Raw genomic sequence first — 115,343 nt, forward strand, 5'->3', positions numbered from 1 at the left:
GATGGTGGTGGGGGAAGGATTCGAACCTTCGAAGTCGATGACGGCAGATTTACAGTCTGCTCCCTTTGGCCGCTCGGGAACCCCACCAGGGGTAATTCAAATTTTGAGGTCGTGCTGAGAGATGGTGGTGGGGGAAGGATTCGAACCTTCGAAGTCGATGACGGCAGATTTACAGTCTGCTCCCTTTGGCCGCTCGGGAACCCCACCACGGGGTAATGCTTTTTTACTGGCCTGCTTCCTGCTGGAAGCGGGGCGCATCATATCAAATGAGACGCCCCTGTAAAGCATTCCTTTAGGGAAATGAAGTCGTTTGCCTGCTTTTTATCCGTAAAGGCGCAAAGCTAATCAATTCATTTTCCGAAAGATTAAAGAATGATGGTCCTGTTGCCGTACACGAAGACCCGCTGCGCCAGCACCTGATACAGCGCACGACTCAACACATTCTTCTCAACGTCACGACCCGCACGCATCATGTCCTCAGCAGTGTAAGTGTGATCCACATGAATGACGTCCTGCATGATGATTGGACCTTCATCCAGGTTGTCATTCACGTAGTGCGCGGTCGCACCGATGATTTTCACGCCGCGCTCGTACGCCTGGTGGTAAGGACGCGCACCAATAAAGGCCGGCAGGAACGAGTGGTGAATGTTGATGATCTTGTTCGGGAAACGCGCTACGAAGGATGGCGTTAACACGCGCATGTATTTCGCCAGCACCACGTAGTCTGGGTTATGCGCTTCAATGGCCTGCGCCATCAGATCGTCGTGTTCTTCACGGGTATGGCCTTCGTGGCTCACCAGCTCGAACGGAATATCAAAACGCTCGACCAGCGTGCGCAGCGTCTCATGGTTGCCAATAACGGCAGCAATTTCAACGTCCAGACCGCCGTAGTTGGCTTTCATCAGCAGGTCGCCCAGACAATGTGCTTCTTTGGTCACCAGGATCACGATGCGGCGTCGACCCGCTGGGGTCAGTTCGCGCACGGAACCTTCCGGAAGCGCGCTGTCCAGATCGGCAAGCAGGGTGGTGTCGTTGAAAATACCTTCCAGCTCGGTACGCATAAAGAAGCGACCGGTACGGTGGTCAACGAACTCGTTGTTCTGCACGATATTCAGTTCATGCTTGTAGCAAATGTTGGTAATTCGTGCGATCAGTCCTTTTTGATCGGGACAGATGGTGCGCAGAACTTTACGTTGTAATGATTGCATCGCCGGGAAATCCTGTTTGTATTTGCGAAGTCTGGGTTGTCAGGCATTACTGCCCGCAACACTTTTTAAATTTTTTACCTGAACCACACGGGCAGGGATCGTTACGACCAAACTGTGGGCGCGTTCCGTCAATATAATACCATTGCCCGCTTTCCTTTAAGAACCGGGAACGCTCGATAATGGCACCCGGTTTATTATTCTCGCTAAAACGGGCAACAAAGCTGACGTAACCTTCGTCAACATGACTGCCTGTTGCGGATTCATAGACGGTAAGGCCGAGCCACTGCGTGTTCGCGAACCCGGCTTCGATGTCCTGTTTGAAATCGGCTGCGCGGCAGGATGGATGCCAGGTTTTAATCAGGTAGTCTGCGTCCTTGATCACAAAAGCAGTGTACCGTGAACGCATGAGGTGTGACGGGTCTGGTGCAACCTGATCGCCAGACAGATATCGCTGGCAACATAGGCTATACTCCAGAGCGCTACCACAGGGGCAGAGTTGAGACACGATTCTCTTCCTGGAACAAAAAATAAAGGCGTTAAACGCTTCGGGTAGCACTATGTTAACTGAGCTGTTGCGTTGACGCTATGTCAGGAATCCAGGGGAAGTAAAACAGGGCTAATGAGAAAGGTTAAAATTGGACTGGCGCTGGGCTCAGGTGCAGCCCGGGGGTGGTCACACATCGGCGTAATTAATGCCTTGAACAAGATGGGCATTGACATTGATATAGTCGCAGGGTGTTCAATAGGATCGCTTGTCGGCTCCGCTTACGCGTGCGGGAAGCTTCCGGAACTCGAGACGTGGGTGCGCTCCTTCAGCTACTGGGACGTGCTGCGTCTGATGGACCTCTCCTGGCAGCGTGGTGGGCTGCTGCGCGGCGAGCGCGTGTTTAACCAGTTCCGCCAGGTTATGCCTCTCGAAGACTTCACCGATTGTCAGATGCCTTTCGGCGCCGTCGCGACGAACCTCAGTACAGGACGCGAGCTCTGGCTCACCGAAGGGGATATCCATCTTGCCGTGCGTGCCTCCTGCAGTATGCCGGGGCTCATGGCGCCTGTCCCACACAACGGTTACTGGCTTGTGGACGGTGGCGTCGTTAACCCGGTTCCCATCTCTCTGACGCGCGCAATGGGGGCGGATATCGTGATTGCCGTCGACCTGCAGCACGACGCCCACCTGATGCAGCAGGATCTCATGCCGGTCAATCTCCAGAGCGAAGATGTTGAGGGCGAGAAACTGGCCTGGCATGAACGCCTGCGCGGAAGAATCGGGCGTATGGCCGCACGTCGCTCGGTTACCGCACCGACGGCGATAGAAATCATGACCACGTCAATTCAGGTACTCGAGAACCGCCTTAAACGTAACCGTATGGCAGGCGATCCTCCGGATATTCTTATTCAGCCGTACTGTCCGCAAATCTCTACCCTTGATTTCCATCGGGCTGAGGCCGCCATCGCAGCGGGCTCGTTAGCCGTCGAAAAGAAAATGGACGAATTGTTGCCTTTTGTGCAGACCGCACGTTAAGCACCTTTTTTTGACTACTTCAGCAAAATCCGACAGGCGATAGTGCCGATCGCATGCCACTATTTAGTTACTGTCAGCCAGGGGAGGAACCATGACGCAGCCATTGGCCGGAAAACACATTTTGATTGTTGAAGACGAGCCCGTTTTCCGATCGCTACTGGATTCGTGGTTATCCTCGCTGGGCGCAATGACGTCACTGGCTGAAGATGGCATCGACGCCCTGGAAAAAATGATTAGCATTACGCCCGATTTGATGATTTGCGACATTGCGATGCCGCGCATGAATGGACTGAAGCTGGTTGAGCATCTGCGTAACGAAGGCAATCAGACGCCGATTCTGGTGATCTCTGCCACCGAGAACATGGCGGATATCGCCAAAGCATTACGTCTTGGGGTACAGGATATTCTGCTCAAACCAGTCAAGGATTTGCATAGATTGCGGGAAACGGTCTTAGCGTGCCTTTATCCGAATATGTTTAATTCCCGGGTAGAGGAAGAGGAGCGTCTTTTCCAGGACTGGGACGCGCTGGTGAGTAATCCGCCTGCCGCGGCGAAACTGTTGCAAGAACTCCAGCCGCCCGTCCAGCAAACTATTTCACACTGCCGTGTAAATTATCGCCAGCTGGTGGCCGCTGATCAGCCAGGACTGGTGCTGGATATTGCACCACTGTCAGATTCCGACCTTGCGTTTTATTCTCTGGATGTCACCCGGGCGGGGGATAACGGTGTATTAGCCGCGTTACTTCTTCGTGCGCTATTTAATGGCTTGTTGCAGGAACAGTTATCCCATCAGGGGCAACGGTTGCCGGAGTTAGGCAGTTTACTCAAACAGGTAAACCAGCTTTTTCGTCAGGCCAATTTGCCAGGACAGTTCCCGCTGCTGGTCGGCTATTACCACAGCGGTTTAAAGAACCTGATCCTCGTTTCAGCCGGTCTCAATGCATCACTGAATACCGGTGAACACCATATTCAGGTAAGTAACGGTGTGCCGCTTGGGACATTGGGAACGGCGTATCTTAATCAAATTAGCCACCGCTGTTCCTCCTGGCAGTGCCAAATTTGGGGCGCCGGGGGACGGCTACGCTTAATGTTGTCCACGGAATAAGCAATTGGATCGTAATTTTAAGATTGCTTTACCTGTGTTTTGCGGGGAGTGCTACTATCGCTGCCCGGTTTCATGCGTATTTATCCTAATTGATCGGCAACGCGTTCTTTTCAGACCCGGACTGCGGGGCGAGGCTGATATACTCAACGCGTTATTTATTGCATAAAAGTTCAAAACTTGAACAGCTCAGGAGAATTTGAATGGCTGCCCTAAATTCGAAAGTCAGAAAGGCCGTTATCCCGGTAGCGGGATTGGGGACCAGGATGTTACCAGCAACTAAGGCGATTCCTAAAGAGATGTTGCCTCTGGTTGATAAGCCATTAATCCAGTATGTCGTTAATGAATGCATTGCAGCCGGCATCACTGAAATTGTGCTGGTTACGCATTCATCTAAAAACTCTATCGAAAACCATTTCGATACAAGCTTTGAACTTGAAGCCATGCTGGAAAAGCGTGTTAAGCGTCAGCTGTTAGAAGAAGTTCAGTCTATTTGCCCTCCACACGTCACCATTATGCAGGTTCGTCAGGGGCTGGCTAAAGGTCTGGGTCACGCTGTTATGTGCGCGCATCCTGTTGTGGGTGATGAGCCTGTAGCGGTAATTCTGCCTGACGTTATTCTGGACGAATACGAATCCGATCTTTCTCAGGATAACCTGGCTGAAATGATCAAACGTTTCGACGAAACCGGCAGCAGCCAGATTATGGTTGAGCCTGTTGAAGACGTAACGGCATACGGTGTGGTTGACTGCAAAGGCGTTAACCTTGAGCCGGGTGAAAGTGTGCCAATGGTTGGCGTCGTAGAGAAGCCTAAAGCCGATATAGCCCCTTCAAACCTTGCTGTTGTAGGTCGCTATGTCCTGAGTGCTGAAATCTGGCCTCTGCTGGCTAAAACGCCTCCAGGAGCGGGTGATGAGATCCAGCTGACGGATGCCATCGATATGCTGATCGAGAAAGAGACCGTTGAGGCCTACCATATGAAAGGTAAGAGCCATGACTGCGGTAATAAGCTCGGTTATATGCAGGCGTTTGTTGAATATGGTATCCGCCACAATACCCTTGGCGAAGAATTTAAAACCTGGCTCAAAGAGAGCGTAGGTATTAAGAAATAAGCCACGGTTGTAAATGTTCGAAACCGGTGAGGCGCTGCCCACCGGTTTTTTTATGCCTGTACCACTCCCGAAAACCTGTCTGAAAGTACAGTCGATAAAGTTGTTAAATAATGCTTTATGACAGAGTGTAAGAGGATGTTTGGGACAAATTTAGGTTAAAAAAAATCCCGCAATATGCGGGATTTCTCTGAATGTGCCGTGATTAATCCTTGATCAGGAAGTCATCCAGCTGTTTACCTTGCTCATCCATGGCTTTCTTGATAACAGCAGGAGTACGACCCTGGCCAGTCCAGGTTTTAGTTTCGCCGTTCTCGTCAACGTAGCTATATTTAGCAGGACGAGCAGCACGCTTGGCTTTGGTACCGGTTTTAGCCGCAGCCATGCTGTTCAGCAATTCATTTGGATCGATACCATCAGCAATCAGCATTTCACGATATTGCTGCAGTTTACGAGTACGCTCTTCGATTTCAGCAGCAGCAGCGCTTTCTTCTTCGCGACGTTCATTAACTACAACTTCTAATTTTTCCAGCATTTCTTCAAGCGTTTCGAGGGTGCATTCTCTTGCCTGCGCACGAAGAGTACGGATGTTGTTCAGAATTTTAAGTGCTTCGCTCATTGTAGTAATCTCAAACTTATAATGGGGGGGTGGTTTGTTGACCTAATAATAGAGCCATAAATTCATATGTGCAATAGCCAGGAATGTAAGGAATTCAAAAAATACTAAATCGTCTCACTATTATTAATTACGCTAACTTAAATTTCATCACCCGACAGTCTCGCTTGTTATCACATCAACCTGCTTTGTCCGGTTGATTGCCTCTTTTTTTTGTGACATTTACCGCAGGAATTATAGTTGCGGCGGATAAATATCAGCCTTTTGTATTAGTTCCCTCCCGTGATGTTAAGGCTGAAATAGTTAATAAATGGTGAATTTTAATGAACGGTGATTCCACTATAAAAACAAGTGTTATGTTGGGCTTAACATATAACATATTGGCCTGGCTGCATGCGTTTACTTCATGTTTTAACGGATTATTTTCGAAAACAGAAGGTTCTGAACGCCGCGCTGAACTACATCCTCTGTGCGCTGTATCGCTGATGACCTGACAAAATATGGTACAATGACTCATCGGGAATATTACACATTGATTAGGGTTTTACGGCCAATGGCACAACTGTATTTCTACTATTCGGCGATGAATGCCGGTAAATCCACCGCGCTGCTGCAATCCTCGTACAATTACCAGGAGCGCGGGATGCGTACCGTTGTTTATACGGCTGAGATTGACGATCGCTTTGGCGCAGGGAAGGTGAGCTCCAGAATAGGACTCTCGTCACCTGCCAGGCTGTTTAACCCGAAAACCGATCTGTTTGAGGACATTCGCACGGAACATGCTGAGCGGCCTATTCACTGTGTCCTGGTCGATGAGAGCCAGTTTCTGACGCGTGAACAGGTTCACGCACTTTCCGAGGTGGTTGATGAGCTTGATATCCCCGTGCTGTGCTATGGGCTGCGTACGGATTTCCGCGGCGAGCTCTTTGCCGGGAGTCAGTATTTGCTCGCCTGGTCGGATAAACTCGTCGAATTAAAAACGATCTGCTTCTGCGGTCGCAAAGCCAGTATGGTGCTTCGTCTCGACCAGGCAGGAAAACCTTATGCAGATGGTGAGCAGGTGGTTATAGGCGGTAATGAACGCTATGTATCGGTCTGTCGTAAGCATTATAAAGAAGCGCTGTCTGTAGGCTCGCTGACGGCGATTCAGCACGACAACAGAAAATAACGTCAGCTTTGTTATTCAGACATAAAAAAACCCGCCATAAAGGCGGGTTTTTCATTTGCTGTCAATTAAGCGCTTTTCTTCGCTTTCTTGTCAGCTTTGATGACCGGAACTTCTGTTTTCACAGCGGCAACGTCACCTTCTTTGAACTCACGACCGTAGAAAGTATCCAGCAGAATCTGTTTCAGCTCGGAGATCAGTGGGTAGCGCGGGTTGGCACCTGTACACTGGTCATCGAATGCATCTTCAGACAGCTTATCTACATGAGCGAGGAAGTCAGCTTCCTGTACGCCCGCTTCACGGATAGATTTAGGAATACCCAGCTCAGCTTTCAGACTTTCCAGCCATGCCAGCAGTTTCTCAATCTTCGCAGCAGTACGGTCGCCCGGTGCGCTCAGACCAAGGTGGTCTGCGATTTCAGCATAACGACGACGTGCTTGCGGACGGTCGTACTGGCTGAAAGCAGTCTGCTTGGTTGGGTTGTCATTAGCGTTATAACGAATAACGTTGCTGATCAACAGGGCGTTCGCCAGACCGTGAGGAATGTGGAACTGTGAACCCAGCTTGTGCGCCATAGAGTGGCAAACACCCAGGAAGGCGTTCGCAAACGCGATACCGGCGATGGTTGCTGCACTGTGAACGCGTTCACGTGCTACCGGGTTTTTAGACCCTTCGTTATAGGACGCTGGCAGGTTTTCCTTCAGCAGTTTCAGAGCCTGCAGAGCCTGACCGTCAGAGAACTCAGACGCCAGTACAGAAACGTAAGCTTCCAGGGCGTGAGTTACCGCATCCAGACCACCGAACGCACACAGTGACTTCGGCATATCCATGACCAGGTTCGCATCGACGATAGCCATGTCTGGGGTCAGGGCATAGTCAGCCAGTGGGTATTTCTGACCTGTCGCATCGTCCGTTACTACCGCGAATGGCGTGACTTCTGAACCGGTACCGGAAGTGGTGGTGACCGCGATCATCTTCGCTTTTACGCCCATTTTCGGGAACTTGTAGATACGTTTACGGATGTCCATAAAGCGCAGCGCCAGTTCTTCGAAGTGGGTTTCAGGATGTTCGTACATGACCCACATGATTTTCGCGGCGTCCATTGGGGAACCACCACCCAGTGCGATAATCACATCTGGTTTGAAGGAGTTAGCCAGCTCAGCACCTTTACGCACAACGCTCAGGGTAGGGTCAGCTTCAACTTCAAAGAACACTTCAGTTTCAACGCCAGCCGCTTTCAGCACAGAGGTGATCTGGTCAGCGTAGCCGTTGTTAAACAGGAAACGGTCAGTCACGATGAGCGCACGTTTGTGGCCATCAGTAATCACTTCATCCAGCGCGATTGGCAGTGAGCCACGGCGGAAGTAGATAGATTTCGGAAGTTTGTGCCACAACATGTTTTCAGCTCGCTTAGCAACGGTTTTCTTGTTGATCAGGTGTTTTGGACCAACGTTTTCAGAGATGGAGTTACCACCCCAGGAACCACAACCCAGAGTCAGGGAAGGTGCGAGTTTGAAGTTGTACAGGTCACCGATACCACCCTGAGAAGCAGGGGTGTTAATCAGAATACGGGCAGTTTTCATCATCTGACCGAAGTGAGCAACACGCTCTGGCTGGTTATCCTGGTCAGTGTACAGACAAGAGGTGTGACCGATACCACCCATGGCAACCAGTTTCTCGGCTTTTTCTACCGCGTCTTCGAAATCTTTCGCACGGTACATTGCAAGCGTTGGAGACAGTTTTTCATGTGCAAACGGCTCGCTTTCGTCGACAACTTTTACTTCACCGATCAGGATTTTAGTTGTTGCCGGAACGGTAAAGCCTGCGAGTTCAGCAATCTTGTACGCTGGCTGACCCACGATAGCGGCGTTCAGCGCGCCATTTTTCAGGATGATGTCCTGAACTGCTTTCAACTCTTTGCCCTGCAGCAGGTAGCCGCCGTGGCTGGCGAAACGTTCGCGAACGGCGTCGTACACGGAGTCAACAACAACAACAGACTGTTCAGATGCACAGATCACACCGTTATCGAAGGTTTTAGACATCAGTACAGACGCAACGGCACGTTTGATGTCAGCGGTTTCGTCGATAACAACAGGGGTGTTACCGGCGCCCACACCGATGGCTGGTTTACCGGAGCTGTATGCCGCTTTAACCATGCCAGGACCACCGGTCGCCAGGATCAGGTTAATGTCCGGGTGATGCATCAGGGCGTTAGAGAGCTCAACGGAAGGTTGGTCGATCCAGCCGATCAGATCTTTTGGTGCGCCAGCAGCGATCGCCGCCTGCAGGACAATATCCGCAGCTTTGTTGGTCGCGTCTTTCGCACGTGGGTGTGGAGAGAAAATGATTGCGTTACGGGTCTTCAGGCTAATCAGCGATTTGAAGATAGCGGTAGACGTTGGGTTAGTGGTCGGAACAATACCGCAGATGATGCCGATAGGTTCAGCGATGGTGATAGTACCGAAGGTGTCGTCTTCGGACAGCACGCCACAGGTTTTCTCATCTTTATAGGCGTTATAGATATACTCGGAAGCGAAGTGGTTTTTAATCACTTTATCTTCCACGATACCCATGCCGGATTCGGCAACGGCCATTTTAGCGAGAGGGATTCGAGCATCTGCAGCAGCCAGTGCGGCCGCGCGGAAGATTTTATCAACCTGTTCTTGGGTGAAATTGGCATATTCACGCTGGGCTTTTTTAACGCGCTCGACGAGGGCGTTCAGTTCAGCGATATTAGTAACAGCCATAATGCTCTCCTGATAATGTTTAAACTCTTTTAGTAAACCAGCGCTCGATACGTCACACAGTATAGACAGAGCCGATACGACTTGCGTAACACAAAGTAAAACAAAGAGTTACTTTCTGCGTCAGCACACTAATTTACTAAAAGAGCCTTACCTTGGCATCATCCCTTTTGTCAGGTGACCTCCCTGGGGGTGTAACCAAGATTACTCACTTCTGAGTACGGAAATCATGATCTGTGTCAATTTTCCCCCAAGCTGATACCTTTCAGCAGGGTTATTTCGTGCTGATTTTTCCAGTGTTAAATAATTACGTAAGTATTGGAAGTGGCGCTATCATTGATTATACATATGTTTAACATCCTGAAATGATAACGTTTTGGCACAGATTTCGAGTGAAGTATGCTAATAAAAAGGGTATCTTCAGCGCGATTTCTCATGACGAATTGTCAGTCCAGGGCATGTGTATAAGCGGAGCAAAACGTGATCCAAACGCTCTTTGATTTTCCAACGTACTTTAAATTTTTTATTGGTTTGTTTGCCCTGGTCAACCCGGTGGGGATCATTCCTGTCTTCATTAGTATGACGAGTTACCAGACGGCGGCGGCCAGGAACAAGACCAACCTGACCGCTAACCTGTCAGTGGCGATCATATTGCTCACTTCTCTTTTTCTGGGTGACGCCATTCTCCAGCTCTTCGGGATTTCGATCGACTCTTTCCGCATTGCGGGTGGGATCCTGGTGGTGACCATCGCCATGTCCATGATCAGCGGTAAGCTGGGCGAGGATAAGCAGAATAAACAAGAGAAGTCAGAAACCGCTATCCGCGAAAGCATTGGCGTAGTGCCGTTGGCCTTACCGCTGATGGCCGGTCCTGGTGCCATCAGTTCAACCATTGTCTGGGGGACGCGCTATCATAGCCTGATGCACCTGATTGGTTTTTCAGTGGCGATTGCCATTTTCGCGCTCTGCTGTTGGGGCGTGTTCCGCATGGCACCCTGGCTGGTGCGCTTGCTGGGTCAGACGGGCATTAACGTCATAACGCGTATCATGGGCCTGCTGCTGATGGCGTTAGGGATTGAATTTATCGTTACAGGTATTAAAAGCATTTTCCCCGGTTTGCTGCACTGATATTGCATATGAAAGAACGGAGCCACGGCTCCGTTTTTTTACGTCATTATCAGTAAATCCTATAACTAAAGTTGAAATGCTCACATATCATAATAAATTCTACTAATAATGTTCATTGCTTGTATTTCAACAAGTTATTAATTCCACTCAAACCCGCCTGCGCAGAAAATCTTCGATCGCTCTGTTATTTTACTCACATGATACTCTGGGGCTTGCTGAGAGATAACCGAAATGATATTAGTAATTTCAACATTCCCCTAGATGAATGTGCTAAATAATAACCAGTTGTTAAATTTTTGTACAAAGTCACTCGATGATAGCGCAGCGACGCGCTTGTAGAGAAAAATTTCTCTATCTTGTTGAATATCAAGTTTTTTAATTGATGTTCGATGTCCGGCAGGGCTGCCCTCAACGATGCGGTACTCACCGTAAAAGAGAATTGCTTAACAAATTTGCAAAATGTATTGGCGCACGTTTACGCCATTTGATACTTTCCGGCCTAATATTTTGCAGCATAAAACAAACAGATGAGAATTATTTTCATATGGTTCTCTTCTCAGATATCCAACGCAGGTCTCAAACAGGGTGGCCTGTAAAGAATCGACGCAAGACGGCCATACGAGCGGTCAGTAATAAAAAAGTCGGTGATAGCAAGCAGTAAAAGAAGAACCTGACAGCAGCAAAAAAAAACTCCTGCGCTGTACAGGCCCCAACAGGGGATTACACAGCTGGCGAAGGCCAGTCATTATAATGAGTGGAGTACCAACACAATGTCCATCATCACAAAAAAAAATCTGGTAGCGGCGGGGATTTTAACTGCGCTAATCGCGGGCAACGCTGCAATGGCTGCGGACGTTCCTGCAGGTGTTCAACTGGCTGAGAAGCAAACGCTGGTGCGTAACAACGGTGCGGAAGTTCAGTCTCTTGACCCGCACAAAATTGAAGGTGTTCCTGAGTCTAATGTTAACCGCGACCTGTTCGAAGGCCTGCTGGTGACAGACGTAGACGGCCATCCGGCGCCGGGTGTAGCCGAAAAATGGGAAAACAAAGATTTCAAAGTCTGGACCTTCCATCTGCGTAAAGATGCGAAATGGTCCGACGGTACACCGGTCACGGCCGAAGATTTCGTTTATAGCTGGCAGCGTCTGGCGAACCCAACAACCGCCTCTCCGTATGCGAGCTACCTGCAATATGGCCACATCGCCAATATTGATGACATCATCGCGGGTAAAAAACCTGTTACCGACCTGGGCGTAAAAGCGATTGATGCGAATACCTTTGAAGTGACGTTGAGCGAACCTGTTCCGTACTTCTATAAGCTGCTGGTTCACCCGTCCGTTTCCCCGGTACCAAAATCCGCCGTGGAAAAATTTGGTGAAAAATGGACGCAGCCTGCCAATATCGTGACCAACGGTGCCTATAAGCTGAAAGACTGGGTGGTCAACGAGCGTATGGTGCTTGAGCGTAACCCGCAATACTGGGACAACGCGAAAACCGTCATTAATCAGGTTACCTACCTGCCAATTTCGTCCGAAGTGACTGACGTTAACCGCTACCGCAGCGGTGAAATCGACATGACCTATAACAACATGCCGATTGAACTGTTCCAGAAACTGAAAAAAGAGATCCCTAAAGAAGTTCACGTCGACCCGTACCTGTGCACCTACTACTATGAAATCAATAACCAGAAAGCACCGTTCACCGACGTACGTGTACGTACCGCGCTGAAGCTGGCTCTGGATCGCGATATCATCGTAAACAAAGTGAAAAACCAGGGCGATCTGCCGGCATACAGCTATACCCCTCCATACACCGATGGTGCAAAACTGACCGAGCCAGACTGGTTCAAACAGACGCAGGAACAGCGTAACGCAGAAGCGAAGAAACTGCTGGCCGAAGCGGGCTATACCGCAGATAAGCCGCTGACCTTCAGCCTGTTGTACAACACCTCCGATCTGCACAAAAAACTGGCTATCGCCGTCGCTTCGATCTGGAAGAAAAACCTGGGCGCGAACGTGAAGCTGGAGAACCAGGAGTGGAAAACCTTCCTCGACAGCCGTCATCAGGGCACCTTTGATGTGGCACGTGCTGGCTGGTGTGCGGACTATAACGAACCGACCTCCTTCCTGAATACCATGCTGAGCGACAGCTCGAACAACACCGCGCACTATAAGAGCCCGGCGTTCGACAAGCTGATTGGCGACACGCTGAAAACCACTGACGAAGCACAGCGTACGGAACTGTACTCTAAGGCCGAGCAGCAGCTGGATAAAGATTCCGCGATCGTTCCGGTTTACTACTACGTTAACGCCCGTCTGGTGAAACCATGGGTAGGTGGGTATACCGGTAAAGACCCGATGGATAATATCTACGTTAAAAACTTGTATATTATCAAGCATTAATGGCAATGAGTGGGGCGGGCGTGCTCGCCCCACGGTGTCTAACCAACGTCACATAATATAGGCACACGCCAGAAGGTACGGGCAATGTTGAAATTTATCCTACGTCGCTGTCTTGAAGCGATTCCAACGCTATTTATTCTCATCACGATTTCCTTCTTCATGATGCGCCTTGCGCCGGGAAGTCCATTTACCGGTGAGCGTACGCTGCCGCCAGAAGTCATGGCGAATATCGAAGCGAAATACCACTTAAACGATCCTATCTCCACCCAGTACTTCAATTATCTGAAGCAGCTGGCTCACGGTGATTTTGGACCGTCATTTAAATATAAAGACTATTCCGTTAACGACCTTGTGGCGTCCAGCTTCCCGGTTTCGGCTAAGTTGGGGGCTGCGGCATTCATTCTGGCCATCGTTTTCGGGGTCACCGCAGGCGTTATCGCCGCGCTCAGACAAAATACCAAATGGGATTATGCCGTAATGGGGGTGGCAATGACCGGGGTAGTGATACCCAGCTTCGTTGTTGCGCCATTACTGGTGATGATATTTGCCATCACGCTGAAGTGGCTGCCGGGTGGCGGCTGGAACGGCGGGGCATTGAAGTTCATGATTTTGCCAATGGTGGCATTATCTCTGGCGTACATTGCCAGTATCGCGCGTATTACCCGTGGTTCAATGATCGAAGTGCTGCACTCAAACTTCATTCGCACCGCGCGCGCTAAAGGGCTGCCGATGCGTCGGATTATCTTCCGCCACGCGCTCAAACCGGCGCTGTTGCCCGTGCTCTCCTACATGGGACCGGCATTTGTCGGGATCATTACCGGCTCTATGGTTATCGAAACAATCTATGGTCTGCCGGGCATTGGTCAGCTGTTCGTAAACGGTGCGCTCAACCGCGATTATTCGCTGGTACTGAGCCTGACCATTCTCGTCGGTGCGCTGACCATTCTCTTTAACGCTATCGTCGATGTGCTGTACGCCGTCATCGACCCGAAAATCCGTTACTAACTGGAGCACGCCATGATGTTGAGTAAGAAAAACAGCGAGGCGCTGGAAAACTTCAGTGAAAAACTGGAAGTAGAAGGTCGTAGCCTCTGGCAGGACGCGCGCCGTCGCTTTATGCACAACCGAGCGGCGGTTGCCAGTCTGGTTGTTCTGGTAATCATCGCGCTGTTTGTGACCCTGGCGCCGATGCTGTCGCAATTTACCTATTTCGACACCGACTGGGGCATGATGTCCAGCGCGCCGGATATGGAATCAGGCCACTATTTTGGCACGGACTCCTCAGGACGCGATCTGCTGGTGCGTGTCGCTATCGGTGGCCGTATCTCACTGATGGTCGGTATTGCTGCCGCGCTGGTGGCGGTGATCGTGGGTACGCTCTACGGCTCACTGTCCGGCTACCTTGGCGGCAAAATAGACTCGGTAATGATGCGTCTGCTGGAAATCCTGAACTCCTTCCCGTTTATGTTCTTCGTCATCCTGCTGGTGACCTTCTTCGGTCAGAATATTTTGCTGATCTTCGTGGCCATCGGGATGGTTTCCTGGCTGGATATGGCGCGTATTGTCCGCGGCCAGACCCTGAGCCTCAAACGCAAAGAGTTTATCGAAGCCGCGCAGGTCGGCGGTGTCTCTACCGGGAATATCGTGGTTCGCCATATCGTTCCTAACGTGCTGGGCGTGGTGGTGGTCTATGCCTCACTGCTGGTGCCAAGCATGATCCTGTTTGAATCTTTCCTGAGCTTCCTCGGTCTGGGTACGCAAGAGCCGCTCAGCAGCTGGGGCGCGCTGCTGAGTGACGGTGCAAACTCAATGGAAGTGTCTCCGTGGCTGCTGTTATACCCGGCGGGTTTCCTGGTCGTTACCCTGTTTTGTTTTAACTTTATCGGCGATGGCCTGCGTGATGCCCTCGACCCGAAAGACCGTTAAGGAGCGCCGTCATGACAATCATTGAAACGGCAACCGCGCCACAGGCGCAGCAGCGGAGCGACCTTCTGCTGGACGTAAAAGATCTTCGCGTCACCTTTAAGACCCCGGACGGTGATGTGACCGCCGTGAACGATCTCAACTTCAACCTGCGAGCGGGCGAAACGCTCGGCATCGTGGGTGAATCCGGATCCGGGAAATCCCAGACCGCCTTTGCGCTAATGGGCCTGCTGGCCGCTAACGGTGTGATTGGCGGTTCCGCGAAATTCAACGGTCGCGAAATCCTCAACCTGCCGGAGCACGAGCTGAACAAGCTGCGCGCCGAGCAGATCTCGATGATTTTCCAGGATCCGATGACCTCGCTGAACCCGTACATGCGCGTCGGCGAGCAGCTGATGGAAGTCCTGATGCTGCACAAAGGCCTGGGTAAAGCGGAAGCCTTCGAAGAGTCGGTCAAAATGCTCGATGCGGTGAAAATGCCGGAGGCGCGCAAGCGCATGCGCATGTTCCCGCACGAGTTCTCTGGCGGTATGCGTCAGCGCGTGATGATTGCGATGGCGCTGCTGTGTCGGCCAAAACTGCTGATTGCCGACGAACCGACCACAGCGCTGGACGTTACCGTTCAGGCACAAATCATGACCCTGCTGAACGAGCTGAAGCGTGAGTTCAACACGGCGATTATCATGATCACCCACGACCTGGGCGTGGTGGCGGGCATCTGTGACAAAGTGCTGGTGATGTATGCCGGTCGTACCATGGAATACGGCAAAGCGCGTGACGTGTTCTATCAGCCTGCTCATCCTTACTCGATTGGCCTGCTGAACGCAGTACCGCGTCTTGATGCGGAAGGGGAATCCCTGCTCACCATTCCGGGCAACCCGCCAAACCTGCTGCGCCTGCCGAAAGGCTGTCCGTTCCAGCCGCGCTGTCCGCACGCGATGGAAATCTGCAACAGCGCACCGCCGCTGGAAGAGTTTGCACCAGGCCGTCTGCGCGCCTGCTTTAAGCCGCAGGAGGAGCTGGTATGAACGCATTAGATGAAAAACGCAATGTGCTGCTCGAGATTGCTGACCTTAAGGTGCATTTCGACATCAAAGACGGCAAACAGTGGTTCTGGCAGCCGTCGAAGACCCTGAAAGCGGTGGACGGCGTCACGCTGCGCCTGTATGAAGGGGAAACCCTGGGCGTGGTGGGCGAGTCCGGCTGCGGTAAATCGACCTTTGCGCGCGCCATTATCGGTCTGGTGAAAGCCACCGACGGTAAAGTGGCCTGGCTGGGTAAAGACCTGCTGGGCATGAAGCCCGACGAGTGGCGCGAGGTGCGCAGCGATATCCAGATGATTTTCCAGGATCCGCTGGCGTCACTTAATCCGCGTATGACCATCGGTGAGATTATTGCCGAGCCGCTGCGGACTTATCATCCGAAGATGTCCCGTCAGGAAGTGCGCGATCGCGTTAAGGCGATGATGCTGAAAGTCGGGCTGTTGCCTAACCTCATCAACCGCTATCCGCACGAGTTCTCAGGCGGTCAGTGTCAGCGTATTGGTATTGCGCGCGCCCTGATCCTCGAACCGAAGCTGATTATCTGTGATGAGCCGGTTTCCGCGCTGGACGTGTCCATTCAGGCGCAGGTGGTTAACCTGCTGCAGAAGCTGCAGCGCGAAATGGGGCTGTCGCTGATCTTCATCGCGCATGACCTGGCCGTGGTGAAACACATCTCTGACCGCGTGCTGGTGATGTATCTGGGGCACGCCGTGGAGCTGGGCACCTATGACGAGGTGTACCACAATCCGCTGCACCCGTACACCAGAGCGTTGATGTCGGCAGTGCCGATCCCCGATCCCGATCTGGAAAAGAATAAGACCATCCAGCTGCTGGAAGGGGAATTGCCTTCACCGATTAACCCGCCGTCGGGCTGCGTCTTCCGCACGCGCTGCCCAATGGCCGGGCCGGAATGTGCGAAAACGCGACCGGTTCTCGAAGGCAGTTTCCGACATGCGGTTTCCTGCCTGAAAGTAGACCCGTTATAATCGCAAGGGCTGACATGATGTCAGCCCTTATTTTTTGCGAGGTTACTGTGTCGCGTTTATTCACGTCAGCCCGTCGGCGGCTTTATCATGTTTTATTCGATCCTGAAACGGTATCCGGACGACGATTCGAAGGTCTTTGTGGGTTATTTGCGCTCCTCAGCGTGGTGGTCATTTTTATTGAATCGGGTGCCGGGACGCAATACCACCTGACGTTTGACGAATGGCATATCTTTGTCTGGCTTGAGCTGGCGATAACCCTGGTTTTTACCGCCGAATATCTGCTCAGAGTGATTGCCTGGCCCAACCCGGCCCGATATGTTTTCAGCTTCTGGGGATTTATTGATTTAGCCACTATTCTGCCTCTCTACGTGATGTGGCTGTGGCCGGAAATCAGCCTGAGCTATGTTTTTGCCTGGCGGGCGATGCGCGTGATTCGGGTATTACGTATTCTGAAATTACTGCGTTTTATGCCGTCATTACGCGTGTTCTGGAGTGCGATCGTCAGCGCACGGCATCAGCTTATTTTGTTCTACTCGTTTATTGCCATCGTCATGATTGTTTTTGGCGCGCTGATGTATTTAATAGAAGGGCCCAAATATGGCTTTACGACGCTCAATGCGTCCGTTTATTGGGCGATAGTAACCGTGACGACCGTGGGGTACGGTGATATCACGCCCCATACGCCGCTGGGCCGCATTGTGGCCTCAGTGCTGATTTTGATTGGCTATTCGGTCATTGCTATTCCGACCGGGCTTATTACCACGCACATGAGCAGCGCATTTCAGAGCCGCAAGCAGCAGCGCAAATGTCCGGCATGTCACCAGGGTGACCATGACCTTAACGCGCGGTTTTGTCACCGCTGCGGAAGTGCGTTGCCGGAGTAAATAAAAAAGGCTGCAATCGCAGCCTTTTTTATTATTCGCGCCAGAGGATATGGCACAGCTTGTGGTCTTTCTCTCGACAGAGCAGGACGCGGGCGAAAATATCGTTAATTTCGCCACCGTCTTCATCGGCCAGCCCGATGACAACTTCGGCAAAGAAGTCAGGATTCAGATCGAAATCCACATGTTCAGCCCAGTCTTCTGAAGGGTCGAACAGTTCGGCACCGCCGCGCTCTTCGAACTGCAGATTAAAGAGGATCACGTCTGCGGGATCGAGGTTATCAACCGCCAGTTCGAGAAAAATGTCATAGGCCTGCTCGAGCGTTTCGTCTTCGGTCAGGCGATTGTTCAGATCCATTTCCATGATGACTACCTGTTTAACATCGTTGGGCACGTTTTACAGCAACGGACTAAAGAAGTAAAACAGTCGTTCGGCAATTCTCTGCCACAGCGGACGTTTTACCCACAGTCTGGCATCCAGCAGCCGCGAGCGGGAGATATAATCATCCTGTACCGCGGCGAGATCGCCACCAAAGCCGGCATCATCAATAACCAGCGTGATTTCAAAGTTGAGCCACAGGCTGCGCATATCTAGGTTGACCGTTCCCACCAGGCTTAACTCACCGTCGACAAGCACGCTTTTGGTGTGGAGCAATCCGCCTTCGAACTGGTAGATCTTCACCCCTGCAGCCAGCAGTTCGCTAAAGAATGCCCGGCTGGCCCAGCCCACCAGAAGAGAGTCATTTTTGCGCGGCAATATAATGCTCACATCGACGCCGCGCTGCGCCGCGGTACAGATCGCGTGCAGGAGATCATCGCTGGGAACAAAGTAGGGCGTCGTCATGATCAGGTATTCACGCGCCGAGTACGTTGCCGTCAGCAGCGCCTGATGAATCAAATCCTCCGGGAAGCCCGGCCCGGAAGCAATGGTATGAATGGTGTGACCGCTGGCCTCTTCAAACGGCATAATATTGCCGTCCGGCGGTGGCGGCAGAATGCGTTTGCCGGTTTCTATCTCCCAGTCGCAGGAGTAAACGATCCCCATCGAGGTGGCAATCGGCCCCTCCATTCGCGCCATCAAATCCACCCACTGGCCTACGCCCGAGTCCTGCTTGAAGAAGCGCGGATCAACCATGTTCATGCTGCCGGTGTAGGCAATATAGTTATCGATCATGATCATCTTACGATGCTGGCGGAGATCCATCCGGCGCAGAAACACGCGCAGGAGATTGACCTTCAGCGCCTCGACCACCTCGATCCCAGCATTACGCATCATGCCCGCCCAGGGGCTACGGAAAAATGCCACGCTGCCTGCGGAGTCAAGCATCAGACGGCAGTGAATACCGCGTCGCGCCGCGGCCATCAGCGATTCAGCGACCTGGTCAGCCATCCCGCCGGGCTGCCAGATATAAAAAACCATCTCGATATTATGACGCGCCAGCTGGATATCGCGAATTAATGCCTGCATGACGTCGTCGGACGAGGTCAGCAGCTGGAGCTGATTGCCCTTAACGCCACCAATCCCCTGACGGCGCTCGCACAGCTTAAACAGTGACGAGGCGACGCTGCTGTTCTCCTCGGCAAAGATATGTTTGCAGGCTTTAAGGTCGTTAAGCCACTTTGCGGTGGAGGGCCACATGGCACGGGCCCGCTCTGCGCGGCGTTTACCCAGATGAAGCTCACCGAAAGAGAGATAGGCAATAATTCCCACCAGCGGGAGGATGTAGATTATCAGAAGCCAGGCCATGGCAGAGGGAACGGCTCTGCGCTTCATCAGGATGCGTAATGTCACACCTGCGATTAACAGCCAGTATCCCAAAATGACCAGCCAACTCACCACGGTGTAGAAGGTTGTCATAGGTAAAAAAATCCTTTTGAAAGCGTATTGTTATGAGTGTACGCATCAGGATTCATCTGGCAAATAAAAACGCCAGGTAAAAGCGCTGGTTTGCCGCAGGGTTGGGTTTATAATGGCCTTTCTTTTAGAGAAAAAGTGTTAGAGAAAGAGTTGTAGACATGAAGCGCAGTAGAACAGAAGTAGGGCGCTGGCGCATGTTGCGACAGGTGAGTCGTCGCAAGGCTCGTTGGCTGGAAGCACAATCCCGCCGCAATATGCGTATTCACGCCATCAGAAAATGTGGAATGACCCGGCATCGCAACGCGTTGCTGTTCGCAGTCCAGGATATCTGAGTACCATGAGGGCACCGTAATGGTGCCCGCTGATTTTGTAGCGTCTGATTTTTAGGAGTAGCGTATTTGCAGCGCTATTCCTGCTGTATTGAGCAAAAGGAGGGAGAAGAAGTGTTTGCGGAGTTTGGCGTACTGAATTTCTGGACGTATGTTGTTGGCGCATTTTTTATCGTGCTGGTACCGGGGCCGAATACCCTGTTTGTGCTGAAAACCGGGATTGGTCACGGCGTTAAAAAAGGGTATCTCGCCGCCACAGGCGTGTTTATCGGTGATGCGGTTCTGATGTTTCTGGCCTGGGCGGGTGTCGCAGCATTAATCCAGACCACGCCGGTGCTGTTTAACATCGTGCGCTATCTGGGCGCCTTCTATCTGCTGTGGCTGGGGGGCAAAATGCTCTGGTCGGTGGTGAACCGTCAGAAAAACGCGCATGAGAGCGGCCCCGAACCTGCCAGTATGATCATGAAACGTTCGCTGGTATTGAGCCTGACCAATCCAAAAGCGATTCTGTTCTACGTATCGTTCTTCGTTCAGTTCATTGACGTGAACGCACAGAGCACCGGCACCTCTTTCCTTATCCTCGCGACGACGCTTGAGTTGATAAGCTTCATGTACATGAGCTTCCTGATCTTCTCCGGTGCGTTTGTCACGCGTTATCTCAAAACGAAAAAGAAACTGGCAAAGCTGGGGAACGGGCTGATAGGGCTGCTGTTTGTTGGGTTTGCGGCGAGGTTAGCGTCGCTGCATTGATTGATGAAAGGCTCCTGCGGGAGCCTTTTTAATTCTGTTTGACAACGCCTCACCATTTAGTTGTATAGTACAACTAAATGGTGAGGACAGAACATGCACAGCGAAACCCCGGTAGTCAGCGTTATTCGACGTTCCTCGCGCCTCATGGTGCGAGAGTTAGGTTTTATGGGTTCTACCCTGGCCTCAACGAGCTACTCACCTTCGGCCGTCCATACCCTGGTCGAAATCGCCTTACGCAAAGAGATGACGGCGAGCCAGCTGGTGCAACTGCTGGGCCTGGAAAAGTCCAGCGTCAGCCGGATGCTGGCTCGCCTGATTGCCGCAGGCGAACTCGAGGAAGTCATTTCTACTGAGGATGCGAGAGCAAAGAGCCTCAGGCTGACCGCGAAAGGTCACGAGACGGTCAGCAAAATTAATGCCTTCAGCAATGAGCGCGTGGTCTCAGCAATAAAATGTCTTGCTCCTGCCCAGCAGCAGACCATTTCGGAGGGGCTCACCCTTTATGCCAATGCGCTGCAGGCATGCCGTGAGTCGGGCAACGAGACGCACCCTGACGAGCTTACGATAGTGCAGGGATATATCCCCGGCATGATTGGCCGTATAGCGGAAATGCACGGGAGTTATTACGCTCGTGAACATCATTTTGGCCGCTTTTTTGAGGCCAAAGTGGCGACAGGACTCGCAGAATTTAGTGAACGGTTGGATAAGCCGTGCAACCAGATCTGGCTGGCGATGATGAGCGGCAGGATAGTGGGGTCAGTGGCGATCGATGGCGAGGATCTGGCACCGGGTGAAGCCCATCTTCGCTGGTTTATTCTTGATGATGGCTGCCGGGGACACGGCGTGGGGAAAAAACTGCTGAATGAAGCGATGCGTTTTTGCGACAGCGCCGGTTTTTCAGCCGTGCACCTCTGGACATTCAATAAGCTTACCGCCGCCCGGCGTCTGTACGAGTCGTTTGGGTTTACGCTGGTAAAAGAGTGGGAAGGCGACCAGTGGGGAAGCCTGATTACAGAGCAGCAGTTTACCCGGTATAAAGACGCACAACCGGCGTAATAAAAAAGGCTCCTTGCGGAGCCGCTTTGGTATCAGAACACTTTCTTATAAGGTCGAACCGTCACCTTCGCATACACACCTGCTGCAACATACGGATCTGCGTCAGCCCAGGCCTGAGCGGCTTCCTGAGATTCAAACTCAGCAATAACCGTAGAGCCGGCAAAACCGGCGGCACCCGGATCGTTGCTGTCTACTGCAGGCATGGGGCCGGCGGTCAGTAATCGACCTTCATCCTGAAGCAACTGCAAACGTGCCAGATGCGCAGGGCGCACAGCCTGGCGTTTTTCGAGCGAATCAGCAACATCTTCAGAGTAAATCACGTAAAACACGGCGAAGCTCCTTAACCGGTAAAAGTGTCAGTTACGTTATGTGAAAGGGCAAACGACTGCAATGTAAAATAAAAACAATGTTAATACCCTGATCTGAATGCGCCTTTTTTGGCCTCTCATGCGCTAAAGTTGCGTCAGAACAAAGTGTCTTATTGAATATGATTGCTATTTGCATTTAAAATCAGTGTTCGGTTTTTTAACGTTGATGACTATGACTTCGATGACCCTTGATTTACCTCGCCGCTTTCCCTGGTCGACGCTGCTTTCTGTCGTGATTCACGGTGCCGTTGTGGCGGGTCTGCTGTATACCTCGGTTCATCAGGTTATTGAAATGCCCGCGCCCGCGCAGCCGATTTCGGTGACGATGGTCTCGCCAGCGGATCTTGAACCGCCGCAGGTTGCCCCTCCGCCGCCACAGCCGGTGGCTGAACCGGAGCCAGAGCCCGAGCCTGTTCCGGCGCCACCGAAGGAAGCCCCGGTGGTGATCCACAAGCCTGAACCGAAGCCAAAACCTAAGCCGAAGCCAAAACCGGTGAAGAAGGTCGAGGAGCGTCCAAAACGCGAGGAACGTCCGGTTGAACCGCGCGCGACCCAGCCGGTAGAAAATGCAGCGCCTTCACGTCCGGTGATGAACAATACGGCAACGACGTCAAAGCCAACGGTTACCGCACCGGCGGGCCCGCGAGCCGTAAGCCGCAATCAGCCTCAGTATCCGGCGCGAGCTCAGGCCTTGCGTATTGAAGGCCGCGTACGGGTGAAATTTGATGTCACTGCGGATGGCCGCGTGGATAACGTGGAAATCTTGTCTGCTCAGCCTTCTAATATGTTTGAGCGCGAAGTGAAATCTGCCATGCGCAGATGGCGCTATGAGCCAGGCAAGCCGGGCAGCGGATTGATTGTTAATATCGTTTTCCGCCTGAACGGCGGGGCGCAGATGGAATAAAAAAAGCCTCCGAAAGGAGGCTTTTTTTTGCCTGTCGATCAGGCTTGTGGAAGTTGACGAGGTTTACCCTCGCTGTCCACTGCGACATAAATAAACAGCGCTTCAGTGGCCTTATAACGCTGCCCAATCGGCTCAGAAGAGACTTTCTTCACCCAGACTTCGATGTTGATGGAAATGGAGGTATTGCCGCGTTTCACGCAGCGCGCGTAGCAGCAAACCACATCCCCTACCGCAACCGGGCGCAGGAAGGTCATGCCGTCCACCCGCACCGTCACCACGCGCCCGTGGGCGATCTCTTTTGCCAGAATTGCGCCGCCCATATCCATCTGCGACATCAGCCAGCCGCCAAAAATATCGCCATTGGCATTGGTGTCAGCGGGCATTGCCAGTGTGCGTAAAACCAGTTCGCCCTGAGGGGCGTTAGTTGTTGTCATTGTTTTAACTCGTAACGGAAGACTTCAGGCGGGATGCTACTATGATTTCAAAGCGGAGAGAATAGACCAGAACGCCTGTCGTTGACGTTCTGGTCAGTCATTAATCAGTGCTTGTCGTCCTGCGGCATGTGACGATAGATATATACGCCGCTTAACAGCGTGAAGATAAGCGTCAGCGCAGTCAGGCCAAAGACCTTAAAGTTGACCCAGATATTCTGCGGCAGCCAGAAAGCAATATAGATGTTAGCGAGACCGCAGAGAATGAAGAAGACCGCCCAGGCGATATTCAGACGGGACCAGACGTGTTGAGGCAGCGTCAGCTCTTTGCCCAGCATGCGCTGGATCAGCGGCTTTTTCATCACCCACTGGCTGATTAACAATGCGCCCGCAAACAGCGCGTAAATGACGGTCACTTTCCACTTAATAAATTCATCATTGTGGAAGAACAGGGTAAGCCCGCCGAATACGGCGACCAGGACGAAGGTAACCAGCGCCATTTTTTCGACTTTACGATAGCGAACCCAGCTGTAAATCAGTACGACAGCGGTCGCAACGATCAGCGCAGTGGTGGCGGCATAAATATCGTACAGCTTATAAAAAGCAAAAAAGACCACGAGCGGTAAAAAATCAAGAAACTGCTTCATTCTGTGATTCCATCTTCTGAGCGGGGCGGGAGACAGCGATGCCCCCCGCCTCGGGATTACTGACGAATTAACATATACAGGCGGAACAGATAGACCAGCAGTACCGCTGAAATCAGATTGCTCAGCGTATTCGCCACTACCGCGCCAACATTGGGCGTTAAAACCGCAAAATTCGGCGCAAACAATAACAGCAGCGTTTTGGCCAGCAGCCAGCCAATCACGGCGGGCGCCACCAGACGCATATTAGCCCATGCCAGTCGGATGCTGCTGCGCATCGCGGTAAAAATCCCCATTTTATCCTGCACGACCATCACCGGCGCAAATGAGAGCACAATAGCCAGTAACACACCCGGCACCACGACCAGCATAATCCCCATCTGCACCAGCAGGGTGGTTAAAAAGATCAGGATAAACAGCTTAGGTAAGACCGGCGCGCTGGCACCAATCGCCCGCAAGGCGCTGACCCGGTGACCCGCCGATACCAGCTGAATCATCAGCAAAACGCCGCCCGCCAGAATTGCATTACCAATCAGGCCTGAGAACGTGGACGCGGCAGAAGCGCGCAGCAGAATTTGCTGCTGCTCAGGCGTCATGTTTTGCACGAGTTCAAACAACCCCACGCTACCCGCAAGGTGGTCGCCCTGGCTGAGGCTGGCAATCTGTTCTTCACTCGGTGAGAAGGCATGGCCCAGCACCACCGTGATAAAGGCACATAGCAACGCGATCAGTAAAAAGGTTATGAACTGATTGCGGAAAAAGTTTCCCGTGTCACGGTAGACAGACTTCGCCGTGATAGACATGCACTCTCCTTGAGTATTGCAGGTGTTAATTAGCCGGCAATTGTACACCGGATGCACCTGCTGTGGCAGCATCAAGGCTTGTATGGAAAAGCATATCTTTGTAAAGCGGCGGTAATCCAACGCGCGCGCGGGCGCGGTTACAGGCTTCGTTGACCTGCCCATCTTCCCCCGACATGGCAAATTCCCGGCACGGGCTGGGGCGATCCTCATAGATAGAACACCGGGTAGAGACCCCAGGCTCGCCCTGTAGCGCAACACAGCGAGCCTGCTTTTGGTTTGTGCCGCTCATGCAGCGCAGAAAGGGGGTTAACGGCTCAGTAAGATGAACCGGAACGGCACCGCCGCCATCGCTGGCTTCGGCCCAGTAGAAAGAGACTCGAAAATACGCACAACAGGCTCCGCACGTCATGCACGGGTTAATATCACTCATGGCACACCTGCAAAAGAAGAACGCATCAAATCAACTTGTGAAGCGATAAATTATCCAGCCGCCAGAGGAAGAGCAAGAGGGGGAAAAGGGAAAATTTTGTAACCGTGAAATGCCAAAAATTGACATGGAAACAACTTATTGGTTTTGGATGCGTAACAAAAAATTAATCCAGATCAATGAATGTTAAGTTACTGGTTTTAATGTGATCTGTGGCAGATCACTTATTACCCTTTTGTGAGTATATTCTCACCCGCGATTAAAACCACAACGATGGAGCGGATATGAAAAAATTAGCGGTGGCAGCCCTTGTATTAAGCAGTCTCTCTGGCGGCGCGTATGCGCATGAAGCAGGCGAATTCTTTATTCGTGCCGGTTCGGCTACGGTTCGCCCAACTGAAGGATCGGATAACGTGCTGGGTATGGGCGGTTTTAGCGTCAGTAATAACACCCAGTTAGGTTTAACGTTCACCTATATGGCGACGGATAACGTGGGTGTTGAGCTTCTGGCAGCAACGCCGTTCCGTCATCGCGTGGGTCTCGGGCCGACCGGTGATATCGCCACGGTTCACCATTTACCGCCAACGCTGATGGCGCAATGGTACTTTGGTGACTCAAGCAGCAAGGTGCGCCCTTATATTGGCGCCGGTGTGAACTACACCACCTTCTTTGATGAGAAATTCAACGATACCGGTAAAGAGGCGGGTCTGACGGATCTCAGCCTGAAAGATTCGTGGGGCATGGCGGGACAGGTCGGTCTGGATTACCTGATTAATCGCGACTGGCTGATCAACGCCTCGGTCTGGTACATGGATATTGATACGGACGTACGCTTCAAGGCGGGCGGTCAGCAGCAAAGTATCAATACTCGCCTGGATCCGTGGGTGTTCATGTTCTCTGCGGGTTATCGTTTCTGATCCGCCGTCAAACTGGCCACAGGGTGGCCAGTTTGCTTTGCTAACTTCAAAACGACGGATAAACCGGCCGCTCATCAAGCTTTACGCAATGCCTCAGGATCGTTTCCCCATCATATAAATAGCTGAAAGCGTCGCTCGACAGGGAATGGAAGAGAATATCGCCGTTGGCAAACGGGATAATTTCGGTATCACCCGCACGTTTGTGCCCCGCGCCGGTTTCAAAATGACCGTGCCATCGTTCCTGGGTGTGGTCATAAACGTGAAGAATAACCTCGACAAGTCCTCTTTGCGGACAATTAAGGCGCAGGAAGGTAGAAGAGAAATTCAGGGACAGTGCATGGAAGGGAATCAATAAGGCGAAAACCAGTAAAGCTCGTAAATACATCAAACCGCGAAAACCTCCTTCAAAAGGGAAATGAGATTTTACTTAAGTCGAAAATTGCGTTTTTGCCGTGGATCAAGATGTCTTATAATTCAATACGATAAAGGCCCCTTACGAGGCCCTTAGCGATCATTTTTGAATCAGATAGCGAATGGTGGGTCCATCCTGCTGGATATCCAGCACCGTATAACCGTGGTTTTTCGCATCCAGCGGTATGTTGTTGATGGACTGCGGGCAGTCGCTGACCACCTCCAGAATTTCACCTTTCTTAAGCTGCGGTAGTGCTTCAAGCGTAGCAACCGCCGGATAAGGACAGGGCTCACCGACCATATCCAGACGGTAATCAGGCACGATCTCTTTCATGCGACGTTCTCCTGCGTTTCAGGTTTGACAGTGGCACGGCGGAAGAAGCGTTTCTCCTGTGCGACGACCAGTAAAAAAGCGACCAGCAGCAGGGCGTAGGTGACCAACAGGCCGCCGAGAGGCCCGAAGGTATTCAGCAGGTTGACCTTGTCCCAGCTGGTGGCCAGGACGGGAGACAAGTTATCCCAGTAATACGCCAGGATCGTAGAACCAATCACATTTCCCAGACCCACCCACCAGTAATGCACCTGGCCTTCGACGGCGCGATACATCCAGCCGGTTTCACACCCGCCAGCCAGCACGATCCCGAAGCCGAACAGCAGGCCGCCAATGACCGCGTTAGGACCGGCCCACATGATTTTTGGTTCGACGCCCAGTTGAACATAGCTGAAGATGCCGATGGCGCTGACCGCCATCCCGGCGATAATCGCCTTCGCCATCATCGTGCGCCCGGTGATCCACATATCGCGAAACGCGGAGGTGAAGCAGATCTGCGCGCGTTCAATGAGCAGACCAAAACCCACACCGAACAGCATCGCCAGACCGAGTTTGGGCTGATTCAGAGCGGTGCAGAGCGCCCATGCGATCATGGCGAAAAAGACCAGCATTCCGAGGCGGAAACGGTGGCGTGCCTGAGAGGGCTTCTGGGTTAACGGAGACGCTGCGCTGACTTTTACCATTTTCACTGGAATGCGAAACAGCGGCAGTAGAGTGAATTTTGCACCAAAGTAAGAGCCAATGGCCGTGGCGACAGCAAAGAACCAGGCGTGAAGAGAAAACTGAGGGATCCCGGTAAAGAAGGCGGCAAGGTTGCAGCCCATCGCCAGGCGCGCGCCGAATCCGGCAATTATGCCGCCGATAATCGCCTGCAGAATGCGGATCCGGCTTTTGGGCATACGCAACTTAACGTTGTTTGCCCACAGCGCCGCCGCGAAACAGCCGCCGAACATGCCGATGATCATCATCCCGTCGATGCGGGTGAGCGGCGTACCGTCCAGATGAATGAGTTTAAAGTAGCCCCACTCTTCGGCATGTACGCCAGCGAGTTGCAGCAGTTGGCCACCCCAGCGGGTGAACTCGCCGGTTACGGCCCAGAAGGTACCGGTAATGCCAAAATAATAAGTAGAGAGAATGCCTGCCGCGATAACGGCCGGAACGGGTGACCAGAACTTAACCAGATAAGTCTGTTTGAAGAATTGCCATGACATGAAGAAGCCTCTGAACTCAGAAGGAATATTTGGAATTAACGGACTGGAATATATAACTTTTTTCCTTACTCTAAAACCTCGCTGATGCTTTTCTCTAAAATACATCCCTTTTTCATGACTTTTATCACTAAACCGAGCGGCTTATTCAGCCTCGCCTGGCTTCAGGAGGCGACAGCACAGGCGTTGAATAAATATTTAAATAGTTAATGTTATGTTAAGGCATGCTAAAGCTCGATGCAGGCGTTTTCAATGGCGAAAACTGATTCTATAACCACTGATGAATTCATGGCCATTCATCAGAAGTTGTACCGAATTTCAAAGACGTGGGGTGATTTATGGTTGACGTTATTTTTTTTACGTACTGAAAGCTGTCGGGTTGTAAACATAAAATACAGTGATATTAACGATGATCTGTTGTATCTTGCGGCAACACCAAAATTTGAGTCGCGGACAGTGAGACTGTGCAAGATACTGCGGCAATTATTTAATAAAAGAAAGCTAGCTAACCCCCTGGATATCTATGTTTTTCAGAGTAAATCAAATCGCGTAAAAGGCGTTGCAAAGCCAGTAACAACGGTGGCGATGAATATAGCCCTTAAAGAGGCCGCAAGAGAAATTGCAAACAAAAATGTCACCATGAAAAGTGCTCAGCAGATAATGGACTAAGAAGTTTGCAAAGATCCGAGTGGCCGTAGTCTTATTTTTTATAAGACGTACAGCTAAGGTACGTCATAAAATTTCATCAAAATACACGTCTCAGAGGAATGATATTACACCACTGTTTTTTATACTCCATTCCGGAGAAGTTTTTTCCCAATGAGAATATGATTTGTTTCTCATCCCGCTCACACAGCTCTCGGGCGCGATTATAATTTTCCCACAGCAAGACGCTCCCCGCACCAATGTCATTATATTGGGGATCATATCCACCATTGATGTCATCGAAATAGATCCATTCGGGGCATTCAGTTTTGAATATTAAATCAATTGCTATGATTTTTTTATTGAATGCGAGCGCGGAGCCAAAAACCATATGCCTCAGATTTTCAATAGCATCCAGCAGGTTCTCTCTTGGATAGGGTGATATCTTACCGCGCCAGCGAGCATTAAATAAGTTTATGTAACTGTCGCAAATTTCCTCAGCAGAAAGAGTATTCACATCCAGTATTTCCCCTCCAAGCTTGAGGAAACGATTCCTTTCGCCATTTCTTTTCTTAATCGTTTTTGGAGAAAATACAGATTTCATATGACATATCTCATCATTCAGCATTTTACTGCTGAATGAATTGATGAACGCGTTTTTCTGTAATGGCGAAAGTTTTTTTGTCCTGACGGGAAGGAAAAATTTTGAATGAGGGGCGCTGGGTAATATTATATCCTCAAAAACAAACGGGTGCGACTTTGAATAGAGATTCAGGGATCCACTGATGGAGTAAGTTGATGAGACAATAATACCATCTTTTTTTCTACAGAAAAAACGAATGTCTTTTTTTCGTTTGTTTGCCAGGTAAGTTAGCACATCCGGGTGTGTGCATACACTTCCGCCATAAACAGAATAAGCCTGACGATAAATACTCAGGTCACACTCTTTCCATCCACAAATTAAACTTCTTAACATTTTGACCAAATATTTTTTGCAATAACAGTTATACGCATACTTTATACATTCTTTGCAGTATGTAAATCGACAAAGAGATATTGTTGACTACTTGTTTAGTGAAGGGATGAATTAAGTATTAGTGTGCTATTTATTGCAACTGATATGAATGCTGGAAATGAAAAGAGTGTGTAAAAAAAGAGGACCGTCTGGCTGGGATGCCAGACGGTCGAAGGGTTAGGCTTTACGCGTCGCCGCTTTCATTGCAGTCACAAACGCTTTCAGCTCGACCAGCATCTGCTCTGGCTTGTCCACGTTCTTTTCGATGATCTTCACAATCGCAGAGCCGGAGATGGCACCTGCTGCTTTCGCCTCAATCGCTGCGGTGACCTGATCCGGGGATGAAATCCCGAAACCCTGCAGCGGAGGCGCGGCATGGTACTCGGCCAGTTTCTCCACCAGGTGATGCAGCGGCAGCGCGGCTTTATTCTCGGCACCGGTCACGCCTGCGCGGGAGAGCAGGTAGGTATACCCGCGTCCGTAAGAGGCTATCTGGCGCAGCAGCTCATCGTCCGCGTTTGGCGGGCAGATAAAAATAGGGGCGACATTGTGACGCATCGCAGCCTGGCGGAACGGCGCAGACTCCTCAACCGGCACGTCGGCGACCAGAACGGAGTCGACGCCAACGCGTGCGCACTCGGCGTAAAACTCATCGATACCGCGGTTGAATACCAGGTTGGCGTACATCAGCAGGCCAATCGGGATAGTGGGGTGCTTCTGACGGATCGCCGCCAGCATCTCGAAGCACTGGGTCGGCGTGACGCCCGAGGCAAACGCGCGCAGCGTCGCATTCTGAATGGTCGGGCCATCCGCCAGTGGGTCAGAGAACGGGATCCCCAGCTCCAGCGCATCGGCACCGGCTTCAATCAGGGTGTCGATGATCTTCAGCGACTGTTCAGGACCAGGGTCGCCCAGGGTGACGAAGGGAACGAACGCGCCTTCCTGGCGGGATTTCAGTTCTGCAAATACGTTATCGTAGCGTTCCATCAGATTTCCCCTCGTGCTTTCAGAATATCGTGAACGGTGAAGATATCTTTGTCACCGCGACCGGAAAGGTTCACCACCAGCAGCTGTTCTTTTTCCGGATTGTCTTTCATCATTTTCAGCGCATGGGCCAGAGCGTGTGAAGACTCCAGCGCCGGGATGATCCCTTCGCTGCGGCACAGCGTTTTGAACGCTTCCAGCGCTTCGTCATCGGTTATGGAGACATAGTCCGCACGACCGGTGCTGTTCAGATAGGCGTGCTGCGGTCCTACGGACGGGAAATCGAGGCCGGCAGAAATAGAGTAAGACTCTTCAATCTGGCCTTCATCGGTCTGCATCATCGGGGATTTCATGCCGAAGTAGATCCCCACGCGGCCATGCTTCAGCGGCGCGCCGTGTTCACCCGATTCAATGCCGTGACCCGCAGGCTCGACGCCAATCAGACCCACGCTGGTGTCGTCGATAAAGTCTGCGAACATGCCGATGGCGTTAGATCCACCGCCGACGCAGGCGATTACCGCATCCGGCAGGCGACCCTCTTTTTCGAGGATCTGCGCTTTGGTCTCTTCCCCGATCATGCGCTGGAATTCGCGCACGATAGTTGGGAACGGGTGCGGGCCCGCCGCGGTACCGAGCATATAGTGTGCGGTTTCATAGCTGCCAGACCAGTCGCGCAGCGCTTCGTTACAGGCATCCTTCAGCGTCGCGGAGCCGCTGTGCACCGGGATCACTTCTGCACCCATCAGACGCATACGGAAAACGTTTGGAGACTGACGCTCAACGTCTTTCGCCCCCATATAGATGCGGCATTTCAGACCGAGCAGGGCGCTGGCGAGCGCCGAGGCCACGCCGTGCTGGCCTGCGCCGGTTTCGGCGATGATTTCGGTTTTGCCCATACGCTTCGCAAGCAGCGCCTGGCCCAGCACCTGGTTAGTCTTGTGCGCGCCGCCGTGCAGCAGGTCTTCACGCTTAAGATACAGCGTGGTTTTCGTGCCTTCCGTCAGATTGCGGCATTTGGTCAGGGCCGTTGGGCGGCCTGCATAATTTTTCAGCAGGTCGGTAAATTCAGCCTGAAACGCCGGATCCTTCTGTGCGCTCACAAACGCTTCTTCCAGCTGGCGCAGCGCGGGCATCAGGATTTGCGGGACGTACATCCCGCCGAACTCACCAAAATACGGGTTAAGTAATGTCGTCATCTTCTCTTCCTTAATATGCACGCAGAGTTTTAAAAACCGAGGCCAGTTTGCTGGCATCTTTAATACCCGGCTGGGACTCTACGCCTGAATTGAAATCGAGGCCTGCGCAGCCGGTTTTCGCGGCTTCTACACAGTTGTCCGGGCTTAAACCGCCCGCCAGCAGGACGTTGTCCAGCTTTACGCCGTTCAGCAAGGACCAGTCAAAACGCTGGCCGGTTCCGCCCTGGCCGTTATCGAGGACGTATTTATCCACGTGGTTCAGGTTACGCGGGGGCAACGTATCGTCAACGCGTTGCGCTTTCCAGATCTGTACCTGCGGCGCCAGCGTGGCGCGCAGGGCATCGATATAGGCCTGATCTTCATCGCCGTGAAGCTGCACTGCGCTCAGGGATAACGCGTCGGCTTTTTCAACCACCTCTGCGATGTCTGCGTTGCGGAACACGCCAACAAAGCTGAGCGGAGCCGCGGCGATGACCTTACGCGCCTGCTCTTCGCTGACCGCGCGAGGAGAGGAATCCACAAAAATCAGCCCGCCATAAATCGCTCCGGCTTCATACGCGGCCTGGGCGTCCTGTTCGCGGGTTAAGCCGCAGACTTTGTTTTCACCCAGCAGCACGCGACGTACTGCCGCATTGAGATCGTCATGTTCCATCATGGCGGAGCCAATCAGGAAACCGTTGGCGAAGTGGCTCAGCTCGCGCACCTGGGCGTAGCTGTTAATGCCGGATTCGCTGATCACCGTGACGCCAGCGCCCAGACGCGGTGCCAGCTGGCGCGTGCGGTTCAGGTCAATGGACAGGTCACGCAGATCGCGGTTGTTAATGCCAACCACTTTGGCTTCCAGCGCAATCGCGCGCTCCAGCTCCTCTTCATTACTCACTTCGGTCAGCACGCCCATGTTCAGGCTGTGCGCCACGGCGGAAAGCTGGCGATACTGCTCGTCGTTAAGTACCGAGAGCATCAGCAGGCAGGCGTCGGCCTGGTAAAAGCGCGCCAGCCAGATCTGATACGGGTCAATGATAAAGTCTTTGCACAGGATCGGCTGCGGCGCGATGCCGCTGACGATCGGCAGAAAATCGAAGCTGCCCTGGAAATATTTCTCATCCGTCAGCACGGAGATGGCTGACGCATGATGCTTATAAATGCTGGCAATACGTGCCGGGTCGAAATCGTCACGGATAACGCCTTTAGACGGGGAGGCTTTTTTGCACTCAAGAATAAACGCGGTGCGCGCACCCTGCAGGGCATCATAGAAACGACGTTGGCTTGGTACGACGTCGTTCTGGAAACTGGTAAGCGGCTGCTGTTGCTTGCGTGCTTCCACCCAGATGGCCTTATCGGCAACGATTTTCGCTAAAACGGTCTGCATTCTTTACCCTCTTGCCGCAAGTGCGGTAACGCGATCGTAAGCTGCACCGGAGCGCAGTACATCCAGAACTTTTTGAACGTTGGCCTTCAGGTCTTCCTCACCGTGCAAACGCATCAGCATGGCGACGTTGGCAGCAACGGCGGCCTCATGAGCGACCTCTCCCTTACCTTGTAATAAGCGCGTCAGAATGTCACGGTTTTCTTCCGGCGTACCGCCGGCCAGCGCTTCCTGGTGATACGGGGTTAAACCAAAGTCAGCGGCTTCCAGCTGGTAGCTCAGGATTTCACCGTCGCGCAGTTCGGCTACCAGCGTTGGCGCATGCAGTGACACTTCGTCCATTCCACCGCTGTGCACCACGGCGGCACGCTGGTAACCCAGCACACGCAGCGTCTCGGCAATCGGCAGTACCAGTTCCGGACTGTAGACACCGATCAGCGCAAGCGGCGGGTGCGCCGGGTTGATCAGCGGGCCGAGCACGTTAAACAGCGTGCGGGTTTTAAGCTGCTGACGAACCGGCATCGCGTGGCGGAAACCGGTGTGATACTTCGGCGCAAACAGGAAGCAGACGCCCAGGTCATCCAGCGCTTCACGGGAACGCTCGGCGTTCATATCGAGATTAATACCGAATGCGGCGAGCAAATCGGAAGAACCAGACCGGCTGGAAACGCTGCGGTTACCGTGTTTCGCGACCTTTAAACCACACGCCGCCGCCACGAAGGCGCTGGCGGTGGAGATATTGATGCTGTTACTGCCGTCTCCCCCGGTGCCAACAATATCGGCAAACTGATAGTCCGGGCGCGGGAACGGGGCGGCATTTTCCAGCAGGGCCGTAGCGGCACCGGCGATCTCCTGCGGGCTTTCGCCGCGGACTTTCATGCTCACCAGCGCGGCCGCCAGCTGCTCAGGCTTCAGCTCGCCGCGAACCACGGCGGAGAAGAGCTGGTGGCTCTCCTGTTGGCTCAGGGTCTGCGCCTGGTACAGTTTTTCCAGAATCGGCTGCAGGGTATTGGTCTGCTCCAGCTTCTGTAACGCCCAGTCGAGCGTCTGCTCCAGCAGGCGGGCGCCGTGGGAGGTCAGGATCGATTCCGGGTGGAACTGCAGGCCGCAGACGCGATCCGCATCGTGACGTACCGCCATCACCATCCCTTCAAACGAGGCGTTAATGGTCAGCCCGGCGGGAATATTGCTGCCAACCAGCGAGTGATAGCGCGCGACCGGAAGCGGGTTCGGCAGCCCGGCAAACATTGCCTGGCCGTCATGTTCAATGCTGGACGCTTTACCGTGCAGGATCTCACCCGCCTGGCCGACGTAGCCGCCGTAGGCTTCAACAATTGCCTGATGGCCGAGGCAGATGCCGATAATCGGCAGCTTGCCGCGCATGCGGGTCAGCAGCTCCGGCATACAGCCTGCTTCGCTCGGTGCGCCTGGCCCCGGGGAGAGCATCAGCACCGGGTTTTGCATGGTTGCCAGACGGTCAATCAGGGTCTGCGCCGGGACGTGGTTGCGGTAGATAACAACGTTGTGGCCATTCGCACGCAGTTGATCTGCCAGGTTGTAGGTAAAGGAGTCGATATTATCGAGCAGCAGAATGTCAGCCATCAGAAAATCTCCTGTGCATGGTGTGCGGTAGCAATGGCGCGAAGGACCGCACGGGCTTTGCTGCGCGTTTCGTCAGCTTCAGACTGCGGAACAGAATCAAGAACAATTCCGGCACCCGCCTGGACGGTAGCAATGCCGTCTTCGACATAGGCGGAGCGGATCACGATGCAGGTATCGAGGTCACCGTGGGCCGTGAAGTAGCCTACCGCGCCGCCGTAGCTGCCGCGACGGCGTCCTTCGGCCGCGGCAATCAGCTGCATGGCGCGCACTTTCGGCGCACCGCTCAGGGTGCCCATGTTCATGCAGGCGCGATAGGCGTGCAGCACGTCGAGGTCGTGGCGCAGCTCGCCCACTACGCGAGAGACCAGGTGCATCACGAACGAATAGCGGTCGACTTTAGTCAGGTCCGCCACGTAGCGGCTGCCCGGGGTACAAATACGGGCCAGATCGTTACGCGCCAGATCGACCAGCATAAGGTGCTCGGAGAGCTCTTTATGATCGGTACGCATTTCCAGTTCGATACGGCTGTCCAAATCGCGATCCAGGGAGCCATCGGCGCGACGTCCACGCGGACGGGTTCCGGCAATCGGGTAGATCTCAATCTGGCGGCTGGTGGCGTCATATTTCAGCGAGCTTTCCGGCGAGGCGCCGAACAGCGTGAAGTCGTTGTCCTGCATAAAGAACATGTATGGGCTTGGGTTGCTCTTTTTCAGCACGTCGTAGGCGGCGAGCGGCGACGGGCAGGGCAGAGAGAAGCGACGGGACGGTACCACCTGGAAAATTTCCCCGGCGCGAATCGCCTTTTGCATCTGGCGAACCACGGCGCCGTACTGATCGTCAGTCTGGTTCACATCGCAGGTCATTTTTTCAACCCGCTGCACCGGAAGTTCAGGGGGCGCTTCCGTCATCTGCTGCTGGAGCTGCGCGATGCGGTGCTCAAGACGGTTTTTCTCAGCTGTCGAAGGCGTGAACAGGCTGGCCTGGATACGGGTGTATTGTTTCTGATGGTCGATCACCAGCAGGGTTTCAGCCAGATAGAAACAATAGTCCGGGCAGCGATTACCCTGCTCGGTTTCCGGCAAATCTTCAAATCCGGCGACCAGGTCATAAGCAAACAGCCCACCAAAGAACATCGCCTCACGCTCGTCTTCCGGCACAGTAACCAGGTTCTGCAGCAGGCGGAAGGCATCGAAAACGGACAGGGAGCAGAGGCGCGCGTCTTCGTCCAGCAGTTGGCTCACCGGCGGGAAATGCAGAATGCGCATTTCTGGATGAAGTTCGTTTTCAATGCCTGAAGGCAGGGCTACATCCAGCAGCGGCAGCAGCGATGCGCCGTTATCTGACAGCGCCTTAATTGTGACAGTGTCACCTAAAGCGGTAATGCGCAGCGCGCTGTCGACCAGCAGAAGGCTCTTGAGATCGTCTTTGCTGTCGATGTCTGCAGATTCCAGTAGCAGCGTTGCCGGACGTGCCCCGCACACCTGATGAAACAGCGCGGTGGGGTTGTGGCGATAGGCCGCCTCGCAGGTCAGCAATTCGAGATGAGGTTTGGCTGTTTGCATGTTGGTGTTCTCATTTATTCTGTTCAAAAAAAAGCCCGCTGAGTAGCGGGCGGGTATCTGTTTGCATTTCGCAGACGCGTGACACTGCCCGATGATCAGGAAGTACGCCACCAACCGTGCAGAGTGAAATGTGCTGTCATTTTCAGATACCTTTCTCGTGTGAACTTGCGTACTAGTTAACTAGTTCGATGGCGTGTTGTCAACCCTTGATTTCAGAATTTCGCGTGAAGTCGGTATCATGGGGTTTTCGGATGTCTCCAACCTGTTATGGGAAGTGCTTTGAGCGATACCACCTACGCCATTATTTATGATTTACACAGCCATACTCAGGCCTCTGATGGCCTGCTGACACCCGAAGCCCTGGTTCATCGTGCCGTTGAAATGCGCGTCGGTACGCTGGCGATAACCGATCACGATACGACAGATGCCATTCCGGCGGCGCGCGCTGAGATCGCCCGCAGCGGGCTGGCGCTAAATCTGGTGTCCGGCGTTGAGATTTCGACCGTCTGGGAAAACCATGAGATTCATATCGTTGGCCTGAACATCGATATAGACCATCCGGCACTTATTGCCTTTTTGCAAGAACAAAAAACGCGCCGCAACCAGCGCGCAGAGATGATCGGCGAGCGTCTGGAAAAGGCGCATATTCCGGGCGCGCTGGAAGGTGCGCAAAAGCTGGCGAACGGCGGGGCAGTCACCCGCGGTCATTTCGCCCGTTTTCTGGTAGAAGCAGGCAAAGCGACGACCATGGCGGATGTTTTTAAAAAGTATCTGGCGCGCGGGAAAACCGGATACGTTCCGCCACAGTGGTGTACAATAAAACAAGCTATTGATGTGATTCATCATTCTGGCGGTAAGGCCGTGCTGGCACATCCGGGGCGGTATAATCTTTCTGCTAAATGGCTGAAAAGACTGCTGGCACACTTTGCCGAATGCGGTGGCGAGGCGATGGAAGTCGCCCAGTGTCAGCAGGCGCCCAACGAGCGCGCGCAGCTCGCGACCTATGCCCGCCAGTTCGGCCTGCTTGGGTCACAGGGGTCTGATTTCCATCAGCCCTGCGCCTGGATCGAACTGGGGCGCAAGCTCTGGCTGCCCGCTGGCGTTGAGCCGGTCTGGCAGCTCTGGGAACAGCCGCAGCAAATTGAAGAGAGGGAAGTATGAGTCAGTTTTTCTATATCCATCCGGATAACCCGCAGCCACGTCTGATCAACCAGGCCGTGGAGATCGTCCGCAAAGGCGGCGTGATTGTCTACCCGACCGATTCAGGCTACGCGCTGGGCTGCAAAATTGAAGATAAAGGGGCGATGGAACGCATTTGCCGTATTCGCCAGCTGCCGGACGGCCATAACTTTACCCTGATGTGCCGCGATCTCTCTGAGCTGTCCACCTATGCTTATGTGGATAACGTGGCGTTTCGCCTGATTAAGAACAACACGCCGGGCAACTACACCTTCATCCTGAAAGGGACGAAAGAGGTGCCGCGCCGCCTGCTGCAGGAAAAGCGTAAGACTATCGGCATGCGCGTGCCGTCGAACCCGATTGCGCAGGCGCTGCTGGAAACCCTCGGCGAGCCGATGCTCTCTACCTCGCTAATGCTGCCAGGAAGTGAATTTACCGAGTCCGATCCGGAAGAGATCAAAGATCGTCTGGAGAAGGTAGTCGAGCTGATTATTCACGGCGGCTATCTCGGCCAGCAGCCGACCACCGTGGTCGACTTAACCGAAGATGCACCGGAAGTGATTCGTGAGGGCGTGGGCGATGTAAAGCCTTTCTTGTAATGGTATAAGCAGATATACTACGCGGCCATCAAAGCAGGGCTCAGCCCTCTTTTGACCTGATTCGACGCCTGTGAAGGCGACACCTGAGGAAGCTCAATGAGCGAGAAGTTACAGAAAGTGCTGGCGCGTGCCGGCCACGGCTCACGCCGTGAAATCGAAGCCATTATTGAAGCGGGTCGCGTGAGTGTGGACGGTAAAATCGCCACGCTGGGTGACCGCGTTGAAATCGTACCGGGGCTGAAGATCCGCATCGACGGTCATCTTATCTCCGTGAAAGAGTCCGCTGAACAAATCTGTCGCGTGCTGGCTTACTACAAGCCGGAAGGCGAGCTGTGCACCCGCAACGACCCGGAAGGTCGTCCGACGGTGTTTGACCGTCTGCCTAAACTGCGCGGCGCTCGCTGGATTGCCGTTGGTCGTCTGGACGTGAACACCTGCGGTCTGCTGCTGTTTACCACCGATGGTGAACTGGCAAACCGTCTGATGCACCCAAGCCGTGAAGTAGAACGTGAATACGCGGTGCGCGTATTTGGCCAGGTTGATGAGAATAAACTGCGCGATCTGTCGCGTGGCGTTCAGCTGGAAGACGGTCCTGCGGCGTTCAAAACCATCAAATTTACCGGTGGGGAAGGCATCAACCAGTGGTACAACGTGACCCTGACCGAAGGCCGCAACCGTGAGGTGCGTCGTCTCTGGGAAGCGGTAGGCGTACAGGTTAGCCGTCTTATCCGTGTCCGTTACGGCGATATCCTGCTGCCGAAAGGTCTGCCACGCGGTGGTTATACCGAACTGGATCTGACCCAAACCAACTACCTGCGCGAGCTGGTCGGCCTGACGCCGGAAACCACCTCAAAAGTGGCGGTGGAAAAAGATCGTCGTCGCATGAAGGCGAATCAGATCCGTCGCGCGGTGAAGCGCCACAGCCAGGTGAGCAGCAGTCGCCGCTCCGGCAGCCGTAATAACAACGGTTAATGTAAAAGCCCGGTGAACTCTCCGGGCTTTTTTCTTTAGTAATCAACGCCAATTTGCGCTTTGATACCCGCATCAAACGCATGTTTGACCGGACGCAGCTCGCTGACGGTATCGGCCATCTCCAGAATATCCCGATGACATCCGCGCCCCGTGACGATAACCGTCTGGTGTACAGGACGGTTCTTAAGAGCATCCAGCACGGCTTCCAGCGGCAGGTAGTCGTAGGCGACCATATAGGTTATCTCATCCAGCAGAACCATATTCAGCGAGGGATCGGCCAGCATTCTCTTTGCATGCTCCCAGACGGCGAGACAGGCGGCTGTGTCTGTTTCCCGGTTCTGGGTATTCCACGTAAACCCGGTTGCCATTACCTGAAACTCGACGCCGTGAGGCTCCAGCAAATTCCGCTCGCCGTTGGGCCATGTGCCTTTAATAAACTGGATCACGCCCACTTTTTGCCCGTGTCCGACGGCGCGTGCCGCCGTACCGAATGCGGCGGTGGTTTTCCCCTTGCCGTTGCCGGTAAAGACGATGACGATCCCACGCTCGTCCTGTGCCGCCGCGACGCGCGCATCGACCTGTTCTTTCAGACGCTGCTGGCGCTGCTGATGACGTTCTTCACTCATTGCGAAATTCCTGGTTTACGGCCCGGCTGGGCGTCAAAGGTCATCCCGGTTTTGCGGCGGCTGTCGTCGCCCATCAGCCAGAGATAGAGCGGCATAATGTCTGCCGGGGTTTTCAGCTTCTGCGGATCTTCGCTCGGGAACGCACTGGCGCGCATTTTGGTGCGCGTACCGCCCGGGTTGATGCAGTTTACGCGCAGATGGCGGCTCTGGTACTCCTCCGCCAGCACCTGCATCATGCCTTCGGTCGCGAATTTTGATACGGCATAGGCTCCCCAGTTTGCGCGTCCCTCACGGCCAACGCTGGAGGAGGTGAACACCAGTGAACCTGAATCCGATTTGAGTAATAAAGGAAGCAGTGCCTGGGTCAGGAAAAACGTCCCGTTGACGTTGACCTGCATCACCTGCTGCCAGATATCAGGATCCTGTTCATCCATCGGACGCACTTCGCCTAACAAACCGGCGTTATGCAGTACGCCGTCGAGTCTCGGATAGTGGGCGCTGATGCGCCGGGCTAATTCCTGGCATACTTCGGGCGTGCAGGTCAGCAAATCGAGTGTATACCACGGGGCCGGTGTGCCGCATACAGCCTCAATCTCCTGAGCGACGTTTTTCAGTTTTTCTTCGTTGCGCCCGATCAGAATGACGTTCGCGCCGTAATCGGCGTAGGTCAGGGCCGCCTCGCGGCCAATCCCGTCGCTGGCACCGGTGACAAGAATAATCCGGTTTTGCAGCAGATTTTTTTGCGGTTGATAATGCACGGTGACTCCTCAGGCGACCGGTGATGCAATGGCGCCTTTATGATGACTTTTCGGCTTTATGCCCGAATTAGCCTAATAATTCAATCAGTCTACAGGACGCATTACTGTAAAATTAACAATTTGCAAATATTTAAACGTCAGTGCGGGGATTCCTGAAGGCGGCTCGCAGAGGTAATGTCACGAGCGAGACGCATGGGCAGGGCTGATGTACACTGCCGTGAAAGATTCGTGGTTAAATCAAGGTGGAACGCGTGGAATTACTTTCTCAATATGGGTTGTTTTTGGCCAAAATCGCGACGGTGGTGATTGCCATTGCGGTGGTTGCCGTTCTGATTGTCAACCTGACGCAGCGCAAGCGTCAGCGAGGGGAGTTACGCATCACCCGCCTGAGTGAGCAGTATAAAGAGATGCAGGAAGAGATGTCTTTGGCGCTGCTTGATAGTCATCAACAGAAACTCTGGCTGAAAGCGCAGAAGAAAAAGCATAAACAGGAAGCCAAAGCGGCAAAGGCAAAAGCGAAGCTCAATGCGCCGCAGGATAAGGCCACGCCACGTGTCTATGTGCTCGATTTTAAAGGCAGTATGGATGCGCATGAGGTTTCCTCTCTGCGGGAGGAAGTAACTGCCGTTCTAGCCGTGGCGACACCGCAGGATCAGGTTGTCGTGCGTCTTGAAAGCCCGGGCGGGGTGGTTCACGGTTACGGACTGGCCGCCTCACAGCTGCAGCGCCTGCGTGAAAAACAGATCCCGCTGACCGTGGCCGTGGATAAAGTGGCGGCCAGCGGAGGCTACATGATGGCCTGCGTGGCGGACAAAATTGTGGCCGCACCGTTCTCTATTATTGGCTCGATCGGCGTGGTCGCGCAAATTCCGAACTTTAACCGCTTCCTGAAAAATAAAGAGATTGATATCGAACTTCACACGGCGGGTCAGTATAAACGTACCCTGACGCTGCTGGGGGAAAATACGGAAGAAGGGCGTCAAAAGTTCCGTGAAGATCTCAACGAAACGCATCACCTCTTTAAAGACTTTGTGCATCGTATGCGCCCGACGCTCGATATTGAACAAGTTGCGACAGGCGAGCACTGGTACGGCGTCCAGGCGCAGGAGAAAGGGCTGGTGGATGAAGTCGGAACCAGCGACGATCTGCTGCTCAACCTGATGGAGGGCCGGGAACTGGTGGGCGTGCGCTTTACCCAGCGTAAGCGACTTCTTGACCGCTTTACCAACAGTGCGGCAGAAAGCGCGGACCGCCTGCTGCTGCGCTGGCTACAGCGCGGACAAAAACCGCTGCTGTAAACAAAAACGCGAGGCACATGCCTCGCGTTTTGCGTTAATCGACCAGGTGATATTTCTCGGAAAGCGTATGCGCCAGGTATTTAAACATGTTAAACACGGCGGTGCTTTTCGGGGTCGGCAACCCCTGTTCGTCAAGGAAGTATTCGCCGCTGAAAATCAGCACGCCATTACGCTGCTCTACGCCGGTGGCTTCAATACCCGCCAGCGTATCTTCGTGGTCACGGATAAGCTTGTTTGCTTCGATAAGCAGAGAGGCTCGGTCAATAGGTTGGGTCGTATTCTGCATAATCCACTCCTTAAACAGTGACAATAGTCTACGCCGAGGGCGCTTTGGGGGCAAATTTTCCCTGTAATGTGAGGGGATAAGGTACAGGGACCTGGCTGGCGGGATTTGCTTTTGCATGCTAATAAAGTTGCGTAACGAATTTTATCAGGTAGAGTGTGCGCTTTCGTCATTCTGGCAACAGAATTGCTTGACATTCAACCGGGAATTCGTCACGAATTACACGAGATGTGAGAAAAATACCCGAGAACTCAATCACCTGGGCGTCTTTTCTTTAACGCCCGGTAAGACAAAGGGGTTGATATCTCCTGACGCAGTCGCAATATCATTGGCTCGTCGTCAGCGGAAGGGAAATCAACGTGCGGCGTATTCCTGGAAGAATTAAATTAGGTAAAGGTGAATATGGGTAAAGCTCTCGTCATCGTTGAGTCCCCGGCAAAAGCCAAAACGATCAATAAGTATCTGGGTAATGACTACGTGGTTAAGTCCAGCGTGGGTCATATCCGCGATTTGCCGACCAGTGGCTCAGCCAGCAAAAAGAGCGCAGACTCTACCTCCACCAAAGGGGCTAAAAAGCCTAAAAAGGATGAACGTAGCGCGCTTGTCAACCGCATGGGTGTTAACCCATGGCATAACTGGGACGCACAATATGAAGTGCTGCCCGGGAAAGAAAAAGTCGTTAACGAGCTGAAGCAGCTGGCTGAAAAAGCAGACCACATCTATCTCGCAACCGACCTTGACCGCGAAGGGGAAGCCATTGCGTGGCACCTGCGGGAAGTGATTGGTGGTGATGACAAACGCTACAGTCGTGTAGTGTTTAACGAAATTACGAAGAATGCGATTCGTCAGGCGTTTGAGAAGCCGGGCGAACTGAATATTGACCGTGTAAACGCACAGCAGGCACGTCGCTTTATGGACCGCGTTGTGGGCTACATGGTTTCTCCACTGCTGTGGAAGAAGATTGCCCGTGGCCTGTCAGCAGGGCGTGTGCAATCCGTCGCCGTGCGTCTGGTCGTTGAGCGTGAGCGCGAGATTAAAGCCTTCGTGCCGGAAGAGTTCTGGGAAGTTGACGCTAATGTGACCACGCCGGGCGGTGACGCTCTGCCGCTGCAGGTCAGCCATCAGAACGATAAGCCTTTCCGTCCAGAAAACCGCGACCAGACCATGGCCGCCGTAGCGCTGCTGGAAAAAGCACGCTACCAGGTGCTGGAACGTGAAGACAAACCGACCAGCAGCAAGCCGGGTGCGCCGTTTATTACCTCAACGCTGCAACAGGCTGCAAGCACGCGTCTGGGTTACGGCGTGAAGAAGACCATGATGATGGCTCAGCGCCTGTATGAAGCGGGCTACATCACCTACATGCGTACCGACTCAACCAACCTGAGCCAGGACGCGGTCAACATGGTGCGCGGCTACATCAGCGACAACTTCGGTAAGAAATACCTGCCGGAAAGCGCTAACCAGTTCGCCAGCAAAGAGAACTCTCAGGAAGCACACGAAGCGATTCGTCCTTCTGATGTCTCTGTGTTAGCGGAATCACTGAAAGACATGGAAGCCGACGCGCAGAAGCTGTATCAGCTGATCTGGCGCCAGTTCGTGGCGTGCCAGATGACCCCGGCACAGTATGACTCCACCACGCTGACCGTTGGTGCGGGTGATTTCCGTCTCAAAGCGCGTGGCCGTATCCTGCGTTTCGACGGCTGGACGAAAGTGATGCCTGCGCTGCGTAAAGGTGATGAAGACCGAACTCTGCCGGCAGTGAACAAAGGGGATGAGCTCTCGCTGGTTGATCTCGTGCCAGCCCAGCACTTCACCAAGCCGCCTGCGCGCTTCAGTGAAGCGTCCCTGGTGAAAGAGCTGGAAAAACGCGGTATTGGCCGTCCGTCGACCTATGCGTCCATCATCTCTACGATTCAGGACCGTGGTTACGTACGCGCTGAAAACCGTCGTTTCTATGCGGAAAAAATGGGTGAGATCGTCACCGATCGTCTCGAAGCTAACTTCCGCGAGTTGATGAACTACGATTTTACCGCGCAAATGGAAGACAGCCTCGACCAGGTTGCCAGCCATCAGGCGGAATGGAAAAAGGTCCTCGACAGCTTCTTCAGCGACTTTACCGACCAGCTTGAGAAAGCGGAGAAGGATCCTGAAGAGGGTGGCATGCTGCCTAACCAGATGGTTCTGACCAGCATCGACTGCCCAACCTGTGGTCGCAAGATGGGGATTCGTACTGCCACGACGGGCGTGTTCCTTGGCTGCTCCGGCTACGCGCTGTCGCCAAAAGAGCGCTGCAAAACCACCATCAACCTGGTGCCTGAGAACGAAGTTCTCAACGTGCTGGAAGGTGACGATGCGGAAACTAACGCTCTGCGTGCCAAACGCCGCTGCAAAAAATGCGGCACGGCAATGGACAGCTACCTGATCGATCCAAAACGTAAGCTGCACGTCTGCGGTAATAACCCAACGTGTGACGGGTATGAGATCGAAGAGGGCGAGTTCCGCATTAAAGGCTATGACGGCCCGATTGTAGAGTGCGAGAAGTGTGGCTCTGAAATGCACCTTAAAATGGGGCGTTTCGGTAAGTACATGGCCTGTACCAACGACGAGTGTAAAAACACGCGCAAAATTCTGCGTAATGGTGAAGTGGCTCCGCCGAAGGAAGATCCGGTTCCGCTGCCAGAACTGCCGTGCGAGAAATCTGACGCGTACTTTGTGCTGCGTGACGGCGCTGCGGGTGTCTTCCTGGCCGCCAACACCTTCCCGAAATCGCGTGAAACGCGCGCGCCGCTGGTGGAAGAGCTGCATCGCTTCCGCGATCGTCTGCCTGAGAAACTGCGTTATCTGGCCGATGCGCCACAGCAGGATCCGGAAGGCAACAAAACCGTGGTACGGTTTAGCCGTAAAACCAAGCAGCAGTATGTTGCGGCCGAGAAAGAGGGTAAAGCGACCGGATGGTCAGCTTTCTTTGTCGATGGCAAATGGGTTGAAGGCAAGAAATAATCTTCCCTTACCGTAACTTACCTGTAAAAGGGCCGGATTTCCGGCCCTTTTTTATTGCCTTGTTATTATTTTTTGTTCCGTACTATACAGTCAGGCTATAAATGATATAGTGGTTATAGTTAACCTGTTTCTTATTATTAAATCGTCTTAAGCGATTGACCGCATGCGCTAAATCGGATGGTCTGGCATGAAATTACAGCAGCTTCGTTATATCGTTGAGGTGGTGAATCATAACCTTAACGTCTCTTCTACCGCCGAGGGGTTGTATACCTCGCAACCGGGTATCAGCAAACAAGTTCGTATGCTGGAGGATGAGTTAGGTATCCAGATATTTGCCCGCAGCGGTAAGCATCTCACTCAGGTGACGCCCGCGGGTCAGGAAATCATCCGCATTGCGCGGGAAGTCCTCTCTAAAGTCGATGCGATTAAGTCAGTGGCAGGGGAACACACCTGGCCGGATAAAGGTTCGCTGTATATTGCCACGACGCATACCCAGGCGCGCTATGCGCTTCCCGGTGTCATCAAAGGCTTTATCGAGCGTTATCCCCGCGTCTCTTTGCATATGCACCAGGGCTCGCCAACGCAAATTGCTGAAGCCGTTTCCAAGGGTAATGCAGACTTTGCCATCGCCACCGAAGCGCTTCACCTCTATGACGATCTGGTCATGCTTCCATGCTATCACTGGAACCGTTCCATCGTGGTGACCCCGGATCACTCCCTGGCGGGTAAAGGCTCGGTCTCTATCGAAGAGCTGGCCCAGTATCCATTGGTGACGTATACGTTTGGCTTTACCGGCCGCTCCGAGCTTGATACGGCCTTTAACCGGGCAGGGCTAACGCCGCGCATTGTCTTTACCGCGACGGATGCAGACGTGATTAAGACCTATGTGCGGCTTGGTCTGGGGGTGGGCGTCATTGCCAGCATGGCGGTGGATCCGGTGTCAGACCCTGACCTGGTGCGTCTTGATGCGCACGATGTTTTCAGTCATAGCACCACAAAGATTGGATTCCGTCGCAGCACCTTCCTGCGCAGCTATATGTATGATTTTATTCAGCGCTTTGCCCCTCATTTAACGCGTGATGTGGTTGATACCGCCGTGGCATTACGCTCAAATGAAGATATTGAAGAGATGTTTAAAGACATCAAACTCCCCGAAAAATAATCACACCCGGTATCTTTCCCTCAGGGAAAGATACCGAAATAACGCCTCAAAGCTAAATTAGAATTATCATCATCTACGTGTCCCCTGTCATATAATGTCATTATCCATTTAATCCGTAAGGTTATAATGTCGTGAATTGGCGACAAAAGTAGAAACTAATTTACGCCTTCGCAAATTTTTCTTTTCAATTATTTATTTCTGGTCAAAAGATTGAATATTTCATACCTCCCGGTGCGTAAATTCACTGGCTTTTCGGCTAAAGTTTCTTTAGGATTTATCTCAACAGATGATTAATTGTACCAATTGTTTGGTCCTAAATGATAAGCGATGTCGATTGTATGAGGTTAGCAATGCCTTCAGGAAGTGAAGAACCGCAAAGGGATCCTGCGCTCAAGCGTAAAGCCTGGCTGGCGGTCTTTCTCGTCTCTACCCTGTTTTGGGTGGTGGTTGCTCTCCTGGCCTGGAAATATTGGGGTTAAATATGGCAGTGACGGTACGTACAGCTTCGGTAAAACAGATGTGTCAGCATCGTGACAATGGCCACAGAGGGCGTAAAGCACCTGCGACTGTTGTACCCGCGTCCTGGAAACTGACGCCGCAGCAGCAAGCGTTTATTGATGTGTTCGCAGAAGACGAACCCAAAAAACAATAATTTAGTTAATTGCGTAATGATGCAAATAGTCTGAATATCGACTCTGCACTTTTGTACTCTTTAATAAATACACATCAGCAATATAGCACTGAGGTCAAACCTCGGAACGTTTTATAAATAATGCCTGGTGTCCCTATGATGAATAACATGACGTCTCACAAATACTGGTCATGGATCGGCGTTTTTACCGTGTCGATTCTGTTCTGGAGTCAGCTCATCTGGTTGGCCCTCCACTAAATTGTAAAACCTCGCTACGGCGGGGTTTTTTGTTTTCCTGTTCTGGACCAATCCTAAATTTATCAATTTGGGTTGTTATCAAAACGTTACGACATCTTTGTGTTATCTTTAATTACGGCCCTGATGATTGTCAGGGCATCTCTGTGATTAAGGAGGAGCTTATGTCGTTAACCCTACGCGAAGCCAGTAAGGACACATTACAGGCAGAAAACAAAACCTGGCATTACTACAGCCTGCCGCTGGCTGCCAGAACGCTTGGGGACATTTCGCGTTTACCCAAGTCATTGAAAGTTTTACTGGAAAATCTATTGCGCTGGCAGGACGGTGACTCTGTCACCCTCGATGATATCCAGGCGCTGGCAGGGTGGCTTGAGAAAGCCCATGCCGACAGAGAAATCGCCTACCGCCCGGCAAGGGTGCTGATGCAGGACTTTACCGGTGTCCCTGCCGTCGTTGATTTAGCCGCAATGCGCGAGGCCGTTAAGCGTCTCGGCGGAGATACGGCAAAAGTGAATCCGCTTTCCCCTGTTGACCTCGTCATTGACCACTCCGTAACCGTCGATCGCTTTGGTGATGATGACGCCTTTGGCGAGAACGTGCGTCTGGAGATGGAGCGTAACCACGAGCGCTACGTGTTCCTGAAGTGGGGGCAGCAGGCGTTCAGCCGGTTTAGCGTGGTCCCGCCAGGTACCGGTATTTGTCACCAGGTTAACCTTGAATATCTGGGTAAAGCCGTCTGGAGCGAATTGCAGGATAAAGAGTGGGTCGCCTATCCGGACACGCTGGTGGGTACGGACTCCCATACCACCATGATCAACGGTCTGGGCGTGCTGGGCTGGGGTGTCGGGGGGATCGAAGCGGAAGCGGCCATGCTCGGCCAGCCGGTGTCCATGCTTATCCCGGATGTGGTGGGCTTCAAGCTCACCGGCAGGCTGTCTGAAGGCATTACCGCCACCGATCTGGTGCTTACCGTCACCCAGATGCTGCGTAAGCATGGTGTGGTAGGCAAGTTTGTCGAATTCTACGGGGACGGACTGGATTCACTGCCGCTGGCCGACCGCGCCACCATTGCCAATATGGCGCCGGAATACGGTGCAACCTGCGGCTTTTTCCCTATTGATGATGTGACGCTGGAATACATGCGTCTTAGCGGACGTAGCGAAGAGCAGGTCGCGCTGGTGGAAGCGTACACCAAAGCGCAGGGCATGTGGCGCAATCCGGGCGATGAGCCTGTTTTCACCAGCACGCTTGAACTCGATATGGGAAGCGTCGAAGCGAGCCTCGCAGGGCCGAAACGCCCGCAGGACAGGGTTGCGCTGAGTGACGTGCCAAAAGCCTTTGCCGCCAGCAATGCGCTGGAAGTAAACGTGGCGCAGAAGGACCATCGTCCCGTCGACTATGTTCTGAACGGACATCAGTATCAGCTTCCGGATGGTGCGGTGGTGATTGCCGCCATTACCTCGTGCACCAACACGTCCAACCCCAGCGTATTGATGGCAGCCGGTCTGCTGGCTAAAAAGGCGGTAGAGCTTGGGCTAAAACCTCAGCCATGGGTCAAGGCCTCGCTGGCCCCGGGATCCAAAGTGGTGTCGGATTACCTGGCGCAGGCCAAACTGACGCCATACCTTGACGAGCTGGGCTTTAACCTCGTGGGCTACGGCTGTACGACCTGTATCGGTAACTCTGGTCCACTGCCTGAACCCATTGAAACGGCGATTAAGCAGGGTGACCTGACGGTAGGCGCGGTCCTGTCCGGCAACCGAAACTTTGAAGGGCGTATTCACCCGCTGGTAAAAACCAACTGGCTGGCCTCACCGCCGCTGGTGGTTGCTTATGCCCTGGCAGGGAACATGAATATCAACCTGGTGACCGATCCGATTGGCCACGATCGCAAGAATGACCCTGTCTATCTGAAAGATATCTGGCCATCTTCGCGTGAAATCGCGCTGGCCGTTGAAAAGGTCTCAACCGAGATGTTCCGCAAAGAGTATGCGGAGGTCTTTGAAGGCACGCCGGAATGGAAAGCCATCAACGTCATTGGCTCTGATACCTATGACTGGCAGGATGACTCGACCTATATTCGTCTGTCGCCGTTCTTTGATGAGATGCTGGCCGAGCCGGCGCCGCTTGAGGATATCCACGGCGCGCGTATCCTGGCGATGCTGGGGGATTCTGTCACAACTGACCACATCTCTCCGGCGGGGAGTATCAAAGCCGATAGCCCGGCGGGTCGTTATCTGCAAAGCCGGGGCGTCGAACGCCGTGATTTTAACTCCTACGGATCGCGCCGCGGTAATCATGAAGTCATGATGCGCGGAACGTTTGCCAACATCCGCATTCGTAACGAAATGGTACCGGGCGTGGAAGGAGGCATGACGCGCTATCTGCCGGGGACGGAAGTGGTGTCGATTTATGATGCGGCGGTCAAATATCAACAGGCAGGTACGCCGCTGGCGGTGATTGCCGGGAAAGAGTACGGTTCCGGCTCCAGCCGCGACTGGGCGGCGAAAGGTCCGCGTCTGCTTGGCGTTCGCGTGGTCATCGCCGAATCGTTCGAACGTATTCACCGCTCGAATCTGATCGGTATGGGGATCCTGCCGCTTGAGTTCCCGCAGGGTGTGACGCGTAAAACGCTGGGCCTGACCGGGGAAGAGCAGATTGACATTAGCGGCCTGCAAAACCTGCAGCCGGGTAAAACGGTGCCGGTAACGTTAACGCGGGCAGACGGCAAAACCGAGGTGCTGGATTGCCGATGCCGTATTGATACGGCAACCGAGCTGACCTACTACCAGAACGACGGCATTTTACATTACGTGATTCGTAAGATGCTGGATTGATGAACGAGCCCGGCACGCGTGCCGGGCTTTTTATATCACTCTTTCAGCAGATGGCCCATTTTGGCAGCTTTAGTATCCAGGTAGTGGGCGTTTTTCGGGTTACGGCCGACAATCAGCGGTACACGCTCGACGATGTTGATCCCCGCTTCGGTCAGGATCTCCACTTTTTTCGGGTTATTGGTCAGCAGACGAACTTCGTCCACGCCCAGCAGCTTGAACATATCGGCGCACAAGGTGAAGTCGCGTTCGTCAGCGGCGAAGCCGAGCTGATGGTTTGCTTCCACCGTATCGTAGCCCTGGTCCTGAAGCGCGTAAGCGCGGATTTTATTCAGCAGACCAATATTACGACCTTCCTGACGGTGATAAAGCAGCACACCGCGGCCTTCTTCTGCAATATGAGACAGGGCGGCTTCCAGCTGGAAACCACAATCACAGCGCAGGCTGAACAGCGCGTCGCCGGTAAGACACTCTGAATGGACGCGGGACAGCACCGGCGTCTGCCCTGAAATGTCGCCATACACCAGCGCGACATGATCCTGTCCGGTTGCCAGTTCTTCAAAACCCACCATCAGGAAATCGCCCCATGGGGTTGGCAGTTTGGCTTCTGCCACACGTTTAAGCTGCATGTGATTCTCCAGAGTAGGCTGACACGTTTCGTGCCTTTGCCCTGTTTTGCTTTCTGTATCAGTTCATTTTGCCACAAGCTCAGCAGGTTCGCCTAATAGGCACCATGCTATATGAACGTTAAACGCACGATCCGACATATCCACCCATCGAATGAATTTCAGTTATGATTGTGAGGCTTAGCGAAAAAGGAGAAGACATGCTTTCAATCGCCAGACGTACGGCAGCAGGCGCGGCCATTTTACTGATTATGCCCCTGGCCGTATGGCTCTCAGGCTGGATGTGGCAGCCGGGGCAGAATGCCACGTGGCTGAAAACGTTATACTGGATAACGGAAACGGTCACCCAGCCGTGGGGAATTATTACCCATGTCCTCCTCTGCGCCTGGTTTCTGTGGTGCCTGCGCTTTCGTTTGCGTGCGGCGCTGATGCTTTTTGCGATCCTCGGAGGCGCTATCCTTGTTGGTCAGGGCGTGAAGTCCTGTGTAAAAGATCGCGTTCAGGAACCGCGTCCTTTTGTCGTATGGCTGGAAAAAACGCATCATGTTCCGGTGGATGAGTTCTACAATTTAAAGCGTAAAGATCGCGGGACGCTGGTGAAAGAACAGCTTGCGGAACAGCAGGATATCCCGAAATTCTTGCGTAAACACTGGCAGAAAGAGACGGGATTCGCGTTTCCTTCCGGTCACACCATGTTTGCGGCCAGTTGGGCGTTGCTGGGGGTGGGGCTGCTGTGGCCAAGGCGTCGAACGGTCACGCTCGTGATTTTACTGGTCTGGGCGACGGGGGTTATGGGCAGCCGCTTACTGCTGGGGATGCACTGGCCGCGGGACCTGGTCGTTGCCACGCTTATCTCATGGCTGCTGGTGACGCTGGCGACCTGGCTCGCTGAACGATTCTGCGGCCCGCTTACACCACCGCCAGAAGAGAAAGAAGAAATAGCCGAAAGGGACCAAACGGACGCCTGACGGTTGATAAACCGTATTATGCCCATAGATACATGACTGGCGCGTCACTTTTTCCGTTTCGCGCCCGTCGCTAAAATGGTAGTTTATAAGGCTGATTGCGGTGAGTTGAACACACTTTATTCGCTTGAACCACATAACGGGAAGTAATGTGAAATATTTACTCATTTTCTTACTGGTATTGGCGATTTTTGTCATTTCAGTCACGTTGGGTGCACAAAACGATCAGCAGGTGACGTTTAACTATCTGCTGGCTCAGGGTGAGTATCGCGTCTCGAGCCTGCTGGCGGTCTTATTTGCTGCTGGTTTTGCCATTGGCTGGCTGGTTTGCGGTCTGTTCTGGTTGAAAGTCCGTGTTTCTCTTGCGCGCGCTGAACGTAAAATTAAGCGACTCGAAAATAACATTGCCCCTGCGTCTGACATCCCGGAAAGCTCTGGTGTGCCGGTCGTGAAGGAATAATCGACTATGCTGGAGTTGTTGTTTCTGCTTTTGCCTGTAGCCGCAGCCTATGGCTGGTATATGGGCCGCAGAAGTGCGCAACAAACAAAACAGGATGAGGCCAACCGGCTCTCCCGCGACTACGTTGCGGGGGTGAACTTCCTCCTGAGCAATCAGCAGGACAAAGCGGTAGACCTGTTCCTCGATATGCTGAAAGAGGATACAGGGACGGTTGAAGCGCATCTCACCCTGGGTAACCTGTTCCGCTCGCGCGGCGAGGTCGATCGCGCCATTCGTATTCACCAGACCCTGATGGAAAGCGCCTCGCTGACCTACGATCAACGTCTCCTTGCGGTGCAACAGCTGGGGCGTGATTACATGGCCGCGGGGTTGTACGATCGCGCCGAAGATATGTTCGCGCAGCTGGTGGATGAAACAGATTTCCGCATCGGCGCGCTGCAGCAGCTCCTGCAGATTTATCAGGCCACCAGCGACTGGCAAAAAGCCATTGATACGGCTGAACGCCTGGTGAAGCTGGGTAAAGATAAGCAGCGCGTTGAGATAGCCCATTTCTACTGTGAGCTTGCGCTTCAGCAGATGGGTAACGACGACATGGATAAAGCCATGGCGCTGCTGAAGAAAGGCGCCGCCGCGGACCGCAACAGCGCGCGAATCTCCATCATGATGGGACGCGTCTTTATGGCGAATGGCGACTATGCCAAAGCCGTTGAAAGCCTGCTGCGGGTTATCGACCAGGATAAAGAGCTGGTCAGTGAAACGCTGGAAATGCTGCAAACCTGCTATCAACAGCTGGACAAGCAGGAAGAGTGGGTGGCATTCCTGCGTCGCTGCGTGGAAGAAAATACCGGTGCCACCGCTGAACTGATGCTCTCAGACGTTGTTGAGCAGTATGAGGGAAGCGACACCGCGCAGGTGTATATTACGCGCCAGCTGCAGCGTCATCCGACCATGCGGGTGTTCCATAAGCTGATGGATTACCACCTGAACGATGCTGAAGAAGGGCGCGCCAAAGAGAGCCTGATGGTCCTGCGCGACATGGTTGGCGAGCAGGTGCGCAGCAAGCCGCGCTATCGTTGCCAGAAGTGTGGTTTTACCGCGTATACGCTCTACTGGCACTGTCCTTCCTGCCGTGCCTGGTCCACCATCAAGCCCATTCGTGGCCTGGATGGGCAGTGATTTTTTAAAATGCCCCATTTTAGTTACAACATACTGATGGTTTTACCGTATCCTTTACTCCGTGCGATTTGCCAGCCTGGCAGGCGCGTAAATGGATCCTGTCAATTTGCGGCGTCGGCAGGTAGAATGCTGGCCGTTTATCTGTTCCGCGCCGCTGCGCGCCCATAGACGAAAAGGGCTGGTCATGACGTCTGTTACATCCTCCACTTCCCGCGCAATTACGGATTCTCCTGTTGTTGTTGCGCTTGATTACAATAAGCGTGACGCCGCACTGGCGTTTGTCGACGGTATCGACCCTCGCGACTGCCGTTTGAAAGTTGGCAAAGAGATGTTCACGCTGTTTGGACCGCAAATCGTTCGCGATTTGCAACAGCGCGGCTTTGACGTTTTCCTCGACCTCAAATTCCATGATATTCCGAATACTACGGCCCACGCCGTTGCCGCAGCCGCAGAGCTGGGCGTATGGATGGTCAACGTCCATGCGTCGGGTGGGGCAAGAATGATGACCGCCGCCCGTGAGGCGCTCCTGCCGTTCGGTAAAGATGCGCCGCTGTTGATCGCCGTCACCGTGCTGACCAGTATGGACGAAAGTGATTTACGCGACCTTGGCGTGACGTTGTCACCTGCGGAACATGCCGAACGTCTCGCGCGTCTGACGCAGCAGTGTGGCCTGGATGGCGTCGTCTGCTCCGCGCAGGAAGCGGTACGTTTCAAATCAACGCTGGGCCGGGATTTTAAACTGGTCACGCCGGGGATCCGCCCTGCAGGCAGCGACGTGGGCGATCAGCGCCGCATTATGACGCCTGAGCAGGCGCTGGCGGCGGGCGTTGACTATATGGTCATCGGGCGTCCGGTGACGCAGTCTGCAAACCCTGCTGAGACGCTTAAGGCTATCAACGCATCGCTGAAAAAGGGGGCGTAATGACCGATTCCAACAGTCGTCTGGTCTATTCAACCGAGAGTGGGCGTATAGACGAACCGAAAGCGAAAGTGGAACGTCCTAAGGGGGACGGCATCGTTCGGATCCAGCGCCAGACCAGCGGACGAAAAGGGAAAGGCGTTTGCCTGATCTCCGGCATTGACCTGGATGATGCTGAACTGACTACGCTGGCGGCCGAGCTGAAAAAGAAATGTGGCTGCGGCGGTGCCGTGAAAGATGGCATTATTGAAATCCAGGGCGATAAACGCGATTTAATAAAATCGCTGCTGGAAGCCAAAGGCCTGAAAGTCAAACTGGCAGGCGGCTAAAATAAATGAGCCACGGCAGATGCCGTGGCTCGTGTTATATACGTGCGTATGTCAGACCTGAAATGCGTTTAAATATCGCAATATCGAGGAAGGCTTAGATAATAATTATTTGCCAACCTGGTGACCGATAATACCACCGACAGCAGCGCCACCTAATGTACCCAGCGTGCTACCATCCGTTAATACTGCACCACCGAGAGCACCGGCACCGGCACCAATAGCGGTGTTACGGTCACGTTTAGACCAGTTAGAGCATGCGCTCAGGGACATTGCTACAGTGATTGCCAGAACAGCGGCGGCTAATTTTTTGCTGGTTAAGGTCATAATACTTTCTCCTGAATTATCGATTCACGGAAAGATGTACACGTTAAGTATAGACGAATCGAATACTTAATTCTGTTCTCCGTGAAAGCTGGTCGCGCAGGCGTTACGTAATCACGCAGGTGATAGTCACTTCCTGTTATATCGCTAACATTAATTTTACGACTTTAAGGCGGGTTAAACAGGTAAAAACTCTTAAAGCAGGGTTAAGAATCATCTCAGAGAAAGAAGGGCGTATGCGCCCGAAATTCGGGCGCGGAGGGAACTCAGGCGGTCGTTTTAATAATATTGACGATCAGTCCGTCATCTTCCAGTTTATTACGGTGCGCGTCGCTCAATCTTTCGTCGGTAATCACGCGACTAAAGCGTGAAGCGGGGCCCATCGTATACGGGTGAACGGCGCCAAATTTAGAGCTGTCGGTGAGCACAATGGCTTCACACTCTTTTTCCAGCACCGCATTCACGACGTCAGAGCGCATCATATCCCGACCGGTAAAACCTGTCTCCGGTTGCCAGCCGTCAATCCCGATAAAGGCCTTGCTGAAATGAACCTGCTGGACATACTGACGGGTCAGCGGGCCTACCATGCTTTCGCTTTTTTTCTGGTAAATACCCCCGAGCAGAATCACCTCGCAGCGCGTCTCTTTGAGCAAATGCGCGATATAGCTGCTGACGGTGATGATAGTAACGTCCTTTTGATCGGCAAGCGTGCGTGCCAGAAGGGCATTACTGCTGCCGTTTTCAATAAAAACGGTCTCGCCGTTGTTCACCAGGGACGCGGCAAATTCCGCCAGTTCACGTTTGAGCGCGTAGTTATTCATCATGCGCGTCTCAACGTCATCACTGTCCAGCGGGACAGCATATCCGTGCGCGCGACGCAGGTAGCTCTGTTTTTCCAGCAGATTAAGATCCTGACGGATTGTGACTTCAGACACGCCGGTGGTTTTAGCGAGATCGACTACGCTGACGCGTCCCTGATCGATGACCATCTGCAAAATGAGTTGTTGTCGGGAATTCATAGCATCCATTTAATAAAGCGAAACGAGGTCGGAGACGGTGGGGTTAAACTTCCCACGGCGCTTTTGGCTGTCTGTTTTCAGGCGCGTTGTCAGCACCATTCTGAGCAAGAAGTTCAGACTTCAGGATCTCGAGATTACGGATAGCAGAGTGATAATCGCCCGCCACCAGGATATCCAGCACGGTATCAATTCGTTGTGCTACAGCTTGTGCGTCAATAGTAGACATAATCTCACCCCAGGCGCGAAAAGTTAATATTTTCAATGATGCAGAAATTAGGATCAAAAGAGAAGGGAAAAAATGCAATAACTAAATTACATAAACGTAAGTGATAAATTTATTCCCCCTCATGCAGTGGGCTTATTGAGTGGATTAGTCTAAAACGGCGCGCAAGGCGCTTTTTTATAAGAGGAATTAGACTATGACAGTTATCAATCAGCCTACCTGCACACTGTTTACCGATACTGAACGGTTCACGCAGCTGTCAGGGTATTACGAAGCGGAGCGTCACACCGTCTGGATGATGTTGCGGGCCCAGCCACGGCCTTGTTTTAACCATGCGTTAATTGAGGAGATCATGAACTTCTCATGGCTGGTTCGCCAGTCTGGCTTTGCGGTTGATTTTTGGGTAACCGGTTCGCTGGTTCCCGATATGTACAATGTGGGCGGTGATTTACAGTTCTTCGTCGAGTGCATTCAGAACGGACGTCGGGAGGCGTTACGGGCGTACGCTCGCGCCTGCGTTGATTGCGTCCATGCGGCCTCACGGGGGTTTGATACAGGGGCCATCTCTCTGGCGATGGTCGAAGGCAGTGCGTTAGGGGGCGGGTTTGAGGCCGCTCTGGCGCACCATTTCGTCCTGGCTCAGCGCGATGCCCGTCTGGGTTTTCCGGAGATTGCCTTCAACCTGTTTCCGGGTATGGGGGGATATTCCCTGGTAGCACGCCGTTCTGGCATGAAGCTGGCGGAGGAACTCATCTATAAAGGGGAATCCCATACGGCTGAATGGTATGAACAGCACGGGCTGGTGGATGTCCTGTTTGAACCCGGACAAAGCTATGTCTCCACCCGAACCTTCATCGATACGCTGCGGCCAAAACTGAATGGCGTAAGGGCGATGCTGCGCGCCCGTACGCGCGTTCTGCAATTGCCCCGCAGTGAACTGATGGATATTACGGAAGACTGGGTTGACGCCGCTTTCTGCCTTGAGCCGAAAGATATCGCCTACATGGAGCGTCTGGTCACGCTGCAAAACCGCCATCACGCGGCGGGGTTGCGTAAAGCCAGTTAACGTTGATTTCGCGCTTGATATCGTTTTAGCCATCGCTCGAATGCGGCAGCGGGCATCGGCTTAGCAAACAGAAAACCCTGCCGTTCGTTGACGCCGTTCTTGGTGAGAAAGGCGTCTTCTTTTGCGCTTTCCACACCTTCGGCAATCACCTGCAGATTTAACGCCTGCGCCACCGCGACGATAGCGCGCACCAGAGACTGGGAGATGGACTGCTTATGAATATCCCTGACAAACGATTGATCGAGTTTAATGGCATCGATAGGGAAGCGGGCCAGTTGAGAAAGGGAAGAGTAGCCGGTGCCAAAATCATCCAGATGAATTTGCGCCCCGAGTCGGCTGAACTGCTGGATCACGGACAGCGCCAGCTCTTCGTTCTCGATAAGACAGCTTTCGGTTAATTCGACATCGACAGGGCAGTATTCAAAATTCAGATCCTTCAGCGCCTGCTTTAAGTCACTGAAAATAGTCTGGTCGGCCAGCTGGCGGGCAGAGACGTTCACCGCCACGCGCAGGTTTATTCCCTTATCGCGCCATTTCGCCACCTGGCGAACCACATCGAGCATCACCCAGCGGCCCAGCGGCACAATCAACCCCGACTCCTCGGCATAAGAGATAAACTCCAGCGGCGGGATCAAACCCCGTTCTGGTGATTGCCAGCGGACCAGCGCTTCAAGGCTTCTGACTTCCCCGCGCCAGGTGATTTTCGGCTGGTAGTGAATCAGGAGCTGATCGTTATCCAGCGCCTTACGCAGGTTGGTATCCAGCCAGAGATACTCAAACACGCGCTGGTTCATCTCGGGCGAGAAGACGCAGAACTTGCCCCGGCCGTTCTCTTTGGCGGTGTACATGGCGGTATCGGCGTTACGAATGACGCTTTCCCGGTCGTTGCCATGCTGAGGGGCGAGGGCGATGCCCAGGGAGCAGCCGGTATAAATCTCAATCAAACCGATGCGGAACGGCTGGCGCAGACGGGTTAAAATGCGCGATGCCATCGCCTCCAGAGAGCCCTGAGAGGTATTGGTGGCCATGACGATAAACTCATCACCGCCAAGTCGCGCCAGCACCTGTTCCTCATCCAGGCAGCTCAAAATGGCGAGGGCAACGGCCTGTAACAGCTGATCGCCAAACATATGCCCGTAAGCGTCGTTGACCTTTTTAAAATTATCCAGATCGAGATACACCACGCCCACCTGCGTGTCCCCGCGGTTGGCGATGGCGTCAGAAATCAGGTCGTGGATCGCATTACGGTTTGGCAAGCCGGTGATGGTATCGGTATTGGCCAGCACGCGCAGCCGCTCCTGAGCGCGGCGCTCCTCGGTAATATCGGTACCGGAACAGATAAGGAAAATTTCATTTTTACCGCTGCCGCTGTGAACGAATTTGTTTCTGAACAGAAACAGCCGTTGCCCTTTACGCGTTTTGATCCAGCGTTCGACTTCGTAGGAGCTGCCGTTGCGAAAAAAACCGGTAATATTGCGCTTTGAAGCTGCCGCTTCGCTGCGGCTCATAAACAGCTTAAAGACGTTCTGGCCAATGACTTCATGTTCTTTCAGGCCGGTGTACTCTTCGCTAAGCCGATTAAAACGCTGGATATTGCCGTGCCGATCGAGAATAACAATGACGGAGTTAGCCTCTGAGACAACCTGTTCCGCGAAAGAGAGCCCCTGAGCCAGATCGCGTGCCACGGAGGGGGTATCGTTCCAGGCAGAAGCGGTTCCGGCCCACTCGTTACGGGTAATTTTACGGCCCACAAGATGAACCGGAACATCTTCCCCGTAGAGAGAGAGCGACATTGAAATACTGGAGGTAATAACGGTTAAATGACGGATGAGATCGGCCTGTTCATCGTCCAGCGCTACGACCTGAGTGACATCGGCATTTTCGCTGGTGGAAAGGTGCAGAGCGTTGCTGTCAGCTGACAAGCGCCACCACGGGCTGTGAGTCCCCATGTAGCGAAACAGCAAATTCGGCTCCAGATCGTCCATCATGTTTTCTCCCGCAGCTTTCATTAGCGCACAAATTATTCATTTGCAGTCGACTTTTCCGTTGAGGAACAGCGGTAAAACCGAAGTGAACTTATTGTTTTTCCCTAATTTCTTATAATAAAACGAGTCAGGCTAAAAAGGATACTGAGCGTATAAAAATTCACGTAACCGAATATAACAACACTCTTTTACTGTAGATAATTATGGCGAATTTGGGCGAAGGGAGACTGAAAATAGTAAGGAAAAATAATGATTTTGTGGCGGGGATAAACAGAAAAATTGCCGGCCTTTCCCCGAAGGAAAGGACCGACAATTGAACCGGTTATCAGGCGACAGGACGCGCGATAATACTGCGGGTTTCCATGCGAACTTCGGCGATAGTAACGTCAATCACGTCGGTGACCTTGTAAACTGTTTCACCTTTAATTTGCACGGTACCGTTTTCCTGACTACAGACCATTTCGTCACGAACCGCATGCAGGAACGGCGCAGGAATAAACGCGACAGCACCGTTATCGACCAGGCGGACACGCATCCCCCCGCGGCTGATGTCGATGATCTCTGCGGCGAAACGGGTATCCGTCCCGGCTTTATCCTGCAGGAAGCGTGCGTACAGCCAGTCTCCAACGTCACGTTCCGCCATGCGATTCAGACGGCGGCGATCGGCCATCTGCAGCGTGGTGTCCTCCTGAGGACGAGCAACGGTTTCGCCTTTGATAATCGCTTTCAGCAGACGGTGGTTAACCATATCGCCATACTTACGGATTGGCGATGTCCAGGTGGCGTATGCTTCGAGGCCAAGACCAAAGTGCGGGCCCGGCTCGGTACTGATTTCCGCGAATGACTGGAAGCGACGAATGCGGCTGTCCAGGAAGCCCGACGGCTGCGCGTCCAGTTCGCGGCGAAGCTTGCAGAAGCCCGGCAGGGTCAGCACTTCTTCCGGATCAACATGCACATCGTGATTCTTCAGCAGGGCCGCCAGCGCTTCGGTGTTCGCCGGATCAAACCCGGTGTGGACGTTGTAAATGCCAAAGCCCAGCTTGTCGCGCAACACGCGTGCGGCGCAGATGTTGGCGGAAATCATCGCTTCTTCAACAATGCGGTTCGCAATGCGTCGCGGTTCGGCCACGATATCCAGCACTTCGCCTTTCTCACCCAGAACAAAGCGATAATCCGGGCGATCTTTGAACACCAGCGCATGGGTTTGACGCCACTCGCTGCGGTTGAGACAGATGCGATGCAGCCGACGGATCTGCGCGGCAATGGCGTCTGATTCAGGTTTCCAGCTACCGGTATTTTCAAGCCAGTCGGAAACGTTATCGTAGGCCAGCTTGGCTTTCGATTCGATAGTGGCAGCAAAGAACTCGATATCGTCTTCAATCGCGCCATCCGCAGCAATGGTCATGCGGCAGGCAAGGACCGGGCGCACTTCATTTGGACGCAGCGAGCAGAGATCGTCTGACAATTCGCGCGGCAGCATCGGAATGTTGAAGCCCGGCAGGTAGTTGGTGAAGGCGCGGATTTTCGCCGCGTCATCCAGCTTGCTGCCTTCGGCAATCCAGGCGGTGGGATCGGCAATGGCGACGGTCAGGTGCAGTTTGCCGTCGGCGCTCTCTTCAGCGTAGAGCGCATCGTCCATATCTTCGGTGCTGGCGCTGTCGATGGTGACAAAATCCAGCGCGGTGAGATCGCGGCGCGTCAGACCTTCGTCCTGCATCTCGGTCGCTACGCCGTTCGGCGCTTCTTTTTCAAGATTGTGGCGTGCCAGCGTGACCCACCATGGCACGAAATGGTCGGCGCCAAAGGTGATGAATTGGGTCAACTCAGCATAAAAACCGCGATCGCCTTTCAGAGGATGACGGCGCATTTCTGCTACGGCCCAGTCACCTTCTTTAAAATCATGCTCAACGCCACGGGCGGCGCGGCAGGGAATGGCATCTTTCAGCAGGGGATGATCCGGCACGATAGAAAGCCGATCGTCTTTTCGCTGCACCTTACCCACAAAACGGGTCAGGAACGGTTCGATCAGTTCTTCCGGTTCCGCGGACTCGCGATCCTTCTCGGTATGAATGACGGCCATGACGCGATCGCCATGCATCACTTTCTTCATCTGCGGTGGCGGAATGAAGTAGCTTTTCTGCGCGTCAACCTCAAGGAAGCCAAAGCCCTTTTCCGTGGCTTTTACGACCCCTTCTGCACGCGGCGTCTGGGAATGCAGTTGCTGTTTAAGCTGCGCTAGCAGCGGGTTGTCCTGAAACATAATGTTCTATTTTCGTAGCCATTGAGCGGCTGACAGTTTTACGCGATTCTCACTGTCTCAGCAAGCGGTCTTTGGGTAATGAGTGTGGTTATTCCTCTTTCCCAAACGCCACTTTCAGACGATTGAGCCAGCCATCAAACGCACTTTGGGTAAGCAGCGTGATGGCATATTCGCCCTGGAGTCCTTGATCCGTGAGCGGGGTAAACTGCGCGGCGCTGAAGCGGTCCGGAGAGCGGGTCAGTAGTTCGACCGCCGCCGAAAGCGCGGGGGATGTCTGCGGAATCTCTGCGCGGCTGTTTAACAGGATCTCTCCGGTCAGGTCGAGCAGCGACGGCTCATGGCAAAGCACCGGCGTCAGCGCCTCCAGCGCGGGTTCGGCTTGCCAGCGAGACAGCGACTCAAGCTGATGCGCACTCGCATAGCGCAGCTCCACGACGGGCAAAAGCGGCACCCATGCATTGTGGCTCGCGGGAAGCGTGTGCGGCTGAATATGATGCCCCGGCAACCAGCGAACAGGATGCCCCAACAGGGCCTGAAAAATCGCGACGACGCGCGCCTGAAAACCGATAAACCCGATAATCTGGTTTATCACCACGATGTCGTACGTGGACAGGCCAACCTCATCAAGCTGGTTCTGCGCTTTATCATCAATGACATCAGGAGAGCTGGCGAGCTGGCGGGCATACTGCGTAATTTGCGCCAGGCGGCGGTTGCTTTCGCGCGAGGAGTCCGGACCGGGAAGCGGGGCGAGGAGGGCGGCATAATGGTTACAGAGCCGCTGAACGCCGCAGGCCTGTGCGACCGTTAGCGCGGTACTGAGCCGATCGTAAGCGCTGAGCGTATGCAGGCGGTTCACGGGAATCGAGAGCGGAAACAGCTGGTGGCATAAGGCTCTGGCAGGGGTAAGCCAGCCAGAACAGGCGGCGACAATCTTATCAGGCAAGGCTAAATCGAGCAAAAAACGATCGTCGACGTTAGCGGCTTCGGGCACCAGGGGCAGAACATCCGTCTGCGCGTGGTTTGACTGGGTTTCATGATACCAGTGGCCTTTGCCGGAAAAACGGCGTTGTTCCATGTGCGTTCCTTGATCTCAAAATGGCGATCAATATCCTGGCGTAAGGCAGATAAAGGGAAAAATATTGTTAGGTGATAACAAATAGCAGAACGGAATAACGAAGGGGTGACGCGGGGGGAAATACTCTCTTCCCGGGCGGGAAGAGAGTCACAGCTTATTTAATTTCCAGCTCGTTCATTGCAGCGATGTTGAAGCCGCCGTCAACGTGAACCACTTCGCCGGAGATACCCGCGGAAAGGTCAGAGCACAGGAATGCTGCAGAGTTACCCACATCTTCAATGGTAACGGTACGACGAATCGGGGTAACCGCTTCGCAGTGTGCCAGCATTTTACGGAAATCTTTAATACCGGAAGCGGCCAGGGTGCGGATAGGACCTGCAGAGATGGCGTTAACGCGCACGCCTTCAGGACCCATTGCGTTCGCCATGTAGCGTACGTTCGCTTCCAGAGACGCTTTAGCCAGACCCATAACGTTGTAGTTAGGGATAGCACGTTCAGCGCCCAGGTAGGACAGGGTCAGCAGGGCTGCGCCCGGGTTCAGCATCGCGCGGCAGGATTTCGCCATCGCAACGAAGCTGTAGGAGCTGATGTCGTGCGCGATTTTGAAGCCATCACGGGTAACCGCATTCACGTAGTCGCCGTCCAGCTGGTCGCCAGGAGCGAAGCCGATGGAGTGAACGAAACCGTCGAATTTAGGCCATGCTTTTGCCAGTTCAGCAAACATGCCGTCGATGCTTTCGTCTTGTGCAACGTCACATTCCAGAACAATGCTGGAACCCAGCTGCGCGGCAAACTCTTCAACACGGCCTTTCAGCTTGTCGTTCTGGTAGGTGAACGCCAGCTCAGCGCCTTCGCGATGCATTGCCTGTGCGATGCCGTATGCGATGGACAGTTTGCTGGCAACGCCAGTCACCAGAATGCGCTTACCGGAAAGAAAACCCATAGCTTTAATCCTTATATTCATTGCTAATTTTGCCTTGTAATTCATAGCGTTACAGGCAGTATTTCAAAATCATTCGAAATTAGCTCGAAATTATAGCCCACTCACAGCCCCTTGTGTCACGATATTTCTCGCACTTCTCCGAAGACGCCTGCCCCGAAGAATGCACCGCGGACTCGCGGGGGCTCAAAATTTCAGCATTCGTCCAGTATATCACCCGGCAACAGCTTCGCCTCATCCAACCAGAGAGGCAGCGTGATTCCGCCAGGGTATTCACGCTTTCCTGATGTTGTCGACGAAACGCGCAATGACGATAAAGAAAACTGGTACGAAGAAGATCGCGAGAAGCGTACCGCTAATCATGCCGCCAAATACGCCGGTACCGATGGCATGCTGCGTACTGTCGCTCGCCCCCCTGGCCAGCATCAACGGAACAACCCCTAAGCTGAAGGCTAACGATGTCATCAGAATCGGACGCAGGCGCTGGCTGGCGGCATGAATGGTTGCCGCCAGCAGGGGCTGCCCCTGGCGATGGAGCTGCCTGGCAAATTCAACAATCAGAATGGCGTTCTTGGCCGACAGGCCGATAAGCGTAATCAGGCCGACCTTAAAGAAAACGTCATTCGTCATGCCGGCAACAAACACCGCTATCACCGCGCCGATAAGACCCAACGGAACGACCAGCATGACCGCAAAAGGAACAGACCAGCTCTCATACAGGGCGGCGAGCACCATAAACACGACCAGTATCGACAGGACAATAAGGCCCGGAAGCTGAGATTCCGATTTTCTCTCCTGCAATGCACTCCCGGCCCACTCGCCCGCCATGCCCTGAGGTAACTCTCTGGACAAACTCTCCATAACCTTCATTGCGGTGCCGCTGGATACTCCTGACGCCGCATTTCCGGTAATGCGAAGAGCAGAATAACCCTGATAGCGCGTCAACTGCTGCGGCGCAACGTTCCAGGAGATCGTCACGAACGTTGATAACGGCACCATCTCACCCATCCGGTTTTTCACTGATAGTTTCAGTATCTGCTCAGGCTGCATTCGGTAGGGCGCATCGGCCTGAATAATCACCTGTTGAACGCGGCCGTTGTTCGTATAGTCATTGACGTAATTTGAGCCCAGGGTGACGGAGAGCGTCTGGTTGATTTCATCAAATGAGACGGCCATCGCTTCCGCTTTTTCCCGGTCAACCTGGAGCGCAAGGCTGGTTCCTTCCGGCAGACCGTCTATATAGACGTCACTCAGTTCAGGACGCTGATTGGCTTGCAGGACCAGCGCGTCGGCAGCGCGCTTTAACGCCTCGTAGCCCAGTCCTGCTCTGTCCTGCACGTACCAGGTGAAGCCCGAGGAGGTGCCCATATCTGAAATGGCCGGCGGGAGCAGGCTCATCGTGACGGCATCAGAGACGTTCGCCATGCTGTCCTGTATATGTTCGGCTTCATCCTGGGCCGTCGAGCCCTGCCGGTTTTTCCAGTCCTTCAGCGTGGTGAAGGCCATAGCCGAATTCGGTCCTGAACCTGAAAATCCAAAACCCAGGATCATAATGTTGCTTTCAATATCCGGTCGGGCCGTAATTTCCTCTTCAAACTTTTTAACCACGTTAAGGGTGCGCTGCATCGTGGCATCAGAAGGCAGCTGGATTGAGGACATAAAGTAGCCCTGATCTTCGTCCGGCAGAAAGGACGACGGTAACGAAGACAATCCCAAAAACAGCGCAGCACAAAGCGCAACGTACAGGAGCAGCATACGCCCGGTTCGCTTCAGAACGGCACCCAGCCCGGCTTCGTAACAGACGGTGAGCGAACGGAAGCGCGCATTAAACCCTGCCGCGAACCGTCCACTTCCGCTCTTTCCTGCCTTGTGCGGCTTGAGTAACGTTGCGCACAGGGCAGGGGTCAGCGTCAGGGCAAGAAACGCGGACAGCAGTATGGAGACTGCCATAGAAATACAAAATTGCCGGTAGATAATCCCGACGGACCCTTCAGCAAACCCCATGGGGATAAAGACGGCGGTGAGCACCAGCGTGATCCCGATAATCGCCGGGGTGATCTCCTGCATGGCTTGCCGGGTAGCGTCCCGTGGGGACAGACTTTTTTCCTCCATCAGTCGTTCAACGTTCTCCACAACCACAATGGCATCATCAACGATAATCCCTATCGCCAGCACCATGCCGAACATCGTCAGAATATTGATGGAGTATCCGCTCAATAACATCACCGTGAAGGTACCAAGAAGTGCGACGGGAGCAACAATCGCCGGGATAAGCGTACAGCGTATCTTGTGCAGAAACAGCAGCATAACCAGAAAGACGAGGACCATCGCTTCCACAAATGTCTGAACAACCTTCACGATAGAAAGTTTCACAAACGGCGCGGTATCGAAAGGAACCGTAAACACCATTCCGTCGGGTAACACCCGGGAAAGCTCGTCGATGCGCGCACGCACGCCTGAAGCCGTACTCATTGCATTGGCGCCTGGCGACAGCTGGATTGCCGCCGCCGTCGAGGGCACGCCATTTTCACGGATACCAAAAGCGTAGCTTTGTAGGCCGGATTCAATCCGCGCAATGTCGGATAATTTCAGGCGGGCGCCGGATGCGTCAGATTTCAGGGTGATATTCCTGAACGCCTCGACCGAGGAGAGCTGTCCCTTTACGGTGATGGGATACGTTACCCCTTGTCCTTCAGATGCGGGCTCATCTCCCGTTTTGCCGGGCGAAACCAGGGCATTTTGCTGGCCAACAGCAGTAAGCACATCGCTCACCGAAAGGCCGTAGCTGTGGAGCTTCATTGGATCCAGCCAGATACGCAGCGCTTTTTCGCCGCCAAACAGCTGAACTTTCCCTACGCCGGGCACGCGACGAAGCTCGTCACTAACGCTTCGGGCAAAATAGTCGCTTAAGTCGGCTTCCTCTAATTGACCGTTGGTGGACTTCAGCCCCACCATCATTAAAAATCCAGAATTAGCGGCCTCGACGTTAATGCCATTTTGTCTTACCGCCTGAGGAAGACGAGGCTCGACGATCTTAATCTGATTCTGTAGATCCATCTGTGCCAGCTTGATGTCCGTGCCGGGTTTAAACGTGACGGTAATCGATGCTGAGCCGGTTGTGTCACTGGATGATTCGAAATAGAGCAAGTTATCGACTCCAGAGATTTCTCGCTCAATTAACGACACCACCGACGTATTCATGATATCGGGGCTGGCCCCCGGGTAACTGACGGAAATGATGATACCTGGCGGTGCCACCGCCGGATACTGCGCAACCGGCAAACGAGGAATAGACAGGAGACCCGTCAGGACGATAAACAGCGCCACTACCCAGGCGAAAATGGGACGTTCGATAAAAAAATGAGGCATTGAGTTATTTTTTTGCAAAAGAGTGAGATAGAGACTCTACCGCGCACCTGTTTAGCGGAAGTGGGCGGTTTATGGAGGCCGTGTGGATCAAGGGCTCAAATCATTCTCATAATGAGGTACAGCGGTGATCCGCCAAAAAAAATGATCAAATAACATTCGTAATAAAAGACCAGATCCTCGATATCGGGCATCGCGTTTAACAGCACGGTGAACGTAATAATGAGATAAACAAAAATCACCATCAGCCAGAAGGCGACGACAAATAGCTCAGTTAGCGCACCAGCTTTATTTTGGATGATCAGTGAGACCACCGACAACGCGATGCAGCCATAGATAATAGGGGAAGAGAGCAGCGTCGAGGCGACTTTTTCATCCACTCTGTGTACCAGCACCAGCCAGGTATAAAGTAATCCCCACGACAGCAGGAGAAACAGGGAATATATGCCCAGTTTTTTAGGAGAGAAATATTTTGAAAGTTCCATGTTCATTATTGCAGCCAACTTCATAAAATCTTTAAGAAACAGTGGTAATTTGCAGCGCGCAATGCACAACGCGTTATGCCTCAATAGCGATTTTGAACGGACATTGTCGAGTCTTTATTGACTGAATGTGTAGGCTGTGTGGAGAAATAACCGGGCATTTAAATCAACCGGGAAATTTTCGTGACTACGGCACTTTTTCCCGGAGGCTGTGTCTTATTGTGCTAAAGATATCTGATAGCGTGCTTAAAGGGATTTCACCCGCGGAGATAATATGAACAAAAATACGCTGATCCTTGTTGTTGAAGATGAAGACGAAATCGCCGATATACTGATGAGCTACTTAGAGCGTTCGGGAATGAAAACGCTGAGGGCCAGGCAGGGCGAGCAGGCGATAACGCTCAATCGCCTCCATAAACCGGATCTCATCTTGCTGGACATTCACCTGCCCGTGTGTGACGGCTGGAGCGTGCTTACTACGCTTCGCCATGAAAGTGCTGTCCCCGTCATTATGGTTTCCGCTCTCGATCAGGACGTCGATAAGCTTATGGGTCTGAGGCTCGGGGCGGATGATTACGTAATCAAACCCTTTAACCCCTCTGAGGTTGTCGCACGGGTTGAGGCGGTGCTACGCAGGACAAAACCTGCGCTTCAGCAGGCGGGTTCCCTGCCACTCAGAACGCCATTTATTACGGTCTATCCGGATGATTTCTACGTGGAAGTCACCGTGGGCGAAGAGGTTATCTCCCCGGTATTAACGACGACCGAATTTAAATTACTTACCTGGCTGGTGCGTTATCCGCGAAAGGTCTGTTCCCGTGAAGAGTTACTCAACGCGTGTCTGCCGGAAGGCGATACGCTCGACAGAACGGTCGATAGCCATATGAGCAAGTTGCGTAAAAAACTGGAGCTTGCCGGTCTTTACGGTGTACCCGAGAGCATCAGAGGCATGGGCTACCGGCTTGGGGAAAAGAAATGAATAAAGAGTCTGTCCTGAGTCGTCAGATCTTAACGTATATGCTGTTGCTGACGTTTACGATAATTGCTATCGCCATTCTGGGCTCTTGGTTTTTTTACTCCTTTATTCTGGATCACCTCCCGGGCGGCCCTGCTGCGGGCGATGATGAGCAGATGACGATGTGGGACTGGGCATGGATTGGGACCGCGACTACGATCAGTATGATTATTGCCCTCTTTTTCACGGTTAAACTTTCATCGCGAATACTCACCCCGCTAAACGCCGTCGCGTCCAGCCTGAAAAAGATTTCTCAGGGCGATCTGGATGCCCGGGCATTCTGTGCCAGTTCCCGGCTGGGTGAGATCAATCACCTTGTGACGGATTTCAATGAAATGGCGGAAAAATTACAGACGCTGGACATTCAGAGGAAATCCTGGAATGCGGCTATTGCGCATGAGCTGAGAACCCCGGTCACGATCTTACGCGGAAGGCTTCAGGGGTTGGTTGACGGTGTTTTTACCCCGGACCCGGTGCTGTTTAATAATCTTCTCAAACAGACGGAAGGGTTAACCCGCCTGATAGAAGATCTCCGGGTTGTCAGTTCGGATGGCGGGGCGGGATACACGCTATACCAGTCCAGAACGGATTTAAAAGAGACAATACAGGACGCGCTCGATACCTTCATGCCCGAGTTCAGCCGTAAGGCATTTACCGTCAATACAGAACTGAGGGATCAGCAATGTGTATTCGATCCGTTACGCATCAATCAGTGTCTGACCGTTTTATTTGACAATGCCTTACACTATTCAACCTCGCGCAAACTCATCGTGAAAAATGGCGTTTCTGATAAAGGCAATTATATCCTTATTCAGGACGGGGGACCGGGCATTCCCAGGGAATTTCATGATTTCTTATTTCAGCCCTTTCAGCGCGATAATGGCGCCAGACAGTTGAACCCGGAAGGCTGTGGTTTGGGCTTGTCGGTGGTAAAAGCCATCATGCTGGCGCATGGTGGCGATGTTACCTATACCTTATCGACGCAAAACCACTCGATATTTAAACTTACCTGGCCCGACTCGTGAGTTTCAGCGGCAGGTCAAATGCACCTGCCGGCGATAAATGCCATATTTTTCCTAACTTAGCATCCCATTCCTGCGGGGTAATCGTCAGTTTACCGCGTCTCGGGCTTAAGGTTATTTCACTGAAATAGATGTCATCTTTTTTTAGCATGAGGTCAACGCGGCAGTAGTCAATGCCATCCGCCAGCTCCTGGGATGCCAGCAACGCTTGTCGAAACAAGACCGGTTCGTCTGGATTTACTGAAGTATTCGGATACTCCATCTGGAAGGGTTGTAAGTTCCAGTGCCTGTCGTAAACGTTGATAAAACCGTTGCCGTTATCATCCGTAAAATCCGCTTCAACATAGTGGGCAACGCCATGAAAACAATGGATCCTCAGCATTTCGGGCGTCGTATTCCTGTCAGCATCATCGAAGAGATCGACGAACGGCTCGCAAAGTATACTCGGCGTAATGTTTTTGTACTGCCACTCACGCGTGGTGTAGTACAAATTTTTCTTTAACGCGAGGCTCAGTTTTTTACGCGCTTTCTTGTCGTTAAATTGCGCTTTGTTCGTACATATTATTGTGCTGCCACTATCATGGTTGCACTTAAGGACGAATTTGTCAGGGAGCACGGAAAAATCAATCTGCGACGCCCTGGTATAAACGCCAATTAATGGCACCGTTTTCACGCGCTTTGTTCTGGAGGAAACGTATGCCCGAACGGCGAGTTTATCGGCAAGCATCGTGTAGAGGTTATTATGGTCATAGACCAGACGATGACATATTTTTTCACTCAACGTCGTGGGTGATTGAATATCAGGTTTTTTCCCGGATGTTTTCTTGAGCCTCACAGTATGAAAGTGCAGGTCCGTCATTAAGAATGAACGGCATTTTCTGATGAGATACTCGGTATATTTGAGAACGTAAGTGGCGTTGTTCATTTCTTCTCCTCCGTAATGTCCGGATATTCTGGAGAAGAACTGTTGATTGATATTGCTTAAAAGATGGAGCAGGGATGGAGACGAAAATTTAAAGGATTAAATAGCGTGTAAAGGCTATTTAATCCTTATTGAGCGGTGCTACGTTTGTTTACCGGTCTTTGCGCCATGCATCGGCGGTTAATGCTTCACCGAAATGACCGGCTATCAGTCGTTTTGTCAGCTCATGAAGCGGGGAGGCCATCACATCCGCCGTGCTGCCGCGCTCGACAACCTCTCCCTGATGCATGACCATCACCTGATCGCTGATGTGCTTCATCATTCCCAGATGTTGGGTGACGTAGATATACGAGATCCCCTGTTTTTCCTGCAATTCCAGCATCAGGTTAATCAGCTGAGAGCGCATCGACATATCCAGCGAGGCAAGCGCTTCATCAGCAATGATCACTTTTGGCCGCAATATCAACGCACGCGCCAGACCCAGACGCTGTTTCTGGCCGGGGGCCAGCATATGCGGGTAGTAGCTTTCGTGATCCGGTAACAGCCCAACCATGCGCAGAGTTTCAAATACGCGCTTACGGCGCGCCTCTGGCTCCAGGTCGGTGTTCAGACGCAGCGGAAAATCGAGGATCTGCGAAATGCGCTGGCGTGGATTAAGCGAGGTAGACGGATCCTGGAAGATCATGCGGATGCGCTGGCTGCGGAAAGAGTAATCCCCGAACGTCAGAGGATGATCGTCAATCAACACTTCGCCTGCCGTCGGTTCAACCATGCCGGCGAGCATTTTTGCCAGGGTGGATTTCCCGGAACCGTTTTCGCCAATGATCGCCAGCGTCTGTTTTTCACGCAGCGTAAAGCTCAGCGGCTTCACCGCGTCGACAGTTTGGCGATGAAACAGCCCCGTGCGGTAGCGAAAGGTCTTACTCAGGTTGCGGACTTCCAGTAAGGTTTCGACCATTTCACTCTCTCTCCATGTTCAGCGGGAAATGACAGGCGTAAAGATGATTTTTCGCCCCGGTCAGGCGTGGCGTCTCGATACATTTACGCTGAGCATAGGGACACCGCGGCCCCAGACGACAGCCTATCGGCAGGGATTCCAGCAGCGGAATCGCCCCCGGCAGGGTATTCAGGCGGCTTTTATGCGGCATTGCGCTGCCAAAATCCGGAATCGCACGGATAAGCGCCTGCGTATACGGATGATGCGGCGCGGTGATCAGGTCTTCACTCGGCGCGGTTTCGACCGTTTGCCCGCAGTACATCACGTCAATTTTATCCGCCCATTTGCTGAGCATTTGCAGGTCATGGCTGATCAGCAAAATGGTGGTGTTGTTATTCTGGTTGAGACGCGACAGCAGGCGGAAGATTTGCGCCTGCGTGGTGGGTTCCATCGCGTTGGTGGGCTCATCCGCAATCAGCAAACGCGGCTGATTAGCCAGCGCGATGGCAATCATCACTTTCTGACATTCGCCGTCGGTCAGCTCGTACGGGAAGCTGCGCATCGCATCTTTGTGATCTTTTATCCCGACGCGGTGTAAAAGCTCGATGGCGCGACGCTTGCGCCAGCCAACGCGCTGCCACCAGCGGCCTTTATAGGTCCAGCCGGGGATGTTTTGCATCAGCTGTTTGCCCACGCGTTCGGACGGGTCGAGACAGGACTGCGGCTCCTGGAAAATCATCGAGACGTTATGCCCGACCAGCTTACGCCGCTCGCGGGGGGAGAGGCGCAGCAGATCGATATCATCAAAACGCATACGGTCTGCGGTGACGCGCCAGTTGTCTTTCGCTACGCCGCAGATGGCTTTGGCGATCAGGCTTTTGCCTGAGCCGGATTCACCCACCAGCCCACGAATTTCACCCTCGGCGAGGGTAATGCTGATGCGATCGACGGCTTTAACCCAGCCTTCACCGGTTTTGAATTCAATGGTGAGGTTGCGAATATCAAGAAGCGGCATTATTGCACCCCCGCATTAATTGCACGGCGAATACCGTCGCCCAGCAGGTTGATGAGCAGCACGCTCACCATAATGGCCGCACCCGGCAGCATAACCGTCCACGGTGCCACGTAAATTAACTCCAGCGCGTCACCGAGCATCGCACCCCATTCGGGCGACGGCAGCTGCGCGCCGAGGTCGAGGAAGCCGAGCGCCGCGATGTCCAGGATCGCCATCGACAGGGCGCGGGTGATCTCAGTGACCAGCCCGGCGGCGATGTTAGGCAGCACGGCAAACCAGAGAATGTTGAAGGTCGTCGCGCCGTCCAGACGGGCTGCGACGACATACTCTTTTTCCAGTTCATCATGCACCATGCTGTAAACCGAGCGCACGATGCGGGGCAGGATAGCCAGCCAGACGGCGAACATGGCATGCGACAGATGGGGACCGGCAAAGGCAACCACAATGATCGCCAGCAGCAGGGACGGAATCGACAGCAGCGTATCCAGTATGTGGTTAAGCACCGCCGAGCGCAGGCCATGTGTGGATCCTGCAAAAATACCGAGCGCCAGCCCGCAGATCGTTGCCGCGAGCGTCACCACAAATGCGCCGCCAACCGTCGGGGCTGCACCGCTCAGCAGGCGGCTCAACACGTCACGTCCGAGATCGTCCGTTCCCAGGAAGAAAGAGACTTCACCGTAGCGCGACCAGGACGGTGGCAGCAGCTGATAGCCAAGGAACTGCTGGTCAATGCCGTACGGTGCAAACCACGCGCCAAAGACGCACAGCAACACCAGACCGGCACAGCCATAAAGGCCGATCATTGCCGTGGTGTCACCATAGAATTTACGCCACACGGTACGCAGCACGCCGGGCGTGCGCTTTTCACTGTATACGCTATCGTAAGGCATACCATTCCTTATGCTTCAATGGGTTAGCCATAGCACCCAGAATATCGGACAACACGTTGACAATAATCACCAGCGAACCAATCACCATCACACCCGCAGAAATAGCGGCGTAGTCCTGCTGGCGAATGGCGTTAATCAGCCATCGCCCAAGGCCTGGCCAGCTAAAGACCATCTCGGTGATCATGGCCAGCGTCAGCATGGTGGAAAACTGTAATCCAAGACGCGGAATAACCGGCGGTAGCGCGTTGTGCAGGACGTTGCGGCGCAGTATGGTCAGGCGTGACAACCCGCGCGTGGCGGCGGCTTTGACGTAGTTCTGGTCAAATACCTCAATGGTGCTCAGGCGCATCAGGCGGATCACTTCGGTTGTCGGCGCAACCGCCAGGGTCAGCACCGGCAGTACCATATGGCGCAGGGCGCTGACGATCATCTCGTGGCGCCACACCGAATCGGACAGCCACGCGTCAATAATGGCAAAACCCGTCACCGTTTTAACCGTATAGAGCAGGTCAAAACGCCCCGAAACCGGCAGCCAGCCCATCGTCAGCGAGAAGAAGAGCGTCAGCAGCAGCGCCAGCCAGAATACCGGGATGGAGAAGCCGAACAGGGCGAGGGCGCTGATAAACTTATCCTGCCATTTGTTGCGATAGATCCCGGCCAGCATGCCCACGGGAATGCCAACCATCAGGGCAAAGCCGAAGGCCAGAATGCACAGCTCCATCGTGGCCGGGAACACCTCTTTCAACTGCTGGGAAATCAGCTGCCCGTTAATGCTGGACACGCCGAAATCCCAGTGCAGCAGCCCGTTAAACCAGAAGAGCCAGGCATCCCACAGCGACGACCCCTGAAGCGGGGCATGGGGCGTGAAATAGCTCAGGCTGAAGCCGACAAAGTTCAGGAAAAAGAGCGTCACCAGCAGCAAAAGGAGCCGACGTAAGGTAAAAATAATCATGGTTTTTTCACCTCTTGTTCTTTTTCACGCGACACGCCGGCGAACGAGGCGTTGCCGAACGGGCTCAGTACCAGGCCTTTAATATCATAACGATAGGCCTGAAGACGCAGGGAAGAGGCCAGCGGCAGCACCGGCAGTTCCTGGGCGAGGATCTTCTGCGCTTCATCATAGGCGTCAATACGTGAGGCCAGCTGCTGGGAAGCCAGCGCTTTTTGCAGCACGGCGTCAAACTCCCGGTTACACCAGTGGGCGTAGTTGGTCTGCGAGTTTATCGCCGCACAGCTCAGTAGCGGCCGGAAGAAGCTGTCCGGATCGTTACTGTCGGTCGCCCAGCCGGTCAGGGTTAAATCATGATTCATGTCCATCAGGCGCGCCTCCTGGAAACGGCCCTCAACCGGTACAATGATCACTTTCACGCCCACCTGTGCCATATCTGCCTGCAGCAGTTCGGCGGTCTTGAGCGGGCTGGGGTTCCACGCCTGGGAACTGGTGGGCACCCAAAGCTGCAGCGTCAGGTTTTCTGCCCCCAGCGCTTTCAGCTGTTCACGCGCTTTTGCCGGATTGTATTCCGTAATTTTAGCTTCACCGTCATAGGCCCACGAGGCGCGCGGTAAAATTGAGGCGGCGGTTTCCGCCGTGCCGTAGTAGATCGACTGCATCAGGCGCTGGTTGTTAATGGCCAGCGCCAGAGCGTGCCGAACGGCAGGGTTATTCAACGGCGGTTTATCTGTGTTAAAGGCCAGATACGCGATGTTCATCCCCGGGCGTAGCGTCAGACGCAGGCGCGGATCGTCGCGCAAAATCGTGAGCTGGCTGGCCGCGGGCCAGGCAAGGACGTCACATTCCCCGGTGAGCAATTTCGACAGACGTCCCGTTCCGCCAGAGCCGAGATCCACCACCACCTGCGGCATCAGCGGCGTACCGCGCCAGAAGTGTTCATGGCGCTGCAGACGAATATATTGACCGGCGCGATATTCGGCCAGCTGGAACGGACCGGTGCCAACCGGCTGGCGATCGAGCAGTTCCTGACGATCTTTTTTCGTCAGGTTCGCCGCGTATTCTGCCGACATGACGGATGCATAGTGGGTTGCCAGGTGCCAGAGGAAGGAGGCATCCGGGCGCGTCAACGTGAATTCAACCGTGCGGTTGTCCAGTTTGCGCACGCTTTTCACGGTGTCGGCAAACTGCAGGCTGTCGAAATAGGGGAAATTGCTGCCGTTAACGTTATGCCACGGGTGGTTGCGGTTAAAGATACGCTGGAAGGTGAAGACCACGTCATCTGCGTTCAGCTTGCGCGTGGGGGTAAACCACGGTGTGCGTTGAAACGCGACGTCATCGCGCAGGTGAAAACGGTAGGTAGCGCCGTTATCCAGCACTTCCCAGCTTTCCGCAAGCTCAGGCACCAGACGGTAGGTGTACGGGTCAACATCAAGCAGACGATCGTAAAGCTGCGCGGCAAGGGTATCCACAATCAGGCCGCTGCCCGCTTTTTGCGGGTTGAAGGTATCCACCTGGCCGCTTACGCAATAGACGAAGCCGCTGTCACGAATGTCAGGCTGCGGCGTTAGCCCGGGCGCGGCAAAGGCCAGGCTGCTAAACAGACCAAGTGCAAAAAAGGACGATAAAACCAGACGCATAATTTTTAAGGTATTATATATGAAGTGGCTATCCTACTAATTTTAAACGACATTATCCAGTGTCGTTTAAGCCTGAGGGCATAATGGGGGCAGTAACGTTTGCAGTCGGTCACTCAGCGTCACAACCAGATGCACGTTCATACCTGCAATCCACTTTGAATATACCTCATGGACTATCTTAGCATTTTCGTGGCGCATCTGACTCGCTATAAACGAAGGATTCGCTCCGGCGGATAGCATCAAGCTTGTGAATGTATGCCGCGAATGACAGGAAGACATGTTGTCGCTATCAGATCTGGGATCATACTTTCTGAAGAAAAATAGCTGGTAAAATGCGGCCGTTTATCACCAGATCTGAGAGCAGATCAAGTACGGGTAAGGCAATGGCATACGCACAGTCTAAATAGCATAGAGTAAAAATGCTCACTTTGTTGTTACGTGCGTACCTGCCACCCTGGTTCATTTTTTCAGCACTTTCATAAGCATCATCAGTACAAACGCTATCATTGCAGACAGGCCAAACTTGATCAGAATTGCTGTGAAATCATAGTTATTCATGGCTTCTTCACCATCGCCTGATATCTGGATATGTTGCATGAAAACATCATTAATCCAGCTGTCCGGTAAGAGGATAAAACAGGCAATAAGTAAAACAACGAATTTTATGATTTTCATCTCACACCACATTTACTGAAGTCAGGTACACCACGAACATCAATTTCGATGCAAATACCATTTTGGCTACCCTATTTGGCGGGTTGAATGGTCAGTTCCAGTATTCATATTTCGTCGTCATCACGGCCTTATGTTTTTCCACATACTGTTTACCCGTCCGATCGGCTGGGACAATCGTGGTATCCATATTGGCGCGTGTGCATTCTCCATGCGAGTTCCACTCCTCACACGTTGTCAGGTTTTTTTCAATGGTGAAATACGTCTGGGTCTTGCTCAGGGACAGCTCACGGCCCTCGTTATCGTAGGCATACTCTTCTATGGTTGAGGGGGACTCGGTTTTGATCAGGCGATCATTGTCATCATAGCTGTATACAGTTGTATTGTTATCTATTGCCAAACTTCCTTTGCTTACCACCCTTGCCAGCAACCCTGATGAATTGAATACGTAGTCTATTGTGCCCACTGTGGTTTTATCTTTATCTCCTGGTTTTGTGGCCGCAATAACCGAACGATTAACCACGTGGCTGATAAGTCCTTTGTTGTTCAGCTGGTACATTCCCTCCAGCGTCTGCCGATATAATTGTGTGGCCTTCTGACTGTTGTTATCGACTATTACGCCGTTCGCATCCAACTGAATGCGCCAGCCAAATTCCGTTCTGTTTAACTGAATTTCATTGGTAGTCGTGAAAACATTTTTCGGGCCCGGTGAGGTTTTGACCTCTTTAACACTGCTGCCAGTGAGCTCACCGCATGGATTAAAGTTGCTTTGAACCGATGCGCGGATATACCCATCAGGGCTATCAACAGTGATTTCCACTGACTTAGGGATTTCGGTTCTTGTCTGCTGGTTCAGGAGGATGAAGTTGTTCAGTTTGTTTTTAGCGAAAGTTTCCGCTGTGCATTGTGCTGCATAAGTCTGAAATGAGCAGAGGGATAGAAAAGTAATAAATAGGTTTTTATTATTGAATGGCATTGTTTGTTGTCCTAAGGAGTAGAGCAGTTATCCAGGCTTGGCTTTGTAAAATGTCTGCTGTTAAATGCTGATATTGTCAGCGCATTTGATGCTTTTTAAGCAATGCCCTTAACTGATGGTAGGTCAGACCCAGCAGTTCAGCCGCCCGTTTCTGGTTGTATTTCGCCATCTTCAGGCTTTGCTCCAGCAGCTGTTTCTCCTGGTCGTGCTGGAACTGGCGTAAATCAAGGGGGAGAGTAGGGTGATCGCCTGAAGACGTTGGCACGGTCAGAGACGGTACGCTGCGCTGAAAAGGATCGATAATGATGTTGTCCAGCTCCGTCTCGCTGCTGCCGTGGCGATAGACGGAACGCTCCACGACGTTTTTCAGTTCGCGGATATTTCCCGGCCAGTGGTAAGCAAGCAGCGTCTCCTGTGCATAATCGCTGAAGCCGGGGAACAGCGGCAGTCCGAGCTCGCGGCACATCTGAATCGCAAACTGGTCTGCCAGCAGCATGATGTCGCTTTTGCGCTCGCGCAGCGGAGGAAGCTGAACGACGTCAAAGGCCAGGCGGTCAAGCAGGTCGGCACGGAATTTCTCCTCCGCCACCATCTCCGGCAGGTTGGCGTTCGTGGCGCACACCAGGCGCACGTTGACCTGCAGCGGCTGGCTACCGCCGACGCGCTCCAGCTCGCCGTATTCAATCACGCGCAGCAGTTTCTCCTGTACCAGCATGGGCGCGGTGGCCAGTTCATCAAGAAACAGCGTACCGCCGTCGGCGCGCTCAAAGCGTCCGGGATGACGCTTCTGGGCACCGGTAAACGCGCCCGCTTCATGGCCGAAGAGCTCGGTATCGAGCAGGTTTTCATTAAGCGCCGCACAGTTAAGGGAAATGAAGGGGCCGTCCCAGCGCCCGGATAAATAGTGCAGACGGTTAGCTATCAATTCCTTTCCCGTTCCGCGTTCACCGATGATCAGTACCGGTTTGTTGAGCGGCGCCAGGCGAGAAACCTGTTCCAGCACTTCCAGAAAACTGTTTGCTTCGCCGAGTAAATTGTCTTTGTATCCAGGCATGATGAAATTAACCACTCCTTAGCGATATTCACCAGGCAAGAATAGTTCTTTACTGCATGAAAATCAATCAGTCTCAGTAAAATCAATAGGATAAAAAGTTGGCATGATGTTTGTATTATCTGTACAGCAGGGCATAGCCCGATAACAGAACTATGAGGATTTGATTATGGGTATTTTTTCTCGTTTTGCCGACATCGTGAACGCCAACATCAACTCACTGCTTGAGAAGGCGGAAGATCCGCAGAAGCTGGTTCGCCTGATGATTCAGGAGATGGAAGACACGCTGGTTGAAGTGCGTTCTACCTCCGCCCGTGCGCTGGCGGAAAAAAAACAGCTTACGCGTCGTATTGAACAAGCTACCGCTCAGCTGAACGAATGGCAGGAAAAAGCGGAACTTGCGCTGCGCAAAGACAAAGAGGATCTGGCCCGCGCGGCGCTGATCGAAAAACAGAAGCTGGCAGAGCTGGTCGCGACGCTCGAGCATGAAGTGACGCTGGTGGATGACACGCTCACCCGTATGAAGAAAGAGATTGGTGAGCTTGAAAACAAACTGAGCGAGACCCGCGCGCGTCAGCAGGCGCTGACCCTGCGTCACCAGGCGGCAAGCTCTTCCCGCGACGTGCGTCGCCAGCTGGACAGCGGTAAGCTTGATGAAGCGATGGCGCGTTTTGAATCGTTTGAACGTCGTATCGACCAGATGGAAGCGGAAGCCGAAAGCCACGGCATCGGTAAGCAGAAGTCACTGGATCAACAGTTCGCCGACCTGAAGGCCGATGATGAAATCAGCGAGCAGCTGGCGGCACTGAAAGCCAAAATGAAGCAAGACAACCAATAATAATTCCTGCGGCACCTGAGCGTGCCGCATCGTAAGACAAGGAGTACACATGAGCGCGCTTTTTCTGGCCATTCCCCTGACAATTTTCGTGCTGTTCGTTTTGCCGATTTGGCTATGGCTGCACTACAGCAACCGTTCTTCACGGGGCGAACTTTCCCAGAGTGAACAACAGCGTCTGGTTCAGCTCTCCGATGAGGCGAACAAAATGCGCGAACGCATTCAGGCGCTGGAAGCCATCCTGGATGCTGAACATCCAAACTGGAGGGACCGTTAATGTCTGGACTGAATCTGAACAAAAAGTTGTGGCGTATTCCGCAGCAGGGCATGGTGCGCGGCGTTTGTGCCGGGCTGGCTCATTATCTTGATGTCCCGGTAAAACTGGTGCGCGTGGTCACGGTGCTATCGATCTTCTTCGGACTGGCGTTTATTACCCTAGTGGCATATATCGTCCTGTCGTTTGTCCTTGACCCGATGCCGGAAGGAGAACTGGCTGCGGAAGGTGCCCCCACCAGCAGCGATCTTCTCAATGCGGTTGATGCGCAACTCTCCGCCGGTGAGAAGCGGCTACGGGAAATGGAACGCTATGTCACGTCGGATACCTTTACGCTGAGAAGTCGTTTTCGTCAGCTTTAAGAGAGAGATGAGATGAAACAACACTGGCAACAGGCCGGTCAGAAGGTAAAACCCGGCCTGAAAATCGCAGGTAAACTGGTCCTGCTGACCGCGTTACGGTTCGGACCGGCAGGTGTGGCGGGGTGGGCAATAAAATCCGTTGCCCGCAAGCCGGTCAGAATGGTGCTGGCCGTGGCGCTCGAACCGCTGTTGCAAAAGGTGGCAAAACGGCTTTCTCGCCGCTACTTATCCCAATAACCCCCGCTGGCGTTAGCCCTTTCCCTTCCGGGAGAGGGACTGACGACGGTTAACCGCATTTTCTCTTTTTCCCGTGCTTTCTTTGCGGCAGCTCACAATATTACGCTGAGCTGCTTTGCAATCACCTTTTTCCTCTTCCAGGTCCGTTGACAGATATTTTTCATGGGAGTAGATTGCCACTTCGTGGGACCGCTACCATGGAAAATGAAATGAAGGCAAAAATTAAAGAACTCATTAATCTTGTTTATGGGGTAACGTTTTCTGAAGCCCAGTTTAAGGTGCTGATGGAAAATATTGGAAAGGCCGCTTCTGTTATTACAGAGAAGCGTAAAACGGGATGGGATGAAAAAGATGTTGTTCTGATTACCTATGCCGATCAGTTTTCAGCGAAAGGGGAGAAGGCGCTGCCGGTTTTTACACGTTTTTATAACAAATGGCTTTCCCAATCTTTTTCTCATGTCCATCTTTTGCCTTTTTATCCATGGTCTTCGGACGACGGATTTTCTGTTATTGATTATCATGAGGTTGCGCCTGAAACGGGTACGTGGCGAGATGTAGCTGAATTAAAACAGTCCACCAGCTTAATGTTCGATTTCGTCTGCAACCACATGTCAGCCAAAAGTAAATGGTTCTCTAATTATCTGAAGCAAACACCTGGCTATGATGATTTCTTTATTTCTGTCGATCCTGAAACAGATTTATCCGCGGTGACGCGTCCGCGAGCCTTACCGCTTCTTACGCCTTTCACGCTGCATGATGGCAGCGTGCGACACCTGTGGACCACCTTCAGCGAGGACCAGGTTGATCTTAACTTTGCCTCTCCGCAGGTGCTGATCGCGATGGTGGACGTGCTGCTGCATTACCTGATTGAAGGGGCGCGATACATTCGTCTGGATGCTGTGGGCTTCATGTGGAAAATACCCGGAACAAACTGCATCCACCTTGAGCAAACCCACCAGCTTATCCAGCTTTTCCGCGCTATCACTGAAGCTGTCGCCCCGGGGACGGTGATTATCACCGAGACGAACGTTCCGCATAAAGATAACGTCGCTTACTTCGGTGACGGTGAAAATGAAGCGCAGATGGTTTATCAGTTCTCTTTGCCGCCGCTGGTATTGCATGCGGTGCATTGTCAGGACGTCCGGACGCTGAGCCAGTGGGCAGCGTCGCTGAGGCTGCCTTCGACGAAAACCACCTGGTTTAACTTCCTGGCCTCGCATGATGGGATTGGTCTGAATCCGTTGCGCGGAATTTTACCTGAGTCGGAAATCCTCTCTCTTGTGGAGAAACTTCAGGCTGAAGGGGCGTTGGTTAACTGGAAAAATAACCCGGATGGTACACGCAGTCCTTATGAAATTAATGTGACCTATCTGGATGCATTAAGTACGCGTGACAGTCTTGATAGCCATCGGATTGCCCGGTTTATTCTGGCGCATGCCGTCCTCTTAAGTTTCCCCGGCGTGCCCGCGGTTTATATCCAGAGTATTCTCGGCTCGCGTAATGATTATGCAGGTGTTGAGCGTCTGGGATACAACCGCGCGATAAATCGTGAAAAATACATTGCAGGACAAATTGATAGCGTGCTTGAAGATAAAAATAGCCTGCGCTCTCAGGTCTATTGCGCATTAAGCCAGTTAATCGCGCTGCGTCGGGCGGAAAAAGCATTCCATCCTGACAGTGAAGCTTATTTTAGTGCGTCAGATGAGCATGTATTAAAAATCGTTCGCGTGGCGGATTGTGGCGAAAAAATAACGGCGCTGTTTAATTTCAGCGATGGCATTCAAACGGTGGAGTCCGATATTCAATCCGGAACGGAGTTGATTGCCGGAAAAGATATTACAGATAAAACGCTGACCCTATATCCATGGCAGGTGTTGTGGATTAAAGAAAACTAAAAAGGACCTTAAAAATGAAAATGCCCAGAATTGTGCTGATATCAGCACTGGTTTCGTGCGCCCTGTTATCAGGCTGCAAGGATGACAAAAAGTCTGCTGTCACCATTGAGTTTATGCACTCATCTGTCGAGCAGGAGCGTCAGGCGGTTATCACGAAGCTGATCGAAAAATTTGAGAAAGAGAACCCCGGCATCACGGTGAAACAGGTGCCGGTAGAAGAGGATGCCTACAACACCAAGGTTATTACGCTCGCCAGAACGGGCGCACTGCCTGAGGTAATTGAAGTCAGTCATGACTACGCGAAAGTCATGGACAAGGAACAGCTGCTGGATCGCAAAGCTATTGGTGAAGCCATTAAAGCGGTAGGCGAGAACACCTTCTATGATGGCATCTTGCGCGTTGTGCGTACGGAAGATGGTTCTGCCTGGACGGGGGTGCCAGTCAGTGCCTGGCTATCCGGCGTCTGGTATCACAAAGATGTACTTGCTGCAGCGGGTATCCAGGAGCCGCATAACTGGGAACAGCTGCTGAAAGCCAGCCAGAGCCTTAACGACCCGGCCAAAAAACATTACGGCATTGCGCTGCCCACCGCGGAAAGCGTGATGACAGAGCAGGCATTCTCCCAGTTTGCGCTTTCCGGCGGCGCGAACGTTTTTGATGCCAAAGGGAACGTCGACATCGATACCCCTGAAATGGCAAAGGCCCTGGCGTTTTATAAAGCCCTGGCCGCGACCACCATGCCGGGTTCAAACGACGTCATGGAGATCAAAGATGCCTTCATGAACGGTTCTGCGCCGATGGCGGTTTACTCCACCTACATCCTGCCGGCGGTATTCCAGGATGGAAACCCTTCCAACCTGGGCTTCGTCGTCCCAACAGAAACATCTTCTGCAGTTTACGGCATGGTCACGTCGCTGACGATTACCACCGGTCAAACCGAAGATGAAACTCAGGCGGCTGAAAAGTTTGTGACCTGGATGGAACAGGCTCAAAACGCAACCGACTGGGTCATGATGTCGCCTGGCGCGGCACTGCCGGTGAACAAGCTGGTGGTGGGTACTGATACCTGGAAAAACAACGATGTGATTAAAGCGTTTGGGCAACTGCCTTACGAACTGATTGCGCAGTTCCCAAATGTGCAGGTGTTTGGTGCCGTGGGCGACAAAAACTTCACCCGCATGGGCGATGTAACCGGGTCCGGCATTATCAGTTCTATGGTGCATAACGTCACGGTAGGTAAACAAGATCTCAGCAACACGCTTAGTGACAGCCAGAAGCGACTGACTGATCTGATTTCACAACGATAGGAGCGCTCTGCGGAAGGAAATTATGAAGACGTTGTTTTCTGGTCGTTCAGATATGCCTTTCGCCATGCTGCTGTTGGCCCCCAGCCTGATTTTGCTGGGGGGCCTGGTGGCCTGGCCAATGATTTCCAATATTGAAATCAGTTTCTTACGTCTGCCGCTGAACCCGCGTATAGATGCGGTGTTCGTCGGGCTCGATAACTACATCCGCATTCTCGGGGATGCTGCTTTCTGGCACTCGCTGTGGATGACCTTCTGGTACACCGCGCTGGTGGTGATTGGCAGCACGGGGCTGGGGCTGGCTGTTGCGATCTTCTTTAACCGTGAATTCCGTATGCGGAAAACGGCGCGTTCACTGGTAATTCTGTCCTACGTTACGCCGTCCATTTCGCTGGTGTTTGCATGGAAATACATGTTCAACAACGGCTACGGCATTGTGAACTATCTGGGCGTTGACCTGCTGCATCTGTATGACCAGGCGCCGCTGTGGTTCGACAACCCTGGCAGCAGTTTTGTACTGGTGGTGCTGTTCGCCATCTGGCGTTACTTCCCGTACGCGTTCATTTCGTTCCTGGCGATTTTGCAGACCATTGATAAGTCGCTGTATGAAGCGGCGGAAATGGACGGCGCGAATGCCTGGCAGCGTTTTCGAATCGTTACGCTACCCGCGATTATGCCGGTGCTGGCAACGGTGGTGACGCTGCGCACTATCTGGATGTTCTACATGTTTGCGGATGTCTACCTGTTGACGACCAAGGTCGATATTTTGGGCGTCTACCTCTACAAAACGGCATTCGCTTTCAATGATTTGGGTAAAGCAGCGGCGATCTCCGTCGTGCTGTTCGTGATCATCTTCGCGGTGATTCTGCTGACCAGAAAAAGGGTAAACCTCAATGGCAACAAATAAACGCGTACTGAGCCGCATTGGTTTTTATCTGGGGCTGGCGGTGTTTCTGGTCATCACGCTGTTCCCGTTCTTCGTGATGCTAATGACGTCATTTAAGAGTGCGAAAGAGGCAATATCGCTTAACCCGACCATATTGCCGCAGGCGTGGACGTTGCAGCATTACGTCGACATCTTTAACCCGCTGATTTTCCCGTTTGTGGACTATTTCAAAAACAGCATGGTGGTGTCGTTGACCTCATCGGTGATTGCCGTGTTTCTCGGCACGCTGGGGGCCTACGCCTTGTCAAAACTGCGTTTTAAGGGCCGCACGACGATCAATGCGAGTTTTTACACCGTCTACATGTTCTCCGGGATATTGCTGGTGGTGCCGTTGTTCAAAATCATCACTGCCCTTGGGATCTACGACACCGAGCTGGCGCTGATTATCACCATGGTGACCCAAACGTTACCGACCGCGGTGTTCATGCTGCGCAGCTATTTCGACACCATCCCGGACGAAATCGAAGAAGCCGCGATGATGGACGGCCTGAACCGCCTGCAAATCATCTTCCGCATCACCGTGCCGCTGGCGATTTCCGGGCTCGTATCGGTGTTTGTCTACTGCTTCATGGTGGCGTGGAACGACTACCTGTTTGCGTCCATTTTCCTGTCCAGCGCCAGCAATTTCACCTTGCCGGTCGGGCTGAACACGCTCTTTAGCACGCCAGATTATATCTGGGGTCGCATGATGGCGGCATCGCTGGTGACGGCGCTTCCGGTGGTCATCATGTACGCCCTGTCTGAACGTTTTATTAAAAGTGGTTTGACCGCCGGTGGCGTGAAGGGCTGAGGCGGCCAATTTTAACAAGGAGTCAGTCATGAAAAAATTAGTTGCGACAGCGCCTCGTGTGGCGGCGCTGGTGGAATATGAAGATCGTCCGGTTGCGGTTCATGAAGTGAAAATTCGCGCTCGCTTTGGCGCGCCGAAACACGGTACCGAAGTGGTGGATTTCCGCGCCGCCAGTCCGTTTATCGATGAAGAGTTCAACGCGGAGTGGCAGATGTTTACCCCGCGTGACGAGGGTTCTGCCCGCGGGATCGAATTCGGTAAGTTCCAGCTGGGCAACATGATTGTTGGCGACATTATCGAATGCGGTGATGACGTCACTGAATATCAGATCGGCGACAGCGTCTGCTGCTACGCACCGCTGCAGGAAACGGTGATCGTTAACGCGGTGAACAACTACAAGCTGCGCAAAATGCCGCAGGGTGCCTCCTGGAAAAACGCCGTTTGCTACGATCCAGCGCAGTTCGCCATGAGCGGCGTGCGTGATGCCAACGTGCGGGTCGGCGATTTTGTAGTCGTGGTGGGGCTGGGGGCGATTGGGCAGATTGCTGTCCAGTTGGCCAAAAAAGCCGGGGCGTCCGTCGTTATCGGTGTCGACCCTATTGAACACCGCTGCGAGATCGCCCGTCGTCATGGGGCAGACCACTGTCTGAACCCAATCGGCACTGATGTCGGTCTGGAAATTAAAAAGCTGACCGGGAAGCAGGGCGCGGACGTGATCATCGAAACCAGCGGCTATGCAGATGCACTGCAGTCCGCGCTGCGCGGACTTGCCTATGGCGGCACCATCTCCTACGTAGCCTTCGCAAAACCGTTCGCGGAAGGCTTTAACCTTGGCCGCGAAGCGCATTTCAACAACGCGAAGATTGTCTTCTCCCGCGCCTGCAGCGAACCCAACCCGGACTACCCGCGCTGGAGCCGTAAACGTATTGAAGAGACATGCTGGGAACTGCTGATGAACGGCTATCTGAATTGTGAGGATCTGATCGACCCGGTCGTGACCTTCACCACCAGCCCGGAAAGCTACATGACGTATGTCGATCAGCACCCGGAACTCAGTATCAAAATGGGCGTCACTTTTTAAGCTAAGGAGAGCACATCATGAAAATCGCAACGCAAAACCAGGCCTTTTTCCCGACCAATATCATGGAAAAATTCGAGTACATCAAAGCGATGGGTTTTGATGGCTATGAAATTGATGGCCGACTGCTGGTAGAAAACCTCGCCGAGGTAAAAGCGGCCATCAAAGCCACCGGTCTGCCGGTGACGACGGCCTGCGGTGGATACGATGGCTGGATTGGCGACTTCATCGAAGAACGTCGTCTGAACGGGTTAAAGCAGATTGAACGCATTCTGGAAGCGCTGGCTGAGGTAGGTGGCAAGGGCATTATCGTGCCTGCTGCCTGGGGAATGTTTACCTTCCGCCTCCCGCCAATGACCTCCCCACGCAGCCTGGAAGGAGACCGCAACGCGGTAAGCGCCTCCTTGCGCTGGCTGGATGAGGTCGCGGCGCGCACCGGGACGACCATCTACCTGGAGCCGCTGAACCGCTATCAGGATCATATGATCAACACCCTTGCTGATGCGCGTCGCTATATCGAAGAAAACGGTCTGAAGCACGTGCAGATCATCGGCGATTTCTATCATATGAACATCGAAGAAGACTCGCTGACGGATGCGCTGCATCAGCACCGCGATCTGCTGGGCCATGTGCACATCGCAGATAATCACCGCTATCAGCCGGGCAGCGGTAGCCTCGATTTTGCCAGCCTGTTCGATCAGCTGCGTGCGGATAATTACCAGGGTTACGTGGTGTATGAGTGCCGTGTCCGCGCCGAGGATCCGGCGCAGGCTTATCAGGACTCCCTCACTTATTTGCGTGAATGCTAAGGATGACGAGCGTGATGAGTGCTTCTACACCTTCGCCTCTGCGCGTCGCCATCATTGGCGCCGGGCAGGTCGCGGACAAAGTGCATGCCTCGTATTACGCCACGCGCAGTGATGTTCAGATGGTGGCTGTCATGGACAGCCATCCTGAACAGGCTCGGGCGTTTGCGAAGCGTCATGGTATTCCCTCGGTGTGGCAGGATACGCGAGAGATGCTCGAGGCGGTTAAGCCGGATGCGGTGAGCGTCTGTTCGCCTAACCGGTTCCATTTCGAGCACGTCATGGCCGCGCTGGAAGCGGGATGCCACGTGATGTGTGAAAAACCACCTGCTATGACGCCGCAGGAGGCCGATAGGATGCGCATGGCCGCGCGCAAGGCGGGGAAAGTGCTGGCGTATGATTTTCACCATCGTTTTGCTCTCGATACGCAGTTGCTTCGCGAGGCTGTGATGAAGGGGGCGTTGGGGGAAATTTATTACACCACGGCCCAGGCGCTACGCCGCTGCGGGGTTCCAGGCTGGGGCGTCTTTACCAACAAAGCGCTACAGGGCGGTGGGCCTCTGATTGATATCGGTATCCATATGCTCGATGCCGCAATGTACGTGTTGGGGTTCCCGGCGGTAAAAAAGGTAACGGCACACGGCTTCCAGAAGCTGGGAAACCGTAAAAGCAGCGGCCAGTTTGGCGAGTGGGATCCCACGCAGTTTACCGTTGAGGACGCCCTGTTTGGCACGATTGAGTTCTGCAACGGTGGCATTCTGCGCCTCGACACGTCGTTTGCGCTCAATATCCGTGAGCAATCGATCATGAACGTCGCATTCTGCGGTGAAAAGGCGGGCGCTACGCTGTTCCCGGCGCACATCTACAACGATGAAGGCGGTGTTTTAGTCACCCTCACGCAGCGTGAAGAAGCTGACGACCAGCGTCATAAGCGCAGTATGGATGCCTTCGTACGGCATGTGCTTGGAGAGCCCGTCACGATAGCTGATGCGGAGCAGGGGCTGGTTATCCAGCAGCTTGTCGCCGCGCTGTATGAATCAGCAGAAACAGGGGAAAGCGTGACCTTATGCTAAACGTGTCTGTATTAACCGACCCGGGCTTTTGTCCACACAGCCTGAATAAATACGCCTCTATCATGGCCTGCGGTAATGGCTACATGGGGATCCGCGCTGCGCATGAAGAAGATTACACCCAGCAAACCCGAGGCATGTATCTTGCGGGTCTCTATCATCAGGCGGGTCGTAACGAGACCACTGAGCTGATCAATCTGCCGGATATCACCGGTATTGACGTTGAGCTGGATGGCGTCAATTTCACGCTCCTGTCAGGCGAAATTCTCGAGTGGCAGCGCGAGCTGGCGTTTGCCAACGGCGAACTTCATCGCCGCGTCGTCTGGCGCTCCCCCAACGGAAAGCGCTATCGCCTGGAGAGTCGTCGTTTTGTCTCTCTGGATCAGCTGCCGCTTGTGGCCATGCAGCTTTCGATCACACCGCTTGATGATGTCACGCAGGCCGTGCTGAAAACCGGCATTGATGCAACGCAAACGAACAGCGGCAGACAGCATCTGGATGAAATGTCGGTCAGAGTGTTTGACCAGCAATACATGCAGGGCGTGTATGAAACGCAGGACCGTGCGTCAGAAGTTGTTGTTTCGGCATATTGTCAGCTCTCAGCGAAGAGCGACAGCTGTTTCACCGCCAAAAATCGTCGTCTCAGCGTTCATCATTCGCTGACGATTGCGAAGTGTGACACTGTCACGTTAGAGAAGATCGTCTGGGTGACGCATCGCAGTGATAAAGCACTGTCGCAGGCCTCTTTCGCTCGCAACGCGCTGGCCGATCTTAAGGTCTGTGCGGCAAGAGGTTACGACGCATTGCTTGAGAGTTCGTCGTATGCCTGGGAAGAGGTCTGGCGTGACGCTCGGGTGGAAGTGGACTCTGCGGAGTATCAGGATCAGATGGCGCTGGATTACGCCGTCTGGCATTTGACCACCATGACACCTGCCCATGATGAGCGAAGCAGTATCGCCGCCAAGGGGCTGACGGGCGAGGGGTATAAAGGCCACGTCTTCTGGGATACCGAAATTTTCCTGCTGCCTTTCCATCTCTTCACGCGTCCCCGAACCGCCCGCAGCCTGCTGCGCTATCGCTGGCTTAATCTCTCAGGCGCACGGGAAAAAGCCCGTCGCAACGGCTGGCCCGGCGCGCTGTTCCCATGGGAAAGCGCCGCCAGCGGGCGGGAAGAGACGCCGGAGTTCGCGGCTATCAACATCCGAACCGGCACGCGCCAGAAGGTGGCCTCCGCGCTGGCGGAACACCACATCGTGGCGGACATTGCCTGGGCCGTCGTCGCTTACTGGCAGGCGACACACGATGATGCCTTTATGCGAAATGAAGGCCTGACGCTGCTGATGGAAACCGCTGCGTTCTGGATGGGCCGCGCAACGGAAATCAATGGTCGTCTCGAAATCCATGACGTCATCGGACCGGACGAATACACCGAGCATGTGAACAACAACGCTTATACCAACTATCTGGCCTGGCACAACGTCGCCTGCGCTCGCCAGTTTATGGCGATGTTTGGGCGCGAGGATGAAGGTTTTACGCAGAATGCTTCACGGTTCCTGGCGCGCTTATGGCTACCAGAGGCTGACGCGGACGGTGTGCTCCCCCAGGATGATACCTTCATGGCAAAACCTGCCATCGATCTGAGCCGCTACAAAGCCAAAGCGGGTAAGCAGACCATTCTGCTCGATTATTCCCGCGCGGAAGTGAACGAGATGCAGATTCTTAAGCAGGCCGATGTGGTGATGCTTAATTATCTACTGCCGGAGCGGTTTACCCCTCAGCAGTGTGCCACCAATCTGGCGTTTTACGAGCCCCGCACAATCCATGACTCTTCGCTGAGCAAGGCCATCCACGGCATTGTGACCGCCCGCTGTGGCGATACGGAAGGGGCCTACGCCTTCTGGCGCGCTGGCGTGACTATCGATCTGGGCGACGATCCGCACAGCAGCGACGACGGCATTCATGCCGCGGCCACGGGTGCTATCTGGTCCGGCGTCATTCAGGGCTTTGCCGGCATGCAGATAGTGGAAGGGGAGCTGCACCTTGCGCCCAGGTTGCCAGCCCACTGGCGAAGACTTGCTTTCCCCCTGCGCTGGCGGAACACCACGCTGCGCTTTACGTACGAAAACGAGGTTTTAACCATTGAAGCTTCGGCACCTGTCACGCTGACGCTGTGGGGCAAAACGCTACACGTATCGGGGCATAAAGTTTGTGCCTGTAAGGACTTTCTTACATCTGTGAATGGGACCGCTACCACGGAGGTGCACCATGACGCTTAAGGCTGTTGTATTCGATCTGGACGGTGTGATCACCGATACCGCACACCTCCATTTTTTGGCCTGGCGTGCAGTGGCGGAGGAAATCGGCATCACCATCGATGAAGTGTTTAACGAACAGCTGAAGGGCATTAGCCGCATGGATTCCCTTCAGCGCATCCTGAAGCATGGCGGGAAAGAGGGAACGTTTAGCGATGAGCAGTGCCTGGCGCTGGCGACGAAGAAAAACGCGTTCTATGTCCAGTCTCTGGCGTCACTGACGGAAGATTCACTGCTTCCCGGTATTCGCGACGTGCTGGCGGATATCCGTGCGGCGAACGTCAAAATTGGGCTCGCCTCCGTTTCCCTGAATGCCCCTGGCATCTTGCGCGCCCTGGGCATTCAGCACGCTTTTGATTTTTGCGCCGATGCTTCCCTCATTATCTGTTCGAAGCCTGACCCGGAGATCTTCCTCGCCGCCTGTGCTGGCCTGAATGTGCGTCCTGAAGAGGCGATGGGTATCGAAGATGCACCTGCAGGCGTTGAGGCGATCAACGCGGCGGGAATGCTATCGGTTGGGATTGGATCTGGCCTGGACCATGCGGGATTACAACTTCATTCAACGCGGGAACTGACCTGGAAATGTCTGACCGAGTTTTGGGCATCCCGGACGTATTGATAAGGAATTAACAATGGCTCAACTGTCTCTGAAACACATTCAGAAAATCTATGATAACCAGGTCCACGTGGTTAAGGATTTCAATCTCGAAATCGAAGACAAGGAGTTCATCGTCTTCGTCGGGCCTTCGGGCTGCGGTAAATCCACAACGCTGCGTATGATTGCCGGTCTGGAGGAGATCAGCGCGGGTGAACTGGTCATTGACGGCGTTTGCATGAACGACGTGCCCGCCAAGTCTCGCGATATCGCGATGGTGTTCCAGAACTATGCGCTTTACCCGCATATGACGGTCTACGACAACATGGCGTTTGGCCTGAAGATGCAGAAAATCGCCCCGGCGGTTATCGAAGAGCGCGTTCACTGGGCGGCACAGATCCTCGGCTTGCGGGAGTACCTCAAGCGTAAACCCGGCGCGCTGTCCGGCGGACAGCGTCAGCGCGTGGCGTTGGGCAGGGCGATCGTGCGCGAAGCGGGCGTGTTCCTGATGGATGAACCGCTCTCCAACCTCGATGCCAAGCTTCGCGTGCAGATGCGGGCTGAAATCAGCAAGCTGCACCAGAAGCTTAATACCACCATGATTTATGTAACCCACGATCAGACGGAAGCCATGACGATGGCAACCCGCATCGTGATCTTAAAAGACGGCATTATTCAGCAGGTCGGTGCCCCGAAGCAGGTGTACAACGAACCGGCGAACATGTTTGTCGCAGGGTTTATTGGCTCGCCAGCCATGAACTTCATTCGCGGCGCTATCGATGACCGCTATTTCGTCACGGAAACGCTGCGTCTGGCGATCCCGGAAGACACGCTCGCTTCACTGAATGCCGCAGGGTATCAGCGCAAAGCCGTAGTCTTTGGCATCCGCCCGGAAGATATTCTCACTCTGCAGAGCAGCGGTGAAAACATCGCGGCGAAAGTCAGCGTCGCCGAACTGACCGGCGCGGAGTTCATGCTCTATGCCACCGTTGGCGGCCATGAACTGGTGGTTCGCGCAGGCGCCGCGAATGACTATGCCGCTGGGGATAATATCGACATCCAGTTCGATATGAGTAAGTGCCATTTCTTCGACGCTGAAACCGAAGCGGCTATTAGATAAGAAAGGTGTTTGCCGGAAATGCAAATTTCCGGTTTTTTTGTTTGTAAATTATAAAGGGAATATTTAATGGGTACTCTACTAAGAAGTGCTGCGCTTGTTCTGTGCGCAGGGGTTAGCTGCGCACAAGCATCAGAAACAGCTAAACAGTGGGAATTTAATATTGGCGCGATGTATGAAATAGAAAACGTTGAAGGTCAGGCCGACGATAAAGATGGATTATATGAACACTCCGTGTGGTTTAATGCAACCTGGGATGCGTGGACTATTTCTCTGGCGATGTATCAGGAGGGGCCGGTTGATTACAGCAGTATGACCCGTGGAACCTATTTTGACCGTCCTGAATTTGAATTACGCTATCGCTTTATCGGAACCGATGATTTTACTTTCGGTCTGACCGGTGGTTTCCGAAATTATAGTTATCATTTTAAAGATGAACACGGTGCCAAAGACGGTAGTGCGAATATGCAGCGCTACAAAATTCAGCCTGACTGGGACATTAAATTAACCGATGACTGGCGGTTTAGCGGCTGGTTTGCCATGTATCAGTTTGCCAACGATCTGGAAAAAACCGGCTATGCTGACAGCCGCGTCGAAACCGAAACGGGCTTTACATGGACCATTAACGAAACCTTTGCGGCTAAAGTGAATTACTATTTAGAGCGCGGCTTCAATATGGACAGTACCCGTAATAACGGTGAATTCTCCACCCAGGAAATTCGCGCCTATCTGCCTATTTCATTGGGCCAGACGACCCTAACGCCTTACACTCGACTGGGACTTGATCGCTGGACGAACTGGGACTGGCAGGACGATCCTGAGCGTGAAGGGCATAATTTCAACCGACTGGGTATGCAGTACGCCTATGACTTCAACAACGGTTTATCCATGACGCTGGAATACGCCTATGAGTGGGAAAATCATGACGAGGGTGAAAACGACCGCTTCCACTATGCGGGGGTTGGCGTAAACTACGCGTTCTGACCGACGACACGCCAGGGGCACTAAGCCCCTGGTTTTAGCGAAGGGAAGCAGCCAACAAAAAGTGGGTATCAACCAGCACTTTTTGCGGGGCGGGCTGACCCGCAATACGCCTGAAAAGAAGATCGCAGCTCTCTTCCCCCAGTTTTCGTGTGGGGATATCAAAGCCGCCAGGTGCGGGCGTTAAAATGAGAGACAGCATCGGGTCGCTGTATCCGGCTATCACCACCTGTTCCGGGATCATCAGATTCAACTCATCCGCCGCACGATAGAGGCTGAGCAACTTCATGCTGTCGGTCGCAAATACCGCATCAGGCGGCGTGGGTGACGACAACAGTTCCAGAGCTGCCGTGAGCGCGCTCTCATGGGTATAACCGCCATCCCTGATCCAGTCCGGGTTAATGGCAATATGGTGCTTTTCCAGACTGGCTTTATAACCCGCCAGACGATCGATCGAAACATGATAATCAAGCGGCGCATGCAGACAGGCAATTTTTCGGAGACCGTTTTTTATAAAAGTTTCGGTCAGCGTGGCGCTGTCATGAAAATTATCCGTGTCGACGGAATAAATATTCTGATACTCACCTTCCACTTTGCCGATAACTACTACCGGTACGCCATATGCATCCAGCGTGGTGAAAAAGGATTCATTTGCGGGTGAACTCAGCATAATGATCCCTTTGATCATTTTCTGCTTTATTTTACTTACACATTTCAGCAGATCGTCTTCGCTGCTTTTTGAGGTTTGCAAAATAACATCAAACCCTTCTTCTTCCGCTTTAGCCGTAATGGCATGAAGGACATCGGAGAAAAAGGGATTACCGGCAGTGGTTTTGGTTGAACGGGTCGAAATAACCATAATGGCATCGAAGCCTGAAGAGGTCAGGGCGCGAGCCAGTTTGTTGGGTTGATAATTTAATTCGTCAATCGCCTTCAGCACTTTGTCACGTGCTTCGGGAGAAATATTCGTTTGTTTATTCAGAACGCGGGAAACGGTTGATTTCGATACGCCCGCAACCCGTGCGATATCATAGATGGTGGGTGACATACACCTTACTCACTCCGGACTGACAGCAATGCCGTTCATCTTACTGGAGAGAAAACGGCAATAGCAATAAATAAGAATTGATAATCAACGATCTGCCCCCATTTATTGTATTCTGAAGCCATGCATTCAAGGCTTCCAGGCAACGAAGGACGGCGATGAAGCGACTTAAGAACGAAATCAATTCACTGGTGAACCGTGGCGTTGACCGTCATCTGCGTCTGGCCGTGACGGGGCTGAGCCGCAGCGGTAAGACAGCGTTTATCACCGCGATGGTAAACCAGCTCCTGAACCTGCACGCCGGGGCGCGTCTGCCGTTGCTTAGCGCGGTGCGGGAAGAGCGTCTGCTGGGCGTGAAGCGCGTCCCACAGCGGGATTTTGGTATTCCACGTTTTACCTATGACGAAGGGCTGGCGCAGCTCTATGGCGATCCGCCCACCTGGCCGACGCCGACGCGAGGGGTCAGTGAAATTCGCCTCGCGCTGCGTTTTCGCTCGAATGAATCCCTGATGCGTCACTTCAAGGATACCTCCACGCTGTACCTGGAAATCGTCGATTACCCCGGCGAATGGCTGCTCGACTTGCCGATGCTGGCGCAGGATTACCTTAGCTGGTCCCGCCAGATGACGGGCCTGTTGCAGGGGCAGCGCGCCGGGTGGTCGGCCAAATGGCGACAGCTGTGCGAAGGTCTGGACCCGCTTGCGCCGGCAGATGAGAACCGTCTGGCGGCCATTGCCGACGCCTGGACGGCGTATTTGCACCAGTGCAAGCAGGAAGGGTTACACTTCATTCAGCCGGGGCGATTTGTTCTGCCGGGTGATTTAGCGGGCGCGCCTGCGCTTCAGTTCTTCCCCTGGCCGGATGTGGACGGGGTGGGTGAGTCGACGCTGGCGCAGGCGGATAAGCACACTAACGCCGGGATGCTGCGCGAGCGTTACCATTACTACTGTGAAAAAGTGGTCAAGGGATTCTATAAAAACCACTTTTTGCGATTTGACCGTCAGATTGTGCTGGTGGATTGTCTGCAGCCGCTTAACAGCGGGCCACAGGCCTTCAACGATATGCGCCTTGCGCTGACGCAGCTGATGCAAAGTTTTCACTACGGGCAGCGGACTCTGTTTCGCCGTCTGTTCTCACCGGTAATCGATAAACTGCTCTTTGCGGCCACGAAGGCCGATCACGTCACGGTCGACCAGCATGCCAATATGGTGTCGCTGCTGCAGCAGCTGGTGCAGGACGCCTGGCAAAACGCCGCCTTCGAAGGGATCGGCATGGATTGCCTTGGGCTCGCGTCCGTGCAGGCGACGCAAAGCGGGCTGATTGACCTTAACGGTGAGAAAATACCGGCATTACGCGGGAACCGGCTCAGCGACGGTGAACCGCTTACCGTGTATCCGGGCGAAGTGCCTGCGCGGCTGCCGGGGCAGGCCTTCTGGCAGAACCAGGGCTTCCAGTTTGAAGCCTTCCGCCCGCAGGCAATGAGCGTCGACAGGCCATTACCACATATCCGTCTGGATGCGGCGCTGGAGTTTTTGATTGGAGATAAATTGCGATGACGGAACCGTTAAAACCGCGCATAGACTTTACCGGAACGCTTGAGAAGGATCCTCAGGAGGCGTTCAAAACCGCGCAGACGTTCAGCGGCACGCAGGCTGATAACTTTGCCCCGGCCCTGACTGAGGAGCCTGGCGTCGAAGAAGGACCGGCTGAGGCGGTTGTGGAAGCCGCTCTGCGTCCAAAACGCAGTCTGTGGCGCAAGATGGTCACCGCCGGTCTGGCGCTGTTTGGCGTAAGCGTGGTTGGGCAGGGCGTGCAGTGGACGATGAATGCCTGGCATACTCAGGACTGGGTCGCGCTGGGCGGATGTGCCGCGGGCGCGCTGATTGTGGGGGCGGGCATCGGGTCGGTTGCCACCGAGTGGCGTCGGCTCTGGCGTTTGCGCCAGCGCGCGCATGAGCGTGATGAAGCGCGGGATCTGCTCCACAGCCACGGCACCGGGAAAGGTCGCGCGTTCTGTGAAAAGCTGGCCAGCCAGGCCGGCATCGATCAGTCGCATCCGGCGCTTCAGCGCTGGTATGCCGCCATCCATGAAACCCAGAATGACCGGGAAGTGGTGACGCTCTACTCCCATATGGTTCAGCCGGTGCTGGATGCCCAGGCGCGACGCGAGATCAGCCGCTCTGCGGCGGAATCTACCCTGATGATTGCCGTCAGCCCGCTGGCGCTGGTCGATATGGCCTTTATCGCCTGGCGCAACCTGCGCCTGATCAACCGTATTGCGAACCTTTACGGCATAGAGCTGGGTTATTACAGTCGGCTGAGACTGTTCAAACTGGTCCTGCTCAATATCGCGTTCGCCGGGGCGAGTGAGCTGGTGCGCGAAGTGGGCATGGACTGGATGTCGCAGGATCTGGCGGCGCGTCTTTCTGCCCGTGCCGCTCAGGGTATCGGCGCGGGGTTATTAACGGCGCGTTTGGGAATTAAAGCGATGGAGGTCTGCCGTCCGCTGCCGTGGATTGATGGCGATAAGCCCCGGCTGGGGGATTTCAGGCGTGAGCTGATCGGCCAGCTCAAAGAGACGCTCAATAAAAAACCGACTCCGTGAGGTTTTGTTCACTAATCGTGCTGGCTGTCAATATTTGTTGACAGCCATCTTCCGGATCACCGTGTTCTGACATATCATTTTACTGTTATTGGCTTAAAACGGTGAATTTCCCATGCGTCTTGAAGTCTTCTGTGAAGACCGTCTCGGTCTGACCCGCGAATTACTCGATCTTCTTGTTTTACGTAGCATTGATTTACGTGGCATTGAGATCGATCCTGTCGGGCGAATTTACCTCAATTTTGCCGAAATTGAATTTAATACCTTCAGCAGCCTGATGGCGGAAATCCGCCGTATCGCTGGCGTTACGGATGTACGCACCATTCCCTGGATGCCCTCTGAGCGTGAGCACCTGGCCCTGAGCGCGCTGCTGGAAGCCATGCCCGAGCCGTTCCTCTCCCTGGATTTGAAGAGCAAAGTTGAGCGCGTTAACCACGCGAGCTGCCAGCTGTTCGCGCAGAGTCAGGAGAAGCTCAGCAATCATAACGCCGCGCAGCTGATCCCCGGCTTTAACTTCCAGCGCTGGCTGGACAGCAATCCGCAGAACACGCTTAGCGAGCATGTGGTGATTAACGGACAGAATTTCCTGATGGAGATCACGCCGGTCTATCTGAAAGGAGAAGGGAATACTCGCGTGTTGACCGGGGCAGTGATCATGCTGCGCTCGACGTTACGCATGGGTCGCCAGCTGCAAAACCTCTCCAGTCAGGACGTTGGTGCATTCAGCCAGATTATTGCCGTCAGTCCGAAAATGCGCCATGTGGTTGATCAGGCGCGCAAGCTCGCAAGCCTGACCGCGCCGCTGCTGATTACCGGGGATACCGGCACCGGGAAAGACTTGCTGGCTCATGCCGTGCATCTGGCGAGTCCGCGTGCGGCTAAGCCCTATCTGGCACTCAACTGCGCCTCTATTCCGGAAGATGCCGTTGAAAGCGAGCTGTTTGGTCACGCGCCGGAAGGCAAGAAAGGGTTCTTCGAGCAGGCTAACGGCGGCTCGGTGCTGCTGGACGAAATCGGCGAAATGTCGCCGCGTATGCAGGCTAAGCTGCTGCGTTTCCTGAACGACGGAACGTTCCGCCGCGTCGGTGAGGATCACGAAGTGCATGTGGACGTGCGCGTCATTTGCGCCACCCAGAAAAACCTGGTTGAACTGGTGCAAAAGGGGATCTTCCGCGAAGATCTCTATTACCGCCTCAACGTCCTGACGCTGAATATTCCGCCGCTGCGCGATTGCCCCCAGGACATCATGCCGCTTACGGAGCTCTTCGTCGCCCGCTTTGCCGACGAGCAGGGGGTGCCGCGTCCGAAACTGTCTGCCGATCTTGGCACGGTGCTAATGCGCTACGGCTGGCCGGGCAACATTCGTCAGCTCAAAAACGCCGTATATCGCGCGCTGACCCAGCTTGAAGGGTATGAGCTACGTCCGCAGGATATCCTGCTGCCGGATTACGACGCCGGAACGGTATCGGTAGGCGAAGAGGCGATGGAAGGGTCGCTGGACGACATCACCAGCCGTTTCGAGCGTTCTGTGCTGACGCAGCTGTACCGCAGCTATCCCAGCACCCGCAAGCTGGCAAAACGTCTTGGCGTCTCGCACACCGCGATCGCGAATAAGCTGCGTGAGTACGGTTTGAATCATAAGAAAGGTGACGAATAACAAAAAAGCCTCTGCAAAGAGGCTTTTTACTTTACGTTTATTCCTTCGCCATCGGCGTGTTAACGATTTCTGTTTTTGTCTCTCCCTGAATCGACGCAATCCTGCTTTCGACGTCTTTCACCTGCTGCGGGCTGTGCAGCAGGGTATAGGTCAGATCAAACTGCGCGCTGGCGCCTGGCTCCAGCTGCTTAACCCGCTTCTGCTCGCGTTCAATCGTCACGGGGTAGGCGTAGCTGGTACCCGGTTCGATGCCCGTGACATAACCCTGCTTCAGCGTGTCGGTATTTTTCCATAAGGTCAGCACGGGCAGCTGGCGCGTATCAAACTGGATTGATGCGCCTTTATCTCCGGCTTTATTGACCACTGCCGCGAGCGTTTCGTGGTTGTTGTCTGCGAGCGGTTTAATGTTAAAGACCATCTCATCAAAGCCCTTTGTCGGCCCGGCGTAGGTTTGCCAGTCGTTAACGCCCGCTTTGGCGTAGTCATTGAATGGGCTCACGCTCACCGCAGGCGCAAGGAATCGGGCGCCTTCTTCGAGGATTGGCGTGCCGAAGTTGCTGTGATAGATGATTTGGTAATCATGAGGGTAATCTGCATGGTTGGTCAGAACATCATGCAGGCTGAACTGGTTGGTTCCGGGGACGTAGCGCAGTTCTGTCATGGTTTGCAGATCCGCTTTTTTAAAGGTGCTCTCTTTGATCAAACCCCGAACGCGGATCTCATGCGGAGCGGCATCCGCAACCTCGACCTCTACCTGCGATACCGGTGTATTACCGGCTCTGCCATGCAGGGTGTAAATTTGCCCGTCCGCGGTGACCGGGTGCCCTGTCCACTCATAGCCACAGCGCACCATCATCTCGTTGAAACCATCCAGCCAGCCGAGACCGTTGCGGCTTTCAAGATTGATATAAGCCGGATTAACGACCTCTTTGACGGGGGAATTCCAACCCAGTCTGGTGCCAAAGCCTTCTACGTGCAGAAGGTTCATCCCGCGGGTCGGGCTCAGGGTGATGGTGAGGCCATCTTTGCTGCTAATAATGATGACTTTGCTGCCTTCCTGCTTGCCGCCATGTAAGACTTTTTGCTCAATGCTGAACGTTTGATCCTTAACTTTCAGCTCGTCACTGGAAATCTTCCAGTTTCCTTTCTCTACGCTGCTTTCAGCGCTTGTCAGCACCCAGGTTTTAGCCGCAGCATGACCAGAAATCAGGACCGCAAGGAGCGTAAAAGCGAATTTAATCTTCATATATTATCCTTTTTGCTGAAACGATTATTTTCTTTCGTAAGCAAATCTAATGTTTAGACAAAAAGGGAAATGTGATGTGCTTCACTGGGGATGAAAATAGGGAATTTTAACGATTATTATGCGTTACTGATCACGCTCATGTTACATATTGCCTAAGTTATTGCATGATTAATGTGACTTACGAGCATTTAAGCTTTAACGATTCAGCTCTGAAGTAATAAAAAACCCCGCCGTAGCGAGGTTGAGAATAAGTTGTATAGAATGCTAAGGACTTATTATGCTTTCAGCACGTCCAGCGCGGCAGTGTAGTCCGGCTCGGTGGTGATTTCGTTAACCAGTTCGCTGAAGACGACGGTGTCGTTTTCATCCAGAACCAGTACAGCACGTGCTGCCAGACCCTTCAATGGGCCTTCAGCAATGCTGACGCCATATTTCTCGAGGAAATCTGCGCTGCGCAGGGTGGAGAGGGTAATAACGTTGCTCAGGCCTTCGGCACCGCAGAAACGGGACTGGGCAAACGGCAGGTCAGCGGAAATGCACAGCACAACGGTGTTGTCCATTTCAGTCGCCAGCTGGTTGAATTTACGCACGGATGCGGCACAAACGCCGGTATCAATGCTTGGGAAAATGTTCAGTACTTTGCGTTTGCCCGCAAACTGAGCCAGTGTGACGTCAGACAGATCTTTAGCCACCAGAGTAAAAGCCTGCGCTTTGCTGCCAGCCTGCGGAATGGAACCTGCTACAGCAACCGGGTTGCCCTGGAAATGAACGAGTTGTGACATAGATATCTTCCTGTTTACATATAGTTAACGTCGGGGCTAGTGTATGCCATCAGCGGATAACACGGCAAACCAAATTTTTCGCCTTACCGGGCCGCAAGGAGTCAGTGATGAGAAGCGTTAAGGTCTATGAAGAAGCCTGGCCATTGCATACCCCGTTTGTGATCTCCCGCGGCAGCCGAAGTGAAGCCAGCGTGGTCGTAGTTGAAATCGAAGAAGAGGGTATGAAAGGCGTCGGGGAATGTACGCCTTACCCGCGCTACGGAGAAAGTCCTGCGTCGGTGATGGCGCAGATCATGACCCTGGTGCCTGACCTGCAAAAAGGGCTCACGCGCGAGGCGTTACAGCAGCGTTTACCCGCCGGGGCGGCGCGCAACGCCATCGACTGTGCGCTCTGGAGCCTTGAAGCCGCTAAGCAGCAAAAATCGTTGACGTCCTTGCTGAGTGTGGTCGTGCCGGAGACCGTCGTGACGGCGCAGACGGTCGTGATTGGTGAGCCGGAGCAAATGGCCGCCAGCGCAAAAGCGCTCTATGACGCCGGGGCCACGCTGTTAAAAGTGAAGCTCGACGATCGTCTGATCAGCGAGCGGATGGTCGCTATTCGCTCGGCGGTGCCCTCAGCCACGCTGATTGTGGACGCCAACGAGTCGTGGCATCCCGAGGGGCTGGCCGCGCGATGCCAGCTGCTGGCCGATCTGGGCGTAGCGATGCTGGAGCAGCCTCTGCCGGTAAAAGAGGATGCAGCTCTGAAGAATTTTATCCATCCGTTGCCCGTGTGCGCGGATGAAAGCTGCCACACCCGCGAAAATTTGAGCGAGCTTAAGGGCTGCTATGAGATGGTCAATATCAAGCTCGACAAGGCAGGCGGACTGACAGAAGCCCTGGCCCTTGCAGCGGAAGCCCGGGCGCAGGGGTTCGCCCTGATGCTGGGATGCATGCTCTGCACCTCCCGGGCGATCGGCGCGGCGCTGCCGCTGGTCAACCAGGTTCGTTTCGCCGATCTGGATGGCCCGACGTGGCTGGCGGTTGACGTTTCACCGGCCCTTAAATTTACCAGCGGCGTGCTTCATCTCTGAGGCTGCCAGCGCAGAAGCTCCATCATCGCTTTTAGGTAAATTTCGCTGGCTTCGTCGGAGGATATCGGCGGGAATTCAGCGGTGATGCAGGGCAGGCTCAAATCGGCACACCAGCTTCCGAATGATCCGGGTGTTTCATACCCCACGCTGGTGACGAGCGGCAGGGCGAAAGCCTGTGCCAGCCACGCGCCCAGGTCGGAGTGACGCGGATCTTCAATGCAGGCCAGCGGATCGTGGAAGGAGACCACCCACGCGGGGTGGATCTTATGGATAAGCTGGCACAGCGCCTGCGTTTCCGGCTCGGAACCGGGCTTGTCTCCCGTCAGCAGCACCACGTCCCGCTCCTCGGCTGAGCTGTTCCAGCGATACACCGTTTCTCCGGCGCGCCAGTTTGCCGCCGGGAAATTACGGTTCAGGTCGACCCCCCTCGCATTTGCCCGTAATCCAAGCTGGCAGCCATCCGGATTCACGGCAAGAATCACGTGATGGCGTCGTAATGACGGCGTCAGCGTCCGCAGCGCGCACGAGAGCGTGACGACAGACGAGTTCTCATCACCGTGCGTGCCGGCAATGATCAAACCGCTGTCGCGATCGGCATCGGGTGCCGGGAACCAGATCAGCGATGCGCCTAAAAATGAGCGGCCATATTGTTCCGCGCCCGGAGGAAAGGCGCCGCGTTCCGCGCGTGGTCGGGTGGTTGCCATACGAAATCCTGATAAAAAAATCTCTACTGGCAGTGTTGTGCAAAAGCCGCTGTTAATCAAATAGTTTCCGTAACGGCTGAGAATTGCCTTAAATCACTATTCAGGCGTAAGTTATTTGCATTTCTTATTGTCGAAACAAATAATTACGCATCTGCTTGTTACCTGAATTTATTAAAGGGGATCTTATGAAGCATCCTGTTTCGCGTCTTTTTACCGCACTGTGTCTGTGCGGGCTCTCTACACTCTCATACGCTGCTTATGTGCCGCAGGGCACGGTACTGGCGCAAAAACAGGAGCTGGTCAGGCATATTAAAGACGAACCTGCCTCGCTCGATCCGGCAAAAGCGGTGGGGTTGCCCGAGATTCAGGTGATTCGCGATCTTTTCGAAGGGCTGGTGAATCAGAACGAGAAAGGGGAGCTCACTCCGGGCGTGGCGACGCGCTGGCAGAGCAACGATAACCGTATCTGGACGTTTACCCTGCGTGACAACGCGAAATGGTCTGACGGTACGCCCGTCACCGCGCAGGATTTTGTCTACAGCTGGCAGCGTCTGGTTGACCCGAAAACCACGTCTCCGTTTGCCTGGTTTGCGGCGCTGGCGGGTATCAACAACGCGCAGGCCATTATCGATGGTAAAGCGGCGCCTGACACCCTGGGCGTGACGGCGGTGGATGCCAGAACCTTACGCGTCCAGCTGGACAAACCGCTACCGTGGTTCAGCAACCTGACGGCAAACTTTGCCTTCTATCCGGTACAAAAAGCGAACGTTGAAAGCGGTAAAGAGTGGACGCGTCCGGGTGCCCTGGTTGGCAATGGCGCATACGTCCTGAACGACCGCGTGGTGAATGAAAAACTGGTTGTCGTTCCGAATACCCACTACTGGGACAATGCGAAAACTGTCCTGCAAAAAGTGACCTTCATTCCGATCAATCAGGAATCATCCGCCACCAAACGCTATCTGGCGGGGGATATTGATATCACCGAATCGTTCCCGAAAAACATGTATCAGAAGCTCCTGAAGGACATTCCGGGACAGGTATATACGCCGCCTCAGCTCGGAACCTACTACTACGCGTTTAACACGCAAAAGGGCCCGACGGCCGATGCCCGGGTTCGTCTTGCCCTGAGCATGACCATCGATCGCCGCATTATGGCGGAGAAGGTATTAGGTACCGGTGAGAAGCCGGCCTGGCATTTCACGCCTGACGTGACGGCGGGCTTCACGCCTGAACCTTCACCGTTCGAGCAGATGTCACAGCAGGAGCTGAATGCTCAGGCGAAAACCTTGCTCCAGGCCGCAGGCTACGGTCCTCAGCGTCCGCTGAAGTTGACCCTGCTGTACAACACCTCGGAAAACCACCAGAAAATCGCCATTGCGGTGGCGTCAATGTGGAAGAAAAATCTCGGTGTGGACGTCAAGCTGCAAAACCAGGAGTGGAAAACCTATATCGACAGCCGTAATACCGGTAATTTTGATGTGATCCGCGCGTCATGGGTAGGCGATTACAACGAGCCATCGACCTTCCTGTCCCTGCTGACCTCAACCCACAGCGGCAATATCTCGCGTTTCAATGACCCGGCTTACGATAAAATTATCCATCAGGCGACGCTGGAAACCACGGCGAAAGCGCGTAATACGGACTACAACATGGCGGAGAAAATCCTCATGGAGAAAGCGCCCATCGCGCCAATTTATCAGTACACCAATGGTCGTCTGATTAAGCCCTGGGTGAAAGGCTACCCCATCAATAACCCGGAAGACGTGGCGTATAGCCGGACAATGTATATTGAGAAACACTGACGCCCAGGACTTAACTACTACAAAATCCAGAACTGGCGCGGAGTTTAGCGCCAGTTGCTCCTTCTGATCCCCTCCCGCCACAGCAGAAAATAGCACTTTCCTGACGATACTCGCGCTGATATTTATCATGCGATTCAAAAAACACAATACGTAATTGTGGGTAAAAATTGCATGTGTTGAAAATCGCCATCTACACTTGAACAAAATAATATCTTGTGTTCTGCATATTAAAAACATGCAGTAACTCCAGTGAGGTCAATATGTCTTTCACTAACAGAGAGTTGCGTGAACTTGTCGAAACACAATTAAAATATACGTTATGCGTTAGCCTGGACAAGGCTACCAACGGCGATATATTCAATGCTGTGGCGCTGGCAGTGCGGTATTTTCAGCAAGATCGCTTTCTCGATAGTCAGGCCCGGCAGCGCGCTGAAAAGAAAAAACGCGTTTATTATCTCTCAATGGAATTTTTACTCGGGCAGTCATTGCGTAACAACCTGATGAATATGAATTTGCTAGATGATATGCGTAAGGTTGTCAATGAACTCGGATTTGATTTTGATAATATTTTTGATGAAGAACCCGATGCGGCACTTGGGAACGGGGGGTTAGGGCGCCTGGCCGCCTGCTTCATCGATTCTATGGCTACGTTAGATATTGCTGCTTCAGGGCATGGTATCAAATACGAATATGGTTTATTCAGGCAGACGTTTGAGAATGGTCAGCAAGTCGAACATCCAGATGACTGGCATTCCATGCACTCCCCCTGGCTAGTTGAACACCATAGTCAGGCTATGCTGATCCCCATTGGTGGTTTCATTGAACATTCAGATGATGTTAATGGTAATTACAATCCAATGTGGATGGGATGGAATACAATAGTAGGCATTCCTAATGATTATTTCGTTTCTGGTTACAGAGGTAACACCACTAATAAACTTCGTTTATACAGTGCCGTAGCTTCTAACTCTTTCAATATTCATATTTTCAATCATGGCGATTATATAAAAGCAGTTAGTGAAAAAATAGCTTCTGAAAATATCTCAAAAATACTCTATCCTTCTGATGAAATTCTCTCAGGTAAGGAGCTCAGACTTACTCAGGAGTATTTTCTTGTGGCATGTACTTTGCGTGATATTTTTCGTGAATATACTGAAATTGAAACGGATATTTCTTTATTGCCGAAGCATGTTGCTATCCAGCTTAATGATACGCATCCCGCGCTGGCTGTTGTCGAGTTGATGCGAATACTTGTAGATGAACATAACCTTCCCTGGCACCAGGCCTGGGATATCACCCAAAGAACTTGTGCATACACGAACCACACGCTGATGCCTGAGGCCCTGGAAACCTGGCCAGTGGCGTTGTTTGAAAAACTGTTGCCGCGGCACTTGCAGATTATTTTTGAGATTAACCACCGTTTTCTTGAGGATGTCGCCTCCCGTTGGCCCGACAAACCGCATTTGTTGACCTCCTTGTCTCTGTTTTCGGGGGACAACGAGAAAAGTATCAGGATGGCAAATTTGGCCATCGTCGGGAGTCATTGTGTAAATGGGGTGGCGATGCTCCATTCCGAGCTTATCAAAACGCACCTGGTTCCCGATTTTTATTTTATTACGCCAGATAAATTCATTAATCAGACCAACGGCATTACGCCGCGCAGATGGTTGCAGCAGGCTAACCCAAATCTTGCCGCGTTTCTGAATCAGCAATTGGGTACCCGATGGCCGACGGATTTACATATGCTTCGACAGCTGGAGAAGCATGCGGATGATACGGGGGTGATCGATCATATCCGCGGCATTAAATTCAAAAATAAATCCGCGCTGAGCCAGATTGTTTCACAACGTTATGGGATTATGTTGGACCCTATGGCAATGTTTGATTGTCAGGTAAAACGCATTCACGAATACAAGCGCCAGCTTCTGAATATTCTTCACGTCATTTCTCTCTATATTGATATTAAAGAGAATGGGAGAACCATAGCGCCTAAGGTGCATCTTTTTGCAGGTAAAGCGGCACCCGGTTATCGAATGGCAAAGCTTATTATTCAGTTAATTAATGCTGTTGCGAATAAAATCAACAGCGATGCGCGTATTGCCGGACAGCTGAAAGTCATTTTTCTTGAGGATTACAAAGTCTCCTTAGCCGAAAGCATAATACCGGCAACAGACCTGTCTGAACAGATATCCACAGCAGGTACGGAGGCATCTGGAACCAGTAATATGAAGTTCGCGCTGAATGGTGCGTTAACAATGGGTACGTATGATGGTGCCAACATAGAAATTCTTAATGCTGTTGGGGTAGAAAACTTCTATCTTTTCGGCGCGACGGCTGAAGAAATCAATGAAATGCGTTCAAATGGCGATAATAATCGTTTCTATCGTCAGAGCGATCCTCGAATGATGCGTATAGTGGATACGCTTATTTCTGGCGAATTTACCGCCGATCGTGAAATTTTTGCACAGCTACACCATATGTTGACAACAGCCGATCATTATTGTCATCTGCTGGATTTTGACAGCTACAGTCAAACCCAACGTCAGGCAATGGCGGATTTTGAACATCCGCGCCAGTGGCATCGAAAAGCGTTGCTAAATATTAGCCGAATGGGGGAGTTTTCGAGTGACAGAACCATTCAGGGATATGCAAGGGATATTTGGGGAATAAATTGCTGAGGGTCATGCTTCCGGTTGCCTTCCGGGAGCGATGCCGGTGCACTAAGATCTGCATTCGGGAACACGTTACGCCTGATGTGAGGGTGATTATGAACTTTGAAATACAGAGTGAAAATGACGTACAGATTGTCGTTCCGCTGGTTCGCAGGCTGGATGCTTCTGTCGAGCAGACCTTTAAGCAGCAGGTGCTGGAGGTGATTGAAAAAAGCAATAAAAAGATATTGCTGGATTTCAGCCACGTAGATTTTATTGACAGCAGCTGTCTCGGCGCGCTGGTATCCATACTCAAGAGTTTAAACGGCAAGGGTGAGCTGGTGCTGTGTTCGCTTAACAGCAATACAAACGATCTCTTTAAGCTGACCAGGATGGATCGTATTTTTTCTATTAAGGCCAATCGGCAGGATGCCCTGCAGGTGTTGATGGGCTAATATCACAGCGCTCTTCGGGGAGAAAGCGGGATGTGCCAACGGTTAAAACGAGAACTGACGCATTCTCGCGCCAGTCCTGAAAACATGGCTCCGCTCCACCCGCACGGTATTCGCTCGGGCTGATACCGGCGCGCTATTGTGCTAATAACGCACTAAACTTCGCCAGCCACTGCGGATGCGCGGGCCAGGCGGGAGCCGTCACCAGGTTGCCGTCTACGTGGGCCTGATCGATGCCGATAGTGGCGTAGTGTCCTCCGGCGAGGCGCACCTCAGGCGCGCAGGCCGGGTAGGCGCTACAGGTTCGTCCTTTCAGGATGCCCGCGGCAGCGAGCAGCTGCGGGCCGTGGCACACTGCCGCAATCGGCTTACGCGCGGCGTCAAATGCCTGCACCAGCTTTAACACGTCCTCATTTAGCCGCAGATACTCGGGCGCTCTCCCGCCGGGGATGAGCAGCGCGTCGTAATCCTGTTCCTTGACGGTGGAAAAGTCGGCGTTGAGGGTAAAGCGGTGACCGGGTTTTTCGCTATAGGTCTGGGCGCCGTCGAAATCATGGATTGCCGTCATGATGTAGTCGCCCTTTGGTTTGTTGGGACAGACTGCATCTACTTGATGGCCAATCATCTGCAAAGCCTGAAAAGGCACCATGGTCTCGTAATCTTCGGCGTAGTCGCCAACCAGCATCAGGATCTTCTTGCTCATCATTCCTCACCTTTTTCAATAAAGATGATTAAGATATAGCCTGGCGTGGCTGAATTGCCGGAAATAAAAAAGCCCGTCAGAGCACGGGCAACATAAGCAAATGAATAAGTGATTCGTTATCAACGTTGTTGGAGGATAACGCCGCGTATTTTACGCGGCTGTAAGGGAAGCAGATACCTGACATATTCGGTAGGTGAAACAAGCGATTAAACGTGCGTTACGGTGCGTCGAAGGTCGGGTAAAGGCTATTTTCAAGGAATTCGACGAGATACCAGATCTCACCGCTAAAAATAAACCAGAAGCCAAATATAATAAGGAGTAAAATAATTAAGGTGAGTATTATTTCTGTTTTTCCCATTGCAGCTTTAACCCACCTGAAGCTAATTGATTCGAGGAGGGCATTGTAGCGGGGCTTTACTGGATACTCCAGTTTCATGCAGCAAGGACTTTATTGCGTCCGTCATTTTTAGCGCGATACAGGGCATCGTCCACACGCTTAAACAGCTCATCAATACTCTCCCCCTGATCGTGCCGCGCCACGCCAATGCTGACGGTAAACCGCGGTAAGCCCGGAATCGTAATGCGGGCTACGGCTGCACGGATCGACTCGGCAATCTGCAACGCGGTGTCGAGAGAAGTGCGCGGCAGCAGAATTACGAACTCTTCGCCACCCCAGCGGAACACCATGTCGCCCTCCCGACTACAGGCTTCGAGCGTTCGTGAGAGGGCGATAAGCACCTCATCACCTTTAAGATGACCGAACAGATCGTTAATATTTTTGAAATGGTCGGTATCCACCAGCAGCAGGCTAAATTGCTGTTGCGCAGGAAGATAATTGAGGCTGTTTTGGTCGGTAATGGCATAGAACTGGCGCCGGTTGAGTAGCCCGGTCATGGAGTCACGTAACGCCGCATGCTCCAGTTCCTGCTCCAGCCTTTTCTGCTCGGTGATATCGTGAATGATGCACAGCATCAGCTTGTCGCCGTAGATCTCAATGGGCCCGGCATACGTCTGAACGTGGCGGGTGGATCCATCGGCCAGGCGGTGAACAAAATTGAGCGGCTTATGACCACCGGGTAGCGCGGCAATCGCCGTCATAATGGGCATCACATCCCGCCCCAGGGTATTAATTTCCCAGGTATGCTTACTGCACATGTCGTCGTGTGAATAGCCATAAAAATTGAGTGCAGCCAGATTCGCATCGACGATTTGACCATCGCGGGCAGGATCGATCAGCAGCATCGGGGCGCTGTTGGTCAGAAAAAAGCGCGCGTAAAATCCCTGTTTTTTCCGCCGGTAGGTGGCGGAACGGCTGGCCTTCAATCCTGAGAGTAATTGTGGTGAGGTCCCCTCGAAAACAATCACGTCACCCCAGGGGTCGTAGTGGGCAAGCGAGAGACGACAGCTTAACGGCGTATCCTGGCCATCCCAACTGATTGTCCAGATTTCGACGATCTCCTGCTCTGTTTTCAGTTCAGGTACATACATCGACAGGAGGAGTTGCGCATTCGCAGAATAGGTACCTTTGCGAAGGTCATCGAGCGTTTTATCCCCCATGACCTGCGTTGCGGCCACATTCGCAAAAATGATCTGTTCCGACACGGGTGAAATGAGCCACACGGGTGTTTTAATTACATTCAACGCATCAAAACAAGGTTGCGACATAGGCATTTCCTGTTCATTGGCACACTGTGGCTGACATGTATGACAGAATTGAATCGCGTGTACTGCTTTGAAACATACTCCACTTCATCCCGTCAGGCATGATTTTTTTGTGAAGCAAATGCGTTTTCCGAATGAATTTTACCAATTGGTATAATTTGTTTGTCGGAGTTTATCTGCAGCAGCAGCCATGGTACCTGTTCAGCTGGTAAAGGGCGGGAAAAAAGATACCCCTGCAGATAATCACAGCCGAGACGGGTGAGGACCGCCTGCTGTTCTTCCGTTTCGATCCCTTCTGCCACCACATTCATTTCCATGGTCCGGGCGATACTGATGATGGTTTCAACCAGTTTGTAGCTTTTTTCATTTTCCAGCATCGAGGTTACGAAGCTTCTGTCGATCTTAAGTTCTTTAGCCGGAAGCACGCTCAGCATCAGCAGGTTGGAATAGCCCGTACCGAAATCATCAATCGAGACGGTGATCCCTGCGTGATTAAACGTATTGAGCAACTCAATACTGCGGTCGAGATTTTTAAGCGCGGTGCTCTCCGTTACCTCAAGGATCAGCCGGGACGGAGACAAGTTATATTTTTCCAGCATCGACGAGATGATAGGGAAAATGTCCGGCTGTTCGAACTGTACGGGGGATAGGTTGAGCGACAACGTCCACTGGCTGAACCCTTGTTCAGTCCAGAAATGCAGCTGCCGGCATGCCGCTTCAATGGCCCAGTTGCCCACCGGGATAATTAAGCCTGTTTGCTCGAGCGAGGGGATAAACAGACCAGGCAGTACAACGCCTTGCTCAGGATGCCGCCAGCGCAGAAGGGCTTCAAAACCATGAATGGTTTTCTCTCCCGCATGCCAGGTGGGCTGGTACCACAGTTCAAACTGATCGCGTTCAAGCGCCTGAGAAAGTTCCTGCAGGAATCCGGGTTTCGCCGGGATCGCTGTTGACATCTCGGACTGATAAATCGCCCAGCCGTTGCGCCCATCGTCTTTGACATGATGTAAGGCTGCATCCGCCTTAAGTTTGAGCTCGTGCAGCGTTTCGCCATCCTGAGGATAGAGGCTGACGCCCGCGCTGATCGTCGTGCTCAACGTATGTCCGCAAACAGACAGAGGGCGTCGTACATCCCCGAGCAGTGAAGTGAGCAGGGCGTTGAGCTTTTCATCATCACATTCCGGCACCAGCAGGATAAAGGCGTCTCCTCCCAGTCTTGCCAGGGTCATCTCACGCGTGAGTCGGGCCGTGATGCGCTGTGCGACGGTGATCAATAACTCATCGCCGACGCTGTGACCCCAGGTATCGTTGACGCGTTTGAAATGATCGACGTTCAGGAATATGACGGCAAATTGCCTGTTACTCAGCAACGCGCTGCGCAGGCAGTCCTGCATACGGAGATCCATCTGGTGGCGGTTCGCGAGTCCGGTGAGCGCATCAAAGCGCGCCTGCAGCTCAAGCTGCCGATTGAGCTGCCGCAGATTGTCCGTCAGCCGGCCGGTGCGTCGGTGAGAATCGACAAGGGAAATAATTAACATCACGCCAAGCAGGCAGAGCGTGGTGACCGAAACCCAGATGGATAACCCCAGTTCGCCAATCCCGCCGGGGAGGGTATGCGACATTTCCGGGTAATGCGCGGCACTCATGCCGGTATAGTGCATCGCACAAATGGCGGCGGCCATGACCAGGGCCGCGAGAAGACGATCGATAAAGACGCCTTTGTGTTTATCTCGCAGACGGAAAGCCAGCCACAGCGCCGTGCCGGAAGCAACAACGGCAATAACCACGGATACCGCCACAATGCGGCGATCCCAGATGATGCTGCCATCCAGCATCAGGGCCGCCATACCGATGTAGTGCATAGACACCATGCCAGCGCTCAGGATAGCCGTGGCGAGGATCAGTCGAAAGGAAGAACGTTTTTTGCCCGCGACGGCAATGTTCAGAGACGTGGTCGATGCAACCACCGCGGCGCCGAGTGAAGCAAGGGTTAACCAGAGGTCGTAGCTCATCATCATGGGCATTTGCATCGACAGCATGCCGATAAAGTGCATCGACCAAATGCCAATGCCCAGCGTAACCCCAGCGGCAATGCGCCAGAACAGGGCAGCCTTTCGGCTGGAAAGGGGGATCTTTCCGGCGCTGTCCAGCGCCACAAAGGAGGCGATAAACGCCACCAGATAAGAGATAGCGATTAACACAGGGTCCCACGATATATTGAGCATTATGCAATCCCACGCCTGAGAGGGTTACCGATTTCGCCTGCCGGGTACATCTTTATCGGGCAACGAACATGCGCATTCAAACCATATTAGTTATTTATCGTGAAAAATGACCAGTCATATTAATACTCTAAAACTTATTAAGAATATAAAATATATTCCATTGTTAATGTATTAAGCATTGCTAAACAAAAACGAATAAAAGTAGCAAAGCTCCTTAAATATGAGGGCGATCGTATCGTCTCACCGCGGGCGATACTATCGCTTAAGATGGCGAGAGACCAGTATCACAGCATCCTGCGCAGAACATTTTCACTAATACACTCTTTTTGTCTGACTTAAGACAAATCTCAGGATGCTAACGGCGAAAAAACAAACCCGTGAAGTTTGCGAGGAAAAACGTCTGAGCCAATGCTATAAGTCTTAATGCCGACCAAAATATAAAACGTGGGTATTATCATGCTAAAAAATATTAGTGTCAGGACCTTTATTATTGGGTTCCTTTTATCTCTTTTTTTGGTGAATGCAGGTGTCGTTGTTCTATTTTCCAGCAATCCTTCTCTCTTTATTTCGCTTAATGTCATCAACTTCATTGCGCTATTTTTGCTCTGGGTCTATATGACGAAGTATCTTGTGACGCCGATCAATACGGTGAAGAAGAGTATTGAAGAGGTGACAGCAGGTAATCTTGGTGTCTCTATCCCTGAATTTGGCAATAACTGTGCCGGCCGACTCATCCCGGGGATAAACAGCCTCTCCGGCAACATTGCGACGCTGGTGCGCGAGATCAGGGCGTCGTCGCAGACCGCGATGACCTTATCGGATCAACTCTCGGCACGTAGCGCTCAGCTTTCGGTGAAAACCGAGCAGCAGTCTGCGTCTTTAGTGCAAACCGCAGCCAGCATGGAGCAAATGGCGGCGAGTACCAAAAACAATGCCGATAACACCCGCCTTGCGAGCGAACAGGCTAATGTGGCGACGCTGCAGGCGCGCAAGGGCGGGGAGCTGATGGGGCAGGTCGCCAACAATATGCAGTCCATTACCGAATGCGCCCAGCAGATGACGGAGATTATTTCGTTGATTGACGGCATTGCGTTCCAGACCAATATTCTGGCGCTCAACGCGGCCGTTGAGGCGGCAAGGGCAGGCGATCATGGAAAAGGTTTTTCTGTCGTTGCGGAAGAGGTAAGAAACCTGGCACACCGCAGCGCAGAGGCCGCGAAGAATATCAAAGCGCTGATTGAAGTCACCAGCAGTAACGTCACGCAGGGCGCTACCGTTGTGTCGCAGGCAGAGAAGAATATGCATGAAATCGTGACGGGCTCGGGGAATGTCAGTCGCTTAATGGACGATATTTCCGCGTCGACATCAGAGCAGGAAAAAGGCATTTCTCAGATCACGCTGGCGCTTTCGGAGCTGGAGCGGGTCACGCAAAGCAACGTGGCGATGGCTGAGGAACTCAACGGTTCCTCTGATGTACTGCGCAATCAGGTCATTGAGCTGCAGGCCCGCACGCGTAATTTCAGACTTGACCAAGGCTCTTCTTCCTCATTACCAGGCGGCTCGCCATCCTTCCTCCAGCGGCCAGAGCACTCACTCTGACTGAATCTCAAAGCCTGGCATGCCAGGCTTTTTTTATGCCTCTGGCCAGTATGTACATTTCCTGAGCGATATCAGCGCGATGGGAGACATAGTTGTTGCTTAACCCCTGATGGAAGCTAGACTGACACCAAAAGAGCTAAAAAGGTGGAGGCGCTGTGGAAAGCATTAAAGGATCTGAACTTAACGTTCCTGACGCAGTTTTTGCGTGGGTGCTGGACGGCCGCGGCGGTGCGCGACCGCTGGAAGATAATGATGTGATCGACAGTGCGCATCCCTGCTGGCTACATCTGAACTATACCCACCCGGACAGCGCTGACTGGCTGGCCTCGACCCCGCTCTTGCCAAATAACGTGCGCGATGCGCTGGCGGGTGAAAGCCTGCGGCCGCGCGTGAGCCGAATGGGGGACGGTACGCTGATCACCCTGCGCTGCATTAACGGCAGCACGGATGAACGTCCGGATCAGCTGGTTGCGATGCGGGTCTATATGGACGATGGACTGATTGTCTCCACCCGACAGCGTAAAGTCCTGGCGCTGGATGACATCGTAAACGATCTGAAAGAGGGCACCGGGCCGATCGACTGCGGCAGCTGGCTGGTGGACGTCTGTGACGCGCTTACCGATCACGCGAGCGAATTTATCGAAGAACTGCACGACAAAATCATCGACCTGGAAGATAACCTGCTCGATCAGCAGATCCCGCCGCGCGGTTTTCTGGCCCTGTTGCGTAAGCAGCTAATTGTGATGCGCCGCTATATGACGCCGCAGCGCGACGTGTACGCGCGTCTGGCCAGCGAAAGACTCGCCTGGATGAATGACGATCAGCGACGCAGAATGCAGGATATTGCCGACAGGCTGGGGCGCGGGCTGGACGAGATTGATTCCTGTATTGCCAGAACGGCGGTGATGGCGGACGAGATCGCGCAGGTGATGCAGGAGTCGCTGGCGAGAAGAACCTACACGATGTCCCTGATGGCGATGGTCTTTTTGCCCAGCACGTTTCTTACCGGGCTGTTTGGCGTAAACCTGGGCGGTATCCCGGGCAATGCCTATCGCTATGGTTTTACCGCGTTTTGCGTCATGTTAGTTGTTTTGATAGGCGGTGTTGCATGGTGGTTGCATCGTAGTAAATGGCTGTAAATTTACGCTTTTTCCAGCTTTTACCGGGATCAAAACGCTCTTTTAATTGAGCGAAGTCAATAAACATCTACCCCGTAAGGTGCAATATTACTCCCGCAGGTGAATGCAACGTCAAGCGATGGGCGTTGCGCTCCATATTGTCTTACTTCCTTTTTTGAATTACTGCATAGCACAATTGATTCGTACGACGCCGACTTCATAGTCGGCTTTTTTTTGCCTCCTGATTCTCAACGTCTACCCTAAAAGGGACGACAGTAAATTATGGAGGGAATGATGAGCATCCTGAACGCTCTGCTACTGCAACAATCGCGTCAATCCGATCCTATCCCCAGCGATCCGGTGCCCATGCCCGATCCCATCCCGCGCCCGCAGCCGATGCCCGACCCGCCGCCCGATGAAGAACCGATTAAATTGTCGCATCGAACCGCGAGATCTGCGAGGATACGCGCCATCTGACTGCAAAGATGACCACGAGAGACTATTGTGACCGCTTTTTCTACCCTGAATGTTTTGCCCGCTGCCCAGCTCGATAACCTCAACGAGCTGGGATACCTCACGATGACGCCTGTTCAGGCGGCCGCGTTGCCTGCCATCCTCGAGGGCCGTGACGTGCGCGTACAGGCGAAAACGGGCAGCGGGAAAACGGCGGCATTCGGCCTCGGCCTGTTGCAGCATATCGATGCGGCGCTTTTTCAGACCCAGTCTCTGGTGCTGTGCCCGACCCGCGAACTGGCAGACCAGGTTGCGGGTGAACTGCGTCGCCTGGCGCGTTTCCTGCCCAATACCAAGATTTTAACCCTCTGCGGCGGACAGCCGTTCGGCGCGCAGCGTGATTCACTCCAGCATGCGCCGCACATTATTG

The 115,343-nt window shown here is 53.2% G+C and carries 112 protein-coding genes, 2 tRNA genes, 1 pseudogene and 1 other annotated feature (1 of these 116 running past the window's edge); of the genes and pseudogenes, 61 read left to right on the top strand and 54 right to left on the bottom strand.

The window, feature by feature from the left end:
- Positions 1–2 precede the first annotated feature (2 nt).
- The 4 genes from BM007_RS00005 to BM007_RS00020 all read right to left on the bottom strand — a co-directional run bounded on the left by BM007_RS00005 (position 3) and on the right by BM007_RS00020 (position 1,713).
- Positions 3–87, bottom strand: a tRNA-Tyr gene (locus tag BM007_RS00005).
- Positions 88–122: 35 nt separating this feature from the next.
- Positions 123–207 (bottom strand) — tRNA-Tyr (locus BM007_RS00010).
- 158 nt (positions 208–365) lie between these two features.
- Entirely contained in the window at positions 366–1,208 is an 843-nt protein-coding gene (purU, locus tag BM007_RS00015; protein WP_023312104.1) for a formyltetrahydrofolate deformylase, read from the bottom strand.
- Positions 1,209–1,254: 46 nt separating this feature from the next.
- On the bottom strand, positions 1,255–1,713 hold the full coding sequence (locus BM007_RS00020) for a YchJ family protein (RefSeq protein ID WP_024907090.1): 459 nt from the start codon (positions 1,711–1,713) through the stop codon (positions 1,255–1,257).
- Positions 1,714–1,827: 114 nt separating this feature from the next.
- Between BM007_RS00020 and rssA the strand changes: the two genes are divergently transcribed.
- The 3 genes from rssA (at position 1,828) to galU (ending at position 4,944) form a co-directional block, all read left to right on the top strand.
- On the top strand, positions 1,828–2,730 hold the full coding sequence (gene rssA / locus BM007_RS00025) for a patatin-like phospholipase RssA (RefSeq protein WP_032647607.1): 903 nt from the start codon (positions 1,828–1,830) through the stop codon (positions 2,728–2,730).
- 91 nt (positions 2,731–2,821) lie between these two features.
- Complete coding sequence (gene rssB / locus BM007_RS00030; protein ID WP_032647605.1) at positions 2,822–3,835, top strand: two-component system response regulator RssB; 1,014 nt, start codon at positions 2,822–2,824, stop codon at positions 3,833–3,835.
- Positions 3,836–4,035: 200 nt separating this feature from the next.
- Positions 4,036–4,944: a UTP--glucose-1-phosphate uridylyltransferase GalU gene (gene galU, locus BM007_RS00035; RefSeq protein WP_090416679.1), complete on the top strand. Its 909-nt coding sequence runs from the start codon at positions 4,036–4,038 to the stop codon at positions 4,942–4,944.
- Positions 4,945–5,146: 202 nt separating this feature from the next.
- Here galU and hns read toward each other — a convergent pair whose 3' ends face one another.
- The gene (gene hns, locus BM007_RS00040) at positions 5,147–5,560 is read right to left on the bottom strand and encodes a histone-like nucleoid-structuring protein H-NS (protein ID WP_008502781.1); all 414 of its coding nucleotides are present in this window, start codon (positions 5,558–5,560) and stop codon (positions 5,147–5,149) included.
- A gap of 550 nt (positions 5,561–6,110) precedes the next feature.
- Here hns and tdk point away from each other — a divergent pair.
- A complete protein-coding gene (gene tdk, locus BM007_RS00045) occupies positions 6,111–6,725 on the top strand; it encodes a thymidine kinase (RefSeq protein ID WP_024907093.1) in 615 nt (204 codons plus the stop codon).
- Positions 6,726–6,790: 65 nt separating this feature from the next.
- On the opposite strand, the gene adhE is transcribed toward tdk, so the two are convergent.
- Positions 6,791–9,469: a bifunctional acetaldehyde-CoA/alcohol dehydrogenase gene (gene adhE / locus BM007_RS00050; RefSeq protein ID WP_032647603.1), complete on the bottom strand. Its 2,679-nt coding sequence runs from the start codon at positions 9,467–9,469 to the stop codon at positions 6,791–6,793.
- A 477-nt stretch (positions 9,470–9,946) separates the two neighbouring features.
- On the opposite strand from adhE, the gene BM007_RS00055 reads away from it, so the two are divergent.
- The 7 genes from BM007_RS00055 (at position 9,947) to BM007_RS00085 (ending at position 17,832) form a co-directional block, all read left to right on the top strand.
- Positions 9,947–10,594, top strand: coding sequence for a YchE family NAAT transporter (locus BM007_RS00055; RefSeq protein WP_021240330.1), 648 nt, complete (start codon positions 9,947–9,949; stop codon positions 10,592–10,594).
- Positions 10,595–11,364: 770 nt separating this feature from the next.
- Positions 11,365–12,996: an oligopeptide ABC transporter substrate-binding protein OppA gene (gene oppA, locus BM007_RS00060; protein WP_024907095.1), complete on the top strand. Its 1,632-nt coding sequence runs from the start codon at positions 11,365–11,367 to the stop codon at positions 12,994–12,996.
- An 84-nt stretch (positions 12,997–13,080) separates the two neighbouring features.
- The gene (gene oppB / locus BM007_RS00065) at positions 13,081–14,001 is read left to right on the top strand and encodes an oligopeptide ABC transporter permease OppB (protein WP_008502786.1); all 921 of its coding nucleotides are present in this window, start codon (positions 13,081–13,083) and stop codon (positions 13,999–14,001) included.
- 12 nt (positions 14,002–14,013) lie between these two features.
- Positions 14,014–14,922 (top strand): oligopeptide ABC transporter permease OppC, encoded by a 909-nt coding sequence (oppC, locus tag BM007_RS00070; protein ID WP_023312096.1) that lies wholly within the window; start codon positions 14,014–14,016, stop codon positions 14,920–14,922.
- Positions 14,923–14,933: 11 nt separating this feature from the next.
- A complete protein-coding gene (locus BM007_RS00075) occupies positions 14,934–15,947 on the top strand; it encodes an ABC transporter ATP-binding protein (protein WP_045404931.1) in 1,014 nt (337 codons plus the stop codon).
- A complete protein-coding gene (oppF, locus tag BM007_RS00080) occupies positions 15,944–16,948 on the top strand; it encodes a murein tripeptide/oligopeptide ABC transporter ATP-binding protein OppF (RefSeq protein ID WP_024907098.1) in 1,005 nt (334 codons plus the stop codon). The genes BM007_RS00075 and oppF overlap by 4 nt, the downstream gene beginning before the upstream one ends.
- A 14-nt stretch (positions 16,949–16,962) precedes the next feature.
- The gene (locus BM007_RS00085) at positions 16,963–17,832 is read left to right on the top strand and encodes an ion transporter (protein WP_073961526.1); all 870 of its coding nucleotides are present in this window, start codon (positions 16,963–16,965) and stop codon (positions 17,830–17,832) included.
- Between the two features lie 31 nt (positions 17,833–17,863).
- Here BM007_RS00085 and BM007_RS00090 read toward each other — a convergent pair whose 3' ends face one another.
- Positions 17,864–18,193: an HI1450 family dsDNA-mimic protein gene (locus tag BM007_RS00090; protein ID WP_006810881.1), complete on the bottom strand. Its 330-nt coding sequence runs from the start codon at positions 18,191–18,193 to the stop codon at positions 17,864–17,866.
- 33 nt (positions 18,194–18,226) lie between these two features.
- Positions 18,227–19,687: a cardiolipin synthase gene (gene cls / locus BM007_RS00095; RefSeq protein WP_008502791.1), complete on the bottom strand. Its 1,461-nt coding sequence runs from the start codon at positions 19,685–19,687 to the stop codon at positions 18,227–18,229.
- 158 nt (positions 19,688–19,845) lie between these two features.
- Here cls and BM007_RS00100 point away from each other — a divergent pair, with 158 nt between their 5' ends.
- The 3 genes from BM007_RS00100 to BM007_RS00110 all read left to right on the top strand — a co-directional run bounded on the left by BM007_RS00100 (position 19,846) and on the right by BM007_RS00110 (position 21,822).
- Entirely contained in the window at positions 19,846–20,019 is a 174-nt protein-coding gene (locus BM007_RS00100) for a YciY family protein (RefSeq protein WP_021240326.1), read from the top strand.
- 111 nt (positions 20,020–20,130) lie between these two features.
- Positions 20,131–20,766: a leucine efflux protein LeuE gene (gene leuE / locus BM007_RS00105; protein ID WP_023312092.1), complete on the top strand. Its 636-nt coding sequence runs from the start codon at positions 20,131–20,133 to the stop codon at positions 20,764–20,766.
- A 93-nt stretch (positions 20,767–20,859) separates the two neighbouring features.
- Positions 20,860–21,822 carry a bifunctional helix-turn-helix transcriptional regulator/GNAT family N-acetyltransferase gene (locus BM007_RS00110; RefSeq protein WP_090416681.1) on the top strand — a complete coding sequence of 321 codons (963 nt, stop codon included), beginning with the start codon at positions 20,860–20,862 and terminating at the stop codon, positions 21,820–21,822.
- 32 nt (positions 21,823–21,854) lie between these two features.
- Here the strand turns inward: BM007_RS00110 and BM007_RS00115 are convergent, their stop codons facing one another.
- Positions 21,855–22,151, bottom strand: a complete 297-nt coding sequence (locus BM007_RS00115) for a YciI family protein (RefSeq protein ID WP_024907101.1) — start codon at positions 22,149–22,151, stop codon at positions 21,855–21,857.
- A gap of 220 nt (positions 22,152–22,371) precedes the next feature.
- Between BM007_RS00115 and tonB the strand changes: the two genes are divergently transcribed.
- On the top strand, positions 22,372–23,094 hold the full coding sequence (gene tonB, locus BM007_RS00120) for a TonB system transport protein TonB (RefSeq protein ID WP_090416683.1): 723 nt from the start codon (positions 22,372–22,374) through the stop codon (positions 23,092–23,094).
- 38 nt (positions 23,095–23,132) lie between these two features.
- Here tonB and yciA read toward each other — a convergent pair whose 3' ends face one another.
- The 4 genes from yciA to BM007_RS00140 all read right to left on the bottom strand — a co-directional run bounded on the left by yciA (position 23,133) and on the right by BM007_RS00140 (position 25,402).
- Positions 23,133–23,528 (bottom strand): acyl-CoA thioester hydrolase YciA, encoded by a 396-nt coding sequence (gene yciA, locus BM007_RS00125; protein WP_008502796.1) that lies wholly within the window; start codon positions 23,526–23,528, stop codon positions 23,133–23,135.
- Positions 23,529–23,632: 104 nt separating this feature from the next.
- Positions 23,633–24,172, bottom strand: coding sequence for a septation protein A (locus BM007_RS00130; protein WP_032647595.1), 540 nt, complete (start codon positions 24,170–24,172; stop codon positions 23,633–23,635).
- Positions 24,173–24,228: 56 nt separating this feature from the next.
- Positions 24,229–24,972, bottom strand: coding sequence for a YciC family protein (locus BM007_RS00135; RefSeq protein ID WP_032647593.1), 744 nt, complete (start codon positions 24,970–24,972; stop codon positions 24,229–24,231).
- 25 nt (positions 24,973–24,997) lie between these two features.
- Positions 24,998–25,402, bottom strand: coding sequence for a YkgJ family cysteine cluster protein (locus tag BM007_RS00140; RefSeq protein ID WP_048990749.1), 405 nt, complete (start codon positions 25,400–25,402; stop codon positions 24,998–25,000).
- Between the two features lie 281 nt (positions 25,403–25,683).
- On the opposite strand from BM007_RS00140, the gene ompW reads away from it, so the two are divergent.
- Positions 25,684–26,316, top strand: coding sequence for an outer membrane protein OmpW (gene ompW, locus BM007_RS00145; RefSeq protein WP_024907105.1), 633 nt, complete (start codon positions 25,684–25,686; stop codon positions 26,314–26,316).
- A 46-nt stretch (positions 26,317–26,362) separates the two neighbouring features.
- On the opposite strand, the gene BM007_RS00150 is transcribed toward ompW, so the two are convergent.
- The 3 genes from BM007_RS00150 to yedE all read right to left on the bottom strand — a co-directional run bounded on the left by BM007_RS00150 (position 26,363) and on the right by yedE (position 28,269).
- The gene (locus tag BM007_RS00150) at positions 26,363–26,701 is read right to left on the bottom strand and encodes a hypothetical protein (protein WP_063621876.1); all 339 of its coding nucleotides are present in this window, start codon (positions 26,699–26,701) and stop codon (positions 26,363–26,365) included.
- A 126-nt stretch (positions 26,702–26,827) separates the two neighbouring features.
- Positions 26,828–27,061: a sulfurtransferase-like selenium metabolism protein YedF gene (gene yedF / locus BM007_RS00155; protein WP_003856774.1), complete on the bottom strand. Its 234-nt coding sequence runs from the start codon at positions 27,059–27,061 to the stop codon at positions 26,828–26,830.
- Entirely contained in the window at positions 27,058–28,269 is a 1,212-nt protein-coding gene (gene yedE, locus BM007_RS00160; protein WP_090416685.1) for a selenium metabolism membrane protein YedE/FdhT, read from the bottom strand. Before yedE ends, yedF begins: the two co-directional genes overlap by 4 nt.
- Before the next feature lie 249 nt (positions 28,270–28,518).
- Between yedE and BM007_RS00165 the strand changes: the two genes are divergently transcribed.
- Complete coding sequence (locus BM007_RS00165) at positions 28,519–28,935, top strand: hypothetical protein (protein ID WP_048990757.1); 417 nt, start codon at positions 28,519–28,521, stop codon at positions 28,933–28,935.
- Between the two features lie 76 nt (positions 28,936–29,011).
- Here the strand turns inward: BM007_RS00165 and BM007_RS00170 are convergent, their stop codons facing one another.
- The 7 genes from BM007_RS00170 to trpL form a co-directional block, all read right to left on the bottom strand.
- A complete protein-coding gene (locus BM007_RS00170) occupies positions 29,012–29,887 on the bottom strand; it encodes a GNAT family protein (protein ID WP_090416687.1) in 876 nt (291 codons plus the stop codon).
- A gap of 216 nt (positions 29,888–30,103) precedes the next feature.
- Complete coding sequence (gene trpA, locus BM007_RS00175; protein WP_090416689.1) at positions 30,104–30,913, bottom strand: tryptophan synthase subunit alpha; 810 nt, start codon at positions 30,911–30,913, stop codon at positions 30,104–30,106.
- A complete protein-coding gene (gene trpB / locus BM007_RS00180) occupies positions 30,913–32,106 on the bottom strand; it encodes a tryptophan synthase subunit beta (protein WP_024907111.1) in 1,194 nt (397 codons plus the stop codon). Before trpB ends, trpA begins: the two co-directional genes overlap by 1 nt.
- A 10-nt stretch (positions 32,107–32,116) precedes the next feature.
- Positions 32,117–33,475, bottom strand: a complete 1,359-nt coding sequence (trpCF, locus tag BM007_RS00185; protein ID WP_090416691.1) for a bifunctional indole-3-glycerol-phosphate synthase TrpC/phosphoribosylanthranilate isomerase TrpF — start codon at positions 33,473–33,475, stop codon at positions 32,117–32,119.
- A 3-nt stretch (positions 33,476–33,478) separates the two neighbouring features.
- Positions 33,479–35,074 (bottom strand): bifunctional anthranilate synthase glutamate amidotransferase component TrpG/anthranilate phosphoribosyltransferase TrpD, encoded by a 1,596-nt coding sequence (gene trpD, locus BM007_RS00190; protein ID WP_032647582.1) that lies wholly within the window; start codon positions 35,072–35,074, stop codon positions 33,479–33,481.
- Positions 35,074–36,636: an anthranilate synthase component 1 gene (locus BM007_RS00195; RefSeq protein WP_090416693.1), complete on the bottom strand. Its 1,563-nt coding sequence runs from the start codon at positions 36,634–36,636 to the stop codon at positions 35,074–35,076. The genes trpD and BM007_RS00195 overlap by 1 nt, the downstream gene beginning before the upstream one ends.
- Before the next feature lie 25 nt (positions 36,637–36,661).
- Positions 36,662–36,755: a sequence feature (Trp leader region), on the bottom strand.
- Positions 36,732–36,776: a trp operon leader peptide gene (trpL, locus tag BM007_RS23540; RefSeq protein WP_106993556.1), complete on the bottom strand. Its 45-nt coding sequence runs from the start codon at positions 36,774–36,776 to the stop codon at positions 36,732–36,734. Its footprint overlaps the feature before it by 24 nt.
- A gap of 139 nt (positions 36,777–36,915) precedes the next feature.
- On the opposite strand from trpL, the gene rnm reads away from it, so the two are divergent.
- The 3 genes from rnm (at position 36,916) to rluB (ending at position 39,386) form a co-directional block, all read left to right on the top strand.
- Positions 36,916–37,797, top strand: coding sequence for an RNase RNM (gene rnm, locus BM007_RS00200; protein ID WP_032647580.1), 882 nt, complete (start codon positions 36,916–36,918; stop codon positions 37,795–37,797).
- Positions 37,794–38,414: an L-threonylcarbamoyladenylate synthase gene (locus BM007_RS00205; protein WP_003856793.1), complete on the top strand. Its 621-nt coding sequence runs from the start codon at positions 37,794–37,796 to the stop codon at positions 38,412–38,414. Before rnm ends, BM007_RS00205 begins: the two co-directional genes overlap by 4 nt.
- Before the next feature lie 96 nt (positions 38,415–38,510).
- The gene (gene rluB / locus BM007_RS00210; RefSeq protein ID WP_023312076.1) at positions 38,511–39,386 is read left to right on the top strand and encodes a 23S rRNA pseudouridine(2605) synthase RluB; all 876 of its coding nucleotides are present in this window, start codon (positions 38,511–38,513) and stop codon (positions 39,384–39,386) included.
- 35 nt (positions 39,387–39,421) lie between these two features.
- On the opposite strand, the gene cobO is transcribed toward rluB, so the two are convergent.
- The gene (gene cobO, locus BM007_RS00215; protein ID WP_061714976.1) at positions 39,422–40,012 is read right to left on the bottom strand and encodes a cob(I)yrinic acid a,c-diamide adenosyltransferase; all 591 of its coding nucleotides are present in this window, start codon (positions 40,010–40,012) and stop codon (positions 39,422–39,424) included.
- A complete protein-coding gene (locus tag BM007_RS00220) occupies positions 40,009–40,770 on the bottom strand; it encodes a YciK family oxidoreductase (RefSeq protein WP_024907117.1) in 762 nt (253 codons plus the stop codon). Before BM007_RS00220 ends, cobO begins: the two co-directional genes overlap by 4 nt.
- Before the next feature lie 251 nt (positions 40,771–41,021).
- On the opposite strand from BM007_RS00220, the gene sohB reads away from it, so the two are divergent.
- Positions 41,022–42,068, top strand: a complete 1,047-nt coding sequence (gene sohB, locus BM007_RS00225; protein WP_032647576.1) for a protease SohB — start codon at positions 41,022–41,024, stop codon at positions 42,066–42,068.
- Between the two features lie 34 nt (positions 42,069–42,102).
- Here sohB and BM007_RS00230 read toward each other — a convergent pair whose 3' ends face one another.
- Positions 42,103–42,354, bottom strand: coding sequence for a YciN family protein (locus tag BM007_RS00230; protein WP_023312072.1), 252 nt, complete (start codon positions 42,352–42,354; stop codon positions 42,103–42,105).
- Positions 42,355–42,753: 399 nt separating this feature from the next.
- Between BM007_RS00230 and topA the strand changes: the two genes are divergently transcribed.
- The 6 genes from topA to acnA all read left to right on the top strand — a co-directional run bounded on the left by topA (position 42,754) and on the right by acnA (position 50,239).
- Positions 42,754–45,351, top strand: coding sequence for a type I DNA topoisomerase (gene topA, locus BM007_RS00235; RefSeq protein WP_024907119.1), 2,598 nt, complete (start codon positions 42,754–42,756; stop codon positions 45,349–45,351).
- 187 nt (positions 45,352–45,538) lie between these two features.
- Positions 45,539–46,513 (top strand): HTH-type transcriptional regulator CysB, encoded by a 975-nt coding sequence (gene cysB, locus BM007_RS00240; protein ID WP_090416695.1) that lies wholly within the window; start codon positions 45,539–45,541, stop codon positions 46,511–46,513.
- Between the two features lie 338 nt (positions 46,514–46,851).
- Positions 46,852–46,992, top strand: coding sequence for a YmiA family putative membrane protein (locus tag BM007_RS00245; RefSeq protein WP_213327741.1), 141 nt, complete (start codon positions 46,852–46,854; stop codon positions 46,990–46,992).
- A 2-nt stretch (positions 46,993–46,994) separates the two neighbouring features.
- Entirely contained in the window at positions 46,995–47,165 is a 171-nt protein-coding gene (locus tag BM007_RS23295; protein ID WP_021240301.1) for a hypothetical protein, read from the top strand.
- A 138-nt stretch (positions 47,166–47,303) separates the two neighbouring features.
- Positions 47,304–47,402 (top strand): small membrane protein YmiC, encoded by a 99-nt coding sequence (ymiC, locus tag BM007_RS23300; RefSeq protein WP_032623144.1) that lies wholly within the window; start codon positions 47,304–47,306, stop codon positions 47,400–47,402.
- A 161-nt stretch (positions 47,403–47,563) separates the two neighbouring features.
- Positions 47,564–50,239 carry an aconitate hydratase AcnA gene (acnA, locus tag BM007_RS00255; RefSeq protein WP_090416697.1) on the top strand — a complete coding sequence of 892 codons (2,676 nt, stop codon included), beginning with the start codon at positions 47,564–47,566 and terminating at the stop codon, positions 50,237–50,239.
- A 35-nt stretch (positions 50,240–50,274) separates the two neighbouring features.
- Here the strand turns inward: acnA and ribA are convergent, their stop codons facing one another.
- Positions 50,275–50,865 (bottom strand): GTP cyclohydrolase II, encoded by a 591-nt coding sequence (gene ribA, locus BM007_RS00260; RefSeq protein WP_008501210.1) that lies wholly within the window; start codon positions 50,863–50,865, stop codon positions 50,275–50,277.
- A 197-nt stretch (positions 50,866–51,062) separates the two neighbouring features.
- Here ribA and pgpB point away from each other — a divergent pair, with 197 nt between their 5' ends.
- The 5 genes from pgpB (at position 51,063) to yciH (ending at position 54,711) form a co-directional block, all read left to right on the top strand.
- Positions 51,063–51,830 (top strand): phosphatidylglycerophosphatase B, encoded by a 768-nt coding sequence (gene pgpB / locus BM007_RS00265; RefSeq protein ID WP_090416699.1) that lies wholly within the window; start codon positions 51,063–51,065, stop codon positions 51,828–51,830.
- Between the two features lie 148 nt (positions 51,831–51,978).
- Complete coding sequence (locus BM007_RS00270; RefSeq protein ID WP_023312067.1) at positions 51,979–52,287, top strand: LapA family protein; 309 nt, start codon at positions 51,979–51,981, stop codon at positions 52,285–52,287.
- A 6-nt stretch (positions 52,288–52,293) separates the two neighbouring features.
- A complete protein-coding gene (gene lapB, locus BM007_RS00275; protein WP_023335944.1) occupies positions 52,294–53,463 on the top strand; it encodes a lipopolysaccharide assembly protein LapB in 1,170 nt (389 codons plus the stop codon).
- Between the two features lie 184 nt (positions 53,464–53,647).
- Positions 53,648–54,385, top strand: a complete 738-nt coding sequence (gene pyrF, locus BM007_RS00280; RefSeq protein ID WP_090418150.1) for an orotidine-5'-phosphate decarboxylase — start codon at positions 53,648–53,650, stop codon at positions 54,383–54,385.
- A complete protein-coding gene (gene yciH / locus BM007_RS00285) occupies positions 54,385–54,711 on the top strand; it encodes a stress response translation initiation inhibitor YciH (RefSeq protein ID WP_032647566.1) in 327 nt (108 codons plus the stop codon). The genes pyrF and yciH overlap by 1 nt, the downstream gene beginning before the upstream one ends.
- 105 nt (positions 54,712–54,816) lie before the next feature.
- Here the strand turns inward: yciH and osmB are convergent, their stop codons facing one another.
- From osmB to BM007_RS00300, 3 genes are all read right to left on the bottom strand, one after another.
- Complete coding sequence (osmB, locus tag BM007_RS00290; protein WP_008501216.1) at positions 54,817–55,035, bottom strand: osmotically-inducible lipoprotein OsmB; 219 nt, start codon at positions 55,033–55,035, stop codon at positions 54,817–54,819.
- Between the two features lie 263 nt (positions 55,036–55,298).
- Positions 55,299–56,051 (bottom strand): DNA-binding transcriptional regulator YciT, encoded by a 753-nt coding sequence (locus BM007_RS00295; protein ID WP_048991911.1) that lies wholly within the window; start codon positions 56,049–56,051, stop codon positions 55,299–55,301.
- Between the two features lie 43 nt (positions 56,052–56,094).
- Positions 56,095–56,277, bottom strand: a complete 183-nt coding sequence (locus tag BM007_RS00300) for a YciZ family protein (RefSeq protein WP_024907126.1) — start codon at positions 56,275–56,277, stop codon at positions 56,095–56,097.
- Positions 56,278–56,470: 193 nt separating this feature from the next.
- Between BM007_RS00300 and BM007_RS00305 the strand changes: the two genes are divergently transcribed.
- Positions 56,471–57,340 carry a crotonase/enoyl-CoA hydratase family protein gene (locus BM007_RS00305; RefSeq protein ID WP_032647560.1) on the top strand — a complete coding sequence of 290 codons (870 nt, stop codon included), beginning with the start codon at positions 56,471–56,473 and terminating at the stop codon, positions 57,338–57,340.
- Here the strand turns inward: BM007_RS00305 and pdeR are convergent.
- The 6 genes from pdeR to BM007_RS00335 form a co-directional block, all read right to left on the bottom strand.
- Positions 57,337–59,328 carry a cyclic di-GMP phosphodiesterase gene (pdeR, locus tag BM007_RS00310; RefSeq protein ID WP_048992047.1) on the bottom strand — a complete coding sequence of 664 codons (1,992 nt, stop codon included), beginning with the start codon at positions 59,326–59,328 and terminating at the stop codon, positions 57,337–57,339. The genes BM007_RS00305 and pdeR overlap by 4 nt on opposite strands.
- Before the next feature lie 322 nt (positions 59,329–59,650).
- Positions 59,651–61,585: an exoribonuclease II gene (locus tag BM007_RS00315; RefSeq protein WP_090416701.1), complete on the bottom strand. Its 1,935-nt coding sequence runs from the start codon at positions 61,583–61,585 to the stop codon at positions 59,651–59,653.
- Between the two features lie 88 nt (positions 61,586–61,673).
- A complete protein-coding gene (locus BM007_RS00320; protein ID WP_048991915.1) occupies positions 61,674–62,660 on the bottom strand; it encodes a CMD domain-containing protein in 987 nt (328 codons plus the stop codon).
- Between the two features lie 154 nt (positions 62,661–62,814).
- A complete protein-coding gene (fabI, locus tag BM007_RS00325) occupies positions 62,815–63,603 on the bottom strand; it encodes an enoyl-ACP reductase FabI (protein WP_003856831.1) in 789 nt (262 codons plus the stop codon).
- 270 nt (positions 63,604–63,873) lie between these two features.
- Positions 63,874–66,969 (bottom strand): multidrug efflux RND transporter permease subunit, encoded by a 3,096-nt coding sequence (locus BM007_RS00330; protein WP_090418153.1) that lies wholly within the window; start codon positions 66,967–66,969, stop codon positions 63,874–63,876.
- A 95-nt stretch (positions 66,970–67,064) separates the two neighbouring features.
- Complete coding sequence (locus BM007_RS00335) at positions 67,065–67,451, bottom strand: colistin resistant protein CrrC (protein WP_024907132.1); 387 nt, start codon at positions 67,449–67,451, stop codon at positions 67,065–67,067.
- Positions 67,452–67,722: 271 nt separating this feature from the next.
- Between BM007_RS00335 and BM007_RS00340 the strand changes: the two genes are divergently transcribed.
- Both BM007_RS00340 and BM007_RS00345 read left to right on the top strand, forming a co-directional pair.
- On the top strand, positions 67,723–68,427 hold the full coding sequence (locus BM007_RS00340; protein WP_024907133.1) for a response regulator: 705 nt from the start codon (positions 67,723–67,725) through the stop codon (positions 68,425–68,427).
- Complete coding sequence (locus BM007_RS00345) at positions 68,424–69,488, top strand: ATP-binding protein (protein ID WP_090416703.1); 1,065 nt, start codon at positions 68,424–68,426, stop codon at positions 69,486–69,488. The genes BM007_RS00340 and BM007_RS00345 overlap by 4 nt, the downstream gene beginning before the upstream one ends.
- Here the strand turns inward: BM007_RS00345 and BM007_RS00350 are convergent.
- From BM007_RS00350 to pspF, 10 genes and pseudogenes are all read right to left on the bottom strand, one after another.
- On the bottom strand, positions 69,469–70,410 hold the full coding sequence (locus tag BM007_RS00350) for an ATP-grasp fold amidoligase family protein (RefSeq protein WP_090416705.1): 942 nt from the start codon (positions 70,408–70,410) through the stop codon (positions 69,469–69,471). The genes BM007_RS00345 and BM007_RS00350 overlap by 20 nt on opposite strands.
- Before the next feature lie 148 nt (positions 70,411–70,558).
- Positions 70,559–71,365 carry a putrescine export ABC transporter ATP-binding protein SapF gene (gene sapF / locus BM007_RS00355; protein ID WP_023312051.1) on the bottom strand — a complete coding sequence of 269 codons (807 nt, stop codon included), beginning with the start codon at positions 71,363–71,365 and terminating at the stop codon, positions 70,559–70,561.
- Position 71,366: 1 nt separating this feature from the next.
- Positions 71,367–72,359, bottom strand: coding sequence for a putrescine export ABC transporter ATP-binding protein SapD (gene sapD / locus BM007_RS00360; protein WP_008501228.1), 993 nt, complete (start codon positions 72,357–72,359; stop codon positions 71,367–71,369).
- On the bottom strand, positions 72,359–73,249 hold the full coding sequence (sapC, locus tag BM007_RS00365) for a putrescine export ABC transporter permease SapC (protein ID WP_024907136.1): 891 nt from the start codon (positions 73,247–73,249) through the stop codon (positions 72,359–72,361). The genes sapD and sapC overlap by 1 nt, the downstream gene beginning before the upstream one ends.
- Positions 73,236–74,201: a putrescine export ABC transporter permease SapB gene (sapB, locus tag BM007_RS00370; RefSeq protein ID WP_024907137.1), complete on the bottom strand. Its 966-nt coding sequence runs from the start codon at positions 74,199–74,201 to the stop codon at positions 73,236–73,238. Before sapB ends, sapC begins: the two co-directional genes overlap by 14 nt.
- Positions 74,198–75,838 carry an ABC transporter substrate-binding protein SapA gene (gene sapA, locus BM007_RS00375; protein WP_023312048.1) on the bottom strand — a complete coding sequence of 547 codons (1,641 nt, stop codon included), beginning with the start codon at positions 75,836–75,838 and terminating at the stop codon, positions 74,198–74,200. The genes sapB and sapA overlap by 4 nt, the downstream gene beginning before the upstream one ends.
- Before the next feature lie 66 nt (positions 75,839–75,904).
- A pseudogene (locus tag BM007_RS23305) lies at positions 75,905–76,102 on the bottom strand (site-specific integrase); the annotation flags it as partial.
- Positions 76,103–76,297: 195 nt separating this feature from the next.
- Positions 76,298–76,513: a hypothetical protein gene (locus tag BM007_RS00380; RefSeq protein ID WP_024907139.1), complete on the bottom strand. Its 216-nt coding sequence runs from the start codon at positions 76,511–76,513 to the stop codon at positions 76,298–76,300.
- A 91-nt stretch (positions 76,514–76,604) separates the two neighbouring features.
- On the bottom strand, positions 76,605–77,486 hold the full coding sequence (locus tag BM007_RS00385) for a hypothetical protein (protein ID WP_090416707.1): 882 nt from the start codon (positions 77,484–77,486) through the stop codon (positions 76,605–76,607).
- Positions 77,487–77,562: 76 nt separating this feature from the next.
- Positions 77,563–78,540: a phage shock protein operon transcriptional activator gene (gene pspF / locus BM007_RS00390; protein WP_024907141.1), complete on the bottom strand. Its 978-nt coding sequence runs from the start codon at positions 78,538–78,540 to the stop codon at positions 77,563–77,565.
- 166 nt (positions 78,541–78,706) lie between these two features.
- Between pspF and pspA the strand changes: the two genes are divergently transcribed.
- The 15 genes from pspA (at position 78,707) to BM007_RS00465 (ending at position 93,142) form a co-directional block, all read left to right on the top strand.
- Positions 78,707–79,375, top strand: coding sequence for a phage shock protein PspA (gene pspA, locus BM007_RS00395; protein ID WP_021240283.1), 669 nt, complete (start codon positions 78,707–78,709; stop codon positions 79,373–79,375).
- 49 nt (positions 79,376–79,424) lie between these two features.
- Positions 79,425–79,649: an envelope stress response membrane protein PspB gene (gene pspB, locus BM007_RS00400; RefSeq protein ID WP_023312045.1), complete on the top strand. Its 225-nt coding sequence runs from the start codon at positions 79,425–79,427 to the stop codon at positions 79,647–79,649.
- Positions 79,649–80,008 (top strand): envelope stress response membrane protein PspC, encoded by a 360-nt coding sequence (pspC, locus tag BM007_RS00405; protein WP_090416709.1) that lies wholly within the window; start codon positions 79,649–79,651, stop codon positions 80,006–80,008. Before pspB ends, pspC begins: the two co-directional genes overlap by 1 nt.
- A gap of 12 nt (positions 80,009–80,020) precedes the next feature.
- Positions 80,021–80,245: a phage shock protein PspD gene (gene pspD, locus BM007_RS00410; protein ID WP_023312043.1), complete on the top strand. Its 225-nt coding sequence runs from the start codon at positions 80,021–80,023 to the stop codon at positions 80,243–80,245.
- A gap of 197 nt (positions 80,246–80,442) precedes the next feature.
- Complete coding sequence (locus BM007_RS00415) at positions 80,443–82,140, top strand: sugar phosphorylase (RefSeq protein ID WP_090416710.1); 1,698 nt, start codon at positions 80,443–80,445, stop codon at positions 82,138–82,140.
- 14 nt (positions 82,141–82,154) lie between these two features.
- Positions 82,155–83,447, top strand: a complete 1,293-nt coding sequence (locus tag BM007_RS00420; protein WP_024907143.1) for an ABC transporter substrate-binding protein — start codon at positions 82,155–82,157, stop codon at positions 83,445–83,447.
- 22 nt (positions 83,448–83,469) lie between these two features.
- Positions 83,470–84,351 carry a carbohydrate ABC transporter permease gene (locus BM007_RS00425; protein ID WP_022648300.1) on the top strand — a complete coding sequence of 294 codons (882 nt, stop codon included), beginning with the start codon at positions 83,470–83,472 and terminating at the stop codon, positions 84,349–84,351.
- Entirely contained in the window at positions 84,338–85,180 is an 843-nt protein-coding gene (locus tag BM007_RS00430) for a carbohydrate ABC transporter permease (RefSeq protein ID WP_023335920.1), read from the top strand. The genes BM007_RS00425 and BM007_RS00430 overlap by 14 nt, the downstream gene beginning before the upstream one ends.
- A 28-nt stretch (positions 85,181–85,208) precedes the next feature.
- Positions 85,209–86,261 carry a D-guloside 3-dehydrogenase gene (locus BM007_RS00435; RefSeq protein WP_090416712.1) on the top strand — a complete coding sequence of 351 codons (1,053 nt, stop codon included), beginning with the start codon at positions 85,209–85,211 and terminating at the stop codon, positions 86,259–86,261.
- Between the two features lie 17 nt (positions 86,262–86,278).
- Entirely contained in the window at positions 86,279–87,067 is a 789-nt protein-coding gene (locus BM007_RS00440) for a 3-dehydro-D-guloside 4-epimerase (protein WP_090416713.1), read from the top strand.
- Positions 87,068–87,078: 11 nt separating this feature from the next.
- On the top strand, positions 87,079–88,137 hold the full coding sequence (locus BM007_RS00445) for a D-glucoside 3-dehydrogenase (protein WP_090418156.1): 1,059 nt from the start codon (positions 87,079–87,081) through the stop codon (positions 88,135–88,137).
- Positions 88,131–90,410: a glycoside hydrolase family 65 protein gene (locus BM007_RS00450; protein ID WP_090416715.1), complete on the top strand. Its 2,280-nt coding sequence runs from the start codon at positions 88,131–88,133 to the stop codon at positions 90,408–90,410. Before BM007_RS00445 ends, BM007_RS00450 begins: the two co-directional genes overlap by 7 nt.
- Positions 90,400–91,065 (top strand): beta-phosphoglucomutase, encoded by a 666-nt coding sequence (gene pgmB / locus BM007_RS00455; protein WP_032647535.1) that lies wholly within the window; start codon positions 90,400–90,402, stop codon positions 91,063–91,065. Before BM007_RS00450 ends, pgmB begins: the two co-directional genes overlap by 11 nt.
- A gap of 13 nt (positions 91,066–91,078) precedes the next feature.
- Positions 91,079–92,161, top strand: a complete 1,083-nt coding sequence (locus BM007_RS00460; protein WP_048991940.1) for an ABC transporter ATP-binding protein — start codon at positions 91,079–91,081, stop codon at positions 92,159–92,161.
- Positions 92,162–92,227: 66 nt separating this feature from the next.
- Positions 92,228–93,142, top strand: coding sequence for an OmpG family monomeric porin (locus BM007_RS00465; protein ID WP_090416717.1), 915 nt, complete (start codon positions 92,228–92,230; stop codon positions 93,140–93,142).
- Positions 93,143–93,176: 34 nt separating this feature from the next.
- On the opposite strand, the gene BM007_RS00470 is transcribed toward BM007_RS00465, so the two are convergent.
- Positions 93,177–94,187 carry a LacI family DNA-binding transcriptional regulator gene (locus BM007_RS00470; protein ID WP_090416719.1) on the bottom strand — a complete coding sequence of 337 codons (1,011 nt, stop codon included), beginning with the start codon at positions 94,185–94,187 and terminating at the stop codon, positions 93,177–93,179.
- A gap of 155 nt (positions 94,188–94,342) precedes the next feature.
- Between BM007_RS00470 and BM007_RS00475 the strand changes: the two genes are divergently transcribed.
- The 3 genes from BM007_RS00475 (at position 94,343) to tyrR (ending at position 98,443) form a co-directional block, all read left to right on the top strand.
- Positions 94,343–95,740 carry a YcjX family GTP-binding protein gene (locus tag BM007_RS00475; RefSeq protein WP_024907152.1) on the top strand — a complete coding sequence of 466 codons (1,398 nt, stop codon included), beginning with the start codon at positions 94,343–94,345 and terminating at the stop codon, positions 95,738–95,740.
- A complete protein-coding gene (locus tag BM007_RS00480; RefSeq protein WP_048991945.1) occupies positions 95,737–96,789 on the top strand; it encodes a YcjF family protein in 1,053 nt (350 codons plus the stop codon). The genes BM007_RS00475 and BM007_RS00480 overlap by 4 nt, the downstream gene beginning before the upstream one ends.
- Positions 96,790–96,901: 112 nt before the next feature.
- Positions 96,902–98,443 carry a transcriptional regulator TyrR gene (gene tyrR / locus BM007_RS00485; protein WP_023312028.1) on the top strand — a complete coding sequence of 514 codons (1,542 nt, stop codon included), beginning with the start codon at positions 96,902–96,904 and terminating at the stop codon, positions 98,441–98,443.
- A gap of 37 nt (positions 98,444–98,480) precedes the next feature.
- Here the strand turns inward: tyrR and BM007_RS00490 are convergent, their stop codons facing one another.
- Entirely contained in the window at positions 98,481–99,689 is a 1,209-nt protein-coding gene (locus tag BM007_RS00490) for an aldose 1-epimerase family protein (protein WP_024907154.1), read from the bottom strand.
- A 275-nt stretch (positions 99,690–99,964) separates the two neighbouring features.
- A complete protein-coding gene (gene tpx / locus BM007_RS00495; RefSeq protein ID WP_023335907.1) occupies positions 99,965–100,471 on the bottom strand; it encodes a thiol peroxidase in 507 nt (168 codons plus the stop codon).
- Between the two features lie 107 nt (positions 100,472–100,578).
- Between tpx and ycjG the strand changes: the two genes are divergently transcribed.
- Positions 100,579–101,544, top strand: coding sequence for an L-Ala-D/L-Glu epimerase (gene ycjG, locus BM007_RS00500; RefSeq protein WP_024907155.1), 966 nt, complete (start codon positions 100,579–100,581; stop codon positions 101,542–101,544).
- On the opposite strand, the gene mpaA is transcribed toward ycjG, so the two are convergent.
- Positions 101,535–102,248, bottom strand: a complete 714-nt coding sequence (gene mpaA / locus BM007_RS00505; RefSeq protein ID WP_024907156.1) for a murein tripeptide amidase MpaA — start codon at positions 102,246–102,248, stop codon at positions 101,535–101,537. The two genes, ycjG and mpaA, sit on opposite strands and share 10 nt — an antisense overlap.
- A 185-nt stretch (positions 102,249–102,433) precedes the next feature.
- On the opposite strand from mpaA, the gene BM007_RS00510 reads away from it, so the two are divergent.
- From BM007_RS00510 to BM007_RS00520, 3 genes are all read left to right on the top strand, one after another.
- Positions 102,434–104,050, top strand: a complete 1,617-nt coding sequence (locus BM007_RS00510) for a peptide ABC transporter substrate-binding protein (RefSeq protein ID WP_090416721.1) — start codon at positions 102,434–102,436, stop codon at positions 104,048–104,050.
- Between the two features lie 260 nt (positions 104,051–104,310).
- On the top strand, positions 104,311–106,728 hold the full coding sequence (locus tag BM007_RS00515; RefSeq protein ID WP_090416723.1) for a glycogen/starch/alpha-glucan phosphorylase: 2,418 nt from the start codon (positions 104,311–104,313) through the stop codon (positions 106,726–106,728).
- Between the two features lie 89 nt (positions 106,729–106,817).
- The gene (locus BM007_RS00520) at positions 106,818–107,156 is read left to right on the top strand and encodes an STAS domain-containing protein (protein ID WP_061715005.1); all 339 of its coding nucleotides are present in this window, start codon (positions 106,818–106,820) and stop codon (positions 107,154–107,156) included.
- Between the two features lie 133 nt (positions 107,157–107,289).
- On the opposite strand, the gene BM007_RS00525 is transcribed toward BM007_RS00520, so the two are convergent.
- From BM007_RS00525 to BM007_RS00540, 4 genes are all read right to left on the bottom strand, one after another.
- Positions 107,290–107,856: a DJ-1/PfpI family protein gene (locus BM007_RS00525; RefSeq protein ID WP_061714998.1), complete on the bottom strand. Its 567-nt coding sequence runs from the start codon at positions 107,854–107,856 to the stop codon at positions 107,290–107,292.
- 217 nt (positions 107,857–108,073) lie between these two features.
- Positions 108,074–108,214: an Ecr family regulatory small membrane protein gene (locus tag BM007_RS23185; RefSeq protein WP_021240268.1), complete on the bottom strand. Its 141-nt coding sequence runs from the start codon at positions 108,212–108,214 to the stop codon at positions 108,074–108,076.
- A 74-nt stretch (positions 108,215–108,288) separates the two neighbouring features.
- Positions 108,289–109,521 carry a sensor domain-containing diguanylate cyclase gene (locus tag BM007_RS00535; protein WP_090416727.1) on the bottom strand — a complete coding sequence of 411 codons (1,233 nt, stop codon included), beginning with the start codon at positions 109,519–109,521 and terminating at the stop codon, positions 108,289–108,291.
- A gap of 92 nt (positions 109,522–109,613) precedes the next feature.
- A complete protein-coding gene (locus BM007_RS00540) occupies positions 109,614–111,743 on the bottom strand; it encodes a putative bifunctional diguanylate cyclase/phosphodiesterase (protein ID WP_090416729.1) in 2,130 nt (709 codons plus the stop codon).
- A gap of 456 nt (positions 111,744–112,199) precedes the next feature.
- Here BM007_RS00540 and BM007_RS00545 point away from each other — a divergent pair, with 456 nt between their 5' ends.
- The 4 genes from BM007_RS00545 to dbpA all read left to right on the top strand — a co-directional run.
- Entirely contained in the window at positions 112,200–113,342 is a 1,143-nt protein-coding gene (locus BM007_RS00545; protein ID WP_071994460.1) for a methyl-accepting chemotaxis protein, read from the top strand.
- A gap of 155 nt (positions 113,343–113,497) precedes the next feature.
- On the top strand, positions 113,498–114,481 hold the full coding sequence (gene zntB, locus BM007_RS00550; protein WP_024907164.1) for a zinc transporter ZntB: 984 nt from the start codon (positions 113,498–113,500) through the stop codon (positions 114,479–114,481).
- Between the two features lie 282 nt (positions 114,482–114,763).
- Entirely contained in the window at positions 114,764–114,937 is a 174-nt protein-coding gene (locus BM007_RS23310; protein ID WP_316326207.1) for a proline-rich small protein YnaL, read from the top strand.
- A gap of 27 nt (positions 114,938–114,964) precedes the next feature.
- Positions 114,965–115,343: the 5' end (the start) of an ATP-dependent RNA helicase DbpA gene (gene dbpA / locus BM007_RS00560; protein ID WP_090416731.1), read on the top strand. Its footprint extends 995 nt past the window's final position; only the first 379 of its 1,374 coding nucleotides appear in the window; its start codon is at positions 114,965–114,967; the stop codon falls past the right edge of the window.

Source organism: Enterobacter sp. NFIX59 (assembly GCF_900113755.1).
GTDB lineage: Bacteria > Pseudomonadota > Gammaproteobacteria > Enterobacterales > Enterobacteriaceae > Enterobacter > Enterobacter pseudoroggenkampii.

Coding starts and splice junctions, on each gene's coding strand:
- tdk (WP_024907093.1), top strand. CDS start 6,111: ATGGCACAACTGTATTTCTACTATTCGGCGATGAATGCCGGTAAATCC.
- oppC (WP_023312096.1), top strand. CDS start 14,014: ATGATGTTGAGTAAGAAAAACAGCGAGGCGCTGGAAAACTTCAGTGAA.
- BM007_RS00165 (WP_048990757.1), top strand. CDS start 28,519: ATGGCGAAAACTGATTCTATAACCACTGATGAATTCATGGCCATTCAT.
- trpB (WP_024907111.1), bottom strand. CDS start 32,106: ATGACGACATTACTTAACCCGTATTTTGGTGAGTTCGGCGGGATGTAC.
- BM007_RS00150 (WP_063621876.1), bottom strand. CDS start 26,701: ATGTATTTACGAGCTTTACTGGTTTTCGCCTTATTGATTCCCTTCCAT.
- BM007_RS00460 (WP_048991940.1), top strand. CDS start 91,079: ATGGCTCAACTGTCTCTGAAACACATTCAGAAAATCTATGATAACCAG.
- hns (WP_008502781.1), bottom strand. CDS start 5,560: ATGAGCGAAGCACTTAAAATTCTGAACAACATCCGTACTCTTCGTGCG.
- trpCF (WP_090416691.1), bottom strand. CDS start 33,475: ATGCAGACCGTTTTAGCGAAAATCGTTGCCGATAAGGCCATCTGGGTG.
- cobO (WP_061714976.1), bottom strand. CDS start 40,012: ATGAGTGAAGAACGTCATCAGCAGCGCCAGCAGCGTCTGAAAGAACAG.
- BM007_RS00345 (WP_090416703.1), top strand. CDS start 68,424: ATGAATAAAGAGTCTGTCCTGAGTCGTCAGATCTTAACGTATATGCTG.
- yciA (WP_008502796.1), bottom strand. CDS start 23,528: ATGACAACAACTAACGCCCCTCAGGGCGAACTGGTTTTACGCACACTG.
- ymiC (WP_032623144.1), top strand. CDS start 47,304: ATGAATAACATGACGTCTCACAAATACTGGTCATGGATCGGCGTTTTT.
- tonB (WP_090416683.1), top strand. CDS start 22,372: ATGACCCTTGATTTACCTCGCCGCTTTCCCTGGTCGACGCTGCTTTCT.
- BM007_RS00350 (WP_090416705.1), bottom strand. CDS start 70,410: ATGAACAACGCCACTTACGTTCTCAAATATACCGAGTATCTCATCAGA.
- sapC (WP_024907136.1), bottom strand. CDS start 73,249: ATGCCTTACGATAGCGTATACAGTGAAAAGCGCACGCCCGGCGTGCTG.
- BM007_RS00465 (WP_090416717.1), top strand. CDS start 92,228: ATGGGTACTCTACTAAGAAGTGCTGCGCTTGTTCTGTGCGCAGGGGTT.
- BM007_RS00085 (WP_073961526.1), top strand. CDS start 16,963: ATGATGTCAGCCCTTATTTTTTGCGAGGTTACTGTGTCGCGTTTATTC.
- BM007_RS00295 (WP_048991911.1), bottom strand. CDS start 56,051: ATGAATTCCCGACAACAACTCATTTTGCAGATGGTCATCGATCAGGGA.
- cysB (WP_090416695.1), top strand. CDS start 45,539: ATGAAATTACAGCAGCTTCGTTATATCGTTGAGGTGGTGAATCATAAC.
- BM007_RS00090 (WP_006810881.1), bottom strand. CDS start 18,193: ATGGAAATGGATCTGAACAATCGCCTGACCGAAGACGAAACGCTCGAG.
- BM007_RS00435 (WP_090416712.1), top strand. CDS start 85,209: ATGAAAAAATTAGTTGCGACAGCGCCTCGTGTGGCGGCGCTGGTGGAA.
- trpA (WP_090416689.1), bottom strand. CDS start 30,913: ATGGAACGCTACGATAACGTATTTGCAGAACTGAAATCCCGCCAGGAA.
- rluB (WP_023312076.1), top strand. CDS start 38,511: ATGAGCGAGAAGTTACAGAAAGTGCTGGCGCGTGCCGGCCACGGCTCA.
- pspC (WP_090416709.1), top strand. CDS start 79,649: ATGTCTGGACTGAATCTGAACAAAAAGTTGTGGCGTATTCCGCAGCAG.
- mpaA (WP_024907156.1), bottom strand. CDS start 102,248: ATGGCAACCACCCGACCACGCGCGGAACGCGGCGCCTTTCCTCCGGGC.
- BM007_RS00075 (WP_045404931.1), top strand. CDS start 14,934: ATGACAATCATTGAAACGGCAACCGCGCCACAGGCGCAGCAGCGGAGC.
- pspB (WP_023312045.1), top strand. CDS start 79,425: ATGAGCGCGCTTTTTCTGGCCATTCCCCTGACAATTTTCGTGCTGTTC.
- BM007_RS00415 (WP_090416710.1), top strand. CDS start 80,443: ATGGAAAATGAAATGAAGGCAAAAATTAAAGAACTCATTAATCTTGTT.
- BM007_RS00305 (WP_032647560.1), top strand. CDS start 56,471: ATGACAGTTATCAATCAGCCTACCTGCACACTGTTTACCGATACTGAA.
- acnA (WP_090416697.1), top strand. CDS start 47,564: ATGTCGTTAACCCTACGCGAAGCCAGTAAGGACACATTACAGGCAGAA.
- BM007_RS00320 (WP_048991915.1), bottom strand. CDS start 62,660: ATGGAACAACGCCGTTTTTCCGGCAAAGGCCACTGGTATCATGAAACC.
- yedE (WP_090416685.1), bottom strand. CDS start 28,269: ATGTCATGGCAATTCTTCAAACAGACTTATCTGGTTAAGTTCTGGTCA.
- BM007_RS00195 (WP_090416693.1), bottom strand. CDS start 36,636: ATGCAAACAGCCAAACCTCATCTCGAATTGCTGACCTGCGAGGCGGCC.
- tpx (WP_023335907.1), bottom strand. CDS start 100,471: ATGTCACAACTCGTTCATTTCCAGGGCAACCCGGTTGCTGTAGCAGGT.
- yciH (WP_032647566.1), top strand. CDS start 54,385: ATGACCGATTCCAACAGTCGTCTGGTCTATTCAACCGAGAGTGGGCGT.
- BM007_RS00380 (WP_024907139.1), bottom strand. CDS start 76,513: ATGAAAATCATAAAATTCGTTGTTTTACTTATTGCCTGTTTTATCCTC.
- pspA (WP_021240283.1), top strand. CDS start 78,707: ATGGGTATTTTTTCTCGTTTTGCCGACATCGTGAACGCCAACATCAAC.
- BM007_RS00335 (WP_024907132.1), bottom strand. CDS start 67,451: ATGGAACTTTCAAAATATTTCTCTCCTAAAAAACTGGGCATATATTCC.
- lapB (WP_023335944.1), top strand. CDS start 52,294: ATGCTGGAGTTGTTGTTTCTGCTTTTGCCTGTAGCCGCAGCCTATGGC.
- oppB (WP_008502786.1), top strand. CDS start 13,081: ATGTTGAAATTTATCCTACGTCGCTGTCTTGAAGCGATTCCAACGCTA.
- tyrR (WP_023312028.1), top strand. CDS start 96,902: ATGCGTCTTGAAGTCTTCTGTGAAGACCGTCTCGGTCTGACCCGCGAA.
- BM007_RS00315 (WP_090416701.1), bottom strand. CDS start 61,585: ATGTTTCAGGACAACCCGCTGCTAGCGCAGCTTAAACAGCAACTGCAT.
- BM007_RS00135 (WP_032647593.1), bottom strand. CDS start 24,972: ATGTCTATCACGGCGAAGTCTGTCTACCGTGACACGGGAAACTTTTTC.
- oppA (WP_024907095.1), top strand. CDS start 11,365: ATGTCCATCATCACAAAAAAAAATCTGGTAGCGGCGGGGATTTTAACT.
- BM007_RS00425 (WP_022648300.1), top strand. CDS start 83,470: ATGAAGACGTTGTTTTCTGGTCGTTCAGATATGCCTTTCGCCATGCTG.
- BM007_RS00440 (WP_090416713.1), top strand. CDS start 86,279: ATGAAAATCGCAACGCAAAACCAGGCCTTTTTCCCGACCAATATCATG.
- BM007_RS00510 (WP_090416721.1), top strand. CDS start 102,434: ATGAAGCATCCTGTTTCGCGTCTTTTTACCGCACTGTGTCTGTGCGGG.
- BM007_RS23185 (WP_021240268.1), bottom strand. CDS start 108,214: ATGGGAAAAACAGAAATAATACTCACCTTAATTATTTTACTCCTTATT.
- BM007_RS00245 (WP_213327741.1), top strand. CDS start 46,852: ATGAGGTTAGCAATGCCTTCAGGAAGTGAAGAACCGCAAAGGGATCCT.
- BM007_RS00540 (WP_090416729.1), bottom strand. CDS start 111,743: ATGCTCAATATATCGTGGGACCCTGTGTTAATCGCTATCTCTTATCTG.
- cls (WP_008502791.1), bottom strand. CDS start 19,687: ATGACAACCTTCTACACCGTGGTGAGTTGGCTGGTCATTTTGGGATAC.
- ribA (WP_008501210.1), bottom strand. CDS start 50,865: ATGCAGCTTAAACGTGTGGCAGAAGCCAAACTGCCAACCCCATGGGGC.
- BM007_RS00450 (WP_090416715.1), top strand. CDS start 88,131: ATGCTAAACGTGTCTGTATTAACCGACCCGGGCTTTTGTCCACACAGC.
- BM007_RS00475 (WP_024907152.1), top strand. CDS start 94,343: ATGAAGCGACTTAAGAACGAAATCAATTCACTGGTGAACCGTGGCGTT.
- BM007_RS00230 (WP_023312072.1), bottom strand. CDS start 42,354: ATGCAGAATACGACCCAACCTATTGACCGAGCCTCTCTGCTTATCGAA.
- BM007_RS00205 (WP_003856793.1), top strand. CDS start 37,794: ATGAGTCAGTTTTTCTATATCCATCCGGATAACCCGCAGCCACGTCTG.
- BM007_RS00545 (WP_071994460.1), top strand. CDS start 112,200: ATGCTAAAAAATATTAGTGTCAGGACCTTTATTATTGGGTTCCTTTTA.
- adhE (WP_032647603.1), bottom strand. CDS start 9,469: ATGGCTGTTACTAATATCGCTGAACTGAACGCCCTCGTCGAGCGCGTT.
- BM007_RS00480 (WP_048991945.1), top strand. CDS start 95,737: ATGACGGAACCGTTAAAACCGCGCATAGACTTTACCGGAACGCTTGAG.
- purU (WP_023312104.1), bottom strand. CDS start 1,208: ATGCAATCATTACAACGTAAAGTTCTGCGCACCATCTGTCCCGATCAA.
- BM007_RS00525 (WP_061714998.1), bottom strand. CDS start 107,856: ATGAGCAAGAAGATCCTGATGCTGGTTGGCGACTACGCCGAAGATTAC.
- BM007_RS00535 (WP_090416727.1), bottom strand. CDS start 109,521: ATGTCGCAACCTTGTTTTGATGCGTTGAATGTAATTAAAACACCCGTG.
- sapF (WP_023312051.1), bottom strand. CDS start 71,365: ATGGTCGAAACCTTACTGGAAGTCCGCAACCTGAGTAAGACCTTTCGC.
- BM007_RS00385 (WP_090416707.1), bottom strand. CDS start 77,486: ATGCCATTCAATAATAAAAACCTATTTATTACTTTTCTATCCCTCTGC.
- BM007_RS00470 (WP_090416719.1), bottom strand. CDS start 94,187: ATGTCACCCACCATCTATGATATCGCACGGGTTGCGGGCGTATCGAAA.
- topA (WP_024907119.1), top strand. CDS start 42,754: ATGGGTAAAGCTCTCGTCATCGTTGAGTCCCCGGCAAAAGCCAAAACG.
- BM007_RS00430 (WP_023335920.1), top strand. CDS start 84,338: ATGGCAACAAATAAACGCGTACTGAGCCGCATTGGTTTTTATCTGGGG.
- osmB (WP_008501216.1), bottom strand. CDS start 55,035: ATGACCTTAACCAGCAAAAAATTAGCCGCCGCTGTTCTGGCAATCACT.
- pspD (WP_023312043.1), top strand. CDS start 80,021: ATGAAACAACACTGGCAACAGGCCGGTCAGAAGGTAAAACCCGGCCTG.
- BM007_RS00110 (WP_090416681.1), top strand. CDS start 20,860: ATGCACAGCGAAACCCCGGTAGTCAGCGTTATTCGACGTTCCTCGCGC.
- pgmB (WP_032647535.1), top strand. CDS start 90,400: ATGACGCTTAAGGCTGTTGTATTCGATCTGGACGGTGTGATCACCGAT.
- BM007_RS00515 (WP_090416723.1), top strand. CDS start 104,311: ATGTCTTTCACTAACAGAGAGTTGCGTGAACTTGTCGAAACACAATTA.
- BM007_RS00100 (WP_021240326.1), top strand. CDS start 19,846: ATGAAGCGCAGTAGAACAGAAGTAGGGCGCTGGCGCATGTTGCGACAG.
- BM007_RS00170 (WP_090416687.1), bottom strand. CDS start 29,887: ATGTTAAGAAGTTTAATTTGTGGATGGAAAGAGTGTGACCTGAGTATT.
- BM007_RS00330 (WP_090418153.1), bottom strand. CDS start 66,969: ATGCCTCATTTTTTTATCGAACGTCCCATTTTCGCCTGGGTAGTGGCG.
- trpD (WP_032647582.1), bottom strand. CDS start 35,074: ATGGCTGACATTCTGCTGCTCGATAATATCGACTCCTTTACCTACAAC.
- BM007_RS00140 (WP_048990749.1), bottom strand. CDS start 25,402: ATGAGTGATATTAACCCGTGCATGACGTGCGGAGCCTGTTGTGCGTAT.
- BM007_RS00490 (WP_024907154.1), bottom strand. CDS start 99,689: ATGAAGATTAAATTCGCTTTTACGCTCCTTGCGGTCCTGATTTCTGGT.
- BM007_RS00300 (WP_024907126.1), bottom strand. CDS start 56,277: ATGTCTACTATTGACGCACAAGCTGTAGCACAACGAATTGATACCGTG.
- fabI (WP_003856831.1), bottom strand. CDS start 63,603: ATGGGTTTTCTTTCCGGTAAGCGCATTCTGGTGACTGGCGTTGCCAGC.
- BM007_RS00420 (WP_024907143.1), top strand. CDS start 82,155: ATGAAAATGCCCAGAATTGTGCTGATATCAGCACTGGTTTCGTGCGCC.
- BM007_RS23295 (WP_021240301.1), top strand. CDS start 46,995: ATGGCAGTGACGGTACGTACAGCTTCGGTAAAACAGATGTGTCAGCAT.
- yedF (WP_003856774.1), bottom strand. CDS start 27,061: ATGAAAGAGATCGTGCCTGATTACCGTCTGGATATGGTCGGTGAGCCC.
- BM007_RS00130 (WP_032647595.1), bottom strand. CDS start 24,172: ATGAAGCAGTTTCTTGATTTTTTACCGCTCGTGGTCTTTTTTGCTTTT.
- oppF (WP_024907098.1), top strand. CDS start 15,944: ATGAACGCATTAGATGAAAAACGCAATGTGCTGCTCGAGATTGCTGAC.
- galU (WP_090416679.1), top strand. CDS start 4,036: ATGGCTGCCCTAAATTCGAAAGTCAGAAAGGCCGTTATCCCGGTAGCG.
- pgpB (WP_090416699.1), top strand. CDS start 51,063: ATGCTTTCAATCGCCAGACGTACGGCAGCAGGCGCGGCCATTTTACTG.
- BM007_RS00520 (WP_061715005.1), top strand. CDS start 106,818: ATGAACTTTGAAATACAGAGTGAAAATGACGTACAGATTGTCGTTCCG.
- sapB (WP_024907137.1), bottom strand. CDS start 74,201: ATGATTATTTTTACCTTACGTCGGCTCCTTTTGCTGCTGGTGACGCTC.
- BM007_RS00340 (WP_024907133.1), top strand. CDS start 67,723: ATGAACAAAAATACGCTGATCCTTGTTGTTGAAGATGAAGACGAAATC.
- sapD (WP_008501228.1), bottom strand. CDS start 72,359: ATGCCGCTTCTTGATATTCGCAACCTCACCATTGAATTCAAAACCGGT.
- ycjG (WP_024907155.1), top strand. CDS start 100,579: ATGAGAAGCGTTAAGGTCTATGAAGAAGCCTGGCCATTGCATACCCCG.
- pyrF (WP_090418150.1), top strand. CDS start 53,648: ATGACGTCTGTTACATCCTCCACTTCCCGCGCAATTACGGATTCTCCT.
- ompW (WP_024907105.1), top strand. CDS start 25,684: ATGAAAAAATTAGCGGTGGCAGCCCTTGTATTAAGCAGTCTCTCTGGC.
- rssA (WP_032647607.1), top strand. CDS start 1,828: ATGAGAAAGGTTAAAATTGGACTGGCGCTGGGCTCAGGTGCAGCCCGG.
- pspF (WP_024907141.1), bottom strand. CDS start 78,540: ATGCCTGGATACAAAGACAATTTACTCGGCGAAGCAAACAGTTTTCTG.
- rssB (WP_032647605.1), top strand. CDS start 2,822: ATGACGCAGCCATTGGCCGGAAAACACATTTTGATTGTTGAAGACGAG.
- sapA (WP_023312048.1), bottom strand. CDS start 75,838: ATGCGTCTGGTTTTATCGTCCTTTTTTGCACTTGGTCTGTTTAGCAGC.
- pdeR (WP_048992047.1), bottom strand. CDS start 59,328: ATGATGGACGATCTGGAGCCGAATTTGCTGTTTCGCTACATGGGGACT.